At 62.6% G+C, this 111,932-nt stretch carries 110 protein-coding genes, 1 tRNA gene and 1 riboswitch (2 of these 112 running past the window's edge); of the genes, 63 read left to right on the top strand and 48 right to left on the bottom strand.

The genetic code is table 11. The features are described 5' to 3' along the window. Window positions 1–5 carry the final stretch of a Gfo/Idh/MocA family protein gene (locus tag ACU5AZ_RS10025; RefSeq protein WP_446825846.1) on the top strand. It extends 1,138 nt beyond the left edge of the window, so only the last 5 of its 1,143 coding nucleotides appear in the window; the start codon falls outside the window, past its left edge; it ends in the stop codon at window positions 3–5. Between the two features lie 85 nt (window positions 6–90). On the opposite strand, the gene ACU5AZ_RS10020 is transcribed toward ACU5AZ_RS10025, so the two are convergent. The 3 genes from ACU5AZ_RS10020 to ACU5AZ_RS10010 all read right to left on the bottom strand — a co-directional run bounded on the left by ACU5AZ_RS10020 (window position 91) and on the right by ACU5AZ_RS10010 (window position 3,708). After that, window positions 91–1,035: a substrate-binding domain-containing protein gene (locus tag ACU5AZ_RS10020; protein ID WP_446825845.1), complete on the bottom strand. Its 945-nt coding sequence runs from the start codon at window positions 1,033–1,035 to the stop codon at window positions 91–93. Between the two features lie 71 nt (window positions 1,036–1,106). Then, a complete protein-coding gene (locus tag ACU5AZ_RS10015) occupies window positions 1,107–2,117 on the bottom strand; it encodes an ABC transporter permease (RefSeq protein ID WP_446825973.1) in 1,011 nt (336 codons plus the stop codon). A gap of 67 nt (window positions 2,118–2,184) precedes the next feature. Further along, a complete protein-coding gene (locus ACU5AZ_RS10010) occupies window positions 2,185–3,708 on the bottom strand; it encodes a sugar ABC transporter ATP-binding protein (RefSeq protein WP_446825844.1) in 1,524 nt (507 codons plus the stop codon). Between the two features lie 165 nt (window positions 3,709–3,873). Here ACU5AZ_RS10010 and ACU5AZ_RS10005 point away from each other — a divergent pair, with 165 nt between their 5' ends. From ACU5AZ_RS10005 to ACU5AZ_RS09930, 16 genes are all read left to right on the top strand, one after another. Continuing rightward, a complete protein-coding gene (locus ACU5AZ_RS10005) occupies window positions 3,874–4,929 on the top strand; it encodes a LacI family DNA-binding transcriptional regulator (protein WP_446825843.1) in 1,056 nt (351 codons plus the stop codon). Between the two features lie 92 nt (window positions 4,930–5,021). Continuing rightward, window positions 5,022–6,503 carry a protein adenylyltransferase SelO gene (locus ACU5AZ_RS10000; RefSeq protein WP_446825842.1) on the top strand — a complete coding sequence of 494 codons (1,482 nt, stop codon included), beginning with the start codon at window positions 5,022–5,024 and terminating at the stop codon, window positions 6,501–6,503. Window positions 6,504–6,595: 92 nt separating this feature from the next. Then, window positions 6,596–7,624: an agmatinase gene (speB, locus tag ACU5AZ_RS09995; protein WP_446825841.1), complete on the top strand. Its 1,029-nt coding sequence runs from the start codon at window positions 6,596–6,598 to the stop codon at window positions 7,622–7,624. 523 nt (window positions 7,625–8,147) lie between these two features. Continuing rightward, the gene (locus ACU5AZ_RS09990; RefSeq protein ID WP_446825840.1) at window positions 8,148–8,816 is read left to right on the top strand and encodes a response regulator transcription factor; all 669 of its coding nucleotides are present in this window, start codon (window positions 8,148–8,150) and stop codon (window positions 8,814–8,816) included. Between the two features lie 262 nt (window positions 8,817–9,078). Continuing rightward, the gene (locus tag ACU5AZ_RS09985; RefSeq protein WP_446825839.1) at window positions 9,079–10,398 is read left to right on the top strand and encodes a nucleotide sugar dehydrogenase; all 1,320 of its coding nucleotides are present in this window, start codon (window positions 9,079–9,081) and stop codon (window positions 10,396–10,398) included. Window positions 10,399–10,409: 11 nt separating this feature from the next. After that, on the top strand, window positions 10,410–11,891 hold the full coding sequence (locus ACU5AZ_RS09980; RefSeq protein WP_446825838.1) for a glycosyltransferase: 1,482 nt from the start codon (window positions 10,410–10,412) through the stop codon (window positions 11,889–11,891). 19 nt (window positions 11,892–11,910) lie between these two features. Then, window positions 11,911–13,032, top strand: coding sequence for a pilus assembly protein PilZ (locus ACU5AZ_RS09975; protein ID WP_446825837.1), 1,122 nt, complete (start codon window positions 11,911–11,913; stop codon window positions 13,030–13,032). A 63-nt stretch (window positions 13,033–13,095) separates the two neighbouring features. Then, a complete protein-coding gene (locus ACU5AZ_RS09970) occupies window positions 13,096–14,511 on the top strand; it encodes a mannose-1-phosphate guanylyltransferase/mannose-6-phosphate isomerase (protein WP_446825836.1) in 1,416 nt (471 codons plus the stop codon). Window positions 14,512–14,522: 11 nt separating this feature from the next. Continuing rightward, window positions 14,523–16,082, top strand: a complete 1,560-nt coding sequence (locus tag ACU5AZ_RS09965; protein ID WP_446825835.1) for a right-handed parallel beta-helix repeat-containing protein — start codon at window positions 14,523–14,525, stop codon at window positions 16,080–16,082. Continuing rightward, window positions 16,082–17,509, top strand: a complete 1,428-nt coding sequence (locus tag ACU5AZ_RS09960; protein ID WP_446825834.1) for an MBOAT family O-acyltransferase — start codon at window positions 16,082–16,084, stop codon at window positions 17,507–17,509. The genes ACU5AZ_RS09965 and ACU5AZ_RS09960 overlap by 1 nt, the downstream gene beginning before the upstream one ends. 12 nt (window positions 17,510–17,521) lie before the next feature. Then, entirely contained in the window at window positions 17,522–18,664 is a 1,143-nt protein-coding gene (locus ACU5AZ_RS09955; protein WP_446825833.1) for an alginate O-acetyltransferase, read from the top strand. Beyond that, the gene (locus tag ACU5AZ_RS09950; protein ID WP_446825832.1) at window positions 18,657–19,514 is read left to right on the top strand and encodes a hypothetical protein; all 858 of its coding nucleotides are present in this window, start codon (window positions 18,657–18,659) and stop codon (window positions 19,512–19,514) included. The genes ACU5AZ_RS09955 and ACU5AZ_RS09950 overlap by 8 nt, the downstream gene beginning before the upstream one ends. 2 nt (window positions 19,515–19,516) lie before the next feature. Continuing rightward, window positions 19,517–20,887 carry an alginate O-acetyltransferase AlgX-related protein gene (locus ACU5AZ_RS09945; protein WP_446825831.1) on the top strand — a complete coding sequence of 457 codons (1,371 nt, stop codon included), beginning with the start codon at window positions 19,517–19,519 and terminating at the stop codon, window positions 20,885–20,887. Next, a complete protein-coding gene (locus ACU5AZ_RS09940) occupies window positions 20,884–21,513 on the top strand; it encodes an alginate O-acetyltransferase AlgF (protein WP_446825830.1) in 630 nt (209 codons plus the stop codon). Before ACU5AZ_RS09945 ends, ACU5AZ_RS09940 begins: the two co-directional genes overlap by 4 nt. A 26-nt stretch (window positions 21,514–21,539) precedes the next feature. Beyond that, a complete protein-coding gene (locus ACU5AZ_RS09935) occupies window positions 21,540–24,293 on the top strand; it encodes a tetratricopeptide repeat protein (RefSeq protein WP_446825829.1) in 2,754 nt (917 codons plus the stop codon). Window positions 24,294–24,297: 4 nt separating this feature from the next. Continuing rightward, window positions 24,298–25,371, top strand: a complete 1,074-nt coding sequence (locus tag ACU5AZ_RS09930; RefSeq protein WP_446825828.1) for an alginate lyase family protein — start codon at window positions 24,298–24,300, stop codon at window positions 25,369–25,371. Between the two features lie 19 nt (window positions 25,372–25,390). Here ACU5AZ_RS09930 and ACU5AZ_RS09925 read toward each other — a convergent pair whose 3' ends face one another. The 7 genes from ACU5AZ_RS09925 to mmsB all read right to left on the bottom strand — a co-directional run bounded on the left by ACU5AZ_RS09925 (window position 25,391) and on the right by mmsB (window position 31,708). Next, window positions 25,391–25,633 carry a hypothetical protein gene (locus ACU5AZ_RS09925; protein WP_446825827.1) on the bottom strand — a complete coding sequence of 81 codons (243 nt, stop codon included), beginning with the start codon at window positions 25,631–25,633 and terminating at the stop codon, window positions 25,391–25,393. A gap of 265 nt (window positions 25,634–25,898) precedes the next feature. Then, a complete protein-coding gene (locus ACU5AZ_RS09920; RefSeq protein ID WP_446825826.1) occupies window positions 25,899–26,891 on the bottom strand; it encodes a branched-chain amino acid ABC transporter permease in 993 nt (330 codons plus the stop codon). Window positions 26,892–26,914: 23 nt separating this feature from the next. Next, complete coding sequence (locus ACU5AZ_RS09915; RefSeq protein WP_446825825.1) at window positions 26,915–27,811, bottom strand: branched-chain amino acid ABC transporter permease; 897 nt, start codon at window positions 27,809–27,811, stop codon at window positions 26,915–26,917. 13 nt (window positions 27,812–27,824) lie between these two features. Further along, window positions 27,825–28,547: an ABC transporter ATP-binding protein gene (locus ACU5AZ_RS09910; RefSeq protein WP_446825824.1), complete on the bottom strand. Its 723-nt coding sequence runs from the start codon at window positions 28,545–28,547 to the stop codon at window positions 27,825–27,827. Further along, the gene (locus tag ACU5AZ_RS09905) at window positions 28,544–29,308 is read right to left on the bottom strand and encodes an ABC transporter ATP-binding protein (protein WP_446825823.1); all 765 of its coding nucleotides are present in this window, start codon (window positions 29,306–29,308) and stop codon (window positions 28,544–28,546) included. The genes ACU5AZ_RS09910 and ACU5AZ_RS09905 overlap by 4 nt, the downstream gene beginning before the upstream one ends. Before the next feature lie 97 nt (window positions 29,309–29,405). Beyond that, window positions 29,406–30,617 (bottom strand): ABC transporter substrate-binding protein, encoded by a 1,212-nt coding sequence (locus tag ACU5AZ_RS09900; protein ID WP_446825822.1) that lies wholly within the window; start codon window positions 30,615–30,617, stop codon window positions 29,406–29,408. Between the two features lie 197 nt (window positions 30,618–30,814). Then, the gene (gene mmsB / locus ACU5AZ_RS09895; protein ID WP_446825821.1) at window positions 30,815–31,708 is read right to left on the bottom strand and encodes a 3-hydroxyisobutyrate dehydrogenase; all 894 of its coding nucleotides are present in this window, start codon (window positions 31,706–31,708) and stop codon (window positions 30,815–30,817) included. 183 nt (window positions 31,709–31,891) lie between these two features. Between mmsB and ACU5AZ_RS09890 the strand changes: the two genes are divergently transcribed. The 8 genes from ACU5AZ_RS09890 (at window position 31,892) to thiD (ending at window position 39,245) form a co-directional block, all read left to right on the top strand. Further along, window positions 31,892–32,827 carry a LysR family transcriptional regulator gene (locus ACU5AZ_RS09890; RefSeq protein WP_446825820.1) on the top strand — a complete coding sequence of 312 codons (936 nt, stop codon included), beginning with the start codon at window positions 31,892–31,894 and terminating at the stop codon, window positions 32,825–32,827. 71 nt (window positions 32,828–32,898) lie between these two features. After that, window positions 32,899–33,681: a LamB/YcsF family protein gene (locus ACU5AZ_RS09885; protein WP_446825819.1), complete on the top strand. Its 783-nt coding sequence runs from the start codon at window positions 32,899–32,901 to the stop codon at window positions 33,679–33,681. A gap of 60 nt (window positions 33,682–33,741) precedes the next feature. After that, window positions 33,742–33,864, top strand: a riboswitch (TPP riboswitch). A 92-nt stretch (window positions 33,865–33,956) separates the two neighbouring features. Beyond that, on the top strand, window positions 33,957–35,774 hold the full coding sequence (gene thiC / locus ACU5AZ_RS09880; RefSeq protein WP_446825818.1) for a phosphomethylpyrimidine synthase ThiC: 1,818 nt from the start codon (window positions 33,957–33,959) through the stop codon (window positions 35,772–35,774). 163 nt (window positions 35,775–35,937) lie between these two features. Further along, window positions 35,938–36,918: a glycine oxidase ThiO gene (gene thiO, locus ACU5AZ_RS09875; RefSeq protein WP_446825817.1), complete on the top strand. Its 981-nt coding sequence runs from the start codon at window positions 35,938–35,940 to the stop codon at window positions 36,916–36,918. Next, window positions 36,915–37,112, top strand: coding sequence for a sulfur carrier protein ThiS (gene thiS, locus ACU5AZ_RS09870; protein ID WP_446825816.1), 198 nt, complete (start codon window positions 36,915–36,917; stop codon window positions 37,110–37,112). The genes thiO and thiS overlap by 4 nt, the downstream gene beginning before the upstream one ends. A 2-nt stretch (window positions 37,113–37,114) precedes the next feature. Next, complete coding sequence (locus tag ACU5AZ_RS09865; protein WP_446825815.1) at window positions 37,115–37,888, top strand: thiazole synthase; 774 nt, start codon at window positions 37,115–37,117, stop codon at window positions 37,886–37,888. Then, window positions 37,885–38,490, top strand: coding sequence for a thiamine phosphate synthase (locus ACU5AZ_RS09860; protein ID WP_446825814.1), 606 nt, complete (start codon window positions 37,885–37,887; stop codon window positions 38,488–38,490). The genes ACU5AZ_RS09865 and ACU5AZ_RS09860 overlap by 4 nt, the downstream gene beginning before the upstream one ends. Beyond that, on the top strand, window positions 38,481–39,245 hold the full coding sequence (thiD, locus tag ACU5AZ_RS09855; RefSeq protein WP_446825813.1) for a bifunctional hydroxymethylpyrimidine kinase/phosphomethylpyrimidine kinase: 765 nt from the start codon (window positions 38,481–38,483) through the stop codon (window positions 39,243–39,245). Before ACU5AZ_RS09860 ends, thiD begins: the two co-directional genes overlap by 10 nt. Before the next feature lie 22 nt (window positions 39,246–39,267). Here the strand turns inward: thiD and ACU5AZ_RS09850 are convergent, their stop codons facing one another. Genes ACU5AZ_RS09850 through ACU5AZ_RS09840 form a run of 3 tightly spaced genes read right to left on the bottom strand, consistent with a single transcriptional unit; the run spans window position 39,268 to window position 42,236 of the window. Next, entirely contained in the window at window positions 39,268–40,107 is an 840-nt protein-coding gene (locus ACU5AZ_RS09850) for a GNAT family N-acetyltransferase (RefSeq protein ID WP_446825812.1), read from the bottom strand. A 6-nt stretch (window positions 40,108–40,113) separates the two neighbouring features. Continuing rightward, window positions 40,114–41,298, bottom strand: coding sequence for an amidase (locus ACU5AZ_RS09845; RefSeq protein ID WP_446825811.1), 1,185 nt, complete (start codon window positions 41,296–41,298; stop codon window positions 40,114–40,116). Window positions 41,299–41,318: 20 nt separating this feature from the next. Further along, window positions 41,319–42,236, bottom strand: coding sequence for a hypothetical protein (locus ACU5AZ_RS09840; protein WP_446825810.1), 918 nt, complete (start codon window positions 42,234–42,236; stop codon window positions 41,319–41,321). 331 nt (window positions 42,237–42,567) lie between these two features. Between ACU5AZ_RS09840 and ACU5AZ_RS09835 the strand changes: the two genes are divergently transcribed. Continuing rightward, on the top strand, window positions 42,568–43,674 hold the full coding sequence (locus tag ACU5AZ_RS09835) for a hypothetical protein (protein ID WP_446825809.1): 1,107 nt from the start codon (window positions 42,568–42,570) through the stop codon (window positions 43,672–43,674). A gap of 118 nt (window positions 43,675–43,792) precedes the next feature. Here the strand turns inward: ACU5AZ_RS09835 and ACU5AZ_RS09830 are convergent, their stop codons facing one another. Next, window positions 43,793–44,020, bottom strand: a complete 228-nt coding sequence (locus ACU5AZ_RS09830; RefSeq protein ID WP_446825808.1) for a heavy-metal-associated domain-containing protein — start codon at window positions 44,018–44,020, stop codon at window positions 43,793–43,795. A gap of 198 nt (window positions 44,021–44,218) precedes the next feature. On the opposite strand from ACU5AZ_RS09830, the gene ACU5AZ_RS09825 reads away from it, so the two are divergent. Continuing rightward, window positions 44,219–46,696 (top strand): heavy metal translocating P-type ATPase, encoded by a 2,478-nt coding sequence (locus ACU5AZ_RS09825; RefSeq protein WP_446825807.1) that lies wholly within the window; start codon window positions 44,219–44,221, stop codon window positions 46,694–46,696. A 156-nt stretch (window positions 46,697–46,852) separates the two neighbouring features. After that, window positions 46,853–48,022 carry a nucleotide sugar dehydrogenase gene (locus ACU5AZ_RS09820; RefSeq protein WP_446825806.1) on the top strand — a complete coding sequence of 390 codons (1,170 nt, stop codon included), beginning with the start codon at window positions 46,853–46,855 and terminating at the stop codon, window positions 48,020–48,022. Between the two features lie 63 nt (window positions 48,023–48,085). Here ACU5AZ_RS09820 and ACU5AZ_RS09815 read toward each other — a convergent pair whose 3' ends face one another. From ACU5AZ_RS09815 to ACU5AZ_RS09805, 3 genes are read right to left on the bottom strand one after another with little or no spacing between them, the layout of a single operon-like run. Continuing rightward, window positions 48,086–48,517 (bottom strand): RbsD/FucU family protein, encoded by a 432-nt coding sequence (locus ACU5AZ_RS09815; RefSeq protein WP_446825805.1) that lies wholly within the window; start codon window positions 48,515–48,517, stop codon window positions 48,086–48,088. Further along, a complete protein-coding gene (locus ACU5AZ_RS09810) occupies window positions 48,507–49,559 on the bottom strand; it encodes an aldo/keto reductase (RefSeq protein WP_446825804.1) in 1,053 nt (350 codons plus the stop codon). The genes ACU5AZ_RS09815 and ACU5AZ_RS09810 overlap by 11 nt, the downstream gene beginning before the upstream one ends. A gap of 39 nt (window positions 49,560–49,598) precedes the next feature. After that, entirely contained in the window at window positions 49,599–50,306 is a 708-nt protein-coding gene (locus tag ACU5AZ_RS09805; RefSeq protein ID WP_446825803.1) for a GntR family transcriptional regulator, read from the bottom strand. Window positions 50,307–50,421: 115 nt separating this feature from the next. Between ACU5AZ_RS09805 and ACU5AZ_RS09800 the strand changes: the two genes are divergently transcribed. From ACU5AZ_RS09800 to ACU5AZ_RS09740, 13 genes are all read left to right on the top strand, one after another. Next, complete coding sequence (locus tag ACU5AZ_RS09800) at window positions 50,422–51,939, top strand: UxaA family hydrolase (protein ID WP_446825802.1); 1,518 nt, start codon at window positions 50,422–50,424, stop codon at window positions 51,937–51,939. 24 nt (window positions 51,940–51,963) lie between these two features. Continuing rightward, a complete protein-coding gene (locus ACU5AZ_RS09795) occupies window positions 51,964–52,713 on the top strand; it encodes an SDR family oxidoreductase (RefSeq protein WP_446825801.1) in 750 nt (249 codons plus the stop codon). A 32-nt stretch (window positions 52,714–52,745) separates the two neighbouring features. Further along, window positions 52,746–54,290: a sugar ABC transporter ATP-binding protein gene (locus tag ACU5AZ_RS09790; RefSeq protein WP_446825800.1), complete on the top strand. Its 1,545-nt coding sequence runs from the start codon at window positions 52,746–52,748 to the stop codon at window positions 54,288–54,290. Further along, window positions 54,287–55,306 carry an ABC transporter permease gene (locus ACU5AZ_RS09785; RefSeq protein ID WP_446825799.1) on the top strand — a complete coding sequence of 340 codons (1,020 nt, stop codon included), beginning with the start codon at window positions 54,287–54,289 and terminating at the stop codon, window positions 55,304–55,306. Before ACU5AZ_RS09790 ends, ACU5AZ_RS09785 begins: the two co-directional genes overlap by 4 nt. 113 nt (window positions 55,307–55,419) lie before the next feature. Next, window positions 55,420–56,370: a substrate-binding domain-containing protein gene (locus tag ACU5AZ_RS09780; RefSeq protein WP_446825798.1), complete on the top strand. Its 951-nt coding sequence runs from the start codon at window positions 55,420–55,422 to the stop codon at window positions 56,368–56,370. 129 nt (window positions 56,371–56,499) lie between these two features. After that, the gene (locus tag ACU5AZ_RS09775; protein ID WP_446825797.1) at window positions 56,500–57,291 is read left to right on the top strand and encodes a DeoR/GlpR family DNA-binding transcription regulator; all 792 of its coding nucleotides are present in this window, start codon (window positions 56,500–56,502) and stop codon (window positions 57,289–57,291) included. A 101-nt stretch (window positions 57,292–57,392) separates the two neighbouring features. Beyond that, window positions 57,393–58,904, top strand: a complete 1,512-nt coding sequence (glpD, locus tag ACU5AZ_RS09770) for a glycerol-3-phosphate dehydrogenase (protein WP_446825796.1) — start codon at window positions 57,393–57,395, stop codon at window positions 58,902–58,904. A 59-nt stretch (window positions 58,905–58,963) separates the two neighbouring features. After that, window positions 58,964–60,034, top strand: coding sequence for an ABC transporter ATP-binding protein (locus ACU5AZ_RS09765; protein WP_446825795.1), 1,071 nt, complete (start codon window positions 58,964–58,966; stop codon window positions 60,032–60,034). A gap of 18 nt (window positions 60,035–60,052) precedes the next feature. Then, complete coding sequence (locus ACU5AZ_RS09760) at window positions 60,053–61,123, top strand: ABC transporter ATP-binding protein (protein WP_446825794.1); 1,071 nt, start codon at window positions 60,053–60,055, stop codon at window positions 61,121–61,123. 3 nt (window positions 61,124–61,126) lie between these two features. Beyond that, the gene (locus ACU5AZ_RS09755) at window positions 61,127–61,993 is read left to right on the top strand and encodes a carbohydrate ABC transporter permease (protein ID WP_446825793.1); all 867 of its coding nucleotides are present in this window, start codon (window positions 61,127–61,129) and stop codon (window positions 61,991–61,993) included. Between the two features lie 14 nt (window positions 61,994–62,007). Next, on the top strand, window positions 62,008–62,832 hold the full coding sequence (locus ACU5AZ_RS09750; protein ID WP_446825792.1) for a carbohydrate ABC transporter permease: 825 nt from the start codon (window positions 62,008–62,010) through the stop codon (window positions 62,830–62,832). A 10-nt stretch (window positions 62,833–62,842) separates the two neighbouring features. After that, a complete protein-coding gene (locus ACU5AZ_RS09745) occupies window positions 62,843–63,124 on the top strand; it encodes a DUF2160 domain-containing protein (protein ID WP_446825791.1) in 282 nt (93 codons plus the stop codon). A gap of 83 nt (window positions 63,125–63,207) precedes the next feature. Beyond that, on the top strand, window positions 63,208–64,929 hold the full coding sequence (locus ACU5AZ_RS09740) for an ABC transporter substrate-binding protein (protein ID WP_446825790.1): 1,722 nt from the start codon (window positions 63,208–63,210) through the stop codon (window positions 64,927–64,929). Between the two features lie 65 nt (window positions 64,930–64,994). Here the strand turns inward: ACU5AZ_RS09740 and ACU5AZ_RS09735 are convergent, their stop codons facing one another. From ACU5AZ_RS09735 to ACU5AZ_RS09725, 3 genes are read right to left on the bottom strand one after another with little or no spacing between them, the layout of a single operon-like run. After that, the gene (locus ACU5AZ_RS09735; protein WP_446825789.1) at window positions 64,995–65,618 is read right to left on the bottom strand and encodes a DedA family protein; all 624 of its coding nucleotides are present in this window, start codon (window positions 65,616–65,618) and stop codon (window positions 64,995–64,997) included. Beyond that, entirely contained in the window at window positions 65,615–65,965 is a 351-nt protein-coding gene (locus tag ACU5AZ_RS09730; RefSeq protein ID WP_446825788.1) for a hypothetical protein, read from the bottom strand. Before ACU5AZ_RS09730 ends, ACU5AZ_RS09735 begins: the two co-directional genes overlap by 4 nt. Before the next feature lie 21 nt (window positions 65,966–65,986). Then, window positions 65,987–66,556 (bottom strand): nucleoside 2-deoxyribosyltransferase, encoded by a 570-nt coding sequence (locus ACU5AZ_RS09725; protein ID WP_446825787.1) that lies wholly within the window; start codon window positions 66,554–66,556, stop codon window positions 65,987–65,989. A 181-nt stretch (window positions 66,557–66,737) separates the two neighbouring features. Between ACU5AZ_RS09725 and ACU5AZ_RS09720 the strand changes: the two genes are divergently transcribed. Together ACU5AZ_RS09720 and ACU5AZ_RS09715 are read left to right on the top strand one after the other, a co-directional pair. Further along, window positions 66,738–67,361, top strand: a complete 624-nt coding sequence (locus ACU5AZ_RS09720) for a ribonuclease D (RefSeq protein WP_446825786.1) — start codon at window positions 66,738–66,740, stop codon at window positions 67,359–67,361. A 150-nt stretch (window positions 67,362–67,511) separates the two neighbouring features. After that, on the top strand, window positions 67,512–67,886 hold the full coding sequence (locus ACU5AZ_RS09715; protein ID WP_446825785.1) for a hypothetical protein: 375 nt from the start codon (window positions 67,512–67,514) through the stop codon (window positions 67,884–67,886). A gap of 12 nt (window positions 67,887–67,898) precedes the next feature. Here the strand turns inward: ACU5AZ_RS09715 and ACU5AZ_RS09710 are convergent, their stop codons facing one another. Further along, the gene (locus ACU5AZ_RS09710) at window positions 67,899–69,287 is read right to left on the bottom strand and encodes a nicotinate phosphoribosyltransferase (RefSeq protein WP_446825784.1); all 1,389 of its coding nucleotides are present in this window, start codon (window positions 69,285–69,287) and stop codon (window positions 67,899–67,901) included. 281 nt (window positions 69,288–69,568) lie between these two features. On the opposite strand from ACU5AZ_RS09710, the gene ACU5AZ_RS09705 reads away from it, so the two are divergent. Further along, window positions 69,569–71,170, top strand: a complete 1,602-nt coding sequence (locus ACU5AZ_RS09705) for a hypothetical protein (protein ID WP_446825783.1) — start codon at window positions 69,569–69,571, stop codon at window positions 71,168–71,170. 78 nt (window positions 71,171–71,248) lie between these two features. Here the strand turns inward: ACU5AZ_RS09705 and rpsA are convergent, their stop codons facing one another. Both rpsA and cmk read right to left on the bottom strand, forming a co-directional pair. Then, window positions 71,249–72,952: a 30S ribosomal protein S1 gene (gene rpsA, locus ACU5AZ_RS09700; RefSeq protein WP_446825782.1), complete on the bottom strand. Its 1,704-nt coding sequence runs from the start codon at window positions 72,950–72,952 to the stop codon at window positions 71,249–71,251. A gap of 143 nt (window positions 72,953–73,095) precedes the next feature. Next, window positions 73,096–73,725: a (d)CMP kinase gene (cmk, locus tag ACU5AZ_RS09695; protein ID WP_446825781.1), complete on the bottom strand. Its 630-nt coding sequence runs from the start codon at window positions 73,723–73,725 to the stop codon at window positions 73,096–73,098. 270 nt (window positions 73,726–73,995) lie between these two features. Between cmk and ACU5AZ_RS09690 the strand changes: the two genes are divergently transcribed. Together ACU5AZ_RS09690 and ACU5AZ_RS09685 are read left to right on the top strand one after the other, a co-directional pair. Then, window positions 73,996–74,388 carry a TIGR02300 family protein gene (locus ACU5AZ_RS09690; protein ID WP_446825780.1) on the top strand — a complete coding sequence of 131 codons (393 nt, stop codon included), beginning with the start codon at window positions 73,996–73,998 and terminating at the stop codon, window positions 74,386–74,388. A gap of 151 nt (window positions 74,389–74,539) precedes the next feature. Further along, window positions 74,540–74,615 (top strand) — tRNA-Ala (locus ACU5AZ_RS09685). Window positions 74,616–74,630: 15 nt separating this feature from the next. Here ACU5AZ_RS09685 and ACU5AZ_RS09680 read toward each other — a convergent pair. Beyond that, window positions 74,631–75,647, bottom strand: a complete 1,017-nt coding sequence (locus tag ACU5AZ_RS09680; protein WP_446825779.1) for an NAD(P)-dependent oxidoreductase — start codon at window positions 75,645–75,647, stop codon at window positions 74,631–74,633. An 85-nt stretch (window positions 75,648–75,732) separates the two neighbouring features. On the opposite strand from ACU5AZ_RS09680, the gene ACU5AZ_RS09675 reads away from it, so the two are divergent. The 3 genes from ACU5AZ_RS09675 to ACU5AZ_RS09665 all read left to right on the top strand — a co-directional run bounded on the left by ACU5AZ_RS09675 (window position 75,733) and on the right by ACU5AZ_RS09665 (window position 77,359). Continuing rightward, window positions 75,733–75,891, top strand: a complete 159-nt coding sequence (locus tag ACU5AZ_RS09675; RefSeq protein ID WP_446825778.1) for a hypothetical protein — start codon at window positions 75,733–75,735, stop codon at window positions 75,889–75,891. Then, window positions 75,888–76,520, top strand: a complete 633-nt coding sequence (locus tag ACU5AZ_RS09670) for a nucleoside/nucleotide kinase family protein (RefSeq protein WP_446825777.1) — start codon at window positions 75,888–75,890, stop codon at window positions 76,518–76,520. The genes ACU5AZ_RS09675 and ACU5AZ_RS09670 overlap by 4 nt, the downstream gene beginning before the upstream one ends. Before the next feature lie 125 nt (window positions 76,521–76,645). Further along, window positions 76,646–77,359, top strand: coding sequence for an outer membrane protein (locus tag ACU5AZ_RS09665; RefSeq protein ID WP_446825776.1), 714 nt, complete (start codon window positions 76,646–76,648; stop codon window positions 77,357–77,359). Window positions 77,360–77,431: 72 nt separating this feature from the next. On the opposite strand, the gene ACU5AZ_RS09660 is transcribed toward ACU5AZ_RS09665, so the two are convergent. Beyond that, window positions 77,432–77,908 (bottom strand): hypothetical protein, encoded by a 477-nt coding sequence (locus tag ACU5AZ_RS09660; protein ID WP_446825775.1) that lies wholly within the window; start codon window positions 77,906–77,908, stop codon window positions 77,432–77,434. Window positions 77,909–78,128: 220 nt separating this feature from the next. Between ACU5AZ_RS09660 and ACU5AZ_RS09655 the strand changes: the two genes are divergently transcribed. Further along, window positions 78,129–78,764: a trimeric intracellular cation channel family protein gene (locus tag ACU5AZ_RS09655; protein ID WP_446825774.1), complete on the top strand. Its 636-nt coding sequence runs from the start codon at window positions 78,129–78,131 to the stop codon at window positions 78,762–78,764. Between the two features lie 38 nt (window positions 78,765–78,802). On the opposite strand, the gene irrA is transcribed toward ACU5AZ_RS09655, so the two are convergent. Beyond that, window positions 78,803–79,222 (bottom strand): iron response transcriptional regulator IrrA, encoded by a 420-nt coding sequence (gene irrA, locus ACU5AZ_RS09650; protein WP_446825773.1) that lies wholly within the window; start codon window positions 79,220–79,222, stop codon window positions 78,803–78,805. 305 nt (window positions 79,223–79,527) lie between these two features. Between irrA and fabA the strand changes: the two genes are divergently transcribed. From fabA to fabI, 3 genes are all read left to right on the top strand, one after another. Further along, a complete protein-coding gene (gene fabA / locus ACU5AZ_RS09645; protein WP_446825772.1) occupies window positions 79,528–80,043 on the top strand; it encodes a 3-hydroxyacyl-[acyl-carrier-protein] dehydratase FabA in 516 nt (171 codons plus the stop codon). An 88-nt stretch (window positions 80,044–80,131) separates the two neighbouring features. Continuing rightward, window positions 80,132–81,355, top strand: a complete 1,224-nt coding sequence (fabB, locus tag ACU5AZ_RS09640) for a beta-ketoacyl-ACP synthase I (protein ID WP_446825972.1) — start codon at window positions 80,132–80,134, stop codon at window positions 81,353–81,355. Window positions 81,356–81,360: 5 nt separating this feature from the next. Beyond that, window positions 81,361–82,167 carry an enoyl-ACP reductase FabI gene (fabI, locus tag ACU5AZ_RS09635; protein ID WP_446825771.1) on the top strand — a complete coding sequence of 269 codons (807 nt, stop codon included), beginning with the start codon at window positions 81,361–81,363 and terminating at the stop codon, window positions 82,165–82,167. A gap of 49 nt (window positions 82,168–82,216) precedes the next feature. Here the strand turns inward: fabI and ACU5AZ_RS09630 are convergent, their stop codons facing one another. The 5 genes from ACU5AZ_RS09630 to rpsO all read right to left on the bottom strand — a co-directional run bounded on the left by ACU5AZ_RS09630 (window position 82,217) and on the right by rpsO (window position 87,738). After that, on the bottom strand, window positions 82,217–82,627 hold the full coding sequence (locus tag ACU5AZ_RS09630) for a helix-turn-helix domain-containing protein (RefSeq protein ID WP_446825770.1): 411 nt from the start codon (window positions 82,625–82,627) through the stop codon (window positions 82,217–82,219). A 44-nt stretch (window positions 82,628–82,671) separates the two neighbouring features. Next, entirely contained in the window at window positions 82,672–83,694 is a 1,023-nt protein-coding gene (locus ACU5AZ_RS09625; protein WP_446825769.1) for an AraC family transcriptional regulator ligand-binding domain-containing protein, read from the bottom strand. A gap of 127 nt (window positions 83,695–83,821) precedes the next feature. After that, a complete protein-coding gene (locus ACU5AZ_RS09620; protein WP_446825768.1) occupies window positions 83,822–84,841 on the bottom strand; it encodes a class I SAM-dependent methyltransferase in 1,020 nt (339 codons plus the stop codon). A gap of 123 nt (window positions 84,842–84,964) precedes the next feature. After that, window positions 84,965–87,100 (bottom strand): polyribonucleotide nucleotidyltransferase, encoded by a 2,136-nt coding sequence (pnp, locus tag ACU5AZ_RS09615; RefSeq protein WP_446825767.1) that lies wholly within the window; start codon window positions 87,098–87,100, stop codon window positions 84,965–84,967. Window positions 87,101–87,468: 368 nt separating this feature from the next. Beyond that, complete coding sequence (gene rpsO, locus ACU5AZ_RS09610; protein WP_261931662.1) at window positions 87,469–87,738, bottom strand: 30S ribosomal protein S15; 270 nt, start codon at window positions 87,736–87,738, stop codon at window positions 87,469–87,471. Window positions 87,739–88,132: 394 nt separating this feature from the next. Between rpsO and ACU5AZ_RS09605 the strand changes: the two genes are divergently transcribed. The 4 genes from ACU5AZ_RS09605 (at window position 88,133) to ACU5AZ_RS09590 (ending at window position 91,618) form a co-directional block, all read left to right on the top strand. Beyond that, window positions 88,133–88,438 carry a hypothetical protein gene (locus ACU5AZ_RS09605; protein ID WP_446825766.1) on the top strand — a complete coding sequence of 102 codons (306 nt, stop codon included), beginning with the start codon at window positions 88,133–88,135 and terminating at the stop codon, window positions 88,436–88,438. A 167-nt stretch (window positions 88,439–88,605) separates the two neighbouring features. Then, window positions 88,606–89,475 carry a DUF6625 family protein gene (locus tag ACU5AZ_RS09600; RefSeq protein ID WP_446825765.1) on the top strand — a complete coding sequence of 290 codons (870 nt, stop codon included), beginning with the start codon at window positions 88,606–88,608 and terminating at the stop codon, window positions 89,473–89,475. Window positions 89,476–90,171: 696 nt separating this feature from the next. Next, entirely contained in the window at window positions 90,172–90,315 is a 144-nt protein-coding gene (locus tag ACU5AZ_RS09595; RefSeq protein WP_446825764.1) for a hypothetical protein, read from the top strand. Then, entirely contained in the window at window positions 90,305–91,618 is a 1,314-nt protein-coding gene (locus ACU5AZ_RS09590; RefSeq protein ID WP_446825763.1) for a DUF5623 domain-containing protein, read from the top strand. The genes ACU5AZ_RS09595 and ACU5AZ_RS09590 overlap by 11 nt, the downstream gene beginning before the upstream one ends. Window positions 91,619–92,016: 398 nt before the next feature. On the opposite strand, the gene ACU5AZ_RS09585 is transcribed toward ACU5AZ_RS09590, so the two are convergent. Beyond that, window positions 92,017–92,808: a DUF4394 domain-containing protein gene (locus ACU5AZ_RS09585; protein ID WP_446825762.1), complete on the bottom strand. Its 792-nt coding sequence runs from the start codon at window positions 92,806–92,808 to the stop codon at window positions 92,017–92,019. A 214-nt stretch (window positions 92,809–93,022) separates the two neighbouring features. Between ACU5AZ_RS09585 and ACU5AZ_RS09580 the strand changes: the two genes are divergently transcribed. Continuing rightward, on the top strand, window positions 93,023–93,568 hold the full coding sequence (locus ACU5AZ_RS09580; protein WP_446825971.1) for a sigma-70 family RNA polymerase sigma factor: 546 nt from the start codon (window positions 93,023–93,025) through the stop codon (window positions 93,566–93,568). Further along, the gene (locus ACU5AZ_RS09575) at window positions 93,565–94,269 is read left to right on the top strand and encodes an anti-sigma factor (RefSeq protein WP_446825761.1); all 705 of its coding nucleotides are present in this window, start codon (window positions 93,565–93,567) and stop codon (window positions 94,267–94,269) included. The genes ACU5AZ_RS09580 and ACU5AZ_RS09575 overlap by 4 nt, the downstream gene beginning before the upstream one ends. Window positions 94,270–94,389: 120 nt before the next feature. Here the strand turns inward: ACU5AZ_RS09575 and ACU5AZ_RS09570 are convergent, their stop codons facing one another. The 5 genes from ACU5AZ_RS09570 to rbfA all read right to left on the bottom strand — a co-directional run bounded on the left by ACU5AZ_RS09570 (window position 94,390) and on the right by rbfA (window position 97,485). Beyond that, entirely contained in the window at window positions 94,390–94,665 is a 276-nt protein-coding gene (locus ACU5AZ_RS09570; RefSeq protein ID WP_446825760.1) for a hypothetical protein, read from the bottom strand. Between the two features lie 163 nt (window positions 94,666–94,828). After that, the gene (locus ACU5AZ_RS09565) at window positions 94,829–95,209 is read right to left on the bottom strand and encodes a DUF6481 family protein (RefSeq protein WP_446825759.1); all 381 of its coding nucleotides are present in this window, start codon (window positions 95,207–95,209) and stop codon (window positions 94,829–94,831) included. Between the two features lie 339 nt (window positions 95,210–95,548). After that, on the bottom strand, window positions 95,549–95,758 hold the full coding sequence (locus ACU5AZ_RS09560; protein WP_446825758.1) for a cold-shock protein: 210 nt from the start codon (window positions 95,756–95,758) through the stop codon (window positions 95,549–95,551). 377 nt (window positions 95,759–96,135) lie between these two features. Continuing rightward, a complete protein-coding gene (truB, locus tag ACU5AZ_RS09555; protein ID WP_446825757.1) occupies window positions 96,136–97,065 on the bottom strand; it encodes a tRNA pseudouridine(55) synthase TruB in 930 nt (309 codons plus the stop codon). 9 nt (window positions 97,066–97,074) lie between these two features. Next, window positions 97,075–97,485 carry a 30S ribosome-binding factor RbfA gene (rbfA, locus tag ACU5AZ_RS09550; RefSeq protein WP_446825756.1) on the bottom strand — a complete coding sequence of 137 codons (411 nt, stop codon included), beginning with the start codon at window positions 97,483–97,485 and terminating at the stop codon, window positions 97,075–97,077. Window positions 97,486–97,752: 267 nt separating this feature from the next. Here rbfA and ACU5AZ_RS09545 point away from each other — a divergent pair, with 267 nt between their 5' ends. Continuing rightward, on the top strand, window positions 97,753–98,010 hold the full coding sequence (locus ACU5AZ_RS09545) for a type II toxin-antitoxin system VapB family antitoxin (RefSeq protein WP_446825755.1): 258 nt from the start codon (window positions 97,753–97,755) through the stop codon (window positions 98,008–98,010). Window positions 98,011–98,415: 405 nt separating this feature from the next. On the opposite strand, the gene infB is transcribed toward ACU5AZ_RS09545, so the two are convergent. The 4 genes from infB to rimP form a co-directional block, all read right to left on the bottom strand. Then, window positions 98,416–101,085 (bottom strand): translation initiation factor IF-2, encoded by a 2,670-nt coding sequence (gene infB / locus ACU5AZ_RS09540; RefSeq protein ID WP_446825754.1) that lies wholly within the window; start codon window positions 101,083–101,085, stop codon window positions 98,416–98,418. 102 nt (window positions 101,086–101,187) lie between these two features. Further along, window positions 101,188–101,880, bottom strand: a complete 693-nt coding sequence (locus tag ACU5AZ_RS09535) for an RNA-binding protein (protein ID WP_446825753.1) — start codon at window positions 101,878–101,880, stop codon at window positions 101,188–101,190. Next, on the bottom strand, window positions 101,880–103,496 hold the full coding sequence (gene nusA / locus ACU5AZ_RS09530; protein ID WP_446825752.1) for a transcription termination factor NusA: 1,617 nt from the start codon (window positions 103,494–103,496) through the stop codon (window positions 101,880–101,882). The genes ACU5AZ_RS09535 and nusA overlap by 1 nt, the downstream gene beginning before the upstream one ends. Window positions 103,497–103,559: 63 nt before the next feature. After that, window positions 103,560–104,156 carry a ribosome maturation factor RimP gene (gene rimP, locus ACU5AZ_RS09525; RefSeq protein WP_446825751.1) on the bottom strand — a complete coding sequence of 199 codons (597 nt, stop codon included), beginning with the start codon at window positions 104,154–104,156 and terminating at the stop codon, window positions 103,560–103,562. A 319-nt stretch (window positions 104,157–104,475) separates the two neighbouring features. Between rimP and ACU5AZ_RS09520 the strand changes: the two genes are divergently transcribed. Continuing rightward, window positions 104,476–106,098, top strand: a complete 1,623-nt coding sequence (locus tag ACU5AZ_RS09520) for an MFS transporter (RefSeq protein WP_446825750.1) — start codon at window positions 104,476–104,478, stop codon at window positions 106,096–106,098. A 57-nt stretch (window positions 106,099–106,155) separates the two neighbouring features. Here ACU5AZ_RS09520 and ACU5AZ_RS09515 read toward each other — a convergent pair whose 3' ends face one another. The 4 genes from ACU5AZ_RS09515 to recR all read right to left on the bottom strand — a co-directional run bounded on the left by ACU5AZ_RS09515 (window position 106,156) and on the right by recR (window position 108,985). Continuing rightward, window positions 106,156–106,575 carry a type II toxin-antitoxin system VapC family toxin gene (locus ACU5AZ_RS09515; protein ID WP_446825749.1) on the bottom strand — a complete coding sequence of 140 codons (420 nt, stop codon included), beginning with the start codon at window positions 106,573–106,575 and terminating at the stop codon, window positions 106,156–106,158. A 17-nt stretch (window positions 106,576–106,592) separates the two neighbouring features. Beyond that, entirely contained in the window at window positions 106,593–106,784 is a 192-nt protein-coding gene (locus tag ACU5AZ_RS09510) for a hypothetical protein (RefSeq protein WP_446825748.1), read from the bottom strand. A gap of 108 nt (window positions 106,785–106,892) precedes the next feature. Further along, the gene (locus tag ACU5AZ_RS09505; protein ID WP_446825747.1) at window positions 106,893–108,170 is read right to left on the bottom strand and encodes a lytic murein transglycosylase; all 1,278 of its coding nucleotides are present in this window, start codon (window positions 108,168–108,170) and stop codon (window positions 106,893–106,895) included. A 209-nt stretch (window positions 108,171–108,379) separates the two neighbouring features. After that, complete coding sequence (gene recR / locus ACU5AZ_RS09500) at window positions 108,380–108,985, bottom strand: recombination mediator RecR (RefSeq protein WP_446825746.1); 606 nt, start codon at window positions 108,983–108,985, stop codon at window positions 108,380–108,382. Window positions 108,986–109,051: 66 nt separating this feature from the next. Here recR and ACU5AZ_RS09495 point away from each other — a divergent pair, with 66 nt between their 5' ends. Both ACU5AZ_RS09495 and ACU5AZ_RS09490 read left to right on the top strand, forming a co-directional pair. Further along, window positions 109,052–109,666, top strand: a complete 615-nt coding sequence (locus ACU5AZ_RS09495) for an MOSC domain-containing protein (RefSeq protein ID WP_446825745.1) — start codon at window positions 109,052–109,054, stop codon at window positions 109,664–109,666. A 173-nt stretch (window positions 109,667–109,839) separates the two neighbouring features. Then, window positions 109,840–110,361 (top strand): DUF992 domain-containing protein, encoded by a 522-nt coding sequence (locus tag ACU5AZ_RS09490; RefSeq protein WP_446825744.1) that lies wholly within the window; start codon window positions 109,840–109,842, stop codon window positions 110,359–110,361. A 64-nt stretch (window positions 110,362–110,425) separates the two neighbouring features. Here ACU5AZ_RS09490 and ACU5AZ_RS09485 read toward each other — a convergent pair whose 3' ends face one another. The 3 genes in view from ACU5AZ_RS09485 to ACU5AZ_RS09475 are tightly spaced (at most 33 nt apart) and all read right to left on the bottom strand, a layout consistent with a single transcriptional unit that may run on beyond the window. Then, window positions 110,426–111,037 carry a LysE family translocator gene (locus ACU5AZ_RS09485; RefSeq protein WP_446825743.1) on the bottom strand — a complete coding sequence of 204 codons (612 nt, stop codon included), beginning with the start codon at window positions 111,035–111,037 and terminating at the stop codon, window positions 110,426–110,428. 31 nt (window positions 111,038–111,068) lie between these two features. Further along, complete coding sequence (locus tag ACU5AZ_RS09480) at window positions 111,069–111,392, bottom strand: YbaB/EbfC family nucleoid-associated protein (protein WP_446825742.1); 324 nt, start codon at window positions 111,390–111,392, stop codon at window positions 111,069–111,071. Between the two features lie 33 nt (window positions 111,393–111,425). Then, on the bottom strand, window positions 111,426–111,932 hold the 3' portion of the coding sequence (locus ACU5AZ_RS09475; RefSeq protein ID WP_446825741.1) for a DNA polymerase III subunit gamma/tau. Its footprint extends 1,380 nt past the window's final position; only the last 507 of its 1,887 coding nucleotides appear in the window; its start codon lies off the right edge, out of view — the gene reads right to left on this strand; it ends in the stop codon at window positions 111,426–111,428.

The following is a 111,932-nucleotide window of genomic DNA, read 5'->3' as shown; positions in this document are numbered from 1 at the left end:
GCTGAACGCCCTGACGCTTTAAATGGCAACGCCCGCCCGGATGTTTCTGAGGCATCCGGGCGGGCGTCTTCACTGAGAGCGGAGGCGCTGTCAGAAGGGCGAATCCGGGAAGTAGTAGTTCGCGGCATTGTCCTTGGTCACCAGCGTCGCATCGAGCGTGTAGGTGCCGTGGACCGGGATCTTGTCATAGAGCGCGGCGACGGTCAGTTCGATCGCCGTGCCGACCATTGCCGGCGGGTACAGGATATCGACCGGGATCATCTTGTCGCCGTCCATGACCCTCTTGATCATGTCCTTCGAGCCGGCCCCGGCGACGACATACTTGATGTCCGTCCGCTTGGCCTGCTCGATGGCCTGCAGCACGCCGACGGCCATGTCGTCGTCCTGGCACCAGACCACGTCGATCTGCGGGTACTTGGTCAGGTAGTCCTGCATAACCTTGAAGGCGTCGTCGCGGTTCCAGTTGCCGAACTGGCGATCGAGAACCTCGACGTTGGAGCCCTTGATGCCTTCATCGAAGCCGTCCTGGCGCTGCTGGTCGATCGGGATCGGGAGGCCGCGGATCACTACGACCTTGGCGTCGGGCGTGTTTTCCTTGATGTATTCACCAGCCACACGGCCGAGCGCCGGGTTGTTGCCGGCGACATAAAGGTCGCGAACCGTACTATCGTTCACGCTCGGCGCGCGGTCGACGATGGTGACGAACGTGCCCTTTTCCTTCACCTGCTTGATGGCGTTGACCAGCGGGTCCGGATCGGTCGGCAGGATCACCAGCGCGTCGAGGCCCTGCACGGCGAGGTCCTGGATGGCGTTTGCCTGGCTTGCCGGATCCGGTGAGGTCTTCACGATCACCTTGGCGTCCGGATATTCCTTCTGCACGAGTGCGGCCACGCGCTCGGCATGATAGACGACGCCGGCGGTCCAGCCGTGGTCGGCGGCGGGGATCGATACCCCGATCGTCTTCGCTTCCTGGGCATAGGCGGTGCCCGTCAATGCGGCGGCGACAAATGCGACGCCCATAAGCTTCTTCAACATGTCTCACTCCCTAATGCGTATCGGGGTCTTCTCCTCCTCAAGACCGGGTGCCCCGAGCCCGGTCATTTCGGTCATACCTTGCGCGTCAGCGAGCGCTGCACGAGCATGGCGATGATGATGATCGACCCCTGGATGGTGGCGATCAGATATTCGCTGATGAAGTTCGACAGCAGCATGATGTTGCCGACGAGCTCCAGAATGAAGGCGCCGCAGATCGTGCCCCAGACGCGGCCCGCGCCACCCTTCAGTGCCGTTCCGCCGACCACCACGGCGGTGATTGCCTGGAGTTCCCAGAGAATGCCGGTGGTTGCCGATGTCGAACCGAGGCGGGGCACGTAGAGCAGCACCGCGACGGCGACGCAGAGCCCCTGGATCATGAAGGCGATGGTGCGCACGCGGTTGACGGCGATGCCGGAATAGCGCGCCACGTCGCTGTTCGAGCCGACGGCGACGACATGGCGGCCATAGCGCGTGCGGTAGAGCACGAATGCGGCAACCAGCGTGACGGCGAGGATGACGACGATCGGCACCGGAATGCCGAGGATCGAGCCGAAATAGGCTGGCCCGTAGATCTGCTGGATTTCCGGCGACTTGAGCGTGATGGCACCGCCCTGCGACAGCCAGATCGTCAGGCCGCGATAGATGCCCATGGTGCCGAGGGTGGCGATGAACGGTTCGATCCTCCCGACCGTGGTGATCAGTCCGTTCGCCAGCCCGCAGAGCGCACCGACGACCATTGCCATCACCACGGCCGCCGTCAGCATCAGCGCCGGATCGGCGATTGCGCCGGAATTCATGAACAGGATCATCAGGCTGGCGACAAAGGCCAGCATCGAGCCGACGGAAAGGTCGAGGTCGCCCGCCGAGATGACGAAGGTCGCGCCGACGGCGATGATGGCGATGAAGGCGCTGCGCGTCGCGACATTGGCGAGATTGTTGAGCCCGATGAAGTTCGGATTGGCGAGCGCGCCGAGAATGAGCAGCAGTATGAGAGCCACGAAAGGTGCGACCGCCCTCAGGTCTATATCCGACCAGAACGGCGCCTTGCGATCCTTTTCCGGTTCGTTGCCTTCAGCACTCATGTCCAAGTTCAGCCTCCCACTGTTTCGGCCCTGTTGTCCCCGGCCGTTTGTCTTTGTCCTGCTTGCTTCAGCCGGCCATTTTCTTCAGGCCGGCGGAGTAGCGCATGATTTCCTGCTCGTTGATCCCGCCGCCTTCCAGCCAGCCGACGATCCGGCCCTCGCGCATGACCGCGACGCGGCTGCACAGGCCGATGATCTCCTGCATCTCGGAAGACACGACGATGATCGACTTGCCGTCGCGCGCCAGTGCCGAGATGAAGTGGTAGATCTGCTGCTTCGTGCCGACGTCGATACCGCGGGTCGGCTCGTCGATGATGATGATGTCCGGCTCGGTTTCCATCACCTTTGCGAGCAGCAGCTTCTGCTGGTTGCCGCCCGACATGCGTCCGGCGACGACATTGCTGTCGCGCACGCGGATGTCGAACCGGCGCCGTGCCCTAGCCAGGGCCTCGGCTTCGCTTTTCGGACGCAGGTAGCCGTAGCGGCTGTGCTGTTCGAGCGATTGCAGGGTCAGGTTGACCCCCATGCCGGAGCCGAGCAGCAGGCCTTTCGACTTCCTATCCTTGGTCATGTAGGCGAGGCCGGCGCGGATCGCACCGCGCGAATCGCCGGAAGCGATGGTTTCGCCCTGGATGACGACTTCGCCCTCGAGCCGTGGGCGCAGGCCGGCCACGGCCTCCATCAGTTCCGTGCGGCCGGAGCCGATCAGTCCCGAAAAGCCGATGATCTCGCCCTTGCGCACCTCGAAGCTCGCATCGCGCACGAAGCCGGTCGTCAGGTTCTTCACGCTCACCGCCATCGTCTCGTCGACATCCGGTTCGCGCTTCGTCGGGTAAAGGCTGGACAGCTCGCGGCCGACCATCAGCTGGGCGATGGATTCACCGTCGAGAAGTTCGGTCGGCGCCGTCTTCACCCATTGGCCGTCACGCAGGACCGTGACCCGGTCCGTCAGCTCCAGTACCTCGTCCAGCTTGTGCGACACGAAGACGAAGCTGGTGCCCTTTGCCCGCAGCTTGCGCACCTGTTCGAAGAGAACCTTGGTCTCTTCCTGGGAAAGCACCGCCGTCGGCTCGTCCATGAACACGACGCGGGCGTCCTTGCTGATCGCCTTGGCGATTTCCACCATCTGCTTGTCGGCGACCGGCAGCGAACTGATCAACGCGTTCTCGTCGACATGCGAGCCGAGCATGTCCAGCACGCGCCGGGCTTCCGCCCGCATGCGCTTGCGGTCGAGGACGCCGAAGCGTATCAGTTCGCGGCCGAGAAACAGGCTTTCGGTGACCGTCAGATGTTCGGCGAGATTGAATTCCTGGTGAATGATGACGATGCCGAGCGCTTCGGCGGCGCCGTTCGCGGGCAAGGTCACAGGCTTTCCGTCGAGCAGGATCTCTCCCGCCGTCGGCTGTTCGAAGCCGGACATGATCTTCACGAAGGTCGACTTGCCGGCGCCGTTTTCCCCGACCAGCGCATGGATCTCGCCTGCCTTCAGCTCGAAATTGACGCTGAAAAGCACCTGTACGCCACTGAATGATTTGGAGATTCGTCGCGCGGCGAGAACGATCTCGCCCGCCTCGGCAGTCTCGAAACGCATTGATTCCTCCCGCGGCTCCCATCCGCAATGGCATATGTAAACCTTTACATAGGTCGTGTAAAGGTTTACATTGAGGTCAAATGTCGAAAATGTGAGGCGCGGGATTTGACCTTTGCGCCGCCCGATGTAGTGTCGCGTCGAAAATCAGACCCGAGGCAGGCCGGCGTGTCGAATTCCCCCTCCGCAACCATCGAAGACGTCGCCCGAATCGCGGAGGTTTCCATCGCCACGGTGTCGCGCGCGATCCACACGCCCGAGAAGGTTGCCAATTCGACGCTGCACAAGGTCAACCACGCGATTGCCGTCACCGGCTACACGGCCAACGCCATGGCCCGCAGCCTGCGGCTCGGACGCTCCAACATCATTCTCGTCGTCGCGCCGGATATCGGCGACCCGAACTTTTCCAACATTCTCGTCGGTCTCGAAAACGAGGCGCGGTCGCATGGCTACGGCATCCTGATCGGCCATACGCAGAACGATCCGCAGCGCGGCGTCGAATATCTGAAATTCCTCAACTCGAACCAGGCGACCGGCCTCATCCTGTTTACCGGTGTCCTTCCGTTTGGCCATCAGGCGATGACGGCACGGCTGCCGCCAACGGTCGGCGTGTTCGAGCCGGTCTATAATGGCGGCATTCCCTATGTCGGCGTCGACGACGTCGTCGGCGCCCGCAAGGTAGCCGACCTGCTGCTTGCCGAAGGACATCGCAGGATCGCCTTCATCGGTGATTCCCGCACGCGGCTCTCCTACAGCCGGCGCCGGCAGGGTTATGACGAAGGCATGGAGGCCGCCGGCATTCCGGTCGATCAGCGCATGGTGATCGAGGGCGACGGCACGATCGAGAGTGGCCGGCTCGCGCTCGAGCAGCTGTTCATGCGCAACACGCTGCCGACCGCCTTCATGTGCGTCAACGACCAGACGGCGGTCGGCGTCATGCTCGGCCTCACCGCCCGCGGCTACGACATGCCGCGGGACTTCTCCGTCACGGGCTTTGACGACGTGCCGCAGGCCGGCTTCATGTCGCCGCCGCTCACCACCATCCGCCAGCCGCGCACTGCGATCGGCAAACAGGCGATGGCGCTGCTCCTGAACATGCTGTCGGGCGCCAAGCCGCCGGAAGAGGAAATCCTGCTGATGCCGGATCTGGTGATCCGCAATTCGGTGGCGCCGCCGCGCAAGACCCAGCCATTGCCGACGCGGGTACCGGCCGGCGGCGACTGACCCTGCTTTATGCCGGCTCAATCCGGAAAGACAGGCTTGGAATTGAGCCTTTCCTGCCCCATCTTTGGGGCTTGAAGAGAAGGGCAAGACCAATGGACGCGTCCCCGCCGATCCGATTTGACAATTCCTATACGCTGCTGCCGGCGCGCTTTTATGCCGACGCCCGTCCGGCTCATGCCAGCGAGCCGCGGCTGTTTGCCTTCAACCATGCGCTTGCCGGCGAATTGGGTCTCGATGTCGCCCTTCTGGAACGGGACGGCGCGGAGATCTTCTCCGGCAACGAACCGCTGCCCGGTGCCGCGATGGTGGCGCAGGTCTATGCCGGCCACCAGTTCGGCCACTTCGTGCCCCGGCTTGGCGACGGACGCGCGCTGCTTCTGGGCGAGGTCGTCGATCGTGAAGGCCATCGCCGTGATATCCAGTTGAAGGGTGCCGGCCCGACGGCCTGGTCACGCAATGGTGACGGCCGCGCCGCGCTTGGTCCGGTGATGCGAGAATATATCGTATCGGAGGCCATGCACGCGCTCGGCATTCCGACGACCCGGGCGCTGGCCGCTGTCACCACCGGCGATACAGTTTACCGCGAGACAAAGCTTCCCGGCGCCGTCTTCACCCGCGTCGCCGCCAGCCATATCCGCGTCGGCACCTTCCAGTATTTCGCCGCCCGCCAGGACGAAGAGGCCCTGCGCCTGCTGGCGGACCATGTGATCGCCCGCCACTATCCGGAGCTGGAGGGTGAGGAAGACCGCTACGCTCTGCTGATCGAAGCAGTCTGCCGACGCCAGGCGTCGCTGATCGCCGAATGGATGCGCGTCGGCTTCATTCACGGCGTCATGAACACCGACAACATGGCGGTCTCCGGCGAGACCATCGATTTCGGTCCCTGCGCCTTCCTGGACGCCTTCAGCTTCAACAAGGTGTTCTCGTCGATCGACGCCCATGGCCGCTACGCCTATGCCAACCAGCCAACCATCGGCCAATGGAACCTCGTACGCTTTGCCGAAGCCGTCCTGCCGCTACTCGACACGGACATGGACAAGGCCGTCGAGCGCGCCAATACGGCGATCAAGGTCTTCGGCGAGAGCTTCAACGACCGCTGGCTGGAGGTGTTGCGCGCCAAGATCGGCATTGCGACGCCGGGCGAAGGCGATTTCGACCTGGCGCAGAAGCTCCTGAAGCTGATGGAAGATAGCCGCGCCGACTTCACCCGCACATTCCGGGCGCTCGCCGCCAGCGCCCTGTCTTCAACCGCGGATGCCGACTTTGCTGCCGAGTTCATCGATCCCGAGGCTGCGCTGGCATGGCTTGCCGAGTGGCGGGCCCATGTCGATGGCGACGGGATTGCACCGGAAGACCGCGCCGCAGCGATGCGACGGGTCAATCCCGCCTTTATTCCCCGCAATCACCGCATTGAGCAGGCGATTGTCGCGGCACGGGAGGAGGGGGATTTCTCCTTGTTCGAGGCCCTGATGCGCGTGCTTGCCAATCCCTACGAGGATCAGCCGGCGTTTGCCCGCTACGCCGAACCGCCGATGCCGGACGAAGAGGTCGCGCGCACGTTCTGCGGCACCTGAGCCGCAAACGGGCATGATCCTCCGGCAAACCGGTTGCCTTTTCCCCCGCCGCTCGCGATAAATTCGTCGACTGTGCCGCAAAGGGGAAGACCATGTCCGACGATCATCTCGAATACCTGAAAGCCCGCTATACCGGCGACAACGAGAAGGCCGTCCACGACGAGCATTTCAGCAAGATCGTCGGCAAGGTGATCGACAAGACCGGAAAGCGCGCCGCTCCCTATACCGGCCTGCCCACCTTCCTCGATGCGCCCTATCGGCCGATCGACTGGGCCAATCCGGATTTCTCCGGTCTCGATGTGGCGATCATCGGCATGCCGATGGATCTGGCGATTTCCAACCGTAACGGCTGCCGCTTCGGGCCGCGGGCGCTGCGCGCGATCGAGCGCATCGGACCCTACAATCATGTCCTGAAGGTTGCTCCGACCTTCGAACTCAAGGTCGCCGACGTCGGCGACGTCAGTTTCCGCAGCCGCTACGATCTGGTTGGTTGCCACGAAGATATCGAAAAGGCGATCGACGCGATCATTGCCGGGGGTGCAAGGCCGCTTTCGGTCGGTGGTGATCATTCGATCTCGCTGCCGATCCTGCGTGCGGTTGCCAAGAAGCATGGGCCGGTCGCCATGATCCATATCGACGCCCATTGCGATACCGGCGGACCCTACGAAGAGTGCCGCTTCCACCATGGTGGCCCCTTCCGCCATGCGGTGCTCGAAGGCGCGCTCGATCCGCGCCATACGATCCAGATCGGCATTCGCGGCTCTTCCGAGATGCTGTGGGAGTTCTCCTACGATTCCGGCATGACCGTCATCCACGCGGAAGAGTTGAACACGATCGGTCTCGATTCGGTTATCGTCCGGGCGCGGGATCTGGTCGGCGACAGGCCGGTCTACGTGTCCTTCGACGTCGACAGCCTCGATCCGGCCTTCGCACCCGGCACCGGAACGCCGGAAATCGGCGGCCTCTCGACGCGCGAAGCACAGGCGCTGCTGCGGGGGTTGGCGGGGCTGAACATTGTCGGCGGTGACGTCGTCGAGGTCGCGCCGCAATATGACGCCACCACCAACACCGCCCATGCCGGCGCGCAGATGCTGTTCGAGATTCTGTCGCTGATGTGCTGATCGGCGGCACGACGCGGAAGGAAACCGACACATCCGAATTGTGATCGGCGCGCCAAATTTGCCGGTCTGCCTAACCTATTCGTGCTCGCCGGCACGAAAATTCGCGCATGCGTCGCATTCTGGCGGTCTAAAGCTGACTCGTACGACAAATTTTTGGCCCGCGAGTCGTGCACGCCTGCAATTGCACTAAGCACATTCATTCATTTGTATAATGCCGAATTCGTGTCCGGTTGCAGCATCGTTCTTATGCGCGGCCTGATGGGTGTGAGGTATGCCAAGTCCTCGCTCCGCCCGGGCGGCAGTTCAAACTGCCTTACACTTGACATATTGCACCGCAATATTCTGCGAGCCAGTTTCATGGCGCCGGGTCTAGGCGACCTGGTCTGTATAATCAAGCATACTTGGAAAGGCATACCAACAGACATTTTGAACTGAGCATTGAACCCTTTGGGGAAGGTCTCTTGTGGTTGAAGCGCGCGCCTAACGCGCCAAACCCCGAATTACCTGCGTGAGAGGGAAAGATATGGATAATTCCGAATTCATTCGCGTGTTGATTTTGGACGAAAACCCGGTCTTGGCGGACGGGTTGGCCGCACTCCTCAATTCAACCAAGAATTTAAGGGCCGTAAGGCCATTTGACGCTATCGACGACGTGTCGATTCAGGTGAGCAGGTTGCGTCCCGACGTGCTTGTGACAGACCCTGAGTTTCTCGAAAGGTCTGTTCCGGCCGGGCTTGTCGCCGTCAGTGAAGCCAGCAGGCAGACACGGGCGCTTGCCTATTGCGCGGTGACGGACCCGCATTCATCGCGTCACTATATGAACCTCGGCTATGCGGGGGTCGTCCCCAAGACAGCATCGGTCCAGAAAATCCTCAAGGCCATAAATGTTCTCGGCCATGGCGGACTTCTCGAGCCGCCCGAAGAAATGGTGGAGCCGATCACCTATCGTGCCGAAAGCACCGGCCTGACAGGGGCTGTGTCGGCGAGTGCGCCACGCGGCCCGCTGACCGACCGGGAAGAAGCGGTCCTGCGTTACGTGGCCATGGGCCTCGCCACCAAGGAAATCGCCGCCGACATCAGCCTCAGCCAGAAGACGGTCGAAACCTACAAGTCGAGGGCGGTCAAGAAGCTCTCGTTGTCGAGCCGCTCCGAAATTGTGCAATACGCCATCAGGAACGGCTGGCTGAGTTAATCAAGAGCATTCCAGTACATAGTGACACCGCTGCCGGTCATTGACCGCCAGCGGCTTTTTGCGTTGCACAATAATTAGGCTAAATGATTGATTTTTATGCCTAATTTTCGTCAAAAAATTTCGGGTTTTCCTTACAGCTGTCAAGCTATTCCTGACTTCCATCGATTGGATTTGAAGCGCTTATCTAAGGGCAGACTAAAGTTCTGTTAACCAAGATGCGCGGTGCCTCGATAGCGTCCGCAGCAGCTGAGAGGTGAAGGCGATGGCCAGAATTAGCGTGTTCGGAATCGGTTATGTTGGTGCGGTGTCGGCGGCATGCCTGGCCAATGACGGCCATCAGGTCGTGGCCTGCGATGTGGATCCCGAGAAGGTCAAGGCCATCAATTCCGGCAGGACTCCCATCGTTGAGCGCGGGCTTGGCGAAATGATCGAGAAGGCTGTCGCAGAAGGCCGGCTGACGGCAACCACCGACACGGCCGAAGCGGTGGCGGACACCGACATTTCCTTCGTATGCGTTGGAACGCCGAGCGCTGCGGACGGATCTGTCGGTTTGACCTATGTGGTGTCGGCCTGCGAGATGATCGGCGCGGCCATCGCTGCAAAGGGAGCGTTCCATTCGGTCGTCATCCGTTCGACCATCGTTCCCGGCACGATGGACAACGTCTGCGTTCCCGCTCTCGAAGCGGCCTCGGGCCTTAAGGCCGGAAGCGACTTCGGTGTCGGCTACTATCCGGAGTTCCTGCGGGAAAGCACGGCGATTGCCGACAACTATGACCCCGGCCTGATCGTTTTCGGCACACTCGACAAGCCGACTGATGAAATCCTTCACGAGATCAACGCCAAGCTGCCCTGCGAGTGCCATTCCGTCAGTCTCGCGACGGCGGAAATGATCAAGTACACAAGCAATTCCTGGCGCGCGGTCAAGGTCACCTTTGCCAACGAGATCGGCAATATCGCCAAGGCATCCGGCGTCGATGGCCAGCTGGTCATGAAGATCCTCTGCTCGGACCTGAAGGTGAACATTTCGCCTTACTTCATGCGTCCCGGCTTCGCCTTCGGCGGCTCCTGCCTGCCGAAGGACGTCCGCGCCCTTCGCCATCTCGCCTCGGAAAAGCATGTCAGCTCGCATCTCCTCGATGCCGTGCTGGAGGCCAACCAGGCGCAGATCGCGCGCGCCGAAACCATGGTCTCAGAACTTGGCGGCCAGTCGATCGGCATGGTCGGCATCAGCTTCAAGACCGGCACGGACGATCTGCGCGAAAGCCCGCTCGCCAAGCTCGCCGGACGGCTGATCGACAAGGGTTACGACCTGAAGATCTATGATCCCTTCGTGCAGACGGCCTTCAGCGAGGGCATGAGCGGCGCCGGTCGTGGCAACGACGCGGTCAACGATCTCTCGAGCCGCCTGGTCGCCGATGTCAGCGATCTCATCAAGGGCGCCGACATCATCCTCGTCGGCAATCATTACGATGAGGCGATGCCGCTCCTGATGGAGCACTCGCTGAACGTTCCGATGGTGGACCTTCTGCGCATTCGTCCGGAGATGCGCTCGCACGGCACCTATCAGGGCATCTGCTGGTAAGGGGCGCGACAATGACACTGCCCGGCCACATCCTCTATCTTCTGGCGATCACCGCGCTTGCGCTTTGCGTGCCGAACTCACCGTTCGACAACTACACGGGTGCGCTGATCACGGTCGGCACGATCGGCCTCTGGCGATATGGCTGGGCAGCGACGAACATCGTGCGCGCGATGTACTATCAGAAGGTGGCCTATCCCCGTCGCCGGGCGGCTGCCGAGGCCGAATATCAGCGGCGCGGCAAGCGCAATCACGCCTTCTTCCTGGTGACCACCTACAAGATCCCCTCCGAGATCTCGGCCCGCGTGTACCGCAGCGTCTTCGAAGCCGCGTGCCACGCAAAGGGCGGAGCCTCGGTGATCGCTTCCATCGTCGATGAATCCGACCGCCGACTGATCCGCCAGGTGATGGCCTCGGTGATGGAAGAACAGGGCGTCGGCAAGCCGGCAATCCACCTGCAGATCGACAAGATCCCCGGCACCGGCAAGCGGGATGCGCTCGCCACGTCGTTGCGCTCCATTGCCGCCCTCAATCCCGGCCGCGACGACGTGATCCTTCTCGTTGACGGCGACAGTTGCGTTCCCCTCGATGTCGTCGACCGGTCCATCCCGTTCTTCGCCGACCCGGCCGTCGGTGCCGTCACAACGGACGAAAGAAGCGAAACCCAGGGCAGCAGGTTCTTCCGCGACTGGTTCGAGCTCCGCTTCGCCCAGCGTCACGTGATGATGTCGTCGATGGCGCTCAGCGAACGCGTGCTGACGCTGACCGGCCGCATGTCCGTCTTCCGTGCCAGCCTCGCCACCGAGACCGGCTTCATCGAGATGGTCCGCAACGATCACATCGATCACTGGCGCCTCGGCCGCGTGCAGTTCCTGACCGGCGACGACAAGTCGACATGGTTCTGGCTCCTCAAGCGCGGCTACAAGATGCTGTACCTGCCGGACCTGCTGACGACGGCGATCGAAACCCAGCCGAAGCCCGGCTTCTTCGAATCCGCCGGCGTGCTGATGATCCGCTGGTTCGGCAACATGCTGCGCACCAACGGGCGGGCGCTGAGCCTGGGCCCGTCACGCATCGGCTACTTCACATGGTGGTCGATCCTCGACCAGGCGGTGTCGATCTGGACGACGCTTGCCGGTCCCGCCAGCGTCCTGCTCGCCGCCGTTTTCGTCAGCGCCTGGATCCTGCCGGTCTACCTCTCCTGGGTGATGCTGACGCGATACGTTGCCTGCACGATCATCCTCGGCGCGCGGGGCCGCAGCTTTCCCATCAGCTACCCGTTCCTTCTCTACTTCAGCCAGATCGGTGGCGCCCTCATCAAGAGCTTCGTTCTCTTCCGCCTCGACCGGCAGAAGTGGACCCGCCAGACGACCGAGGGACGCGCCACCACGAAGGGCATCGCACAGCGCTGGCGGGCAGCGGGTTCCACTCACATGCATGCGCTGGCCGTTGGCTGGCTGGTCCTCGGCATCGCCTATATCGGCGGCCTCATCTGATACGAAAGGATAGTCGACAATGGATATTGAAAATACTGCTCCCAAGAGTATGTCCGTGCAGTCCGACGTAGAACCGGGCCTGGGCCCGATGCCGCTCGACAATGGCAGCGAACACCCGTCCGTGCGCATTCCCTTCCGCGCCATCATCGACGGGCGGCAATATACCGGCTCCAGCATTTCGCTGGTGAACGCGCATGTCGCCGGCCTGTCCGGACCTGAGCTGGATGGCCAGAAACGCCTCGCAGTCCTGCGTTTCGATTTCAGCGGTTACGCCATCACATTGCCGGTCGAGGCCCGCATCGCCAGGGCCCAGAGCGAAACCGGCGAAATGCGTCTCGATTTCACCCAGCCGACGGGCGATCATCTTCCAGCCCTGCGTTACCTGCTGAACTCCTACATCGCCGGCGACATCATGTCGGTCGACCGGATCATCGGCCTGCGCGACAAGGCATCCGGTCCGGAAGCCAAAAAGGGGGCGGCGGCCTCGGGCATTGGTGGCGGCGCGCGCCGGTTCGCCCGCTTCCTCGCCACATCCGTGCTGACCCTGGCGCTGGCCGGGATTGTCGCCAATCTCGCCTACAGCCGCATCTTCTCGCACGAAGTGCCGCAGCTCGGAATGGTCACGGGCAATGGCGAAGTGCTGCGCGCCGTGGCAAGCGGCCAGATCTCCTACCTCAACACGGCGGCCGCCAAGGGCGATGTCGTCTATTCGCTGCGGTCCAATTCCGGCGACACGCTGAATGTCACCATGCCCTGCGACTGCAAGGTCCTGCCCGGCAAGATCGCCGAGGGCGCGACCGTCCTCGCCGGCGATCCGGTGGTCGAAGCGGTCAGCGGCAATGTCGAACCGGTGGTCGAGGCCACTATGTCACCCGATCTCGCCAAGATGCTGCTCAACGGTTCGCTGGCCGAACTGCACTTTTCGGACGGCCGTGTCGTCTACGCCAAGCCGGCCGACGCCCCGGACGCCTTCCGCCCCACGGGCCGCGAGCATGAAGTCGACGTTCGCCTCGTGCCGGATGGTCCGATTGCCGGCGAAGCGGTCGGCACGCCGGTTTCGATCCGTGTCGTCAATGCCACAGCCATGAAACTGAAGGACAGGGTCACCCGGCTCATCAACCAGATCCCCGGCCAGGTCTGATTTCCCGGGCGGTGGATCTCCATCGCCGGATCGGAGCCGAAGCCAAATGAACAGGAGAAGACGATGCAGACCATTCACCCACTGATCCTTTGCGGCGGTGTAGGCACGCGACTATGGCCCTTGTCTCGGACAGAGCATCCCAAGCAGTTCCAGCGGATCGAAGGCACCACCGGCCGCACCTTTTTCCATGCCACGATCGAGCGCCAGCGGCAGGACGGCTTCAGCGATCCGATCGTCGCCGTCAGCAGTGCGCATGTCGGAACCGTGCTTCAGCAGCTGCATGAGCTGAATTGCCCGGCCCGGATCATTGCCGAGCCTCTGTCCCGCAACACCGGCCCGGCGGTTCTCGCCACGGCCCTGACATTGGCCGAAACCCAGCCCGACGCGCTGATCTGCGTCCTGCCGTCCGACCATATCGTCCGCGGCGACCTCGCCGCCTGCGTGCTGGCCATGCGCCCCGCGGCCCAGAGCGGTCGCATCGTTCTCTTCGGCGTGCAGCCGGAATATCCCGAAACCGGATACGGCTACATCGTCGACGGCGGCCTGCTCGATGACGTGCCGGGCGCCCGCAGCGTGGCAAGCTTCGTCGAGAAGCCGCCATTCGAAGTGGCGAGCCGCCTGATTGCGTCCGGAAACGCCTACTGGTCTTCGGGCATCAGCCTGTTCCGTGCCGATGTGCTGATTTCCGAGTTCCAGCGCCTCGATCCCGCGACGCTCGCCGCCGTCCGCGCCTCCCTGGCGCTGGCCGAAGAGACGGATCACGCCATCTTCCTCGACGCTGAATCCTTCTCCGCGGCTTCCAACCAGCCGACGGAGTCGATCATCTTCGAACAGTCGCCGCTGACCGTGGTCGCGCCGCTTGCCGTCCGCTGGAACGATGTCGGTGCCTGGAGCGCTCTCCACCAGATCGCCGACAAGAACGAGGACGGCAATGTCATCAGCGGCGATGTGGTCTGCATCGACTCCCGCAATTCCTATATCCGCGCCTCCGGCAAGCTGATCGCCGTCGTCGGCATGGACAATGTGGTCGTCGTCGATACGGACGACGCGCTGCTGGTCACGTCCCATGACAAGGCCCAGCAGGTCAAACAGGTCGTCAAGCAGCTGGAGTCGATCAAGCGGCGCGAGCTCATGCAGCATGCCCGCAACCAGATGACCTGGGGCGAGGTGCGCCGCATCCAGGAAGGCCCCGGCTACGAATTGCGTGTGATGACGCTGCGTCCCGGCACCGCCATCACCTTCTCGGAAGATCCGCAATCCCACCGCATGCTGACGATCGCCGAAGGCCGCGGCGTCTTCAAGGGCGATGCCGGCACCAAGCCGCTTTCGACCGGCGAGACGCTGGAAATTCCGATGGGCGCCAGCGGCGTCATCTATTGCAGCCCGGAAGAGCCGATGCAGATTGTCGAAGTCTGCTGCAGCGTCGTCGTCGAAACGGTCGCGGCGCAAGCGGCTTCGCTGCAGATGGCCGGCGAGTAGGGGGAACTGGTATGATCGCCCGCCCCACGGTTCTCGCGCTGATCGGCGCCCTGCTCGCCACGGCCTCCCATGCCGCCGGTCCCAACGACCGCCGTCACACGGAGGATCTGTCGCGGCAGGTCGCCAACATCGCGGCGGTCGCGCAGCTCGGTGAGCTGCCGGCGGCCGAGGTGGGCAACATGGCTAAGGGACCCTACGCCATGACGCCGGCCATGCTCGGCGTCCTGCAGGGCAAGAAGACGGCGCCGATCCTCAAGCTCGGCGCAGCCACGGGCGCCGGAGAGGTCGACAGCGTGAAGGTCGATTTTGTTCTCGCCCAGCTTCGCATGCAGATGGGTGCGAACTATCACCTGCAGCTGCGCCAGGCGCTCCCCTCCCGCGAAGCGCCGACACTTTTCGTCCGTGGCGGCCGCATGACCTTGAAGGAACTCACGGCGGCGGCGGCAAAGGTCGATCCGCAAGCCATCGTGGCCGAAGATGGAGGTTTCGTCGCTCACTGGCCGATCATCGTCTGGTCCGACGCGGAACTCGTCCTCGAACCCGGCGACGATCTGCGGCTGGACGATGCCAATGGCGTCTTCCTGTTCAATGCCGGCCTGCTGCGCGCCGACGGCGCGACCGTGACCGGTCTCGGCAATGGCAATGCGCGGCAGGAAAAGTACCGCCCCTTCATCACCACGGCGCTTACCGGCGGCATGCAGGTCAGCGGCACGCATTTCTCGAACCTCGGCTTTGACGGCTATTCGGCCATGGAGGGCGTATCGCTGATCGGCGGGGCGATCTTTCCGTCGAAGATTCGCTCCTATGTGGTCGGAAGCGTCTTCGACAATGCCGGCACGCTGACGTTCCGCAACGCCAAGAACCTCGTTCTGCGCGGCAACACCTTCCGGGCAATGAGCGGACCGGCGATCGAACTCAACCGCGTCGACCACGCCCGCATCGCGGACAATCTGATTTCCGGAACCCTCAAGTCGCATGGCATCAGCCTCAAGGGCGGCACGTCGGATGCCGTGATCACCAGCAATGTCGTGATCGACAACGGTGGCAGCGGCGTATTCGCAGCCAATGGTACGCGAAAGCTTACTATTTCGGACAATCTGCTGGCCGGAAACCGCCAGGGCGGCGTGGGCCTCGTTCGGTCCGTCTGCGCAGATCTTGCGGGCAACACCGTGTTCCGCAACGGCCAGTCCGGCATCAAGCTGAGGCAGACCTCCTCCGTGACCATCTCCGGCAACGATCTCGTCGGCAACGACGGCATGGCGGTCTCGGTCGTCCAGCAACCGATGTCCGGCGACCTGTCGATCAGCGACAACGTCTTCGACGGCAACAAGTCCGGCCTGTTCGGCGCCGCCGTGCGCTCCGTCGCGCTCACCGGCAACGACTTCAGCGCCCAGATGCCGATTCTGTTCGATGGCGAACTGGCACGCTTCGTTCCTGCCCTCCTGAAGGCTGACACCGGCCTGCAAGGCGCGGACATGACGCTGACCGGCAACCCGCTACCGAGCCAGATGGATGTGTCGGGCATTTCACCCTACGGCCTGGAAACCTGCGATCTGGGAGACAGAAGCTAATGGTCTTTTCCTCCGAAACATTCCTGTTCCTGTTCCTGCCGCTGTTCCTGGTCGTCTATTACCTGACGCCGGACCGCTTCAAGTCCTGGACGATCCTCATCGGCTCCTATGCCTTCTACGCCTGGTGGCGGGCGGACTTTCTCGTCCTGTTCGTCGCCGTCACGGCATGGGCCTATGCTTGCGGCTTGATGATCGAGAAATGGGAAGGGCAGGCGCGCCAGAAGATCCCGCTGATCCTCGGCGTGGTCGGCTGCCTGTCGGTTCTCGGCATCTTCAAGTACCTGAACTTCTTCATCGACAGCTTTGCCGAACTGCTCGGCACCACCCCGGACGGCCTTGGCGTTCACTGGCGGCTGATCCTGCCGATCGGCATCTCCTTCTACATCTTCCAGGCCGTCGGCTATGTTATCGACGTCTACCGCAAGGACACGCCCGCGACCCGCAATTTCGTCGACTTCGCGGCCTTCATCGCGCTGTTCCCGCAATTGATCGCCGGCCCCATCCTGCGCTTCCGCGACCTTGCCGACCAGTTCGAGTCCCGCACGCACAGCCTGGCGATGTTCTGCTCCGGCATGTACATCTTCACGATCGGCCTGTCGAAGAAGGTGCTTCTCGCCGATGCGATCGCGCCGATCGCCGATCATGCCTTCGGCGTGCCCGGCGTCACCATGACCGAAGCCTGGCTGGGTGCAGCCGCCTACACGCTGCAGCTCTATTTCGACTTCTCCGGCTATTCGGACATGGCGATCGGCCTTGGCCTGATGATGGGCTTCAAGTTCATGAAGAACTTCGACACGCCCTATGTCAGCACCTCGATCACCGAGTTCTGGCAGCGCTGGCACATCAGCCTCTCCACCTGGCTGCGCGACTACCTCTACATCCCGCTCGGCGGCAACCGCAAAGGCAAGCTGCGCACCTATGTCAACCTGATCGTGGTCATGCTGCTCGGCGGCCTCTGGCACGGCGCCAACTGGACCTTCGTGCTCTGGGGCGGATGGCACGGGTCATGGCTCGCGGCCGAGCGCGCCACCGGCTGGAGCAAGGTTGCCCGCAACTACGCCTTCGCCCTGCCGCTGACCCTGCTGATCGTGATGATCGGATGGGTGATGTTCCGGGCGACCGGCGTCGGTGACGCGATCACCATGTATCAGGGCATGCTCGGCCTCAACGGCTTCATGCCGCGGCTCGACTTCCTTGCCAACATCAGTGCCGAGCACATCGTGTTCCTGGGGCTGGCCTTCATGGTGGCGGCGACTGAGCGCCACTTCAAGGAACCGGCCTTCGAGAAGCTCACCGTCAGCGGTGACGGAACCGCCGTGCTCGACACCTCGCTCGCCTATTCGCTGACGATGACGGCGCTGATGGTGCTGTCGATCGCCAAGCTCTCCGAGCAGAGCTTCTCCCCCTTCCTTTACTTCCAGTTCTGACGCGAGGCGACCATGGTCAAGATTTCCAAAACCTATGTGAACGCCCTGCTTCCGGCAGTCTTCTTCGGCTACGCGATCTATGCCAACGCCGATCTCCTGATGACGCCGCCGAAGGAGGAAAACTCCAAGCCGCTGTCGGTTTCCTACTTCGTCGACGGCGATGCCACCAAGGACATGGACCATCTCTACAAGACCTCGCTTCCGCATCGCGAGGTGGCGATCGGCGTCGTCGGCGCAGCGCGCTACGCACTTCTCGGTGCCGGTCGCGACGGTGTCGTCGTCGGCAAGGACGGCTGGCTCTTCACCGAGGAGGAGTTCCGGCCGATCTCCGACGCCGACATAAAGGATGCGGTCGCCCGTATCGCCGAGGTGCGTGACGAGCTTCGCGCCGCGGGAAGCCAGCTGGTCGTTGTGCCGATCCCAGCCAAGGCCGACGTCTATGCCGAACATCTCGGCTCGATCATGTCCGGCGATGCCATTCGCCAGGCCTACGCTGATTTCAGTACATCCCTGAAGACCGCCGGCATGACAACCGTCGACAGCCGCGAGGCGCTGATCGCGGACAAGGAAAGAGGCGGCGTCTTCCTGCAGAGCGACACCCACTGGACGCCCGAGGGCGCGCAGGTCGTGGCGGGCGCGATCGGTCAGGCCGTCAATGGCGCCGGCCTCGACTTCGTGAAGGAAGAGGTCAAGGGCAAGAGCGAGAAACCGGTCGAGTTCTGGGGCGATCTCACCAAGTTCATCACCTCGCCGGACTATGCCGCGACGGCCGGCCTGAAGCAGGAAAAGGTGCCGCTCTTCCGCGCCGAGCTGCAGAAGGAAGACGCTGCGACAGATATTTTCGGCAGCGACGATGAAGGCGTGCCGGTCGTTCTGGTCGGCACCAGCTACAGCGCCAACGAAAACTGGAGCTTCCAGGATTTCCTCGAACTGTCGATGTCGACCGACGTCCTCAACCTGGCGAAGGAAGGCATGGGGCCGGGCGTGCCGATGCTCGATTTCCTGAAGAGCGACACGTTCAAGTCGACGCCGCCGCAGCTGGTCATCTGGGAGTTCCCCGTCCGCTATCTCAGCCAGGACATTCTCTGGAAGCGTACCGACGAACAGAAGTCCGCAAGTGCCCCCGACCCCACCAAGGGAGGCAAGAATGCCTGACCGCAAGATGATGCGCCGCGCAACTCTCGTGCTGACCGCGCTGTTCGGCACGACGATGCTGATGGATGGCTCGGCCCTTGCACGCTCTTCCGGCGGCCCGAAAAGACCGTGGGCGAAGTATACGCTGCAGGACATGATGGATCCGAACTTCGACAAGGACAGCGTCAACAAGCCGAAGGCCAAAGCCCGTCAGAAGACCCACACGGTAAAGACAGCCCCCGGCAGGCCGGCTCTTTCTCCGCGCCTCGAAGCGGTGCGCAAGAAGGTCATCGCCCGCAAAAAAGTTCCCTATTCCGACCTGCAGGCCCTGGCCGATGCCGGCGACAGCCTCGGCGCCTACAGCCTCGGCAAGGTGATCATGGCGAGGGGAAAGCCGGAACTCCTCAGCCATGCGCTGCACTACTTCGCCTTCGCCGCGATGTACGACCGTGACTATGCGGTTTCCCCAATGGTCCAGATCCTGGCCCAGAAGGATGCAGCCATGGACCCCGCGCATCTCCGTCAGGCCGAAAAGGCGCTGCTGCGCCAGGCGACTGATGGCAACGACAAGGCGCTGGAATCGCTCGTTCGCTTCTACCGACTGGGTCAGCCCTTCGGATCGAAGCCGAAAGAAGCGACCGAGCTTCTCGAGGCTCGGGCTGGCAAGTCCGATGCCGCTGCTGCCTACCAGCTCGCTGTTCTACTGCTGTCGGGCGACGGCAGCCATGATGCGGAGGCCCGGCAGGAGGCGATCAGATATCTGACGATTGCGCAGGAGGGTGGCAATATCGGCATCCGCGCTGCGGCCTTCAATCTGATCCAGACCTTGTCCGACGAAAAGCCCAACGACGATCAAGACAACAAGGTGTAGCCATGACCAGTTTCAAGAGACAGTCCATCCTTGCAGCGGCGGCTTCGGCTTTCGCACTCCTTGCCGCGGGCCACGCGTTCTCCGCAGAACGCGACGACCGCTCGGCTTTTGGCTGCAGCAATCTCGAAGACATTTCCGAGTTGCAGATGATCGAAGGCAAGGACGGCATGTTCTACCGCATCCTTGCCGACATGCGCCTGCAGCACGCCTTCACGACGGAGGTCACCGACCGGATGGCGGAGATGGCCAAGGCGCTGGAGGCGAAGGGTACGACGCTGATCTACGTGCCGGTGCCCACCAAGTCGCAGGTGCTGCCGCAATACGCCCCTGACCGGGCGCAGCTCTACGGTTTCGATCCGTCGATCGCCAAGGCCGTCTACGATGACATCGTCGAGCGGTTGAACAAGAAGGGCGTGACGACGGTCGATATCGCCGAGCCGATGCGCGAGAAGCCGGAAAACCAGTTCGGCGAACTCGCCTTCTTCAAGTCCGACTTCCACTGGACGGCACAGGGCGCCAATGCCGCCGCCGAGGCGGTCGGCGAGAAGATCAAGTCGCTGCCGGAATATGCCGACGTTACGCCGGTGAAGTTCAAGCGCGATGATGGCCCGGTCTCCAGTGAATTCTCCAGCATGCGCAAGCTCCTGCAGCAGCACTGCCTCGAAAGCGTGCCGAAAGTGAAAGCGCATACTTACGTAGTATCCCGCGATGACGACGCGGCAGCCGGTGGAGATGCCGGCAGCGGCCTTGACATCTTCGGCAACGAGGATACGGGCAGCATCGCGCTGATCGGCACCAGTTATTCCGACAAGACGATCAGCAACTTCGCCGGCCTGCTGCAGTACTGGAGCGGCCTGCCGGTCGAAAACTACTCGATCTCGGGCGGCAACCAGTTCGGTTCGATCCTGTCCTACATCACATCGCGCGAGTTTCAGGAGCAGCGGCCGCGGTTCCTGATCTGGGAGAACCCGATCTACAACAATCTCGGCCAGTACGGCGATGGCCCGTGGTTCGAGATCATCGCCGCCTCGCGCGGCGAATGCGACCAGGCGATCCCGCTGACCCCGGGCGAAGCCAACAGCTTCCACGCCGACCTGTCCAAGATTTCCTTCGCGCCGGGCGATGTCCTGCTCGCCGATGCCGGCGACGGAGGAAACCGCAAGGCCAGCTTCGCCTTTACAGGATCGGATGGCGAAGTCCGCACCCGGACAATCAGCCGTGACGATCGCCTGCGTGCGACCGGCCGCTATTTCGCCTCGACGGCCGGCATGCCGAAAGGCGCGCTGAACGGCCTCGACCTCACCTTCGACACCAATGCTGGGTCCGACACGACCCTTCATATCTGCAAGACCAACCTTGGAGAGCAATCATGAAGACCATTCTTGCACTCGGCGCTTCCGCCATTTTCTCGCTGACGGCGATCGTCGGCACCGCATCCGCGCAGGATGCCGGCCTCTATGCCAAGCCGATCGATCCGAACTCCGCCTTCGTGCGGGTCATTTCTCCGGGATCGTCCATCGCATCCGTGAAGGGCAGCTCGTTCTCCGGCTTGACCGACGGCGTGTCGCCCTACGTGGCGGTCGATCCAGGCGATATCAGCGTCTCCTCCAGCCTGACCAACGCCAAGGTCGAGGCCGGAGCCGGCAAGTTCTACACCGCCATCCTGACGCAGGACGGCACCAAGACGGTGGTGGACGACATGTCCAAGAACCCCGCCAAGGCAAGCTTGACGCTCTACAACCTTTCGGATGCGGCGGACGCTGCCGTCTTCGTGCCGCAAGCCAAGTCCGAGGCGATCTCGAAAGTCGAGATGGGCGGGTCGAAGACCGTGGCGCTGCGCGCGCCGCTCAAGCTCGATCTCGTCGTGAAGGCGTCCGGCAAGGACGTTGCCGATCTGCACACGGTCGAATTCAAGCGCGGCTCGGGCATCACCGTGGTTCTGACCGGCTCTGGCGACAAGCTGTCCGCCATTGCGGTTCCGAGCACCATTGCCCGCTGACATCAACAGGATTTCCGGAGGTTACCATGATCAAAACGCACGTTCGAAAGCTTTCGCTGATTGCAGGCGTCATGTCGTTGGCCGCCGGAACTCCGGCGCTGTCGGACCCGATCACCGTCCGCTTCATGCCGCCGGAGGTCAAGGGCCTGCCGGACAACGTCTGCGCCCCGCGCCTGCGCGACGACCAGATCGTCGCGCAGTGGCAGGCCTGGGACCAGAAGGCGCTGCCGAAGAAGGATTCCTATGCGATCCAGCGTGACATGGGCCGACTGCGGGATCTCGATGCGGAGAAGTACCAGAAGATCATCACCCGCATAATCGCTCTCCTGCCAACGGTCGATCCCGGCTACACGGATACCGACCAGAAATTCGACACCGTTCGACTGATGCTGGCGCTCGGCGAGGCCGACAAGGTCCGAAGCCAGCGGCTGATCGCAACCCTTCTCGACAGGTCCGACTTCTCTCCGGGCTCTCTCAATACGCTTGCCGACTTCGTGCTGGCGGGACGGGGTATCGAAGCCGACCGTGCCGCCGGCCTGAAGCTGAAGGTCGAGGCCGCCTATGGCGGGAATGCCGACGCCATGCTCGATCTCGCGACCCTCGCCCGCAACGGCGAGAAGGTCGAGGACTGGGACATCGAACCCGAAATCGCCGTCAACATGGCCTTCGGTTCGCTCGTCGGCGTCCTCAACGCCGGCATCTGCGACCGCGTCGGCCGCATCGCCCGCGAATTCTCCAAGGGGGAACTGGTGACGAAGGACATCGCCGCCAGCGCGGCCTGGTACAGGTTCGCGGCCGATCTCGGCGACAGCTATTCCGCCTGGAAGGTGGCGGAGTTCAATCTCGAAAGCGACGAGATCGACAAGGACAACGATGTCCTCATCAAATACATGAAGCAGGCGGCCGAGGGCGGCAACATGTCGGCCATGCTGGAAATGGGCCGCACCTATGCCGAAGGCTCGCTGATCGAAAAGGACCGAAAGAAGGCGTTCAAGTTCTACGACATGGCCATTGCTGCCGGAAACCAGGCGGCGCTCGTGCGCGAGGCCCAGCTTCTGGAAGAGACGAAGGACCGCTCGCCGGCTGATCGGGAGGCCTATGAAAAGGCGCTTCGCAAGCTGGTCAAGCGCGACCAGCCGCCGCCGTGGGCCTTTACGAGGCTTGCACGGCTGATTGTCGCCAGGACAGGCATTTGGGAGGAACCGCCGGAAGTGCGCGAACTTCTCGAAAAGGCCGTCGAACTCGGCGATGCCGATGCCAAGCTCGACCTTGCCGACCTGATCCTGCGGCAGTCGCCGGACGCCGATGGCGTCTCGAAGGCCTCGACCCTGCTGACCGCCGCGGTCGAGGGTGACGGCAAGATCGACGCGATCGCCGATCTGCACCGGCTCTTTCTCTGCGTCTCGCCGAAGGGGCCGGACGTGAAGACCGCGTCCTACTGGAGCGGCGTCGAGGATGCCGCGGGTAACAAGACACTCGAGATCGATCCGGACCAGGTCGATGAGATCTCGAAGAAGAACGACCCGTTGCTGGTGGCATCCATGCAGACGCAGGCACTCTACCGGCGTCCGAATGCGCTGGCCGTCTACCAGCGCTATCTCCAGGACACCGGCCGTACGCAGGAGGTTCTCGCCTTCTGGAAGAAGTACGGCGCCAATCAGGTTGGCGTGGATGCGGCGGTGGCGCTGCTCGACTTCAAGCAGAAGCTCCTGAAGGGCAATATCCCGGAGGCACGAAAGAGCATCGACGCCGCATCCGGCGCCGGCAATAAGGATGCCGGTCTGAACTTCGCCCGCTTCCTGATTGAAAACTACATCACCGACCGCAACAGTTTGCAGCAGGCGCAGGCGATCCTCCAGCCGCTTGCGCTGGCCGGCATCGGCCGAGCGGTCGAGCTGCTGGAGCAGGTCGAACAGGCGCTTGCCGGCGGCCAGACCGATACGGTTGCCAAGTACCAGCAAGCCATGGCGCGCTATGGAGACATGTATGCCCAGCTCATTCTCGCCAGTTCGGCGGACGATGCGCAGACACGCGACATGTACTACCGGCGCGCGGTTGGCTCCCAGGGCTGCGACTACGACGATACGATGGCGCTCGCCGAATTCGCCGTCCGCAACAACAAGGCCGAAGATGCCGACCGCTGGCTGACGATTGCCCGCTATCTCGCCGGCGACGATTCCTGGAGGAAGGTCAAGATCGGCGATGCATACCAGGCAATGAACACGCCGCAGGCCGTGCAGACCGCTCTCGAAATGTACCAGGAAGCCCGTAAGCAGAAGGAAACCTCGGCCTATTTCCGGCTGGTCAAATACTACGGCAACGACCAGAGCGCAGCCTATGCGCCACAGACTGCCGGCAATCTCTTCGTCGAGCTGCTGAAGATTTCGCCGCTGGAGGAAATTCCGGGCGAACTGGAAACGCTGGACAAGCTGAAGCCGGCCATCCGCAATGCGGTCACGGCGCAGGTCGACATCAAGGATCTCTACACCCGCTCGGCCGAGGCGGGCCAGCCGGTCGCCATGCGCGAACTGGCCAAGCTTATCCAGAACGGCCCGGTGAAGTCTGCCGCGGCCGCGACCGAGGCCGTCGACTGGCTCGATCGCTCGGCTAAGGGGGGAGACGCGGAGGCGATGTATCTGCTGTCGCAGTCTTACGCCTTCGGCACTGGCGTCGAGCCTTCCTTGGAAAAAGCACGTTTCTGGCTCAAGAAGGCCTCGGATGCGGGGTATCAGCAAGCCGGAAAGACCCTTTCCCTCATGACGATTCAACCGGAAGGATGACGTTTTGACCCACTATTTCACCCGAATGCTCTCAGTCGCCGGCTTTTGTGCCGCATCCGCCGTCCTCCTGGCGCAACCGGCAGCTGGCGCGAGCGGGTCGGGGGACTGCTTTGCCGTTCCTCGACCCGTGGTCTCCCTGAATTTCGGCAGTCGCTACGAAGCAAATTCCAAGACCCGCTCCGATATCGACGAATCCTCGAACGCCAAGGTCGACGCGGCGCTGAAGCCGGTGGACAAGTTCATTCAGGATCTGACCCGCTATTCCAACAAGGTCCGCGAGGACCCGCAGAAGAACCATGACCTCGCGGTCTGCGTCATCAAGGCGATCGATACCTGGGCCAAGGCCGATGCCCTGAGCGACATGGAGACGGACAATGCCAAGCTGGCAGTCCCGTCGCGCATCGGTGGCATCGCCATTGCTTATGCCCAGGTTGTTTCCGAAGCGACCCACTATCCCAACGAACGGCGCCGTATCGCCCGCTGGCTGCGTATGCGCGCCTACGAAACCATGGCCTTCTTCGACTATCGCGCGCCACCCAAGGCGAGCCGCAACAATCTGCGGGCCTGGGCAGGTCTTGCGGTCGCGCAGATCGGCGTCATGCAGAATAACACCAAGTTCATTGGCTGGACGCTTGAAACCAACCGCACGATGCTGGCGGATGCCTCGTCCAACGGCACATTGCCCCTGGAGATGGGACGCGGAAAATATGCGCTCCACTACCAGATCCATGCCCTCGGCCCGCTGACGACCTCTATGGCGTTGATGTGCGAAGCCGGCTACGGCAACAGCGGAGCGGACATGGCGAAACTGGCGAAGATCGTCAAGTTCACAATGAAGGCCGTTGACGACCCGTCCTTGGTTCAGCCGATTGCCGGCAAGGCACAGAAGTTTTCCAAGGGTATCAAGGCCAACGACCATTCTCTGGCCTGGGTCGAGCCATACATCGCGATGACGAATGATCGGTCGCTGTCGAAGGCGGTTGACGGCTACAGGCCGTTCTCCAACTCGAAGCTCGGGGGCAACATGACCGAAGTCTATGCGAACCGCTCGATCAGTTGCAGCACCGGGGGTGGCTGATCCGCTCCGGCAACAGGTCTCAGGACTGAAGGTCGGATATTTTCGATGACGCTGTCAGGAGGATCATGGGCTTATCGGCCTGTGCGTCCTTCTGCACTTCGTCGATCTGCCAGTCGAGGACTTCCGTCTTCACGAGATCGCGGATCGCGTCGAGGTTCGGCGCGCGGCCATGGCTGCCGGCAAGTGCCTCTCCCAGGCGATGGACGAGCGACGCCGTACGCTGGGTTGCGGAAAGAGCAGGGTTTTCGCGATCAGGGGCCATGGCAATCTTCCGACGAGAGGCAATTGCGACGATACTAGGGCAGGGGAGCTACCAAACGCTTAAGTCCCTCTGCAGCTTTCGGCTCAATTACCACCGATTGAGCGGCCAATCGAGCGCCATACAGCCACAGATGGTCAAAAAGCGGGTAAATTCGTAAGATTTCGGGATATTTGGACGCGAAATTTTATTCCGAAATCCGCTGCAAATGTCTTCCCGTCGGGCGGTGATCCACCAATAACGCTCCGCCCGACATCATTTCATGCCCTCACACCGACGAGATCTTCAAGAGGCGGGCGATCTCACCGATGATGCCGCGGCGGAACAGAAGCACGGCGGCGATGAAGGTCACGCCGATGACCACCTGCACCCAGGAGCCGATGCCGGCCAGCTCGTGCTGCAGCGTGACGATGGTGACGGCGCCGATCACTGGCCCGAAGATCGTGCCCATGCCGCCGAGCAGCGTCATCAGGATCACTTCGCCCGACATCTGCCAATGGGCGTCGGTCAGCGAAGCGAACTGGAAGACGACGGCCTTGGTGGCGCCAGCAAGACCGGCCAGCGAGGCGGAGATGATGAAGGCGATCAGCTTGAAGCGGTCGACGTCGTAGCCGAGAGAAAGCGCCCGCGGCTCGTTCTCGCGGATCGCCTGCAGCACCTGCCCGAACGGCGAATGGATGGTGCGGTAGATGATCAGGAATCCGGCCATGAAGATCGCGGCGACGAAATAATACATCTGCAGCGGCTGGCCAAGATCGACGATGCCGAACAGCGTGCCGCGCGGAATGCCCTGAAGGCCGTTCTCGCCGCCGGTAAAGGGCAGCTGCAGGGCGAAGAAATAGACGATCTGCGCCAGCGCCAGCGTGATCATGGCGAAATAGATGCCCTGGCGCCGGATCGCCAGCGCGCCGATCACATAGCCAAGCGCGGCCGCGAAGAGGGCGCCCGTGAGGATGCCGACGAGCGGCGGGAAGCCCCAGACCTTGATCACGTGACCGGCGATGTAGGCCGCGCCCCCGAAGAAGGCGGCATGGCCGAAGGACAGGAGCCCGGTGAAGCCGATCAGCAGGTTGAACGCGCAGGCAAACAGTGCAAAGCACAGAAGCTGCATGACGAAGACCGGATACAGGAAGAGCGGTGCGATGAGCACTGCAACGACCAGCAGCGCCCAGAGGATCGCCCGCGCCAGACGCGCCCGCGGCGAAGTTTCCTGGAGCCCCTGCTCGTCGAGCGTGGCGGTTTCGGCGACGGCCTGTTCCATGTTGCCTCCTCGAGCGCTTTCCATCAATTCTGCCGTCCGAACAGGCCGGCGGGCCTGACGAGCAGCACGACGACCATCAGGAAGAAGATCACCGTATTGGCCGCCGGTGCATAGAAGACCTTCGTCACGCCCTCGACGAGGCCGAGCGCGAAGCCGGAGACGACCGCTCCCATGATCGAGCCCATGCCGCCGATCACGACGACGGCAAAGATGACGATGATGAGGTCGGCCCCCATCAGCGGGCTCACCGAGTAGATCGGCGCGGCCAGGACGCCTGCAAGGCCGGCAAGGCCGGTGCCGAAGCCGAAAGTCAGCGTCACCATCAGCGGCACGTTGATCCCGAAGGCCTTCACCAGATCCGGGTTTTCCGTCCCGGCCCTGAGCATCGCGCCGATACGCGTTCGCTCGATCACGAACCAGACGGCGAGGCAGACCAGGATGGAGAAGACGATCGCGAACAGCCGGAATTTCGGGAACATCATGAAGCCGAGATTGACGACGCCGCGTAGCGCTTCCGGCTGGCCGGGGTAGGGGGTGCCGGAGGCCGAGAAGAAGTTGACGAACAGGCCCTGCAGCACCAGCGTCACACCGAAGGTCAGAAGCAGGCTGTAGATCGGATCGAACTTGTAGAGCCATTTCAGCATCGTGCGTTCCAGCAGCATGCCGAAACAGCCCACCAGGATCGGCACCAGCACCAGCGCCATCCAGAAATTCACATGCAGTCCGTCGAGCCCGATCCAGGCGCCGAAATAGGAGTACAGGATCAGCGCCAGGAAGGCGCCGGTCATGTAGAGCGCGCCATGGGCGAAGTTGACGACGTTCAGGAGCCCGAAAATAATGGCGAGCCCCAGACTGAGCATGGCGTAGAAGACGCCGTTGTTGAGGCCCAGCATGCCTTGTGCAAGGATCAGCTTTAGCATGAATTAGGCCTCCTCAAACGCTTAGGTAATGGTTGAGCTTGTCCATGCTCGTTTTGACGTCGGCGTGCTCGATCGCATCGATCACCCGGCCGTGTTCGATCACGTAGTGCCGGTCGGCGACTTCTGCGGCAAAGCGGAAGTTCTGCTCGACAAGCACGATCGTGTAGCCCTGGTTCTTCAGCCGGCGGATCGCCTCGCCGAGCGTCTTGACGATGACCGGGGCAAGACCCTCGGTGATCTCGTCGAGCAGCAAGAGCCGCGCACCGGTGCGCAGGATCCGGGCGATCGCCAGCATCTGCTGTTCGCCGCCGGAAAGCCGGGTGCCCATGCGCCGGCGCACCTCGCGCAGGTTCGGAAACATGCCGTAGATGTCGGAAAGGCTCATGCCGCCGTCGCCGACGACCGGTGGCAGCATCAGGTTCTCCTCCACCGTCAGGCTGGCAAAGATGCCGCGCTCTTCCGGACAGTAGCCAATGCGCCCGAGCGGTGCGATCCGGTGGGCCGGCTTGTCGATGAACTCGTCGCCGTTGATGGTGATGGATCCCGTCCGCCGCGACACCATGCCCATGATGGCGCGCAACGTCGTCGTCCGCCCGGCGCCGTTGCGCCCGAGCAGCGTGATCAGCTGGCCTTCGCCAAGCTCGATGTCGATGCCGTGCAGGACGTGGGATTCGCCATACCAGGCGTGCAGGTCTTTGATTTTCAGCATGGGCTTGGTCAGCGTCGCAGTGGTCATGCGCCGGCCTCCTCGGCCTTGATGCCCATATAGGCTTCCATGACGGCGGGGTTCTTCGAGACGGTCTCGTACGGCCCTTCTGCGAGGATTTCGCCGCGATTGAGCACGGTGATCTTGTCCGCGAGGTCTGCGACGACGCCGAGATTGTGCTCGACCATGATGATCGTGCGGCCGGCGGAAACCTTCTTGATCAGTTCGGCGACCTGGCCGACGTCCTCGGTGCCCATGCCTTGGGTCGGCTCGTCGAGCAGCATCAGTTCCGGCTCGAGGCCCAGCGTCGTGGCGATTTCGAGCGCCCGCTTGCGGCCATAGGGCAGTTCGACGGCATGCACATGCGCGAAACGCTTGAGGCCGACCTGGTCCAGCCGTTCCATGGCCTCGTCGTCGAGCGAGGACAACAGGCTCTTCGACCGCCAGAAATGATAGCTGACGCCCAGTCGCTTCTGCAGCGACAGCCGGACGTTTTCGAGCGTCGTCAGGTGCGGGAAGACTGCGGAAATCTGGAACGAGCGAACGATGCCGTTATTGGCGATATCGACGGGTTTCCAGTGGGTGATGTCCTTGCCGTTGAAGAGAATCTGGCCGGATGTCGGCGTCAGGAACTTCGTCAGGAGATTGAAAACGGTCGTCTTGCCGGCCCCGTTCGGCCCGATCAGCGCGTGGATCGTCCCGCGCTCGATATTGAGATTGACGTTGCGGACGGCATGAAAGCCGCCGAAGCTCTTATTGAGCTGCCTTGCTTCCAGAATGAAATCGCTCATGAAACCGTCCAATCCTGCCGGGTCTTATCCTGATGCCCGGCTTTGCGGAGGAAGCGGCCGGCAAGCCGACCGCTTCTCACATGTTACGCCAGTCTCATCACTTCACAAGCGGGCAGCCGCCGTCGGCAAGCGACGCATAGGCCTCGTCGCCCGGAATGGTGCGGACCACCTTGGCGACGTTCCACGGATCGGATGCGCCTTCCTGTACCTGCAGCAGGTACATGTCATGCACCAGCAGGCCGTCCTGGCGGATCATGCCGCCCTTGGCGAAGAAGTCGTCGATCTTCTCCTTGCCAAGCTGCTCGCGCACCGCGTCGGCATTGTCCGTGCCGGCGGCTTCGATCGCCTTCAGATAGGCCATCGTCAGCGAATAGTCGGCGGCATGAACGAAGGTCGGCGCCGCGTTGTTGGAGTACTTCATGTACTTCTCTTTCCAGGCGCGGGATTCGTCGTCGAGGTCCCAGTACCAGCCGGTCGTGAAGTTCAGGCCCTTGGCGACATTGGTGCCGAGGCTCTTCACGTCGGAGATCAGCACCAGCATGCCAGCAAGCTGCTGGCCGCCTTCGACGATGCCGAACTCATGCGCCTGCTGAATGGCGTTGACCGTGTCCTGGCCGGCATTGGCAAGGCCGATGACCTTGGCGCCGGAAGACTGGGCCTGCAGCAGGTAGGAGGAGAAGTCGGTCGTTGCCAGCGGCACGTCCGACGAACCGACGACGGTGCCGCCGAGCTCCTTGACGACGGCCGACGTGTTGTCCTGCAGGGCATGGCCGAAGGCATAGTCGGCGGTGATGAAGTACCAGCTGTCGCCGCCGTTCTTGACCACGGCAGACGCCGTGCCGACGGGCAGGGCATGGGTGTCGTAGCCGTAGTGGATGCCGTACTTGGTGCAGGCCTTGCCGGTGAGGTCGGCGGACGCAGCGCCGGTGGCTATGGTGATGACGCCCTTTTCGGACGCCAGCTGCTGTACGGCGAGAGCGACGGCCGAGTTGGTCAGGTCGGTGATCATGTCGACCTTGTTCTCGTCGATCCACTGGCGTGCCGTTGCCGAGGCGATGTCGGCCTTGTTCTGGTGGTCGGCGGAAATGACCTCGATCTTCTTGCCGAGCACGGTGCCGCCGAAGTCCTCGACCGCCATCTTGACGGCGGCGACGGCGCCGTCGCCGCTGAAGCCGGTCGAATAGACGCCGGACATGTCGCCGAGCACGCCGATCCTCACGACGTCATCGGAAATGCCTTCGGCCATGGCGCCGTTGGCGGCCATCAGCAGGGCTGCTGCACTTACGCTTCCATAAAAAAACGACTTCATAGTTCCTCCCTTTCGGTTCATGCGGGATTTTGAAGATCATCCGGCGTTCTTCGTGGTTCTGGCTCCGGAAGGGATCGGCAGGCACCCGCGACGCCCGTATCTCTCCCGGAAATTGACCGGATCATGCAAGTCGAAACCCTCGAGCCATTCTCTCCCTCGGCTCGCAGCGTTCCGTAATTCCCCTCCGCGTGTCCTCCTCAGGCCTGATCGCGCCGGATGGACCTCAGATATTCGATCATAGCCGAAAAATCCCGGCCTGACCCATTATTGTCCAGAAACTCCCGGTAGAGCGACAAAGCGTGCGCGCCCATCGGGGTTGCCTGGTGAACGTCTTCGGCAGCCTGCTGGGACAGACCGAGGTCCTTGGTCATCAGGTCCGCGGCAAAGCCCGGCTTGTAGCCGTTGTCGGCCGGCGACTTGGGGCCGACGCCCGGAACCGGGCAATAGGTGTTGACCGACCAGCAGGACCCCGACGACGTCGAGATCACGTCGAAGGCCGCCTGGGCCGACAGGCCGAGCTTTTCCGCAAGCGCGAAGGCTTCACAGGCGCCGATCATGGAAATGCCGAGGAGCATGTTGTTGCAGATCTTGGCCGCCTGTCCGGCGCCGCCGTCGCCGCAATGGACAACCTTGCCGCCCATGACGTTCAGTATGGGCAGGGCCTTGTCGAAAGCCGCCTTCGAACCGCCGACCATGAAGGTGAGCGTTCCGGCCGCAGCACCAGACGTTCCGCCGGAAACCGGCGCATCGAGCGGCATCAGCCCGGCATTTTCAGCCATGCGATGCGCCTCCCGGGCACTGCCGACATCGATCGTCGAGCAATCGATGATCACGGCACCCTTGTCGGCGGCCGGTACGATTTCGCCGAAGACCTTGAGCGCGATCGGCCCATTGGGCAGCATGGTGATGATGAAGTCCGCACCGGCTGCGGCCTCCGCGGCGCTGCCTGCGGGATGCATGCCTTCGGCCGTCGCATTTGAAAGCGCTTCGGGTACCGCATCGTAGACGTAAAGGTCGTGGCCGGCCTTGGCGAGATTGATCGCCATCGGCAAGCCCATGTTGCCGAGCCCGACAAACGCTACTCTGGCCATTTGAAAGCCTCGTGCGTCATGGGTTCCTCCTCCCGTTCGCATTCCGGTTTGTGCTGTTTCACCGCCGCGGTGCTCCCATCCCGCCGTCTGTGCCGCACACTCCATATCGCAATTCATATATGCGATTGCTTCTGCAAGGCTACGGGCTTGATCGCCATACCATTGTGCGATTATGCTCATATCATGCTCTTTGATTGGGACGACTTACGCTATTTTCTCTCCGTTGCACGCACCGGACGGCTCACCGCCGCCGCCGGCCGGATGGGGACGGATCACGCCACCGTAAGCCGTCGCGTACGCGCGCTGGAGGAAAAGCTGGGCGCCGCGCTCTTCACCCGCTCGCCGCGCGGATACACGCTCACCGACATCGGCGAGCGCCTGCTCAAGCACGCCGAGGACATCGAAAGCACGGCGGCCCACATCCAGAACGATATTGCCGGGGAGCGCTTTTCGTTGAGCGGCGCGGTGCGCATCGGCGCGCCCGACGGATTTGGCAGTTTCTTCCTGGCGCCGCGCATCGGCGAGCTTGCCGCGCGCAATCCCGAGCTCGAATTGCAGATCGTGGCGATGCCGCGCGTCTTCAACCTGTCCAAGCGCGAGGCGGACATCGCCATCAGCCTGTCGCGGCCCGAGCGCGGCCGGCTCTTTTCCCGCAAGCTTGTGGATTACACGCTGCATCTCTACGCGTCGAAGGATTATCTGCGCCGCCACGGCCCGATCACCCGCAAGGAGGAATTCGTCCGCCATCTGCTGATCGGCTATATCCCAGAGCTGATCTACACGCCGGAGCTCGAATATCTCTACGCGGTCGGCGAAAATCTCTCGGCCCGGCTGTCGAGCACCAATCTCATCGCCCAGCTGAAGGCGACGGAGGCCGGGACGGGGCTCTGCATCCTGCCGGATTTCATAGCCGGCGACCTGCCGTCGCTGGTGCCCGTGCTGCCGGACGTGGTCGAACTGCGGCGCACCTTCTGGCTGATTGCCCACGAGGATTCGCGCGAATCCGCCCGTGTACAGACGGTCATCCAGTTCATAGCCGAACAGGTGGAGCAGTCGCACCGTGACTTTATCAGGTCCTACAGACCATCCGCTACGACCGGCAACGCCGCAAGACGCTGAAGCGTGTTGATTGCCGGAGCCGGATAGGCTTCAAATGGCTTGGAGGCATGGTTCGGCAAGGAGTTTTCGGCATGGTCGCGACGGTGGATCTCAACTCGGACATGGGCGAAAGCTTCGGCGCCTACCAGATGGGTGACGACAAGGCGATGCTCGACATCGTCACCACGGCAAACGTCGCTTGCGGCTTCCATGCCGGTGATCCGGCCGTGATGCGCGACACGATCCTCGCCGCCAAGGCGCGTGGTGTCGCCATCGGCGCGCATCCCTCCTTCATGGACCTCTACGGCTTCGGCCGGCGGCGGATCGTCGGCGACAGCCCCGCCGATCTCGAAGCACAGCTCATCTACCAGATCGCCGCGATCCAGGGCATGGCCCGCGCGCTCGGCTGGCCGATCACCCATGTGAAGACCCATGGCGCGCTCAACAATATGGCGGCGGAGGATCCGGATCTCGCGGCCATTTGCGTGCGTGCCGTCAAGGCGGTCGACCCGGCGCTCGTCTTCGTCTGCCTGCCCTATTCGGAGATGACGGCAGCGGCGGAAAAGGCCGGCCTGCCGGTGGTCTGCGAGGTCTTCGCCGACCGGACCTATACGCCCGAGGGACGCCTGAGCTCCCGCAAGATGGAAGGCTCGGTGATCCACGACCCCAATCAAAGCGCCGATCACGTGCTCTCCATGGTGCGCGATGGCCAGATCGTGACGACGGCGGGCACGAAGCTGCCGGTCGAGGCAGCGACGGTCTGCGTGCATGGCGACACGCCGGGTGCGGTCGCGATGGCGCGGGCACTCCGCGAGGCACTGACGGCCGAAGGCATTACCATCCGGCCCTTCGCCATGCCGGTCGGGCAAATCTGACATATTGCGCCGCCGGCACCAAGCCTCTTGACGCCGGCGGCATTTCGCTCCTACCCTTGGCGCATTCACCAGGGGGGTCCCGCAAGGGGCTGAGATTCTGCTGGGCTTTCTTGAAAGCAGCGCAGTGACCCGTTGAACCTGATCCAGTTCATACTGGCGTAGGGACGGTGCTAGCGCTGCAGATGCGACGAAACCCGAAATCCGGGACGTCGCTGGCGTCTTACCATCATTCCGGCTTCGAACTGGGTCTCCAACTTGAAACATTGGAGCCTCAAATGAACATTGCCGCCAAGAATATCACCCCCGACATCACCAAGGGACCGCTGCCCGCGTCCACCAAGGTCTACAAGCCGGGCGAAATCCATCCGCATATCCGTGTGCCGATGCGTGAGATCGCCGTCCATCCGACCGCCGGCGAACCGCCGGTCACGGTCTATGATTCCTCAGGTCCCTATACGGACCCGGCGCAAGTGATCGATATCGAAAAGGGCCTGCCGCGCCTGCGCGCCGACTGGGTAACCGCCCGCGGCGACACGGAGGAATACGAAGGCCGTATTGTCAAGCCGGAGGATAACGGCTTTGCCACCGGCGAACGCCTGACGCCGGAGTTTCCCAACCTGCAGACGCCGCGCCGGGCAAAGGACGGCAGGGCCGTCACCCAGATCGCCTATGCCCGCGCCGGCATCGTCACGCCGGAAATGGAGTTCATCGCCATCCGCGAAAACCTTGGCCGCAAGGCGCTGAAGGAACAGCTCGCCCGCGATGGCGAGAGCTTCGGCGCGGCGATCCCGGATTTCGTCACGGCGGAATTCGTCCGCGAGGAAGTCGCCCGTGGCCGCGCCGTCATTCCGTCCAACATCAACCATCCGGAAGCCGAGCCGATGATCATCGGCCGGAACTTCCTGGTGAAGATCAATGCCAATATCGGCAATTCTGCCGTCACCTCGTCCATGGCCGAAGAGGTCGAGAAGATGGTCTGGGCGACCCGCTGGGGCGCCGACACGGTCATGGATCTGTCGACCGGGCGCAACATCCACAACATCCGCGAATGGATCATCCGCAACTCGCCGGTTCCGATCGGAACGGTGCCGCTCTACCAGGCGCTGGAAAAGGTCGGCGGCATTGCCGAGGATCTGACCTGGGAGGTTTTCCGCGACACGCTGATCGAGCAGGCGGAGCAGGGTGTCGACTATTTCACCATCCATGCCGGCGTCCGGCTGTCCTATATCCCGCTCACCGTCAACCGCGTCACCGGCATCGTGTCGCGCGGCGGCTCGATCATGGCCAAGTGGTGTCTGCATCATCACAGGGAAAGCTTCCTCTACGAGCATTTCGAGGAAATCTGCGACATCTGCCGCGCCTATGACGTGTCGTTCTCGCTCGGCGACGGCCTGCGTCCCGGCTCGATTGCGGACGCCAACGATGCCGCGCAGTTTGCCGAACTGGAGACGCTCGGCGAACTGACGCAGATCGCCTGGGCGAAGGATTGCCAGGTCATGATCGAAGGCCCCGGCCATGTGCCGATGCACAAGATCAAGGAGAACATGGACAAGCAGCTCGCCGTCTGCGGCGAGGCGCCGTTCTATACGCTGGGGCCGCTGACGACCGACATCGCGCCCGGCTACGATCACATCACCTCGGGCATCGGCGCGGCTATGATCGGCTGGTTCGGAACGGCGATGCTCTGCTACGTCACGCCGAAGGAGCATCTGGGCCTGCCCGACCGAAACGATGTGAAGACGGGCGTCATCACCTACAAGATCGCCGCCCACGCCGCCGATCTCGCCAAGGGCCATCCGGCCGCCAGGATCCGCGACGATGCGCTGTCGCGCGCCCGCTTCGAATTCCGCTGGGAGGACCAGTTCAACCTCTCGCTGGATCCGGAGACGGCCCGCTCCATGCATGACGAAACGCTGCCGAAGGAGGCCCACAAGGTCGCCCATTTCTGCTCCATGTGCGGGCCGAAATTCTGCTCCATGCGCATCTCCCACGACATCCGTGCCGAAGCGCAGAAGGAGGGCATGGAGGCCATGGCGGCAAAATACCGCGAGGGCGGCGACCTCTACATGCCGGTCGATGAGGTGGTGAAATGATGACCCCGCGAGGATACCCCCTCTGGCCTGCCGGCCATCTCCCCCACAAGGGGGGAGAAAACTTCCGGCAACGCCTGGCCAGTTTGCTATCGCGAGGCGCCGGCGGTAAAGCCCCTCCCCCTCGTGGGGAGGGGTTGGGGAGGGGAAAGACGGAGCTGCGACTATGCGTATCCTGATCAAAGGGGCCGGCGTTGCCGGCCTCACGGCGGCGCATGCGCTCGTGCGGCGCGGCCATGACGTGACGATCGCCGAGAAGCAAGCGGCCATCGGCCTTGGTGCCTCGCATTTCGCCGGCGGCATGCTCGCGCCCTGGTGCGAGGGCGAAAGCGCCGACCGGCAGGTGGTCGAGGCCGGAACCATGTCGCTCGAATGGTGGGGCCAAGCGGTCCCGGACGTGGTGGGCCGCAATGGAACGCTGGTTGTCGCGCAACCCCGCGACAATGCGGAACTCGATCGCTTTGCCAGCCGGACCAGCCATTTCGAACCGGTCGGAGAAGAGGAGATCGCCCGGCTGGAACCGGCGCTGGCCGGACGGTTCCGCCGTGGCCTCTTCTTCCCCGGCGAGGCGCATGTCGACCCCCGCGCTGCTTTGGCCGGGCTCTATCAGCGCCTTCGTGCATCCGGCGCAATCTTCCGTTTCGAAAGCCCCAGTTATCCGGACAGCGGCTTCGACCGGGTGATCGACTGCACCGGGGCCGCCCGGATCGGGGCGACCAGCCGGCTTCGCGGCGTGCGCGGCGAAATGCTGTATCTGAGGACCGAGGAGGTCAGCCTGTCGCGTCCGGTGCGGCTGCTGCATCCGCGCATACCGCTCTATGTCGCACCACAGCCCGGCCATCGCTTCATGGTCGGCGCGACGATGATCGAAAGCGATCGCGAGGGGCCGGTCACGGCCCGCTCGGTGATGGAACTGCTGAATGCGGCCTATGCGCTTCACCCGGCCTTCGGCGAGGCCGATCTCATCGAGACGGGCAGCGGCGTGCGCCCGGCTTACGACGACAACATTCCCCGCATCAGTGGAGCGGGCCGGCATTTTTCCATAAACGGCATGTACCGGCACGGCTTCCTGATGGCGCCGTATCTGGCGGAGACATTGGCAGCGGGGATCGAAAGCAGCCAACCGGCAATGGAGGTTTCGGCATGAAACTGTTGATCAACGGCGAAGAGCAGGACATCGCGGCGGAAACGCTGGCGGCCCTTCTGTCAGCATTGGATTACGAAGGCGACTGGCTGGCGACGGCTGTCAATGGCGAGCTTGTGCCGCGCAGCGAACGCGGAGAGCGCGTGCTTGCCGATGGCGACCGGATCGAGGTCCTGTCCCCCATGCAGGGAGGTTGAGCATGCTGACGCTCTATCAAACGCGGGTCTCCTCGCGCCTGCTTCTCGGCACGGCCCGTTATCCGTCCCCGGCCATCATGGCCGAGGCGGTGAAGGCTTCCCGCACGGAAATCGTCACCGTCTCGCTACGCCGGGAAACGGCGGGCGGCGCGCGCGGCGGACAATTCTTCGACATCATTCGCGACCTCGGCGTGAAGGTGCTGCCGAATACGGCCGGATGCCACACGGTCAAGGAAGCGGTGCTGACGGCGAAGATGGCCCGCGACCTCTTTGCCACCGACTGGATCAAGCTGGAGGTGATCGGCAACCACGACACGCTGCAGCCGGACGTCTTCGGTCTCGTCGAGGCCGCACGCATCCTGTCGGGCGAGGGGTTCCAGGTGTTCCCCTACACGACCGACGACCTCGTCGTTGCAGAGCGGCTGCTCGATGCCGGCTGCCGCGTGCTGATGCCCTGGGCTTCGCCGATCGGTTCCGCGCAGGGGCCCGTCAATCCCGCCGCCCTGAAATCGCTCCGCGCCTGGTTCCCGGATGTGCCGCTGATTGTCGATGCCGGCATTGGCCGGCCGTCGCACGCCGCCGCGGTCATGGAACTCGGCTATGACGCGGTGTTGCTGAACACGGCGGTTGCCGGCGCGGCCGATCCGGTCGCCATGGCGAAGGCCTTTGCCGACGCGATCGACGCCGGCGCCATGGCCCATGCCGCCGGTCTTTTGGAACCACGCGCCATGGCGGTGCCCTCGACGCCGGTGATCGGCAGGGCGGTGTTCTCTTGAGGCTCGATCCCTTCTACCTCATCGTCGACAACGCCGACTGGATCGAACGCCTCGTGCCACTTGGCGTCAAGCTCGTGCAGTTGCGCATCAAGGACAAGGCGGAGGACGAAATCCGCGCCCATATCCGCCGCGCGAAGGCGGTCTGCGATGCCAATGGCTGCCAGCTGATCGTCAACGACTACTGGAAGCTTGCGATCGAGGAAGGCTGCGACTTCGTTCATCTGGGCCAGGAAGACCTGGCGGAAGCGGACCTCGATGCGATCCGCCGCGCGGGATTGAAGCTTGGCGTCAGCACCCATGACGGCGAGGAACTGGACACGGCTCTCTCGGCCAAGCCGGACTATGTTGCTCTGGGCCCCGTCTACCCGACCATCCTGAAGAAGATGAAATGGGCGCCGCAAGGGCTGGAGCGAATCCGCACCTGGAAGGACGCGGTGGCGCCTCTGCCGCTGGTTGCCATCGGCGGCCTCAATCCGGAGCGGCTGGACGGCGTCTTCCGGAACGGCGCCGACAGCGCCGCAGTGGTCACCGACATCACGCTGAATGCCGATCCGGAAGCCCGCACGCGCGAATGGATCGAACGGACGGCGCCATGGCGGTAGACACCGCGCCGCGGCTGCTCGCCATCGCCGGCTCCGATTCCTCCGGTGGCGCGGGCGTCGTTAGCGACGTGGAGACGGCGTCCGTTTTCGGCATACGCTGTTCGGTGGCCATCACAGCCGTCACCGCGCAGACGCATGATGAGGTGCGCGCCGTCGAGCCCATGCCGGCCGCCCTCGTCGAAAGCCAGATTCGCGCTGCCTTTGAGGCTGGCAGTATCGGCGCCGTCAAGATCGGCATGCTGGCGACGGCTGAAATCGTCGATACGGTCGCAAGTTCCTTAGCCGGAGTCGGAAATATCCCGATTGTGCTGGATCCAGTTCTCGTTTCGAGCTCGGGAAAGCCTCTGTTGGAGCCCGATGCGACGCGGCTGCTGGTCGACCGGCTTCTGCCTTTGACCGCGCTGGTGACGCCGAACCTGCCGGAACTGGACGCGCTGGCCGACGTGCTCGGTCCGCGTCTTCAGCAAGATGAGACCGATATGGCGCGAGCGCTGTTGGTCAAGGGCGCGGCGGCGGTCCTGGTCAAGGGCGGGCACTCCGACGGGCCGGATGCCGTCGATACGCTGATACGCCCGGACGGCGCGCCAAAGATCTATGTCTCACCGCGCTATCCTGCGACAATACGCGGGACGGGCTGCATGCTGGCCACCGCCATTGCTGCCGGTCTCGTGCGGGGGCAGACGCTGGAAACGGCCGTTCAGCAGGCGAAAGCGTTCCTGACGGATGCGTTTCGAGCTCAAGCCGACGGCGGGTGAGACCGGCGACGGGCCTCCTCGCTCAACCGAGTTCCAGCGTCGAAATGCCGAAGATGCCGTTCATGTCGATGTTCGGGGCCGGACCACGGTACATCCGCGCGGTGGTGAAGCCTGCGGAAAAGCCGATGTCCATCAGGTGGCGCGAGAATTCGGTCTGTGGCGCCGGAACGTCGATATGGATCGTGTCCCCGCCACAATCGCAGGCGAGATCCTGCAGCAGCGCTTTGGCCGCCGCGTGATTGCAGGCGAAAAGCGGCCCGAGCTTGAAGCCGTCCAGGCATTTTCGCAAAACTCCGTAGCCGGCTAAGTTTTTGTCCCGGAAAATCGCGCGCGTCCAGTGCGGCTCGGTGAGCCAGAGGCTGAGGAAGCTTGTGCGAGGGCCGGGGAAATAGGCCCGGTCGAAAGCAATGATGTTCTCAAGGTCGTCCTGCTCCGAAACGAGCCGCGTCTGCTCGCTCGGAGATGCGGGAGCGATCCTTCCGCTCCAGCGGACGGTTTCGTACACCGGCGCAAAGCCCATCGAGGCATAATTCGCCTGCTGCTCCGGAACGCCATCGAGGCCGACCGTGCGACCGGCAAGTGTTGCCATTCCCGCATCCCAGACGCGCCGGCCATAACCCTTGCCCCTGTGTTCCGGCTTGCAGATGTAGAGGCCGATAAAGCCGAAATCCGGTCCGTAGCGCACGGCCGAGATGCCGGCGGCCATGGCGCCGTCGACGAAGCAGCCGATGAATCCCTCGGGATCCGCTGCGGCGAAGGCTCTCGCGTCGTTGAGGCCGGGGTTCCAGCCTTCTTCGCCCGCCCATGACACCAGTTCGGCGACTTCTTCCGGCGTGAGCGGCCTGACGATCGGCGAGGACATCGGCGCCTAGCCCGCCTTGCGGTCGGCGAAAAGCCGCGCCGCAACGGCCATCAGCGACCGATCGGACCCGCGCGGCCCGATCAGCGAAAGGCCGTAAGGCGCGCCTTCGATCCAGCCGGCCGGAAAGGTGACCTGTGGCAGTCCGGCCATTCCGGCAACGCAGAGGAGCTGCATCGCATCGTGGCGATAGCTGTCGAACACGCTGGCGGGCGCATCCAGCCGGAAGGGAGCGTCATGGACTGCTGGCGCAAGAAGAACGCCGTCGCTGCCGAGCAGCGCGTCGATCGCCGTGCGGAACTCCTCACGAAGCGCGATGGCCTCGTTCTCCTGTTCTTCGGTCACGGCCTGGGCGAACGCGACCCGGTCGTCGAGGCCGCGCGCCAGCGGCATGCCGCTTTCGAGGATGAAATCGAGTTGCGACCGCTTGATGTCGCAGGTCTGGACGACGCGGAAAGCCCGGTAGAGCGCCTCCGCTCCACCTTGGGGGTATACGGTGATCATCGCAGCGGGCAGGGCGGAGAAGAAGGTGTCGTAGAGCGTACGGCTCGCCGCCGGCAAGGGTTCGATCATGTCGATCGGCTGCAGGAAGCGCGGCGTTTCGGGCAGGGCGACCGCATCCGCCTCTAGCAGGACTGTGCCGACCTTCATCAGCGTTTCGCCATCACGGGCGAAGAAGCCGCAGGTATCGAGGCTGGCGGCGAGTTCCATGCAGCCGGCAAGCGGGATGCGGCCATGCGTCGGCCGCAATCCCCAGATGCCGCAAAAGCTTGCCGGCGCGCGGATCGAGCCGCCGGTGTCCGTTCCGAGAGCGACATCGACGAGGCCGCCGGCAACCGCCGAGGCTGAACCGGACGATGACCCGCCCGGAATGCGGTCGGGTGCGGCGGGATTGACCGGCGTGCCGAAATGCGGGTTCATGCCGTAGAGCGACCAGGCAAGTTCGTCGGTATGCGTCTTGCCGACGAAGCGTGCGCCCGCATCAAGCAGAGCCTGCACGGCGGGCGCGTTGTTGTCCTTGATGTCGCTTGCCGCCAGCTTCAGCGGCGAGCCGCAACCGGTTCTGTATCCCTCGACGTCGAAGAGGTCCTTGACGGCAAGGGTGAGGCCGGCGAGCGGTCCGTCGGCGGCGTTGGCGACCGGAACGGCGGGATAGGGCAGGAAGGCGTGGAGTGGGTCGTGATCAATCAGCATGGCATAGTTGTGGCCCAAAATCAGCCGTCTGCCAACTGCCCGATGCTCCAATGAAATGCCTCGTCCAGGGCCGCGAATTTTTCCGCCTGCCAGCCAAGGTAGTCGTCGATGAAGCTTCGGGAGAGCCAAAGCGTCTTTTTCCGGCTTTCGTCGCCCCAGGTCAGGTGACCGGCGTCCTCGGCCCGCTTGAACATGCGCTTCACGTTCGAAACGGACACCATGTATGTGCGCGCAATGTGTGCGATGGAGATCTGCGCGACGCGGACCCTGTCCTGCTCGTGACGGAAATCGGTGATATGTGACATGAGTTCATGCAATACCATGCCGCCGAGGTCTGAATGCAGGAAGGCGCCTATGCTGTCGGCCGGGTGCCGCCAGACCGGGTTGTTGACCAGCCTCTCCGCGGAACGCGGCTGTGAAAGTCGGAATATCCGGGGCTCGTTCGTGCAGGTCGCAAATCGGTCGCCGCCGTCGAGACGGTCCAGGCCCTTCATGTGGCCGTTGAACCAGCTTTCCATCGCGTCGTAGCTGACATCGGTGATTGTCAGGATCTGAAAGCGCCGGTCGCGATCGTTCGGTATCTTTTCCAGAAACTTGTAGGTCAGCATTTCCTTGATGAACGACTCCGCCGTGTTGCGGCTGACGGCTCCGATCGATGTGGCGATATCGATGAAACGGGAAATCGTCAGGCCGGAAAGCGGATCGGCCTCGTTGCGCTCCAGGCAGAGCGTGAACAGGGATTGCGTCATGAGCCATTTGCGATGCGATGCCTTCAGTCTGGCAAGCTTCGGCGTCTCGCGATGAATGGCGATCAGGTGGCGTGCCAGGTCCTGGTCGACTGCCGGGAACGACGGATGGGCGGCAAGCTCGACGGCCGAAAACGGGCTTCCATGACGACTTCCGGCGGGCTGAGCGGCGATGGAGGGTGAACTGATCATTATCCTGCACGAAGATCTGAATGTCTAACGAACGAATCGCGTAAAGCGAGCATGGGTCTCCGGCCTCCTTTTGAGCCCGATATCGAGAAAAAGGCCTTTCCGCGAACGTGGGGCCAATTGCTCGATGCCAGTTTCTGAGAAGCCGGGTTTGCATTCGAAAATTAGAAATTTCCGATATATGACAACCATATACCAAAAATCATAACGTAACGGAAGGTGGGTCATTAGGCCCAAAAATGGTAACTAAAGCGTGTAAATTAAGTGTGGCGTGAATGTGGTGAAATCGTGTATTAAAGATATAACGGGTTAGAAATTGTTCAGGGGCATTGAATTGGTCGATAAAGCGGAGCGGCTTCAGAATTTGTGCTCGGCATTATTGGGCAATGCCATGGCCATTATTCCGCACGTGGCCAGCAATCAATCGGTTCTCGTCTGGCAAGTGATTGAAGATGTTACTCAATCCTTGCAATATGCATCTTTTGCCGCGTTGCAGAACAATTTGCGTGGCCTCTGCGAAGACATCAAGGTCGAGATCAGCCACCTTCCGTTACGTAAGCTGTCTGTCCGCAATGGATGGATGGAGTGCTTGGACGTTGTCGCCGACACGTTTGAGGCAAAGCATTTCGGTTCGCGCGCCGAGCCACATTTCCAGCGTCACTTCTCCGCGACGAACCTGGCGATCCTTGAGGCGATCTCGCTTCGGTTGCAAAGCGAAGGGATTGTCGAAAGCGACGAGAGTGAGATCGATGAGGCCGTGGAAGCTGTACAGGCCGCCGCAGATGCTGTCATGGGTGCGGGCGTTCTCGAAATCGAGGCTATGGCGCGCATCGACCATTACCTGAAACGGATGATGGCAATCCGCGAAGACTATCATTACTTCGGCGAACAGAATTTCTGGACATTCTTCAACGCGATGTTCTCCACATTCGTGCAGGTCCGCGATGCCATCCAGGCGTCGCCGGATCACGAGATCATCCAGAAGAAGGTTCTGCGCGTCTATTCGATCCTGATCGGCCGCGTCGGGGGCAGTGGCGAATGCGTGCCGCAGCATCAGCAGCGCGTGCCTGCGCCTGCGCCCGCGCCGAAACCCGCCGTTGCGCCTTTGCAAACCCGCGCCGCGCCGATGGCACCGGCCGCTCGGCCGCGACCCACACCGCAGCATCAGGAGGCGCCTCTCCGCAGGCCGGTGCAGCAGGGCACGCCCTTGCAGCAGCAGAAATCGGCAGAAGCCGTGTTTGCGGTGGATTCGCCCGCGACGGAAGGCTGGTTCATGAGAGCCAGCAACAGCAATGTGCCGGAAGAGCGCGAGCGCCCGCCGTCACAGAAATCGCGCTGGGAACAGTCGATCGCAGCCTCTGAAAAGAAGCGCCAGAACCTCACTCCGAGGGAACGGCTCACCAAGCATATCCAGCGCGTTCGCAAGCTGCGCGAAGAGTAAGTCCCGCAAGTTTGTGACACGGAGACCGGGACATTCTGCCGGTCCACCGTTCTCTTACCAAAAACCAACATCGTGCAAGCCGACCGCCAGAGGTGTCGGGCTCTGTCGGTCCACGGTGTCAGCCGACCACGCTCGGCGTGTAGCCCGCGTCGCGAATGATGGATTCTGCCCGCGCCTTGTCGCCGCCAACACGGACCTCGGCCTTGCCGAGGTCGATTGCCACCGGCGCCTCGGGCATCTGTTCCGCGAGCGCCGACTTTATCGTTCCAACGCAGTGATTGCAGGTCATGTCCGGGACATGAAAGACTGTCGTGGCTGCGGAAGTCTGCGTGCTGTCGCCATTCATGATGGTATCCTTTCTCGATCCGTTCGGCATCACTGACAATGCCGCTTTGATGAACTTAGGGCTTCCCACCGTGGGAAGGTCAAGTGTGCCTTCAATTTTCCCTTTCCGAAAATCATCCGGCCATCGCTATTGACCTTCCCATTGTGGGAAGGATTATTTTGAGTGCCAATGGGAATTTTCAATGAAAGGAAGGGGACCATGTCTTCTTCGGAAACACTGACGCTGAAGGTTGAGGGCATGTCTTGCGCATCCTGCGTCAAGCGGGTCGAAAAGGCGCTTTCGGCGGTGCCTGGCGTCAAGTCCGCCGCTGTCAACCTCGCCTCGGAAACGGCGCAGGTTCAGTATGACGGCCCTGCCGGCAGTGCGCCGCTCGTCGCGGCGCTGGAGAAGGCGGGCTATCCCGCAGTCGAAGACACCGTGACCCTGGAAATCGAATCCATGACCTGCGCCTCCTGCGTCAAGCGGGTGGAAAAGGCGCTCTCCGCCGTTCCCGGAGTGCTGGATGCGTCTGTGAACCTGGCGTCGGAAACGGCGACGGTTCGCTTCGTCGATGGTGCCGTCTCGATGCGACAGCTGACGGAGGCATCGGCAAAGGCCGGATATCCCGCGAAGATAAAGTCAAGTGCCACCGCGGACGAGGGCAGGGACCGGAAGGCGAGTGAGGCGGCGGAACTGAGGAAGAAGGCGATCATCGCCGGCCTTCTCACCCTGCCGGTCTTCGTCATGGAGATGGGCGGCCATCTCGTCCCCGCCTTTCACAACTGGCTGCACGCGACGATCGGCATGCAGACGAGCTGGATGATCCAGTTTGTCCTGACCACGATCGTTCTTGCCTGGCCCGGTCGCCGCTTCTTCACGATCGGATTTCCGGCCCTGTTCAAGGCCGCGCCCGACATGAACTCGCTGGTTGCGCTCGGCGCCTCGGCCGCCTGGGGCTTTTCCGTCATCGCGACCTTCTTCCCGGGCCTTCTGCCGCCGGGCACTCGCAACGTCTATTACGAGGCAGGCGCGATGATCGTGGTCCTGATCCTCGTCGGCCGTTACCTCGAGGCGCGCGCCAAGGGACAGACCGGCGAAGCCATCCGCAAGCTCATCGGCCTTCAGGCAAAGACGGCGCAGGTCGAGCGTGACGGAGCCTTCGTCGAGGTCTCGATCGATGACATCGTCCCCGGTGACCTCATCCGCGTGCTGCCGGGGCAGAAGATCGCCGTTGATGGCGAAGTCGTCCATGGAAGTTCCTTCGTCGATGAAAGCATGATCAGCGGCGAGCCGGCGCCGGTCGAAAAGCGCGAGGGTGCTGCGGTCACCGGCGGCACGGTCAACGGCACGGGTTCGCTGACCTTCAAGGCCACCAAGGTTGGGGCCGACACCATGCTGTCGCAGATCATCCGAATGGTCGAACAGGCCCAGGGCGCGAAGCTGCCGATCCAGGGCATGGTCGACCGGATCACCTCCTGGTTCGTTCCGGCGGTCATCGCCGTAGCGGTCGCCACCATTGTCGTCTGGCTGATCTTCGGTCCCGATCTCACCTATGCCCTGGTCGCCGGAGTCGCCGTCCTGATCATCGCGTGCCCGTGCGCCATGGGACTGGCCACCCCCACATCGATCATGGTCGGCAGTGGCCGCGCGGCCGAACTCGGTGTGCTCTTCCGCAAGGGTGATGCGCTGCAGTCGCTGCATGAAAGCCAGATCGTCGCCTTCGACAAGACCGGAACGCTGACCGTCGGTCGGCCGGAACTTACTGATATCGTCGTGGCCGATGGGCTGGAGGAAGCGGAAGTCCTCAGCCTCGTCGCATCCCTGGAAAGCCTGTCAGAACATCCGATTGCAGCAGCCATCACCCGCGCAGCGGATGCGAAGGGACTTGCACGCTCGGAAGTGCAAAACTTTGCCTCCGTCACCGGCATGGGGCTGAAGGGCAACATTGATGGCCGCGAGGTCCTGGTCGGCGCGGACAGGCTGTTTGAAGCGGAAGGCATCGATCTTGGCCCGCTCACAGAGACCGGCGCGAAGTTCGGGGCTGCCGGACGCACACCGCTCTACGCCGCAGTCGATGGTCGCGCGGCCGCCGCCATCGGTGTCGCCGACCCGATCAAGCCGTCGGCGCGCGCCACGGTGTCCGCCCTGCACCGGCTCGGGCTGAAGATCGCGATGATCACCGGCGACAACCGGCGCACGGCGGAGGCGATCGCCGCCGAACTGGGGATCGATGACATCGTCGCCGAAGTCCTGCCGGACGGCAAGGTACAGGCCCTGAAGCGGCTGCAGGCGGCGCACGGCAAGCTTGCCTTTGTCGGCGACGGGATCAACGACGCGCCGGCTCTGGCCAGCGCCGATGTCGGCCTCGCCATCGGCACGGGAACGGACGTGGCGATCGAAAGCGCCGATGTGGTTCTGATGTCGGGTGAGCTCGGCGGTGTCGTCAACGCCTTCGACATCAGCCGGCGGACGATGCGCAATATCAAGGAGAACCTGTTCTGGGCCTTCGGATACAACGTGCTTCTCATCCCGGTGGCCGCCGGCGTTCTCTATCCGGCCTACGGCATCCTGCTCTCGCCGGTCATTGCCGCAGGCGCCATGGCTCTGTCGTCCGTTTTCGTGTTGACCAATGCCCTGCGGCTGCGCTTCGTCCGGCCGGTCCTTGCCGAAACACGTCCGGCGGTGGTGAAAGCTTGACCTGATCGGTCGGATATGATTGCTGGCGCGCAACAGGAAACCGCTTTCCGCCGGCAGCTCCCGCGTCACACAAATGTCGCTGGAACTGGATAGACGACAGCGCCGCCGGGTGCGCGCGCTGGACCCGGCCCGAACGCGCGACATTTGGAGCAGGGCATGAAAATTACGGTTGCCGGTCTCGGCTATGTGGGCATTTCCAACGCCATCACGCTGGCGCAGCACAACGAGGTCGTGGGCGTCGATATTTCCGAAAGCCGCGTCGACATGATCAACCGCCGCGTATCACCGCTGGTGGACAAGGAGATCGAGGAATATCTGGCGACGAAGGAGCTCAATCTCCGCGCGACGACAGACATCAACGATGCCTATGCCGGTGCCGATTTCGTCATCATCGGCACGCCGACCAACTACGATCCGGTGACCAACCATTTCGATACCCGCGCCGTCGAGGCCGCGATCCGCGACGCGATCTCGGTCAATCCGGCGGCGACGATTGTCATCAAGTCGACCATCCCCGTCGGCTACACGGATTCGGTCCGCCGATTGTTCAAGTCGGACAACATCATCTTCTCTCCGGAGTTCCTGCGCGAAGGCCGCGCCCTTTACGACAACCTCTACCCGTCCCGCATCGTCGTCGGCGAGCAGTCCGCACGCGCGAAGGTCTTTGCCGACCTTCTGTGCCAGGGCGCCATCAAGCAGGACATCCCGGTTCTCTTCACCGGATCCAGCGAGGCCGAGGCGGTCAAGCTGTTCGCCAACACTTACCTTGCCATGCGTGTCGCCTATTTCAACGAGCTCGACACCTATGCCGCGACGCACGGCCTCAATGCCTCCGAAGTCATCAACGGCGTCAGCCTCGACCCGCGTATCGGCACGCACTACAACAATCCCTCCTTCGGCTATGGCGGATACTGCCTTCCGAAGGACACCAAGCAGCTGCTCGCCAACTACAGCGAAGTGCCGCAGAACCTGATCCGGGCGATCGTCGAGGCTAACTCGACCCGCAAGGATTTCGTCGCCGAGAGCGTCATCCGCATGAACCCGCGCGTCGTCGGCATCTACCGCCTGACGATGAAGGCAGAGTCGGACAATTTCCGCGATTCCTCCATTCAGGGCGTAATGAAGCGCATCAAGGCCAAGGGCATCAATGTCGTGCTCTACGAGCCGGCCATGAAGGAGGAGGAGTTCTTCCATTCCCGCGTCGTGCGCGATCTGGAAGAGTTCAAGTCGATGTCGGACGTCGTCCTGGCCAACCGCTTCCATCCGGAACTCGATGACGTCAAGGACAAGGTCTATACCCGCGACATCTTCGGCGGCGACCTCTGAAGCGCAAAGAAAAGCCGCCGCCCGCCGTTGTGGACGGGAGCGGCGACTTTGCCCGGGCGTCAGTTATGGGCCGATGACGCCCTTTTTCAGGATGATATTGCCGTAAAGCCGCTGTTCGCCGGTCTGGACGATCGCGAAGGCGGTGCTCGCGCGCTCGTAGAAGGCGAAGCGCTCCAGCGAGCCGATCTTCGCGGGATTGTCCGCCGTCGAATCGATCAGCGACTGGAACTCCGCCACGACCTCCGGCACGGCGTCAGGATCGCCGACCACCTGCATGGTCAGTGCCGGATCGGGCACGAATGTGTCGAGCGGCATCACCGTCAGGATCGCCTTCAGCGTATTGGTCGCCGAAATGCCGTCAAGGCGCAAGCAGTCGGGGCCAATGCTGGAGCCCGGAAAATTGGCGTCGGCAATGACGATTTCGTCGCCATGGCCCATGGCCCGCAGCGTGTAGAGCAGCTCCGGCGACAGGATTTGCGGAATGTTACGCAGCATGTGAAGTCTCCGTCGGTAGCGGCGCATCGGCGCGAACCAGGCCTTGCGATTTCAGGTCGGACCAGAACGCGTCCGGAATGCGGGTTTCCATCAGCTTGGCGTTTGCCTTGACCTCGTCGGCGTTGACGGCGCCCGGGATCACGGTCTTGACGCAGGGATGGCCGAAGACGAACTGCAGGGCGGCCGCGATCAGCCTCGTGTCGTGCGCCCTGCAAACCTCCTCAATCCGACGGACCCGCTCCAGGATGGGCTCCGGCGCCGGCGCATAATTATATTTGGCGCCCTCGATCGCACCCGTCGCCAGGATCCCTGAATTGTAGGGGCCGCCGAGAATGATGCCGACATCGCGGCGTTCACAGAGTGGCAGGAAGCTGTCGAGCGCTTCCTGTTCCAGAAGCGTGTAGCGGCCGGCGAGCAGGAAACAGTCGAAATCCCCGAGCCCGAGCAGGCGTTCGCAAACCTGCCATTCGTTGACGCCGGCGCCGATTGCGGCGATTTCGCCTGCGTCGCGCAGTTCGACCAGCGCCTTGTAGCCGCCGCCGTCGAAGAGTTCGCGGACCTTTGCGTCGCTCTTCTCCTGCGACCCTTGAGAGAACACGTCGACGTCATGGACGAGCAGGATGTCGGCATTGCGGATGTCCATCCGCCCGCGGCTCGCCTCGTAGCTGCGCATCACGCCGTCATAGGTGTAGTCGAAGACGATGCGCTTCTGCGGCACGTCGACGAAGGCTTCCGGCGTGACTTCGTCCGGCTCGCAGTCGAGAAGCAGCCGGCCGATCTTCGTAGACAGCTGGATGTTGTCGCGGCCGAAAACCTTCATCGCCTTTCCGAAGCGTTCCTCCGAGCGCCCGAGCCCGTATTGCGGCGCAGTGTCGAAATAGCGCACGCCGACGTCATAGGCAGCCAGAAGGGCGGACTGGGCGTCCTCGTCGCTGACCTTGCGGTAGAGATTGCCAAGCGGCGCGCCGCCAAAGCCCATGCGGGTCAATGGCACGGGCGTCTTGGTTCTCCCGTTGAGGAGACGGATGTCGGATGGTTTCATGATGTCCTCCCGTGGGGCATTCTGGTTGTTGCTGCCGCCCTATTTCGGGCGGAAGAATTCGGGGTGTTGCTTTTCCAGCGGGTCGAAACGGCTGACCAGCTGGCTGAGATGGAAGCGGAGTGAAGCCTGCGCCTTTTCGGCGTCGCCTTCGCGGATCGCCTCCAGCACCTCCCGGTGCTCGGCGATCACTTCGGCCGATCGGCCCGGCGAGGGAAGAAGCAGGATGCGTGGACGCTTCAGCTTCAGCGAGATGGTCGCGACGGCGGCGGCAAGGCCGGGAAAGCCGGTAAACTCCATCATCAGCGCGTGAAACGCCTCGTCCTCCTTGTAGAAGCCCGCCTGATCGTTGTCTTCGGCGAGAAGCTCCATCAGGCGCAGGTTGCGGGTCAGCTGCGCCAGCTGTTCGGGTGTTCTATCGGTCGCGATCTTGGCCACGGCGGCAAGCTCCAGCGCCTCGCGCATGAAGGCGGCCTCGCGGATTTCGTCGATGGAGAAGCGCGACACGCGCGTGCCCGACTGCGGAATGACGTCGACGAGCCCTTCCGAGGAGAGGCGGGCGATCGCTTCCGACACGGGCGAGCGCGAGACGCCGAGTTCCTCGCAGATCACGCTCTTGCGCAGCACCGCGCCCGGCGGAACCGCCAGCGACAGGATCGCATCGCGAAGCGACTGATAGACCCGCTGCGCCAGCGAACCGGGCAGGTCTGAAATGGCCGTCAATGATGCGGCATCCAGCGTTTCCGTCATGTCTCGAATTGTCCTCCTGCTGACTAACATGTTAGTTGACAGCTCTTCCAAGTCAAGCTACCTCTTGTTCAATCCCGAACTTGAATACGGGACGAGCATGGGAGGAAGTTTCCGGATGAACGCTGCCGCGAAGATCATTCGCCTGCAGGCTGACGACAACGTTGTGATCGCGCTTGACGATCTGGCGGCCGGCAGTGTGGTCGAGGGCGTGACGCTCTCCCAGGCCGTTCCGCGCGGACACAAGATCGCGACGACCGCGATTGCGGCCGGCGAAAACGTGCTGCGCTACGGTCAGATCATCGGTCAGGCCAAGCAGGACATCGCCGCTGGCGAACATGTTCATGTGCACAATCTCGGCATGGGTGAACACACCCAGGATTACGCTTTCGCAAGCCGGAATACCCCGCTGCCGGAAATCACCGAAAAGCGCACCTTCATGGGTTACCACCGCGCAGACGGAAAGGTCGGCACCCGCAATTACATCGGCATCCTGACGTCGGTGAACTGTTCCGGCTCGGTCGCCCGGTTCATCGCCGAGGCGGCCGAGAAATCCGGAATGCTCGATGCCTTCCCGAATGTCGACGGCATCGTGCCGATCGTCCACGGCACCGGCTGCGGCATGTCCGGCAAGGACGAGGGCTACGCGACCCTGTTCCGCACGCTGTCCGGCTATGCGCAGAACCCGAATTTCGGCGGCATCCTGCTCGTCGGCCTTGGCTGCGAGGTCATGCAGATCCCCGATCTCGTCGGCGGTCGCCGCATCCGCAAGGACGGCATGCTGCGCTACATGACGATCCAGCACGAAGGCGGCACCCGCAAGACGATCGAGAAGGGGCTGGAAGAACTGCGCGGCGTGGCCGAATTCGCCAATCGCGCCGTCCGCAGCCCGGCGCCGGTTTCCGAAATCGTCATCGGCATGCAGTGCGGCGGCTCTGATGGCTATTCCGGCATCACTGCCAACCCGGCCCTGGGTTACGCCTCAGACCTTTTGGTGCGCCACGGCGGCACCACCATCCTTTCCGAAACCTCCGAGATCTACGGTGCCGAGCACCTGCTGACGAGCCGCGCCGAAACGGTCGAGGTCGGCGAGAAGCTGATCGAGCGCATCCGCTGGTGGGAGGACTACACCGCCCGCAACGGTGGCGAGATGGACAACAATCCGTCGCCCGGCAACAAGCGCGGCGGCCTGACCACCATTCTGGAAAAGTCGCTGGGCGCGGTCGCCAAGGGCGGCACGGCGCCGCTCCGCGGTGTCTACAAGTTCGGCGAGAAGATCGACCAGAAGGGCTTCGTCTTCATGGACAGCCCCGGCTTCGACCCCTGTTCGGTCACCGGCCAGGTCGCGTCCGGCGCCAACCTGATCGTGTTTACGACCGGCCGCGGCTCGGTCTCCGGCTACAAGCCGACGCCCTGCATCAAGCTCGCCACCAATTCGGAAATGTACGAGCGGATGAAGGACGACATGGACTTGAATTGCGGCGACATCGTCACGAATGGCGTCAGCATCGAGGAGAAGGGTCGCGAACTCTTCGAACTGATTATCCGGGTCGCCTCAGGCGAAGAAACGAAAAGCGAGGAACTGGGCTTTGGCGGGGCGGAATTCGTGCCCTGGCAAATCGGCGCGGTCATGTAGGCGCCGGGCTCGGGGAGGAGTGGCATGAGACTGAAAGACAAGACCATCCTGATCACGGCTGCCGGCCAGGGCATCGGCAAGGCGTCCGCGCTGGCCTGCGCGGCCGAAGGCGCGAAGGTGATCGCGACCGACATCAATGCGGAGACGCTGGCCGCACTGGCCAAGGAAAATCCCGCCATCGAAACGCGTCTTCTGGACGTGACCAAGCCGGCCGACATAAAGGCGCTTGCCGCCGAGTTGCCGCCGCTGGACGGTCTCTTCAATTGCGCCGGCTTCGTCCATCACGGCTCCATTCTGGACGTGAGCGACGAGGACTGGGCCTTTTCCATGGACCTGAACGTCACCGCCATGATGCGCATGTGCCGCGCGCTTCTGCCGGGCATGATCGAGCAGGCCCAGGTGACCGGCGCCGTCTCGATCCTCAACATGGCGTCCATGGCGTCTTCGATCAAAGGCTTCCCGCTGCGGGCCGTCTACGGAGCGAGCAAGGCCGCCGTCATCGGCCTGACGAAGGCGATCGCTGCTGATTTCGTCAAGCAGGGCGTGCGCTGCAATGCGCTCTGCCCGGGAACCGTCGACACACCGTCGCTGCGCGGCCGCATCGCGTCCGCCGCCGATCCGGTGCAGGCGGAAAAGGACTTCATCGCCCGCCAGCCAATGGGCCGGCTGGCGACCGTCAACGACATCGCGCCGATGGTCGTCTATCTTCTCTCCGACGAAAGTCGCTTCGTCAGTGGTCAGGCATTGCTGGTTGATGGTGGTGTGACGATCTGACGAAGAACATTCAAGGCATGGGAGGGCCGAGAATGGAAAACATGGTGGAAATGCGGGGGATCGAGAAGCGGTTTCCCGGCGTCCATGCCCTGAAGAGCGTGAACTTCGACCTGAAGCCCGGCGAAGTGCATGCATTGATGGGAGAAAACGGCGCCGGCAAGTCGACGCTGATGAAGATCTTGTCCGGCATCTACCAGCCCGACGAAGGCGAGATTTTCGTTGGCGGCTCTCCCGTCACGCTCGACGGCCCGCGTGCGGCACAGGCGGCCGGCATCGGCATCATCCACCAGGAACTCAGCCTGATGAATGACCTGACGGCCGCTCAGAACATCTTCATCGGCCGCGAACCGCGCCTGTCCTTCGGCCGTCTCGACGAGAAGACGCTGAACCGCCAGGCCGCCGACATCTTTTCCGCCATGCACCTGAAGCTCAGTCCCGAAGTCGTTGTCGGCGGGCTTACCATCGCCAAGCAGCAGATGGTCGAAATCGCCAAGGCGCTTTCCTATCGCTCGCGCATCCTGATCATGGACGAACCGACCGCCGCGCTGAATGATGCCGAAATCGCCGAGCTCTTCGCGATGATCCGCAAGCTGAAGTCCGAAGGCGTCGGCGTCGTCTACATCAGCCACAAGATGGATGAACTCAAGCGCATCGCCGACCGCGTTACCGTCATGCGCGACGGCGAATGGGTCGGAACCGTCGAGGCGGCGGATACGCCGATCAACCGGATCATCGCCATGATGGTCGGCCGCGAGGTCAAGGACGAGGCGCTCACCGTTCCCGATACGTCGGCCAACGAGGTGGCGCTCGAAGTGCGCGGGCTCAATCGCGGCCGCGAAATTCGCGACGTGTCATTTTCGGTCCGCAAGGGCGAGATCCTCGGCTTTGCGGGATTGATGGGCGCTGGCCGCACCGAAGTCGCGCGTGCGATCTTCGGCGCCGATCCTCTCGAATCCGGCGAAGTCCATGTGCACGGCAAGCCCTGCAAGATCAGGACACCGCATGACGCGGTGAAGGCCGGCATCGGCTATCTTTCCGAAGACCGCAAGCATTTCGGCCTCGCCGTCGGCATGGATGTGCGTGCCAACATCACGCTCGCCTCGCTCAAGCAGTATACCAGCGGGCTTGGACGCCTCGACGAAAAGGCAATGCAGGAGACCGCCGTCGGCTACATCCGCCAGCTCGGCATCCGCACCCCGTCCGATCGTCAGGAGGTCCGGCTGTTGTCTGGTGGCAACCAGCAGAAGGTGGTTATTGCCAAATGGCTGCTGCGTGACTGCGACATCCTCATCTTCGACGAGCCGACCCGTGGCATCGACGTTGGCGCCAAGTCGGAAATCTACGATCTCTTGATGGAGCTTGCCGCAAGCGGCAAGGCGATCATCGTCATCAGCTCGGAGCTGCCGGAAGTCCTGCGCCTGTCGCACCGCATTGCCGTGATGTGCGAAGGGCGCTTGACCGGCATCCTGCCGGGCGGCTCGGCAACGAAACAGGAAGACATCATGCACCTGGCGACGCTGCGCGAGTCGATGGCGGCCGGTGATCAGAACGAAGCAAGCGCCAGGAGGGCAGGATGACCAATCAGGAAGCAACGGCACCGCAGACGCCGGCTCAGGCCGCCCCGAAAGCACCTGGCCGCTTTTCCTCCGCACAGCAGAAGATCTGGGCCTTCGCCTCGCTGATCGTGCTTGTCGCCGGGTTCTCGATCGCCTCGCCGAACTTCATGCAGACGTCGAACATTCTGGCGATCCTGCAGGCAACCAGTGTCAACGGCATCCTGGCGGTGGCCGCGACGCTTGTCATCATCACCGGCGGCATCGACCTGTCGGTCGGCACGCTGATGACCTTTACCGCCGTCATCGCCGGTGTCGTGCTGACCTATGCGGGCATGCCGCTGCCGCTCGGCATCATTGCCGCGATCGGCACCGGCGCCTGCGTCGGCCTCGTCTCCGGCACGGTGATCGCCAAGATGAAGGTGCCGCCCTTCATCGCCACGCTCGGCATGATGCTGATATTGAAAGGCTTGTCGCTGGTCATTTCCGGCACCAAGCCGATCTACTTCAACGATACGCCGGGATTCTCGCTGATCTCGACGGGATCGATCGTCGGCGATATCTTCCCCGGCGTTCCGGTCCCCAACGGCGTCATCATCCTGTTCATCGTCGCGGGGCTGGCGTCCTACATTCTCGGACGCACGGTCCTTGGCCGCTACTGCTTCGCGCTCGGCTCGAACGAGGAGGCCGCGCGCCTCTCGGGCGTCAATGTCGATGGCTGGAAGATGGCGATCTACGCGCTTGCCGGCGGCATTTGCGGCATTGCCGGCCTTGTCATCGCCTCGCGCCTCAATTCCGCCCAGCCGGCGCTCGGACAGGGCTACGAACTTGACGCGATCGCCGCCGTGGTGATCGGCGGAACGTCGCTCTCCGGCGGCCGCGGTACTATCCTCGGCACGGTGATCGGCGCGCTGATCATGTCCGTATTGCTGAATGGCCTGCGCATCCTGTCCATGCCGCAGGAATGGCAGACGGTCGTCACCGGCTCGATCATCATTGCGGCCGTCTATGCCGACATGGTCCGTCGCAAGCGCGTCTGACCGGACAAGAGTTTGCTTCCGTCTTCTGAGGAGGTCGGCGGAGGCAAGAAGGGGTGAAGAGCCCCTGGAATGGAATACGAAGACTGAGTGAACGTTAACTTGAGGAGGAACACATGTTCACAAGACGCACTATCCTGGGGCTCGTCAGCGCGACGGCCATGCTTGCAGCCGCCGGCGGCGCAAGCGCCGAAGAGAAGATGTACATCCCGCTGATTTCGAAAGGCTTCCAGCACCAGTTCTGGCAGGCCGTGAAATCCGGTGCCGACAAGGCCGCCGCCGATCTCGGCGTCGAAGTCACCTTCGAAGGTCCCGATACCGAAGCGCAGGTCGACAAGCAGATCGACATGCTGAGCGCCGCACTTGCAAAGCATCCGCGCGCCATCGGCTTTGCCGCCCTTGACAGCCAGGCGGCGATCCCGCTCCTGAAGAAGGCGCAGTCGGAAAACATCCCGGTCATCGCCTTCGACTCCGGCGTCGATAGCGACATTCCGGTCACCACCTGCTCGACTGACAACGTCGCCGCAGCGGCGATGGCCGCCGACAAGATGGCCGAGATGATCGGTGATTCCGGCAAGGTCGCTCTCGTGGTGCATGACCAGACCTCGCGCACCGGCATCGACCGACGCGACGGTTTCGTCAACCAGATGAAGGAAAAGCACCCGAACGTCGAAATCGTCGACATCCAGTACGGTGCCGGCGACCAGCTTCAGTCGACCGAAATCACCAAGTCGATCATTGCCGCCAACCCCGACATCAAGGGCATCTTCGGCGCCAATGAAGGCTCGGCGCTCGGCGTCGTCAACGGCGTCAAGGAAACCGGCAATGTCGGCAAGATCATCGTTATCGGCTACGATTCCGGCAAGGGTCAGAAGCAGGCGATCATGGACGGCGTGATGGCCGGCGCGATCACCCAGAACCCGGTCGGCATCGGCTATGAGACCGTCAAGGCTGCCGTCGCCGCCGTCAAGGGCGAGCCGGTCGAGAAGCACATCGACACCGGCTTCTACTGGTACGACAAGTCCAACATGGAAGATCCCAAGATCGCCGCCGTTCTCTACGATTGATCCATACGGCGGACCAAGGTCCATGAGGGGAGGCCCGGCGGTATTCGCCGGGCCTTTCGCATTTCTGTTGCTCCGCTTTCATTTTTCCCTAGGATGAACGCAAAAAGCGCAAGTTCATGAGGGGGGACCATGCATTTCACCAGCCGCCAGACGGAGATCGTCGAGCTTGCCAAGGGCCAAGGCCGTGTCCTGGTCGACGAGCTCGCCGCCCGCTTTTCCGTGACGCCCCAGACCATCCGCAAGGACCTGAACGATCTCTGCGACGCCGGTGCCCTGACGCGCATCCATGGCGGCGCGCTGTTTCCGACCGGAAACGAAAACGTCAAATACGAAGCGCGCCGGTCGATGGCGGCTGCGGAAAAGCAGGCGATCGGGCAGGCCGCTGCCGCGATCATCCCGGACAATTCCTCCCTGTTCATCAACATCGGGACAACCACCGAAGCGGTCGGCGAAGCGCTCAGCGACCACAAGGAACTGATGGTCATCACCAATAACATCAATGTCGCCAATCGCTTGCGGGTCTTCCCGTCGATCGAGGTGGTCATTTCCGGCGGTGTGGTCCGCGGCTCGGACGGCGGCATCGTCGGCGAGGCGGCGGTCGACTTCATTCGCCAGTTCAAGGTCGACTTCGCCGTCATCGGCGTATCGGCGATCGACGAGGACGGCGCGCTTCTCGATTTCGACTACCGCGAAGTGAAAGTCGCGCAGGCGATCATCGCCAATGCGCGCCACGTCATTCTCGTCTCCGATGCCAGCAAGTTCGAGCGCACGGCGCCGGTGCGCATCGGGCATATTTCCCAGGTCCACACCTTCATCACCGACCATTGTCCGTCGGCGGCAATCCGGGACGTCTGCAGCGAAAGCGATGTCCGGCTGATCGAAACTTCGGTCGCTACAGAACGAAATTCGGGACGGCAATAATTTCATAAATCTTCGTTTGACATTCGTTTTGTTTTCGAATTAGATATTCATGCTTTCGCAAATGCGAAAAATTGTGCATTGCGAAAACAAGGTGGGGAGCAATGGCAGCGGAATCGATATTCGATCTATTCGTCATAGGTGGCGGCATAAATGGCTGCGGCATCGCCCGCGATGCTGTCGGACGTGGATATGCGGTCGCGCTTGCCGAAATGAACGATTTCGCCTCCGGCACCTCGTCCGGCGCCACCAAGCTCATCCATGGCGGCCTGCGCTATCTCGAATACTATGAATTCCGCCTGGTGCGCGAAGCCCTGATGGAGCGCGAAGTTCTCTGGGCAATGGCGCCGCACATCATCTGGCCGATGCGCTTCGTGCTGCCGTTCCACAAGGGCGGCATTCGTCCCGCCTGGCTCATCCGCCTCGGCCTTTTCCTCTACGATCACCTGGGCGGCCGCAAGCTCCTGCCGGCGACGAAGACGCTCAACATGCGCCAGGACCCGGCCGGCAAGCCGCTGAAGCCGCTGTTCGACAAGGCGTTCGAATATTCCGACGGCTGGGTGGACGACGCCCGCATGGTCGTCCTCAACGCCCGCGACGCCATGGAGCGCGGCGCGACCATCCTCAGCCGCACCAAGGTGACCTCGGCTCGCCGCGACGGCGCGGTCTGGAAGGTGACCGTCCGCGATAGCCTGACCGGTGAAATGACCGACTATCGTGCCCGCATGCTGGTGAATGCCGCCGGTCCCTGGGTCGACAATGTCTTGAGCGGCACCTTCGGCAACAACAATGTCCACAATGTCCGCCTGGTGCAGGGCAGCCACATCGTCGTGAAGAAGAAGTTCGACGATCCGCGCGCCTATTTCTTCCAGAACCCGGACAACCGCATCATCTTCGCCATCCCCTACGAACAGGAATTCACCCTGATCGGCACCACGGACCGCGACTACCAGGGCGACCCGAAGGACGTGAAGATCAGCGGCGAGGAGATTTCCTATCTCTGCAGCGCCGCAAGCGAGTATTTCAAGGAACCGGTGACACCGGACGACGTCGTCTGGACCTATTCCGCCGTCCGCCCGCTCTATGACGACGGTGCCAGCAAGGCGCAGGAAGCGACCCGCGACTACGTGCTGCGCCTGGAGGGGGAAGAGGGCGAGGCACCGCTTCTGAACGTCTTCGGCGGCAAGCTGACCACCTATCGCCGTCTTGCAGAGTCGGCACTCGAAAAGATCGGCTCGGCGATTGGCGAGAAGGGCACGTCCTGGACGGCCGGCGCCACGCTTCCGGGTGGGGATTTCCCACCGACCGGGTACGAGGCCGAGGTTTCGCGGCTGAAGGCGGATTATCCGTTCCTGTCCGCCCGCCACGCCCGGCGTCTGGTCCGGCTTTACGGAACGCGCGCCTGGAAGCTGCTCGGCGATGCGAAGGAGGCGGCCGCACTCGGCCATCTCTTCGGTGCCGACCTTTACGAGGCCGAGGTCAGATATCTCGTGAATGAGGAGTGGGCCCGCTCTGCCGAGGATATCCTCTGGCGGCGGACCAAGATGGGGCTGCGACTGTCTGCCGACGAGCGGATGGCGCTGGAGAGATACATGACGGCGACTGAGGCGGCATAGAGGAGAGAACGCAAACTCTCCGCCGAAGTTCGCCAGGGTTGGGAGGCCCGGTAATTTCGATGTTGGAACTGCGAAATACGGCCAAATTGGTGGGAGGCGAGCAACACATTCGCCCGACCAATCTTGTGCTTCAGCGGGGAGAGCTGAACGTCCTTCTGGGACCGACGCTTTCCGGCAAGACCTCGCTGATGCGATTGATGTGTGGCCTGGACAAGCCGACCAGCGGTTCGATCTTCTTTGATGGCGTCGACGTGACGGGCGTGCCCGTACAGCATCGCAACGTCGCCATGGTCTATCAGCAGTTCATCAATTATCCGGCGATGACGGTCTATGAGAACATCGCCTCGCCGCTGCGCCTGCAGGGCAAGGACAAGGCGACCATCGACCGCGAGGTCCGCCACGCCGCCGAGCTTCTCAGGATGACGCCCTATCTCGACCGCACGCCGCTCAACCTGTCCGGCGGCCAGCAGCAGCGCACGGCGCTTGCCCGGGCCATTGTCAAGAATGCCAGCCTCGTCCTGCTCGACGAGCCGCTCGCCAACCTCGACTACAAGCTGCGCGAGGAACTGCGCGAAGAGCTGCCGAAGGTCTTCGCCCAGACCGGCGCGATCTTCGTCTATGCCACCACGGAGCCGTCCGAGGCGCTGCTTCTCGGCGGCAACACCGCGACGCTTTCGGAAGGCCGCATCACCCAGTTCGGCAAGACCATCGATGTCTATCGCAAGCCGGTCGATCTCGTCACCGCCCAGACCTTTGCCGATCCGCCGCTGAACATGCTGTCGGCCGTTAAGTCGGGCACAGACTTCACGGTCGACGGAAGGCCGGTCATGGCGGTCCCCACCCATCTGTCGGGCATTGCCGACGGGCCGGTCATGGTCGCATTCCAGCCGCATCACATTTCCTTCAGGCCGCAATCCGACACGGCGGCGAAGATGACCGTCCGCACCGAGATTTCGGAAATCGCCGGTTCGGAAAGCTTCGTCCATATGAGCTACGCCGGCCAGCGCTGGGTCATGATCGAACCGGGCGTCCATGACATCACGCCGGCCCAGTCGCTGGATGTCCATGTCGACACCCGGCATCTGCTTGCCTTCGGTGCCGATGGCCGGACGCTGGCGGCAGGCGTGTAAGGGGGCGGGGAGAATAAAATGGCACGCATCAAACTCGACCATATCCGCCACGCCTACATGCCGAACCCGCGCTCGGACGCGGATTACGCGCTGAAGGAAGTACATCACGAATGGAATGATGGCGGCGCCTATGCGCTGCTCGGACCGTCCGGCTGCGGCAAGACCACGCTGCTGAACATCATCTCCGGACTGCTGCAGCCCTCCGAAGGCCGCATCCTGTTCGGCGACCGCGACGTCACCAACCTGTCGACTCAGGAGCGCAACATCGCCCAGGTGTTCCAGTTCCCGGTCATCTACGACACCATGACCGTCTACGACAATCTCGCCTTCCCGCTGCGCAACCGCAACGTTCCGGAAAGCGATGTCGACAAGCGGGTGCGCGAGGTCCTCGAGATCATCGACCTCGCCGACTGGTCGAAGCGCAAGGCGCGCGGGCTTACCGCCGACCAGAAGCAGAAGATCTCGCTTGGCCGCGGCCTCGTGCGTTCCGACGTCAACGCCATCCTGTTCGACGAGCCGCTGACCGTCATCGACCCGCACATGAAGTGGGTGCTACGCTCGCAGTTGAAGCAGCTGCATCGCCGCTTCGGCTTCACCATGGTCTACGTCACCCACGACCAGACGGAAGCGCTCACCTTCGCCGACAAGGTTGTCGTCATGTATGGCGGCGAGATCGTGCAGATCGGCACGCCGGAAGAGCTCTTCGAGCGTCCGCGCCACACATTCGTCGGCTACTTCATCGGCTCGCCGGGCATGAACGTGCTGCCGGCCAAGATTGACGGCGCAAGCGCCGTGGTCGGCGGAGAGGCGATCGCGCTTGGCTTTGCGCCGGAGTTCAGGTCCGGCGCGCGCACCGAGATCGGCATACGTCCCGAATTCGCCAGGCTCGGCCGCGAGGGCATGGCCGTCAACATCGCCAAGGTCGAGGATATCGGCCGGCAGAAGATCGTCCGCGCCGAGTTTGCCGGCCAGCCGTTCTCGATCGTCGTGCCGGAGGACGGCGAAATCCCGGCGGATGCCCGGCTGTCCTTCGATCCCGCCGCAATCAATGTCTACGTCGATTCCTGGCGTGTCGGACCGGAGGCCTGAGAGATGGAAAAACCCTGGAACAACAAGGCCTGGTTTCTCGTCCTGCCCGTGCTGGTGCTGGTGGCGTTTTCCGCCGTCATCCCGCTGATGACCGTGGTCAACTATTCGGTTCAGGACACCTTCGGCAACAACCAGTTCTTCTGGGCCGGAACAGACTGGTTCACGGAGATACTCTCCTCCGACCGGTTCTGGAATGCGCTCGCGCGCAACCTGATATTCTCGATGATCATTCTCGCCATCGAAGTGCCGCTCGGCATCCTGATCGCGCTCAACATGCCGAAGAAGGGGCTGGGCGTCCCGGTCTGCCTCGTCCTGATGGCGTTGCCACTGCTCATTCCATGGAACGTGGTTGGCACGATATGGCAGGTGTTCGGCCGCGTTGACATCGGACTTCTCGGCTATGCGCTGAATGCTGTCGGCATCGACTACAACTTCACGCAGGATCCGGTGGATGCCTGGATCACGGTGATCGTCATGGACGTCTGGCACTGGACCAGCCTCGTCGTGCTGCTCTGCTACGCCGGCCTCGCTTCGATCCCTGATGCGTATTATCAGGCCGCGAAGATCGACGGCGCCTCGCGCTGGGCCGTATTCCGCTTCATCCAGCTGCCGAAGATGCAGCGCGTGCTGACGATCGCGATCCTGCTGCGCTTCATGGACAGCTTCATGATCTATACCGAGCCCTTCGTCGTGACCGGCGGCGGTCCGGGCAACTCCACCACCTTCCTGTCGATCGATCTCGTCAAGATGGCGGTCGGGCAATTCGACCTCGGACCCGCAGCTGCGATGTCCATCATCTACTTCCTGATCATCCTGCTGCTGTCATGGGTCTTCTACACCGTCATGACCACCAGCGACGCAAAGAACTGAAGGGAGAGCCGACGATGAGCACCGCAAAACGCAGGGAAGGCTCCCGCTTCTCATGGCTGGTTCCCACCCTTTACATCCTCTTTCTCATCTTGCCGATCTACTGGCTCGTCAATATGAGCTTCAAGACCAACAGCGACATCCTCGGGGATTTCTCGCTGTGGCCGACCAATCCGACGATCGCCAACTACGCCGTGATCTTTACCGATCCATCCTGGTATAACGGCTACATCAACTCGACCATCTACGTCGTATTGAACACCATCATCTCGGTGGCGGCAGCGCTGCCGGCGGCCTATGCCTTCTCCCGCTATCGCTTCCTGGGCGACAAGCACCTTTTCTTCTGGCTGCTGACCAACCGCATGGCGCCGCCCGCCGTCTTCGCGCTGCCCTTCTTTCAGCTGTATTCGGCCTTCGGCCTGATCGACACGCACATCGCGGTCGCCATCGCGCACTGCCTGTTCAACGTGCCGCTCGCCGTCTGGATCCTGGAAGGCTTCATGTCGGGCGTGCCGAAGGAAATCGACGAGACCGCCTATATCGACGGCTATTCCTTCCCGCGCTTCTTCTTCAAGATCTTCATGCCGCTGATCGCGTCGGGCGTCGGCGTGGCCGCCTTCTTCTGCTTCATGTTCTCATGGGTCGAGCTTCTGATCGCCCGCACGCTGACGACGACGGACGCCAAGCCGATTGCCGCGACGATGACGCGCACGGTCTCGGCATCCGGCATGGATTGGGGCGTACTGGCCGCTGCCGGCGTCCTCACCATCATTCCGGGCGCGCTCGTCATCTATTTCGTCCGCAACTACATCGCCAAGGGCTTTGCCCTGGGCCGCGTCTGAGGAGGTTCCGATGGACTTTACATGGATGGCTTGGACGCTGCCGACCGCGGTGTTCTTCCTCGTGATATTCGGCCTGATCCTGTCGATGGCCGTCTGGGAATATCTTTCGCCCGGCGGCAATCCGCGAACCGGCATCCTGCGCTTCGAAACCACCCGCGGCGACCGCCTCTTCGTGTCGCTGCTCGGATCGGCTTTCATCAATCTCGCTTGGCTCGGTCTCGTTGGACCGAACCTGTGGTGGGCTCTCGCCCTGTCCGTGGTCTACGCCATCGGCGTATTCCGCTTCGTCTAGGGCAAGACAAGACGGATGGCGGCGGGAGGCCGCCATTCTGGAGACTGAAATCTGAATGCAATCGCAACCTTTGGGAGGATAATATGCGAAAGCACCTTTTGACGACGACAGCTGCCATGCTTCTGGCCATGACGGGCGTCGCATTCGCCGACATGGACGCCGCGAAGAAGTTCCTGGATACCGAAATCGGTGATCTCTCTGCCTTGGACCGCGCCTCTCAGGAGAAGGAGATGCAGTGGTTCATCGACGCCGCCAAGCCTTTTGACGGCATGGAGATCAAGGTCGTCTCGGAAACCATCACCACGCATGAGTACGAATCGAAGGTACTGGCACCCGCCTTTACCGCCATCACCGGCATCAAGATCACCCACGACCTCATCGGCGAAGGCGACGTCGTCGAGAAGCTGCAGACGCAGATGCAGTCGGGTGAGAACATCTACGATGCCTACATCAACGACTCCGACCTCATCGGCACGCACTGGCGCTACCAGCAGGCCCGTTCGCTGACCGATTTCATGGCGAACGAAGGCAAGGATGTCACCAATCCCGACCTCGACATAGACGACTTCATCGGCAAGTCCTTCACGACCGCGCCGGACGGCAAGCTCTATCAGTTGCCGGACCAGCAGTTCGCCAACCTTTATTTCTTCCGTTACGACTGGTTCAACGACGAGAAGAACAAGGCCGACTTCAAGGCGAAATACGGCTATGACCTCGGTGTCCCGGTCAACTGGTCGGCCTATGAGGATATCGCCGAGTTCTTCACCGGCCGCGAGATCGACGGCAAGAAGGTCTATGGTCACATGGACTACGGCAAGAAGGACCCGTCGCTCGGCTGGCGCTTCACCGACGCCTGGCTGTCGATGGCGGGCAACGGCGACAAGGGCATTCCGAACGGCAAGCCGGTCGACGAATGGGGCATCAAGGTCGACGAAAACTCGCGTCCGGTCGGCTCCTGCGTGGCCCGTGGTGGTGACACCAACGGCCCGGCCTCCGTCTACGCCATCGAGAAGTATCTGGAATGGATGAAGAAGTATGCCCCGGCCGCGGCCAACGGCATGACCTTCTCGGAATCCGGCCCGGTCCCGTCGCAGGGTGAAATCGCCCAGCAGATGTTCACCTACACGGCCTTCACCGCCGACTTCGTCAAGGAAGGCCTGCCGGTCGTCAACGAGGACGGCACGCCGAAGTGGCGCTTTGCTCCGAGCCCGCATGGCGTCTACTGGAAGGACGGCATGAAGCTCGGCTACCAGGATGCCGGCTCGTGGACCCTGATGAAGTCGACCCCTGACGACCGTGCGAAGGCCGCCTGGCTCTATGCACAGTTCGTCACCTCGAAGACGGTCGACGTCAAGAAGAGCCATGTCGGCCTGACCTTCATCCGTCAGTCGACCCTCGATCACCAGTCCTTCACGGACCGCGCTCCGAAGCTCGGTGGTCTGATCGAGTTCTATCGCTCGCCGGCCCGTCTGCAGTGGTCGCCGACCGGCACCAACGTGCCGGACTATCCGAAGCTCGCCCAGCTCTGGTGGCAGGCGATCGGCGATGCGTCTTCGGGCGCCAAGACGGCCCAGGAGGCCATGGACTCGCTCTGCAGCGAGCAGGAAAAGGTCCTGCAGCGTCTTGAGCGCGCCGGCGTACAGGGCGATATCGGTCCGAAGCTAGCTGAGGAGCATGATCTCGAATACTGGAACAAGGATGCGGTGGCAAAGGGCAACCTGGCACCGCAGCTGAAGGTCGAGAACGAGAAGGAAAAGCCGCTGACCGTCAACTACGACGAACTGGTCAAGAGCTGGCAGAAGTAAGCCCGTTCACCGTCGCGAATGGAGAAGGCCGGGGAGCGATCCCCGGCCTTTTTCGTGCGCCTTTGCTAACGCTTCGAGGTCCGCCTGCTGTGTCTCTTCGACGCGCCGGCCAGCTGTTTCCAGATCTGCCAGCCGAGAAAGGCGGTGATCGCACCCGCCGCCAGCATGCCGCTCACGCTGGAGGCGATGTTGGCGATCATCAGGATATTCTCGCTGAAGACCATGCCGAGGCCGATATAGAGCGAAACCCATACGAGTTCGCCGAGCGCCGCCGGCAGAGAGAATTTCCACCAGCGCATATCCGCGGCACCGGTGATCAGGTTGACATAGGGTCCGAGCGGGCTGAAAAGCCACCGTGTCAGGAAGACGCCGACATTGCCGCGCCGTTCCAGCATGTTCTGCGCCTTTTCGAGCAGGTCACGGCGTGCCGGCGTCCGTTTGATATAGGGAATGATGAACCGCCCGCCGATGCGCCCCGCGAAGAAGCCCGCCTGGTCGCCGGCGAGCGCCGCGCCGTAAGCGGCGGCAAAGACCGGCGTGAAGGCGAGATCGCCGGACGTCACCAGAGAACCGCTCATCAGCATGACGAAGGAGCAGGGAACAGGTAGCGCCAGGCAACTCAGGAAGACGATCAGCGCCAGGAAGGGAATGCCGTAATTCGTCGCGAGCGTAATCAGCTGCTCGCTCATTCTGCGGGCCTTTCGGCCTTGAGCTTCGTCAGTGTCGCCTCGACCTTTGCCTTCAACTCCTCAAGCGTCATGCCGTTGTCCCTGGCAATCTGTTCGAGCGTCTGCCGTTCATGCGGCTTTGCCAGATCCAGGCCGGCGTCGATGTCGCGCGGATCGACATGATAGGAATGGGCGACGTAACCCATCGTCATCCAGCCTTCGAGCGGCTGGTTCCAGTGCGCCGGATCGTTCCAGTAGAGCGCAAACAGCACGAAACGGACGGCGAAGAATAGCGTGATGGCCGCCATCAACACGAAGGCCAGCACGAGCATCCTGTTTTTGTGCCAGAGCGTGCGGATGGCGTTCATGGTGCGTTGTCCCCTTCGACTTCAGAGCAAGGCGGCCTTCGCCGCTGCCAGGCAGCGCTTGAAGGCATCCAGATCGGTGTAAAGCCGATCGGCCGGCGCATTGCCGACGATGACCGTGCCGCCCCGGCGTTCGACGCCGCCATGAAGCATCAGATTGTCGATCATGTCGAAATCCTCGATCGACAGTCCGTCCGGGCCGCGCACATGGCCGTCGTCCGTGGGAGCGGCCAGACCATTGTAATAGTCCATCACCCGCTCGTAGTGACCGGCCGCGACATTCGTATAGGCGAAGACCGGCTTGCCCAATGCGCACATGAAGCCGAGCTCGAACGTCGTGCCGACATCGGCGGCGATGCCGCGAAACGGCGTCAGGTTGGCGATGATCGCGTCGGCCTCCAGCATCATCTTCTCGTCGACGGCGCTGATCGCCAGCCCGAACTGCCTCTTGGTCTCGGTCGGCTCGATGTCGAGATCGCCGGGAGAGAGAGGCGTCAAACCGGCTTCGCGGGCAAGCGCCGCCTTGCGGTCGAGAATGTCGCGGGCATTGGCCAGGAACACTTCCGGGCCTGCGAGATATACTTTCTTGGTCATTGTCCTCGAGAATCCATTGAGTACGGCCGTCATTCTTGACGGTCCGGCGCTTCTGCCGCAAGAAAATTCCGGAGGAACAGCACGCGTCAGACGCCGTTGAATGTGGTATCCCCCCGCGCCAAATTGCGCTATAGCGCGCCTTTGCGCTTGGGCGAACAGGAAGACGAGTAAGGAAAGCACAATGGCAGAGATCCGGTACCACGAAGGCGATATTTCCGAAGCGGACGCGGCGCGCTACACCGATGCGATCGCCATCGATACCGAAACGCTCGGCCTGATCCCGCGCCGCGACCGGCTCTGCGTCGTGCAGCTGTCGCCCGGCGACGGCACGGCCGATGTCATCCGCATCGCCGCCGGCCAGAAGGATGCGCCGAACCTCGTCGCCATGCTGGCCGATCCGAAGCGCCAGAAGATCTTCCATTTCGGCCGCTTTGACATCGCCGTCCTGTTCCACACCTTCGGCGTGACCACGACGCCGGTGTTCTGCACCAAGATCGCCTCTCGGCTGACGCGCACCTATACCGACCGTCACGGCCTGAAGGACAATCTGAAGGAACTGCTCGAGGTGGATATTTCCAAGGCGCAGCAGTCTTCGGACTGGGCAGCGGAAAAGCTCAGCCCGGCGCAGCTCGAATATGCCGCCTCCGACGTCCTGCATCTCCACGCGCTTCGCGACAAGCTCGTCGAGCGGCTGAACCGAGACGGGCGGATGGAGCATGCGAAGGCATGCTTCGAATTCCTGCCCACCCGCTCCAAGCTTGATCTTCTCGGCTGGGAAGAGACGGACATCTTCGCGCACAGCTGATCGGCACGTGAGCCTTTTTGAGATGATCTGGCCCGGTCCTTTGCTGGCCGCGTAAAAGGAATCTTAACGGAACCGGCGGACAATCGTTTATGAGGATCCGCGCCATACGGTGTGCGGGTCGGCGTAACAGGACAGTGCCGGTTTCGTGTCATGAAGAAGCGATCGCAAAAGGGCATGATTGCCGCAGCGCTTGCCGCCCCCGCGGGCGTGAAGAAGAAGCTGGCACCGGAAATCGAGCATCGGGTCCAGCCGGCAAGCCTGAGGAAACTCGGCGAAATCCATCCCTATTTCCCGCGTGTGAAGATCGAGCCGCCGCCGCTCGACTATGATCCGGATTACGAAATGCCGGTTTACCGGGATGAGCAGACGGAAGAGCCTGCCCCGCCCGCAAATGCCGCCGCCAGGGCCACCTGGCTCGATGCCGTCAAGCCGGCCGGCGATACCGGTATGCCGCAGACGGAAAAGGGCATTTCCGCCGTCAACTCCGACGACAATGGGATCTACCGCTTCTTCCGCAGTAACTGAGTTCGTGACCGCCTACGCGGTCGCGCGCTGGCGGACATCGTCGAACGTCCAGTCCTGCAGCAATTCGCCGTTTTCCCACACGGGAACCAGTCGGCTTTTCTGGCTGCCGACCTTCTCGATCCGTGCCGCCTGAAGCTCGCCGTTCTCGGCGGCGATGACCGCCTGCCGTCCGGTCTTGTGCGGCGTCTCGTGAATGTGGCCGGGCCTGAGCTGGATGTCGTGCCATTTGCCGTCGGTGTCGAGACGGGCATTGGTGCGCATGGTGAAGCCGTAATTGCCGCGTCCGACGTCATGCAGCAGGCCCGCGCCGATGCCGAAGGAGATGTTCTCGGCGGAAAAGCCGGTCGCTTCCAGGCGCCTCAGCACCATCAGCATGTCCTCCGGCAGGATGCCTCCGCTCTGGATGACGTGGATATTGCCGTTGAGCACCTTGTAGCCCTTGGCGTTTTGGTGCGTGCCGAAGGCGTAGGCGAGCTGCGAGATCGCCTGGATCGGCGTGTCGATCGGGTCGCCGCGGTCCGGCCGGATGATGAGCCGCCCCTGCGGCTGCATGACCTTGTCGTGCAGCGCCTTCCCCCAGATTTCCGAGATCGCGTAGTTGAGATCGAAACTGTCGGAAACCACGGCATACGGGCCGGAAGCCGAGAACGTGTCGATCATGTGGGCGTAGGCCTCTTCCTCCCGCGCCTGTCCCCAGGCCGCCATCGTCGCATGTTCCGAGGCGGGGTAGGAGCGGCCCGCCATTGTCGCGCCGTAGAAGGCGCGGGCATTGAGCACGCCGGCAATGGTGTCTGTGTGGTCGAAGAAGATGAGGTGGGCAGCACTGCCGAGCCCGGCCTGCTCGAGGCTTGCCATGCCGCGCGCACCGAAGTCGTGCAGCCGGGAGGGCAGCACCTTTTCAGGCTCGTCGCAGGTCTGGACGATCAGCGGCTTCAACTGCTCGCGAATGCCGCGCGCCTGGCTGGCGATCGTCGACGGGTACCAGATGGCTCGCGTCAACGCCGTTTCCAGATGCGAGACCGTCCATGGCACCTTCGGGTCGGTGCTCGTCAGCTGGAGAACGGGGACGCCGCGTTTGACGACGCTGCCCTCGGCCAGCGCCTCGATCCTGACGGGCAGATGGCCGCCATGTTCGGCAAGGATGTAGTCCCACCCTTCGCGGTCGAACGGCAGGCCATGCGCATCGATGATCTCGGCGGCCTCCTCGATGTCGCTCGCGGTCACGGCACGCGTCATGTAGGCTTTCAGGAACATCTGCAGCCCGAAGAAGACCACGTCCGGCGCTTCCGATTGTCCGCGCGTCTCGATATGCGCCGAGATCGCCGCCGTGCCGGGTGGAAACTGCAGGAAATGGCTGAGCTTGTAGCTGTCTGTGTTCAGGATCGGATTCAGGTTGTTCATCGCAGCTCCCCGCGGCGGTCGCATTTTCAGAGGGCGTCCTGCCAAATCAGCATGATCCGTAGCTTATGTGGCTTTCGCGATGCTGATGATCTCACATTGTTAACCTTGGTTAGCAGATTGTTAAGATATTGAAGGCATGCTGCAGCTTGAAATTTCGCATTCTGCGATGCCATGAGGCATCACGCGGCGTCAGGCGCCCGCCGGAGAATGCAAGGGGTCGCATGAGCGGTCCTCCTGTCCATCCTGCGACATTCACCCGATCAAACGCCTGGAGAAAGCAGATGCTGCCTCCCGTAAGAGTGGAAGCCAGTTCCGCCGTATCAGCCAAGGCCCAAGGTGCTGCCGTGCCGAAGACGTCCGTCGTGCCGGCTGCCGTCATGCGTCCGGAGATCGCCAGGGCCATCACCCATGTCGCCAATGTCGAGCCCGGTCAGTTGAACATCCTGTCCTTCGGGTCGAGCGATCCGTTCCCCGCTGCCCTGCGCACGATCGCCACGCAGCTCGGCGATGTTCTCGGCATGACGCGCGGCGAGGCGGAAACCGATGCCGCCTTCGCGCAGAGGCTGGCCGCCGCGATCCGCAACCTGCCGGCCGCCTCGCGCGCCGGAGTCGAAAAGATGATCACCCAGTCCCTGCAGACGATCCAGCTTCAGACCCTGCTGGAGGTCCTGGATTCACCCGCCGGCGTGCAGGCGGCTCGTGTCGCTGCTCTCCTCGAAGGCGGACGCGGTCGTGACGGTGAGGCCGTCACCCGCAATGTGCTGGAGTCCTATCATCAGAACGAAGGCGAGGACGCGGACGCCGTCGTCGATCCGGCCCGGCGACCGCTCCAGACCCCTGGTGAGCCTCCCTTTGCCGGCTCCGCCACCAGACCCGCAACCGCCACGCCGGCGCCGACGGCGGCGAGAGCGGAGCAGCAAGGTCCAGTGCAGCCGGCCATGGCCGCCCGGGCCGACGATGAGGCGTCCGCCCTTCCGGCAAACCTCAAGAATACCTCAGCGCAACAGACCGCCGCAGCGCAGCCGCCTTCGGCAGAACGGCCGACGGCCGATGCACAGGCGCTTCGCCAACGCCTTGAACGCGCCTACGGTCCTGAAAGCTCGCCCGCCGCTGATGCGGACCGGGCGGAGCCGCAGCATCAGCCGGTCGCCAACCAGAACGCCGCAAGGAACGCAGCCGGCGAGCGCCACCAGACGCTTCAGATCCTCAAAGGCTGGACGGAAGTCGTCACCGACCGGCTGATCGCCAATGCCATCCGCGATCCCGAACAGGTGGCGAAGGCCGCCGAACTGGTGAAGGCCCTGTCCCAGGCCGAATTGCCCAAGGCATCGGCCTCCGCCGCTGCACGCCCGTCCGGCGCTTTGCCGGCGCAGGCTTCGGCCATGCCTGCGCCCGAGGCCGGGCATGCGCCTCCACTGGCGGAAGATGAAACGGCCTTGATGCGTGAGCTCTCCCGTTCGGCCACGTCAGAAGCCGCGCGCAATGCGGCCGCCGAGCCTCAGGCGCAGTCCCGTGATCTGGCAACAAATGCGTCCACGACACGTCAGGCCCTTCTCCATGAGGGCGCTCAGACACTTGCAGCGCAGGCCATGGTGGCGCAGTCGAAGGACGGCGTTCCATTCGCGCAGGTCGGTTATCTGCCAGCGCAGGACGATTTGCCGGAAGAGAAGAAGCGCCGCCGTTATGCGCAGCCGGAAGGCGAGGCCGAGGGGCAGGCTGGCGACGAACAGGCAGCCGGCGAGCAGCACGGCGAGGCGGATGAAGGCGGGGATGGCGAGCGCCGCACCCCGCGCATGATCTCCGACGAGGACGGCCCGAAGGCTGGCGATGACGTCGAGGATCCGATGTTCGATCTCTACCAGCGCATGGCCGGTCTGGTCTGAACACCCTGAAACCGGGCAAGAAAAAACCCGCCGGAGATGTCTCCGGCGGGCTTGTTGTTTTAAACCGTAAGGGAACGATTACTCGTTGCCGCGGTTCTTGAGCGCTGCGCCCAGGATGTCGCCGAGCGAAGCGCCAGAGTCGGACGAACCGAACTGTGCGACGGCTTCCTTCTCTTCTGCGATCTCGAGAGCCTTGATCGACAGCATGACCTTGCGGTCCTTCTTGGAGAAGTTGGTGACGCGGGCGTCGACAACCTGACCAACGGAGAAACGCTCCGGACGCTGTTCGTCACGGTCACGCGACAGGTCGGCGCGACGGATGAACGCGCTGATGTCTTCGTGGTTGACCAGCTTCACTTCGATGCCACCATCGTTGACCGCGGTAACTTCGCAGGAAACGACAGCGTTCTTGCGCAGGTCGCCGGAAGCGGCTGCTTCGCCGACCGAGTCCTTGCCGAGCTGCTTGATGCCGAGCGAGATACGCTCCTTCTCGACGTCCACATCCAGAACGACAGCCTTGACGACGTCGCCCTTGTTGAACTCCTCGATGACCTGTTCGCCCGGACGGTTCCAGTCGAGGTCGGAGAGGTGAACCATGCCGTCAACGTCGCCGTCGAGGCCGATGAACAGGCCGAATTCGGTCTTGTTCTTGACTTCGCCTTCGACTTCAGTGCCGGCCGGATGCGAGTGAGCGAATGCTTCCCACGGATTTTCCAGCGTCTGCTTGAGGCCAAGCGAGATACGACGCTTGGTCGGGTCGACTTCGAGAACGACGACATCGACTTCCTGGCTCGTGGACAGGATCTTGCCGGGGTGGACGTTCTTCTTGGTCCAGGACATTTCCGAAATGTGGATCAGGCCTTCGATGCCCGGCTCCAGCTCGACGAACGCACCGTAGTCGGTGATGTTCGTGACGGTACCGGAGATCTTCTTGCCGACCGGGTACTTCGCGCCGATGCCATCCCACGGATCTGCTTCCAGCTGCTTCATGCCGAGCGAGATGCGGTGGGTTTCCTGGTTGATGCGGATGATCTGAACCTTGACCGTCTGGCCGATGTTCAGGATTTCCGACGGATGGTTGACGCGGCGCCATGCCATGTCGGTGACGTGCAGCAGGCCGTCGATGCCGCCGAGGTCGACGAACGCACCGTAATCGGTGATGTTCTTGACGACACCCTCGACAACCTGGCCTTCTTCGAGGTTCTGAACGATTTCAGAACGCTGCTCGGCGCGGGACTCTTCGAGAACCGTGCGGCGGGAAACCACGATGTTGCCGCGACGCTTGTCCATCTTGAGGATTTCGAAGGGCTGCGGGTTGTGCATGAGCGGGGTAACGTCGCGGATCGGACGGATGTCGACCTGCGAACGCGGCAGGAAGGCGATCGCGCCGTCGAGATCGACGGTGAAGCCGCCCTTGACCTGGTTGAAGATAACGCCTTCAACGCGCTCGCCGGCTTCGAACTTGGCTTCGAGCTTGACCCAGCTTTCTTCGCGGCGAGCCTTCTCGCGCGACAGAACAGCTTCGCCCAGCGCGTTTTCGATGCGGTCGACGTAGACTTCAACTTCGTCGCCAACCTTGAGCGTGCCGTCCTTGGCACGGGCGCCGAATTCCTTGAGCGGTACGCGGCCTTCGACCTTCAGGCCGACGTCGACGATCGCTACGTCCTTTTCGATTGCGGTCACGATGCCCTTGGCAACGTAGCCTTCAGCGAGATCGTTCGTTGCGAACGATTCTTCGAGGAGGGCTGCGAAATCCTCCCGCATAGAGGTATCTACTGACATGAAATCTCCAAACTGCGATCCGGTGTTCTGGACCGCGCATACGCCGGTGGGTTTGTGTTGAACACGAGGCTGTGGCTTCCTCCGCCCTGTCGTCTTTTCATTTTGCGACAAGGCAAATCCGGCGCGGGGAGTAAAGTTCCAGCCTATTTCACGCTAGCGTCGACAATTGCCTTCGCTGCCTGAAACGCGGCCTCTATACCCATTTCGGACGTATCTATCAAGTGCGCGTCTTCCGCTGGCCGCAAAGGGCTGTCGGCCCGTCCGCTGTCGCGCGCGTCACGCTTGACGATGTCGGCGAGAATGTCGGCGAAATCCGCGTCCTTACCGCCCGCCCGGATCTCGTCGAAACGCCGTCGCGCGCGCACTTCCGCCGAGGCCGTGACATAGAGCTTCACCGCCGCGTCCGGGCAGACGACCGTGCCGATGTCGCGCCCGTCGAGCACGGTGCCGGGCTCCTTGCGCGAAAACGCCCGCTGCGCCTCGACCAGCGCCCGGCGCACCGACGGCATGACGGCGATCTTCGAGGCCGCTTCGCCGATCTCGTGGGCCGACAGCACCGAACGGTCGAGCCCGGCGAGATCGACCTTCGCCGCCATCTCGGCCGCCACGGCCTCGTCGTCGAGCGGCAGGCCGGCGTCGAGAAGCGCCTTGGCCGTTGCGCGATAGGTGAGCCCCGTGTCGAGATGGTGGAAGCCGTACTCCTCGGCAATCCGGCGCGAGAGCGTGCCCTTGCCGGCTGCTGCCGGGCCGTCGATGGCAATGGTGATGGTCATGACCGCTTCGCTCTTCTTTAAAAAGGGTGCCGTGCCGCAAGTGTGCGCCAGACATAATCGATCCCGCCGGAGCGTCAAGTTGCACCCGCGTCGCGCGATGGGCCCGCACGCGGATGCGCGGTCTGTCATCCATCCCTGTCATCCATCAAACTTTGCCTTTGACAGAAGCGGGCGCAGGCAGTATGGGGACCGCCAACGTTTTTAACCGGCATGGCCCGGTCTGGCGGCATGAACCGCTTTTTTCCGGCACATATTCAAGAGGCTTTGACAGTGGCAAAAGCAGAACTTGGAACGAAACGCATCTGCCCCGACACGGGCAAGAAGTTCTACGACCTCAACCGCAACCCGGTTGTTTCTCCCTATTCCGGCAATTCCTGGCCGCTTTCCTTCTTCGAGGAAACGTCCGCCATCGCCGTGATGGAGAAGGAAGAGGAAGAGGACGTCGCGGAAGTCGATACCGAGAACAACGAAGTCGAGCTGGTTTCCCTCGAGGATGCCGACGGCAACGATTCCGGCGACGATATCCCGGATATCGGCGATGACGACGATGTCGACCTCGGCGATGACGACGACGACGACACCTTCCTCGAAAGCGACGATGACGACGACGACGACGACATGACCGGCCTGATCGGCGTTGGCGGCGACGACGACGAGACCTGATTGAGCCAAGGCGAGCCCGGTGCCGACAAAAAAATTCCGGGCTCGCGATTTTGGGGCTTGCCATCTTCCGACACAGGAAGTAGTAAGCCGCCACCCGACGGGCTGAAGCCCACCGGGAACCAGCATCCGGTCAGACCGGAACCCTTGGAATGGGGCTATAGCTCAGCTGGGAGAGCGCTTGCATGGCATGCAAGAGGTCAGCGGTTCGATCCCGCTTAGCTCCACCAAATTTTCTTCCTATATCACGTCTTGTCCACCGGCTTGCTGCGCAGCCGCATGACGGTTTCGCGTTCGGCGCGGCGGCAGCTGATGGGCGGCAGGCCCTTGTCGATCTGGCCGACATCTTCCAGCACGCGGCGGCCGATGTCCTGAAGCGCGCTGGTCAGTGCGCCGGCGCGGTGCGGGGAAAACAGCGTGCCGGGAAGCGCGCGCACCGGATCGCCGGGCGCGACCGGCTCCTCCGGGAAGACGTCGGTCGCAAAGCGGATATGGCCGGAGCGCACGAGCTCGCCGACTGCATCGAAATCCGCGACCGCGGCGCGCGACAAGAGGATCAGCGACGCACCCTTCTGCATCTTCGGCAGGTTGGTCGCATTCAGAAGATGCTGGTTCTCCGTGGTGATCGAGGCGACGACGAAGACGAACCGGCTTTTCGTCAGCACCTCGTCAAGGCTCGCCGGCGTCACGCCGATGCGCTCCAGGTGGCCGGCCGGCAGCCACGGATCGAAGACGCGGATCGTCTTCGGGCGGAAGCCGGGCAGCAGCGCGAAGAGCGCGCGGCCGAGATCGCCGAAGCCGATGAAGCCGAACTCCGAGCCCGTCAGCAGTTCCGCCTCGCCATTCCCTTCCAGCCCGTAGCGCTCTGTGCCTTCGACAAAGCGCTTGTGCTCGCTGTGAATGCCGCGCGCCAGCGAGATCGCCATGCCGAGGCCCATTTCGGCGACCGGTAGGGCGAACACGCCACTCGGCGCCAGCACATGGATGCCGCGGGCGAAACAGGCGTCATAGTCGATGTTCGGCAGGAAATTGGTCTCGACGTTGAAGATGGCCTTCAGCTTCGGTGCGCTGTCGAGCCGGGCATGGTCCATCGGCTGCTGGCTCATCAGGATCTCGCAGTCGGGCAGGTGGCGACTGTAGAACGCCTCCCGGTCGCCGCCCTCGTAGGCCACGACGTCATGCTCGGCCATCAGCCGGCGATAGTCTTCCACGTCGAAAATCTCGGCGGCCGTGCGCGGCGCCGGATCCAGAATGATGCGCATGCTTTTCCTCCCGAATGCGTTTTGCGGCACCTTACAAAAAAAGCATTGTGTTGTATTGCCGTGTCAGAAACACAAGGCGGGCATCATGACACTGGAAAGCTTCGTCCATGTCGCCCTCGAGCTCGCCGGCGGGCTTGCAGTCTGGCGTCCGGTGGCCGACAATCTGGATGACGTCGTCGCCAAGGGTATTCCGTATCTGGCCGAGGCGGCAAAGCGGGCAGGCATCACCATAGAGGCACCATGAGCAGACAATCCGTCTCAGTCGACGAGCTCGTCGAGATCATCAGGAATGCGTCTTCCGGCAATCGCATCATTGCAGCGGTTGCCGGGCCGCCGGGCTCCGGAAAGTCGACGCTTGCCGAGGCGCTCGTCGAACGGCTGAACGCCATGGAGGCCGGAAGTGCCGCCGTCCTGCCGATGGACGGCTATCACTATGACGACATGGTGCTCGTGCCGCGCGGGCTTCGGTCCCGCAAGGGCGCGCCGGAGACCTTCGACGTCGCCGGCTTCCGCCACATGCTGTTGCGGCTGAAGGCCAATGACGAGCCGGAGATCGCCGTTCCCGTCTTCGATCGCTCGATCGAGATCGCCCGCGCCGGTGCGCGCATGGTCGGCCGCGAGGTCCGCTATCTGGTCGCCGAGGGCAATTATCTCCTCCTCGACGAGGATCGCTGGCGCGACCTCCAGGCTTGCTATGACATCACGGTGATGATCGAGGAACCGGAACCGGTTCTGCGCGCCCGGCTCGAGGAGCGCTGGAAGGCGCTCACCGGCCAGGCGCTGATCGACAAGATCGATGGCAACGACCTGCCGAACGGCCGGCGCGTGATGACCGGCAGCGCGGTCCCGGATTACGTCGTTTCCGCAAGCTGAACCGCGTCGCCCGGCGGCATCTCGTAGCAACCAACTGTCCAATTTTGGGAGCATCCTGCCTTCGCCATTGAAGGCGGGCCACCTGTTCGCATAGGTTGCGCCAACTCACCGAGAAGGACAATGAAATGAACAGGTTGTTGCTTGCCACCGCTGCGGCGGTGTTCGCGGCTGCGTGTCCGCACGCCTATGCGCAGGACATTTTGGGACCGGGTAGCGCGTATAATTGGTCGGGCTTTTACGCAGGCACATTTGCCGGCGGTGGCAAGGCGAAGAGCGATATCACCAGCCACACGGAAGGCTATAATACGAACACGTCATTCTCGCTCGGGCTCAGCGATGGCGCGGCCACCTTCGGCAGTTTTGCCGGCTTCAACTTCCAGGCTGGAAATGTGGTACTCGGTGCCGAAACGGATCTCGGGCTTTTCAATGCGTCCGGCGATGGCTCGGTCGGACGTTATGACGGTCTCGACGGTGGCTTCGACATGAACCTGCTGGGCTCGACGCGCGGCCGCGTCGGACTGGCATGGCAGAACCTGCTGATCTACGCGACCGGCGGCCTTGCCTACACGGACGGTAAATACAGCTGGACCACGCATCACAACTACTACTCTTCGGCGTCCGGCGAGCATGATTTCCGCTTCGGCTATGTCGTCGGTGGCGGCGCGGAATACGGCATCACGCCCAATCTGTCCGTTCGCGCCGAAGCGCTCTACTACGATTTCGGCAAGAAGAAGATTGATGGGCTGCTTTCCGGTGGGGAGACCGGCACGGCCTTGGAACAGGTCTCCGGAACGCTCTCCGCCACCGTCGCCCGCATCGGCATCACGTATCGTTTCTGACGCCATTCGCCCGGCGTTCGGAAACGTTTGACGGGAGCGGCTGGCCGCTCCCGTCCCTTTATTCCCGGCAATCTATTTCGAAAACAGCGTCACGAAACGCGTGCCGCGCACGCGGATGGTCGTGATGCAGCGCGCTTCGTCGGGCTGCCGGTCGCAATAGCTCGGCGGCATTTCCATCTCGAAGACCATGTTGCCGAACCGCTTGACCATCTCGTAGCTGTAGAGCCGGGCGGTGGCGATCAGGATATAGCCGCCTTCCTTGCCCTGGACGTAGAAATTATACGGGCAACCCTCGTCGTCGCAGTAGAACTGCTCGTGGCCGTCGCAGTTGATCTCTCCTTCATTGACGATCATGTCTGGTATGCCGTCATTGTTGAAGTCGGTCTTTTTGACGAAGTCCGGTCCGAATTCGACCTGGCCGCAGAGCTTGCGGAAATGTTTCATCTCGAAGAGTTCCGGATCGGCAACCGGCGTCTGCTGCGCCAGCGCGGCCCCCGGCGCCACAAGCATGAGGACGATCTGCAGCATCGCAAGGACAGGCACGCGCATGGCCTTCATCTCCGTTCGGTCGTTTCTTGCCCGGCGCTCCAGGACCGGGACCGAACCGGTCCGACGATCATGCTCCGCTCCCTCGGGCAGACTGCTGCGGCAGGCGCCGCTCTCGGCATCAGGCGCCGACGGGCGTGCCCGATCGAAGCCTGGCGCTTGTGCCGCGGGGAAAGGCATATTATCCGGGGCTTGTGCCGGGCTCACGTCTGAGGAGGGGGAAATGCCGTTGCTGCAGATTTTCGATTATGCCGGGGTGGCCGTGTTTGCCGCTACGGGTGCCCTTGCCGCATCGCGCAAGCAGCTCGACATCGTCGGCTTCCTGTTTCTGGCCTGCGTCACCGGCATCGGCGGCGGCACGCTTCGCGACATCATCCTCGGCTCTCGTCCGATCTTCTGGGTCGAGAACCCGTCCTACATCCTCGTCTGCGTGGCTGTCGCGCTGCTCATCTATTTCACCGCCCACCTGGTCGAATCCCGCTATCGCTGGCTTGTCTGGCTGGATGCGATCGGGCTTGCCGCCTACTGCGTCATGGGGGCGGCGAAGGGGCTTGCGGCCACCGGATCGCCGGTCATCGCCATTGTCACAGGCATTATGACGGCCGCCGTCGGCGGCATCATCCGCGACGTTCTGGCCGGCGAGCCGAGCATTCTTCTGAGGCCGGAAATCTACATCACCGCGGCCATGGCCGGCGCCATGGCCTTCACGTTGGCCGACATCGCCGGTCTCGGCATTGCCGTCGCCGCCCTGGTGGGCTTTATCGCGGCCTTTGCCGTGCGCGGCGGCGCGCTGGCCTTCGGCTGGACCATACCGCCTTACAAGGCGCGTGCCGGCCGCCATCCCGATGATGTCATGTGATCCTGGTGGTCGCCGGCCCCGTTTGAGCCGGCCGGGCGTCAACAGCCCTTGCGGCGCAGGCGGATTACCACGTCGACATGGGCGATTTCCATGCCTTCCGGCGGCTCCGGCAGATTGTCGATGCTAATATTGCCGACCGGGATGTCGAGCACCTCGTTGCGGCCCTCGACGAAGAAGTGATGATGGTCGGAGATGTTGGTGTCGAAATAGGTCTTCGCGCCCTCCACGGCGAGAACGCGGATCAGGCCGGCCTCGGTGAACTGGTGCAGGGTGTTGTAGACCGTGGCAAGCGAGACCGGAACGCCAGCGTCGGTGGCTTCCTCGTGGAGTTCCTCCACCGTCAAGTGACGGTCGCCCTTGGCGAACAGAAGCTCGGCCAGCGCCACCCGCTGACGCGTCGGACGAAGCCCGCACTTGCGCAATCTTGTTTCTGAACCCATATCGGTTTCAGCGGTCATCCACAAAACTCCGGAGCCCGAACGCTCGAGCAGTTAAACTTGTCTCTGGGATATAACTTTAACAAGCGGCGCTTTCAATAGGTTCAAGGGGGCCAAAGGCCCGGTAAAATGGCGGAAATCCAAAAATTGAAGCGATTGCCTCTGGCCGTTGGCCTCGCCTTACTGTATGCGGGCCCGATCAAGGATCGTCGGTGCAGGCGCCCGGAAAAAAGGTGCCGTGCCGATGGAAACGCTTCAAATCGCTTGCGGCGCGCTTTAAACATGGTGTCGTTGCCGACAAGAAAATGAGGGGGAAAGCAGACAACATGGGTACCCGACAGTCCAGCTATACATATGAGGAAATCCTGACCTGCAGCCACGGCCAGATGTTTGGCCAGGGCAATGCGCAGCTTCCCCTGCCGCCCATGCTCATGCTGCACCGGATCACCGAGATTTCCGAAACCGGCGGACCGAACGACAAGGGCTTTGCCCGCGCCGAGTTCGACATCACGCCGGACCTTTGGTTCTTCCCCTGCCATTTCGAAGGCGATCCGGTCATGCCGGGCTGCCTCGGTCTCGATGCGCTCTGGCAGCTGACCGGCTTCTACCTCGGCTGGCTCGGTGAGCCCGGCAAGGGCCGCGCCCTGTCCACCGGCGAGGTCAAGTTCACCGGCCAGATCACGCCGGAGACGAAGCTTGTCGAATTCGGTATCGATTTCAAGCGCGTCATGCGCGGCCGTCTGGTCCTCGGCATTGCCGACGGCTGGGTCAAGGCTGACGGCGAGCTGGTGTTCAAGGCCTCCGACCTGCGGGTCGGCCTGTTCCAGGAAAAGGCGGCCTGACGCCAACCCTTCGCCGCTGACGCGAACGATCCGGTCCGGCCGACATTTCCGGCCGTCCGGGCACAGTAAAAAGAAAAGGTCCTCCATGATGAGACGGGTAGTTGTAACGGGTCTTGGGATTGTGTCTTCGATCGGCGCCGACGCCGCGGAAGTCACGTCCTCCTTGCGCGATGCGAAGTCTGGTATTTCCTTCTCGCCCGATTTTGCCGAGCACGGTTTCCGCTGCCAGGTATGGGGCAAGCCCTCGCTCGATCCGACCGACCTGGTCGATCGCCGCGCGATGCGCTTCCTCTCGCAGGGCGGCGCCTGGAACCACGTGGCGATGAAGCAGGCGATCGCCGACTCCGGTCTTGAGGAAAAGGACTACGCCGAAAACGAGCGCGCCGGCATCATCATGGGCTCCGGCGGACCGTCGACCAAGCAGATCGTCGAGGCAGCCGACGTGACCCGCAAGAACGGCAGCCCGAAGCGGGTCGGTCCGTTCGCGGTGCCGAAGGCGATGTCTTCGACGGCATCCGCGACGCTTGCCACCTGGTTCAAGATCCACGGCGTCAACTATTCCATCTCGTCCGCCTGCTCGACCTCGGCGCATTGCATCGGCAACGCGGCGGAAATGATCCAGTGGGGCAAGCAGGACGTGATGTTCGCCGGCGGCCACGAGGATCTCGACTGGACCATGTCCAACCTGTTCGACGCCATGGGCGCCATGTCGTCCAAGTACAACGATACGCCGGCAACCGCCTCGCGCGCCTACGACGTGTCGCGTGACGGCTTCGTCATCGCCGGCGGCGCCGGTGTGCTGATCCTCGAGGAACTGGAACACGCCAAGGCCCGCGGCGCCAAGATCTACGCGGAAATCACCGGCTACGGCGCCACCTCCGACGGCTACGACATGGTCGCGCCTTCGGGCGAGGGTGCAAAGCGTTGCATGCGTCAGGCGCTCGCCACCGTGAAGGGCGATGTCGATTACATCAACACGCACGGCACCTCGACCCCGGTTGGCGACTCGAAGGAAATCGGCGCGATCCGCGAAGTCTTCGGCGACAAGATGCCCCACATCCAGTCGACCAAGTCGCTGACTGGCCATTCGCTGGGCGCGGCAGGCGCACAGGAAGCCATCTACGGCCTGCTGATGATGCAGGAACGCTTCATCGGCGAAAGCGCGCATATCACCGAGCTTGATCCGGAATTTGCCGGCGTGCCGGTCGTCCGCGAGCGCATCGACAACGCCAAGATCGATACCGTGCTGTCCAATTCGTTCGGCTTCGGCGGTACCAACGCCACGCTCGTCTTCCAGCGTTACGAGGGATAATGCCGATGAGCGGTATCATGAACGGCAAGCGCGGGCTCATCATGGGCGTCGCCAACAACCACTCCATCGCCTGGGGCATCTCCAAGGCGCTGGCCGCCCAGGGGGCGGAACTGGCCTTCACCTATCAGGGCGAGGCGCTCGGCAAGCGGGTGAAGCCACTGGCGGCCGAACTCGGTTCGGATTTCCTTCTGCCGTGCGACGTCGAGGATCTCGCATCCGTCGACGGTGTCATCGAGGCGATCAAGGAACGCTGGGGCAAGCTGGACTTCGTCGTCCACGCCATCGGCTTCTCCGACAAGAACGAGCTGAAGGGGCTTTACGCCGACACCACCCGGGACAATTTCTCCCGCACCATGGTCATCTCCTGCTTCTCCTTCACCGAGATCGCCAAGCGGGCGGCCGAGCTGATGGAGCCCGGCGGCGCCATGCTGACGCTGACCTATGGCGGCTCCGTCCGCGTCATGCCGAATTACAATGTCATGGGTGTCGCCAAGGCGGCGCTGGAGGCATCGGTGCGCTATCTGGCGTCCGACTACGGTCCGCGTGGGGTGCGCGTCAACGCCATCTCCGCCGGCCCGATCCGCACGCTGGCCGGTGCCGGCATTGCCGATGCCCGCGCCATGCTGTCCTGGCAGCAGAAGAATTCGCCTCTGCGCCGCACCGTCACCATCGAGGACGTCGGCAATTCAGCGCTCTATCTGCTGTCTGACCTGTCCGGCGGCGTGACCGGCGAAATCCACTATGTGGATGCGGGTTACAACGTCACGTCGATGCCGACGCTTGAGGCCTTGCGCGCCAGCGACAAGGACTAGTTTTTCAAAGAGGGATGGGAGGGCCGGTAACGGCCCTCGGTGCCTGCGTTCAGCGGATGACGCCGCGCAGCAACGCCAGGCTGACGGCATGCAGGCGATTGTTGGCGCCGAGCTTCTTCTGGGCATCGGTCAGGGCGGTATTGACGTCCGGTTCCGTCATATTCATCGAAATCGAGATTTCCGCGTTCTTCTTGCCCTCTGCGACAAGCTTCAGGCAGGTGCGTTCAATCTCGGACAAATCACGATACGGCGCCGCAGACGACGCGTGTTCCTTGCTGGCCATTCGGGCGTTCTTTCCTAATTCCGGCAAGCTCACCGGCTCTGGCCGACCGGCATTCGTCCGCGTCATGGCACCAGGATAATCACGGCGAATTGCCGTGTTGCTTTTTGAAGTCCCCATATATGAATAGACCTCCGTTGCGTCTTTCACAGATCGTGCCAGAGTTTTACCTTTTGACAAGTCGCGAAATCCTATGAGGCGCGACCGGTTTTCGCTGTGCAGCGTCAGCGTGCGCTCTCGCGCAACTGACTGGGGGAGGCGGAAAACCATCTGAGAAAAGAGCGTGTCAAAGCGCTTTGAGCCGAGTATCCGAGGCGATAGGCGACTTCGCTGAAGGGAAGATCGGTGCTGGTGACGAGCCTGAAACCGAGTTGTCGCCGTTCCTCGTCCTTCAGGTTCTGGAGGCTGTAGCCGCTCTCGGCAAGGCGCCGCTGCAGCGTTCTCTGCGAAATGTTGAAATGTCTGGCGATGTCGCCGATACCGTCGGTTCCCCGCTCCGTATTGGCCTGAACATACTGCCGGACCCGGGTGATGAAATCGGTCGCCTGCCGGCTCTCGGGGATCATCTGCCGGCAGAGCAGCGACATCATTTCGAACAGCCGCTGGTCCGCCCGCGGGTTTTTCAGGTCAAGCAGGGCCGCCGGGAAAAACAGGATGTTTCTCGGGTGCGCATATGAGATCTGCTTGCTCAGCAGCTGCCTGAAAACACTTGCGGATTCCGGTGGCGGACGCTCCAGGCAGATGCGCACGCGATCGGATTTCTCGCCGACGATCGAACGAACGTGGCGGAAGATCAGGGCCACCGACATGTCGACAAACTGATCCCGCTTGAGGATCAGCGGCGAGAACGTCCAGGCCGCTTCTATGCCGCGGCTGTCAGCCGTCATCGTGATGGTATCGACCTCGCTTGCAAACTGGATATTGTCGCAGAGGAAGGTTACCATCGCCCGGAAATCGGGTGCGGTCATCAGGCCGTAGCCGAACGGTCCGGTCGAGCCGAGGGTGAAGATGGAGGCGCATTTCAGGCCGAATGCCTCATCGCCGCTGATTACGGCGCATGCCTCCATGAGCCGGCAGATCCTGTCGATGCTGATCCGGCTGGAGATATCCGAGAACTGAGTGGGATCGATGCCGAGGCTGGTGCACAGAGGCGCAATATTGATACCGTAGCCTTCCGCATGCTTGGCTATTGCCGAGGCAAGGCCCGCGGCAGCGGTCGGTTCAGGGTGGTCAATATTGTTAGACATCTACTGAATGGCGCCAAAAGACTTCAGATTGACGTCAAAAGTAAACCTAAAATCCCGCCGAGTCTAACAAATGTGCGGAGATTGACCTTGCACCCAGAAAAGACCGTTTAATACCGCAGGCACAACGTTACCGAGCGCCCCAGAGTACCTTGTAGCGGGCGTTCCGGCATGTCTCGCCGAACTGCCGGAAGCTTGCCGCCATCACATCCTCGTAAGGAAGGCCGCGATTGGCGACCAGCATCAAGCGCCCGCCGCTGCGAAGCGCGCCGGCTGCCGCCTTGATCAGCGTCTGGCCGAGCAGCGGGTCGGCCGCATGGCCTTCGTGGAAGGGCGGGTTCATGATCACCAGATCGTATTTCTCCTTGACCGCCTCGCCGGCGAGATCCTGCCAGAAGAAGCGGGTGGCGAGACGCGGGCAATTGGCGGCAAGGTTTGCCTTGGCCGCTTCCAGCGATGCGTGGTCGGCCTCGAACAGGTCGATCCGCTTCGTCGCCGGCGACTTGTCGGCCAGTGCCACGGAAAGGTAGCCCCAGCCGGCGGCGAAATCGGCGGCGAGGCCGTCGAAGTCGGTCGGCAGCCGCGAGGCCAGCAGTTCGGAACCGCCATCGACGCGGTCATGCGAGAACATGCCGGGCGCGGCCCTGAAGCGTCCCTCGACGGAAACCGGAGAAGACGAAAAGATCTTCAGCGCGCCGGAAATGTCCTCGGGCCGGGCAAACCAGACGGCGACGCCATGATACTTCGGCATGTGCTCCGGTGCGTAGCCGAGGGCGGCGAGGCGCTTTCTGAGCGGCTGCACGCCGTCCTCCTTGCCGCCGGCAAGAACGATCATGCCGCCGGGGACGACGCGCTCCAGCGCGGTGGCAAGCCAGGCTTCGTTGGCGCCGCGATGCTTGCCGCAGAGGATCAGCGCACCGTCATAGTCTTCGCCTTCGATCTCCGGCGTCACGGTGACGCCCGCCTGGCGCTGCAGCGCGTTGTAGAGCGGCCGGAAGCCCTGTACGCAGGCAATCGACGCGTCGAAGCCCTGCGGACGCTGGAAGCCGGCCTCGGCGCCCAGAAACAGGATGCGGGCGTCTGCGCCCGGCGCGGCGATGACGTCGGTTGCAAAGGGATGGAAAAGGGTTTTCAGCGCGTCGCGGCTCATGGGCGTGTCTCGGGTTGCATCAGGCAACAATGGCAAGCGGTCCCGTTTCGACGGAAGCGCTCCGGATAAAGAAAAGGCGCGGAGATATGCCCCGCGCCTCGAATGATGTGAGGTGAGGGCCGATTACTCGGCCGCTTCTTCCTTCTTCTTCTGCGGGATTTCCTGGCCGGTCGTCTGGTCGACGACCTTCATGGAGAGGCGAACCTTGCCGCGCTCGTCGAAGCCCATCAGCTTGACCCAGACCTTGTCGCCTTCCTTGACGACGTCCTGGGTCTTGGCAACCCGTTCCGAAGCCAGCTGCGAGATGTGCACGAGGCCGTCACGCGAGCCGAAGAAGTTGACGAAGGCGCCGAAGTCGGCGGTCTTCACAACGGTGCCTTCGTAGATTACGCCGACTTCCGGTTCTGCGACGATCGAATGGATCCACTTGCGGGCCGCTTCGATTTCCTTGCCGGAAGACGAGGCGATCTTGACGGTGCCGTCGTCCTCGATGTTGATCTTCGCGCCGGTCTTCTCGACGATTTCGCGGATGACCTTGCCGCCCGAACCGATGACTTCACGGATCTTGTCGACCGGGATGTTCATCACTTCGATGCGCGGAGCGAACTCGCCGAGCTGGGCGCGGCCTTCGCTGATCGCCTTCGACATTTCGCCGAGGATGTGCTTGCGCCCACCCTGTGCCTGGCCGAGCGCGACCTTCATGATCTCTTCGGTGATGCCGGCGATCTTGATGTCCATCTGCAGCGAGGTGATGCCTTCGGCGGTACCTGCGACCTTGAAGTCCATGTCGCCGAGGTGGTCTTCGTCACCCAGGATGTCGGAGAGAACCGCGAAGCGGTCGCCTTCGAGGATCAGGCCCATGGCGATACCGGCAACCGGCTTTGCCAGCGGAACGCCGGCGTCCATCAGGGCAAGCGAGGTGCCGCAGACGGTCGCCATCGAGGACGAACCGTTCGACTCGGTGATTTCCGAGACAACGCGCAGCGTGTAGGGGAACTGTTCCGCCGTCGGCAGCATCGGACGGATGGCGCGCCATGCGAGCTTGCCATGGCCGATTTCGCGGCGGCCCGGGGAGCCCATGCGGCCCGTTTCACCGACCGAGTAGGGCGGGAAGTTGTAGTGCAGCAGGAAGCGTTCCTTGTACATGCCGGTCAGGCTGTCGACATACTGCTCGTCTTCGCCGGTGCCGAGCGTGGCAACGACGATCGCCTGCGTTTCGCCGCGGGTGAAGAGGGCCGAGCCGTGCGTGCGCGGCAGGATGCCGACTTCCGAGACGATCGGACGAACGGTTTCGAGATCGCGGCCGTCGATGCGGCTCTTGGTGTCGAGAATGTTCCAGCGGACGATCTTGGCCTGCAGGTGCTTGAAGATCGCGCCGATTTCTTCCGCCGTGTACTTGGCTTCGCCTTCTTCCGGCAGGAAGTGCGCCTTGACCTTCGCCTTGACGGCGTCGACGGCGGCGTAGCGGGCAGCCTTTTCGGTGATCTTGTAGGCGTCGCGCAGTTCGGTTTCGGCGAGCTTCAGCATTTCGGCTTCGAGTTCGGAATGATCTTCCGGTTCGAATTCGCGCGGCTCCTTGGCGGCAACTTCGGCGAGCTTGATGATCGCGTCGATGACCGGCTGGAAGCCCTTGTGGCCGAACATGACGGCGCCGAGCATGACGTCTTCGTTCAGTTCCTTGGCTTCGGACTCAACCATCAGGACGGCGTCCTGCGTGCCGGCGACGACGAGGTCGAGGGCGCTTTCGTCCATCTCGTCGAGATGCGGGTTGAGAACATATTCGCCGTTGATGTAGCCAACGCGTGCGCCGCCGACCGGGCCCATGAAGGGAACGCCGGAAAGCGTCAGCGCGGCAGAAGCGGCAACCATCGACAGGACGTCCGGATCGTTTTCAAGGTCGTGCTGGACGACGGTGACGACGACCTGCGTGTCGTTCTTGTAGCCTTCCGGGAACAGCGGGCGGATCGGACGGTCGATCAGGCGGGAAACCAGCGTTTCCTTTTCCGACGGACGGCCTTCGCGCTTGAAGTAGCCGCCGGGGATCTTGCCGGCTGCGTAGGTCTTTTCCTGGTAGTTGACGGTCAGCGGGAAGAAGTCCTGGCCGGGCTTCGGAGCTTTTGCGGAAACGACGGTGGCGAGAACGACGGTTTCGCCGTAGGTCGCCAGAACAGCGCCGTCAGCCTGACGGGCGATCTTGCCGGTTTCCAGGATGAGCGGGCGGCCCGCCCATTCAATTTCCACCTTGTGGGTCTCAAACATATCTTGTCCTTACATATGCGGCCCGACCGTCCGGCAAAGCGCGTGGCGCGCTTCAGGATGGTCAGGCTCCGCTTTTTGGGCGACACATCACGGGCAAGACAACGGGAGGCTTTCGTCACTTCCCCCACCCTTGGCGGGAAGTCCGGCGCAGCTCCCGATGATCGGGGACATGCGCCGCAGCCGGCAATCAGCCCGGCAAAGCATCCGGCAATCCTGCCCCATGACAGGTCGACGTTTGTAGTCTCGGCAGGACCGGCCCATCCGGTCTGCCAGTGTCCGACGCGAACGCGGCGGACGGTCTTTTCATCGAGGCGCTCTGCCCCGAATGAGAACCGGCGGGTCGGCCAGGCCGCCCGCCGGAAATTCGCTTAGCGGCGGATGCCGAGGCTGGCGATCAGCTTCGAGTAACGAGCCTCGTCCTTCTTCTTGAGGTAGTCAAGAAGCGAACGGCGGCTGGAAACGAGCTTGAGAAGACCACGACGCGAGTGGTTGTCCTTCTTGTGGCCCTTGAAGTGTTCGGTCAGGTTGGTGATCCGCTCGGTCAGGATGGCAACCTGGACTTCCGGCGAACCGGTGTCGCCTTCGACAGTTGCGTATTCCTTGATGAGGGCAGCCTTGCGCTCTGCAGTGATCGACATCGTGTTTCCTTTCTTGGATAACGAGGATTGAGAAGCCGCCAGAAGCCGGGATGTCGTCCAGCCTTGGCCGTTAACGCGATGGGAGAACCCAAAGCTGGCGCCGCTATAACCGAAAACCATGGCAAATGGAAGGGGCGGCGTTTGGGGGGCGTCTCCCTGCCGTCTCTTCCCTCATCCTCGCCATTGTGGCGGGGATCCAGTGCGCCCAAGTCCCTGGGCGCGGAAGACAGTTCCTTCGGCTCGCGGACGCGAGCCGGCTGGATCCCCGGGACAAGCCCGAGGATGAGGGAGCATGTATTGAGGCCCCGCCATACGCCAGCGCCTCAAACTTCCTATTGACCGCCCGCAAGGCCGGGACGACACTTGTGAGAACGACAAGGGAGGAGGAACCCGCATGGCAGGTGAGGACCAGTGGCGCCACATGGCGAGCGCGCCGAAGGACGGCAGCCGGATCCTGGTGACGGTCCGCTCGTCCGAGCAGGGGCCGGCGGAAGTCGATCTCGCCTACTGGGCGCATGGCGACCACCACGGCGGCGAGGGCTGGCGCGCCTCCGACAGCGCGCCGGGCTGCATCATCGAATATGCCGAGCCGGAGCTCAAATGCTGGATGCCGATGCCGTCGGCCAATGTCGCCCGCGCCGCCATGCCCGCCCCCTGGGAAGGCGAGGACGCCGACGAACTGGACGGCTCGGGGATCTGAACCGGTCCCGGGCGGCATCTCAAGCCTTGACGGTATTAGGATGCTCATTGAACGTCGTTCCCAGGTCGCCAGTAGACATACTGCAAGCAACGGCTGTGTGGCTGTTGAAATTTGAAATACGTTACGACAGAAGACTTGCATAACGTTCGGATGCATCGATGGTATCCATGAAGAGACTGATCTTGATCTGTCCGTGGTTCGGCACTTGGCCGCCATGGATCAATTTTTTCATCGAATCCTGCCGGCACAACCCGGATATCGATTGGCTCATTTTCACGGATCAGGACGGACCCGAAAATTCGGCGCCAAACGTGATTTTGAGAAAGACGTCTTTTGACGCTTTCAAGGAGCGTGTCGCCTGCGCCCTCAGTGTGGAAATAGGCGGCATAAAGCCCTATAAAATTGTCGATTTCAGGCCGTTCTACGGTCTGATATTTGCCCCGGAGATCGAGGGTTACAAGTCGTTCGGTTACTGCGACATGGATGTGATATGGGGTGACATCCGCAGCATCTACACGGACGAACTGCTGGATAGCTTCGATGCGATATCGGCCCATGACGACAAGATGTCGGGACATTTGAGCGTGTTCAGGAATTCGCAAAAAATGCGCAGCTTCGGAACGATCATAAAGGACTGGCGCGGCCTGGTGCAGGATCCCAACCATCGCAATGTCGACGAGAAGATCTTTTCTCGATATTTCCGTCCCAAGCGTCGGCATCTGATCCGCTATATCACCAGGCCGAAGTCGCTTTTTGTCGAACGTCACACGACGCCCGGACACCCGCACAAGCCTTGGCCGGACATCAGGGAAGCGCCCAGGAATTGGTTGTGGAAGGATGGGCGGCTGACGAATGAACGGTTCTCGTCTGGCATCCTTTATCTCCATTTCATGACGTGGCATTCCAACCGCTGGCGCAAAGGTGACATGGTCGAGGCGCCATGGCCGAACTTGCCATCGATTGTCCAGTGCGACTGGAGAATAGCGGCCAGGGACGGTTTCATGATCTCGCCGGAGGGAATAACAAGCCCAGTCTGAGATCCCCATCATTCTTAGCGCCTTTCGCCCGGCAGGCGTCCGCCTCCGGGGTTTTCGTCCGTCTCGCTGTCCCGACCGCCAGTGATCGGATGGGGCGTTTCGAGCGCCTCAGGGTATTTTTTATAGTGTAGCGTTCGAAACGCCCCGCCTTCGGCTGCTGCCTTGCGAACTTGGATCTCACAGCCCGGTTCTCCGTCTCCTCCAAGAGGATCGGGACAATGTGCAGCGAACCGTATGTCAGCCTCCGCATCCCTGGAATGCACGTCGGAGAGGGCCTGCCTTTCCCTTGTCTCCGCCGGGTCACCGTTTCTCGCAAAGCCCGGCGACCGTCGAACGACGACCGATGGTCCTCCTTTAAGGGGAGCACCCTATCCGGAAGCTGCGTCTGCCCCCGAACCCGGAACCGGCCCCGCTCGCCGCCACGCCTGGCGGTGTATCCGTACGGGACGGGGGTATTATGGCAGGGGCGGAAAGGGGGTGGAAAAGGGGGGATGAATTTTTTTGCGGGAGGGGGGTGGTCTGGGTGTGGGGTGGTTTGCACGGGGTGGCGTGAGGCGAACAATAAGATGTGCACTCTGATATTAAAGAATGCATCGGACATAGCTTCAGTAGTTTGAATGAAAGCGCAACTGTCGCATCTGCTGACTAAGTATTGATAGCGAGCCCGGTTTGGCATATATTGGATTCGCTCTTGGCATGAGCATGGCACTCGCCGTTCCGAAGCTGCTGGCAGCATTGCCGAATAAGTTCTATGATCCTTTCAACATTCATTCGGGCTTGAAAGGGCGGTTGGCGAGTGACGCTTGCGATTCATGCCGGGAGAATGATTATGTTGAATGATGGTCTTCGTCCAACGACGATACTTGGAATTAAAAGTCTTGCCGCGGATCTTCGGAAGAAGCATGGGGTCAAGTATTCCCAAGCACTCGATATAGCCGCCAAGGCAGCAAATTTTACCAACTTCAGAAATGCGCAACGGGTTCTCAACACGCAAGAAGAGTCACCCTCAAGACCGTACGTTATGCTGACTATGTACTGGCAAGATAGGAAGCAGCGGCACAAACACGGTCGTGAGACGCTTAAAATATACCTTTCAGAACCCATTCTTGATATCTGCACAAAATCGGCGTTGAAGAATGTTCGTGGCTTCAGGGACCTTCGAATGGTCGCAGAAGATCATTTTGTGAGTGATATGCTGGCTGGTTCGCAGTCTTATGCACGCGGACTTCTCTGCACTGCGCAACGTTCGCTACGCTTTATGGAGATCACCGGGCTACGGCCTTATAAAGCTTATGGGAAGGCTTATCCGCTCGCTCTGTCACGGAATCAACTGCCGTATAGAGACCATTCCACGGGCTGGGTTGATCCGAATACTGGGCAGTTCATACTTGTGGACGAGCCCTACCGCGGAACGCCGAATGAAGAAGAGCGAGCTGCATGGGCCGCCCAGTATGGTTGGAAGGTTATCAAGACCTCTTGGCCAGGCATGTATAATCCATACAGTTGTGATCTTTACATCGTGACGAATGATCGCTCGGACTACGAGTTGGAATCGCTTGTAAAGGTTATAAATGATATGTCTCCGCCGCTTCTAGAGTCGGATTGGTCCGGAGAGTCATCCCCAACGTGGGAGACATTTGTAAGCCCGAAGGCGAGGTCCGCGCAGGATATCCGTAGAGCAAAGTCTCGGGGTACAATATATCCACTACCAAGCGCGACAACTGTCCCCTACAGTTACAGCCCGGGCCAATCGTTACGAAAACCGGCGGCTAAGATGGGAGTCGAGGCGCATAAGCGTGCCGGACGCATCATCAAGGCAGTGATAGAATCAAAAATGCGACCCTATGCCGTATATAATCGCATGAACTCGCTACGCTCTACTTTGGAAGACTGGATGAACCTTGAGATCGACCGCGGGGTGCTTGAGGGCGGAGAGTTCTTTGACGTTTATTATGATAACGGGCCTGTAGATCCCCACTATCAGGGAATGGCCAGTACGCACACTGGCATCATCGCGATACTTGAAGAGCTAAGGCAAATGCTGAGGTCAGCTTATCCTGACTGCGCTCCGCTTCGCCGGCAGCTTGGTCGCATCGATGTGTCGATTTCGCTTATTAGTAAGGTGAAATCGACCGTAGCCTGAGTACGTTGACGGCAGTGAGTTTTGGCGCACTGCCGTCTCGCCCTTCTCGACTGCCGACGGGCTATGTTGGGTCGCATCAAGATTTGGCTAGACCTTCTATCCAAGTCCGGCATGACGGCATGTTTGGGGTGGCGTCGGTGGAGTGGTCGAGCGTCGGCGTGGATGGGGTCGCCCCTTCTCCCCTTGGGGAGAAGGTGGCCCGCAGGGCCGGATGAGCGGTTCTTGGCTGGCACAAGAGGAGGGAACCCCTCATCGCCTCGCTGTGCTCGGCACTTGACCGGGGCGAGCCGACGGTCTCGCCCGTCCTTCGGACCCCCAAGGGGAGAAGAGGAAGCCGTCAAGACGCGTATGCTCGGCACCTGAGGGGGCGAACGTGGTGGTCCGCCCCCGATCGGATGTTACATTGCGGGAAGGACGGTGATGTCGCGGAGGTCGCCATCGACGCCGCCGACCGCGCCGACTTCGGTCGCGGCACCGGTTTCCAGGTTGACGGTGTAGAGCACCTTGCTGGCGACCAGATAGGCGGTGTTCTTGCCGCCTTCCATGCCCTGGATGTCGAAGGCGTAGGTCGCGGGCATGTCCTTGATGCCGAGCTTGCCGATGGCCTTCAGCGTGCCGTCGTTCGGCTTGGTCTGCTGGATGAGGGCGCCGATCGTCGCGTCGATGTTGTACATCGCGGTCTTTTCCGGCTTGCCGATCGAGTTGATATAGGCGGCCGAGACGATGTTCGGGGTTTCACCCTTGTGCATGTCGCCGTCCTCGAAGGCAAGCGAGCCGTCGACCGTGACGGCGCCGGTATCGGGGTGGACGCGGTGATTGGTCGTGCCCGTCATGAAGCGAAGGCGGTCGGCCATCGGGTTGAAGTCGACGACGACGGGGGCGTCGGTCGTCGGCAGCGTCTTGTCCATGGTGGCGACGTCCGTGGCAGCGCCGGTTTCCGGGTCGATCGTCACGATCTTGTGGTCCGGCGTCACACCGATCACGGTGCCGTTTGCGGGGCGGAAGTCGACGCCGACCAGTCTGTCGACACCGGTGACCTCCATGGTCTTCGAGACGTCCGGCTTCTCCGTGTCGAACATCACGAGGGTCTTGTCGCCGATGAGGCCGAGAACGGGGGCGGCAAAGGCATTGGCTGCGGTGCCGGCCACGAGGACGGAGGCAAGCAGGCTGAGGGTGATCGTCTTTGTCATGTCATTCTCCCATTGGGTTTTCAAACGGAAGCGGTCTGGCGGCGGCCAGGTCCTGCTTCCTGTGGGGTAGACACGCCGGCATGGCCATTTGGATGCAGCACCGAAAAAAATAATTTGCGCTGCATCTAATTGAGCATCTCTCGGTTATAGCTGTTGAAGGAAAAACGATCCGCGGGATCAAGATCGCATTGGACGAGGAGGCTGCCGAATGCTGATGGGCGTCGCGCCGGAGGAACTCGAACGCCGGCTGGTGGCCTGCGCCGCCGGCGATCGCACGGCGCTCCGCGCCATCTTCGAGGTCGAGGCCGGGCGGCTGGTGGCGGTGGCGCAGCGCATCGTTCGGCGCCGCGACCTGGCCGAAGAGGTCGTCCAGGAAGCCTTCATCCGGATCTGGACCCATGCCCACCAGTATGATCCCGCGCGTGGCTCGGCACGCGGCTGGATCTACGCCATCGTGCGCAACAGGGCGCTCAACATGCTGCGCGACGGCAAGCGGGAATATGGAAGCGAGGATATCGTGGCACTTCAGGAGCGCGAGACCTCCGACGAGGTCATCGACGCCTGGAACCGGCTCGATCGCAACTCGCGTCTCTACGGCTGCCTCGGCGCGCTCGACGAGAAGAACAAGCGCGGCATCCTGATGGCCTATGTCGGCGGCTATTCGCATGGCGAAATCGCGGGACGGCTCGGCCTGCCGCTGGGGACGACCAAGTCCTGGATCCGGCGGGGGCTGGCGGCGCTCAGGGAGTGCATGGCATGACCTTCGAACGAGATGACATCTACGCCATCGCCGACGAATACGTGCTCGGGCTGCTTGAAACTGCCGAGGCGGCGGAGGTGGAGGCCGAGATGGAGCACGACGCCGATCTCAGGAACGCCGTGGCTGCCAGCCGTGAACGGTTTCTGCCGCTCGATACCAGCATTGAACCGGCACCGGTCGATGAGGCGCTGTGGCAGCGCATATCGGCGGCACTGCCCGAGCAGTCGCGCGTTGCGGCGCGGCCATCGCCACCGCCCGCCAATGACAATCGCCTCAAGGTCTGGCGCGCCACCGCGATTGCGGCCATCGCGGCGACCGTCCTGCTGGTCGGCGGACTGACGGCGTCGCTGATGCGCACCGTCGAGCCGGTCGTCATCGCCGTGCTGCTCGATGAAACGGGCCAGGTTCAGGCGGTGGTCGAGGATTTCGGCAACGAAAACGCCGCCATCCAGCTGCTGGCCGACATCTCCGTTCCGGCCGACAGGACGATGCAGGTCTGGACCCTGCCGTCGAAGGAGATGGGGCCGGTGTCGCTCGGCCTGATCGAAGGCACGCGCTCGACGCGGCTCGACGGGCCGGCATTGCCGCGCCCGAAGGACAACCAGCTCTACGAGATCACGCTCGAGCAGCGTGGCGGCTCGCCGACAGGCCGGCCGACAGGGCCGATCCTCGCCAAGGGTTTCGCGCAGCTGCCGCGATAGCGGAGCAATGCCGGCGGCTTTGGCGGCGATTGGTGATCGATTACCCGGAACACCCGCCGCGGCCGGAACTTCCCGCTGCCCGGCCGACGTACACGTCAGAAACCAGGCGCTTCGACCCGGTCAGGGCCGGTCGTATGTGAACGATGTCAGCAAGGAGGTCACGAAGTTGCTCGCCTTTTCCTTGACCAGCACTTCCGTCCATTCATCCGTCCCGCGCAGCCGAAGGTCGGAATGGATGCTGTCGACGGCGGCCTCTTCGATGCGCTTGATGTTCGCAAGAAAGGCGACCTCTCCCTCCGCGTGATAAATGTCGCGGATCACCATTCGAAGGATTTCCTGAATGGCGATCTGCCACGCCGTGTTGATCGCCTGCAGCTCGACGGGAGTCTCTGGCATGGTGGGCACCTTTCGATAGGACGGATTGCCTGGCGGCGGTTTGCTCCGCGCCGTCGGTCGAAGACCGACGCCGGGGGATGGAAATCGCCGAGCGCGTCCGGTTGGTCGTTGCCGCAGGATCGCGCGGCCTGGCATAGCCGGCCGCATGACCCGGATCTGGACGTCAGGCCTGCCTCGCCTTCCGGTTGGCGTAGCGCCGGTCGCGCTCCGCCTTGCGGGCGGCCTCGTCTTCAAGCACCCGCGCGATGCGGTTTTTGTCCGCAGACTCGCGGGCGTCGATTTCGGCGCGTTCTGCAGCATCCGCAGCCATCTGCCGTTCCAGGGCCTCCCTGGCGCTTCTCTCGGCGTCGGCACGCTTCTGCCGCTGCCGCTCGAGGCGTCGCTCTTCCTTGGCCGCGGCGGCAACCGCGCGTTCCGCCTGTCTTGCTTCCCTGGCGGGATCGGCTGCACTCTTGGCCGCCTGGTAGGCGGTGAGAAGAGCGGCCTTGGCATCCATGGAGGCGCCGCGGCGATCGGAAATGTCGTTGTTTCTGGAGTTCTTCAAATGCTTGTCCTGCAAATCGTGTGTATCAGGCCCGGCTTGTCCTGGCCCGTTCAGCAAGGGGAGATACGGGCGTTGCCCCGCGAGCCCTCAATTCCCTGGCAAGACGGGCTGAACGAAGCCGCCGTGGCGGGCGAAGAATTGAGACCGGGTATCGGTGAAAGGCCATCTCCGCCATCCGGCGAGATCCGCCATGCCCTTGGTAATTGGTCGTTTCCCGGTCAGGGCGGCCTGATGCCGCGCCAACAAAAAAGGCCAGGCAATTTGCCTGACCTTGCGGGTATCTTGCTCTCGACAGTGCCAGTACATCCGTGGTCAAGGGAGAGCGGATACCGGGATGTTTCAGACGGCCTGGAGGTTGCAGGCCGACATCTTGCCGGACTTGTTGTCGCGTTCCAGCTCGTAGCCGACCTTCTGGCCTTCTGTGAGTTCGCGCATTCCGGCGCGCTCGACGGCAGAGATGTGGACGAACGCATCGGCGCCGCCATTGTCAGGCTGGATGAAGCCGAAGCCCTTGGTGGAATTGAACCATTTTACTGTGCCATTGGTCATGATGAACCCTTTCAAAGCATAGATTAAAGGACCGTGCAGCGGATGCTACGCGGGTAAAACCGACTATTTTTGAAAGAAAAGTTCGCTAAGAGCGCGGTGCCAATCGCGCGGTAGACAAAGCTCGGCAAGCAAAAGATCGATGAACTATATTTAGAGTGCCTTGGGATGAATGTCAACCGGCGGATTTTTATTATTGCTATATCGACTTTTTATTTGCCGTCGCGCCGGGGCAAGGCCGTCGTTTCGCCAAAGCGCACCGGGCCGCGAAGACGGGGCCTTTGGACCCATTCGCGCGACACCCGCGGGGCTGATTTGCAAGCCGGAGCGGCCGCCCGGCCGGGGCTGGGCGACACTGCCGTTTGCAGGCGACAGAACGCCTAGCCGAATACGCGCCGTGGCCGGAACTCGCCGCCGGCGATCTCGCCGATGGCGATCAGCTTGCCCTTGACCGTCGCATAGGCGTCGTCGGCGCCGAGCGGCGCGTCGCGGCCGCGTAAGAGGATCGGGTTGCCCATGCGGAGGCGGTGGGCCTGGTCTTCGGTGACGGGCACGTGCGGCAGCGAGGAGAGCGCTTCCGCCGTGTCGATCAGGAAGGCGTCCAGCGCCGCGAGGCGAGCGTCCTGGTCCTCGATTTCTTCCAGGGCGGTCAGCTTTTCGAGCGGCACCATCTGCGCCTCGCCGAACGGGGCGACATAGGTGCGGCGCAGCGCCGAGACATGGCCGTAGCAGCCAAGGTCGCGGCCGAAATCGCGGGCGAGCGAGCGGACATAGGTGCCCTTGCCGCACTCGACCTCGAAGAAGGCGTGGTCGGCCTCGGTCTTCAGGAGCGTCAGGCGGAAGATTTCCACCTCCCGGGCGGGGATTTCGACCGTCTCGCCGTCGCGGGCCATGTCATAGGCGCGCTCGCCGGCGATCTTGATCGCCGAAAACTGCGGCGGGATCTGCTCGATGACGCCGGTATAGTTCGGCAGGATGGCGCGGATCGCCTCTTCCGTCGGCCGCGCGTCGGAGGACTGGACGACATCGCCCTCGAGATCGTCGGTCGCGCGTTCCTCGCCCCAGGTCACGGCGAATTCGTAGATCTTGCGGCCGTCCATGACGTAGGGCACGGTCTTGGTGGCGTCGCCGAGCGCGATCGGCAGCATGCCGGAGGCGAGCGGATCGAGCGTGCCGGCATGGCCGGCCTTCTGCGCCTTATAGAGCCACTTGATCTTGGAAACGGCCTCGGTGGAGCCGAAATCGAACGGCTTGTCGAGGATCAGCCAGCCGGAAACCGGCCGGCCCTTGGGCTTGCGGGGTCTGGACATATGTTCTTCTTAGTTTTGGGTGTCGTCATCATCGTGGTCGAGGTCGCGCTGGACCTCGGGCGAGCGCAAAAGCTCGTCGATCTTCTGGTAGTTGTCGAACGAGGTGTCGTCGCGGAAGCGCACTTCCGGCATGTATTTCATCTGCCGGAGCTGGCCGCCGATACGGCCGCGGATGTATTTGGCGTTCTTGTTCAGCGCCTTGACGACCGCGTCATGGTCGGTGAGGCCGAGCGGCGTCACATAGGCCGTGGCGATCTTCAGGTCCGGCGACATGCGCACTTCGGAAATCGAAACGACGGTCTTTTCCAGAAGATCGTCACGCACTTCGCCGCGCTGCAGCACCTGGGTGATGGCGGCGCGGACCTGTTCTCCAACGCGCAGCATGCGCTGCGAGGGCGCCGATGATGTAGCTTTTGCCATTGTCTCTAACTCTTGCGCCGCAATACGGCGCGGCAGCCGGGGGATCGAACCCGAGATTTCAAAGTGGGCGGTGAATGAACCTTTTCGGGCGAAAGGTCAAGGTGTGGGGGCTCACCGACTGCCCCTCATCCGCCCTGCCGGGCACCTTCTCCCCGCCGGCGGGGAGAAGGACAGCGGATGGTAACTGTTCTGCGCCAATCCATGAGGAGCCTGTTCACTTGTTGAATGAATAGGTGGAATATACCCAAACAGGTAGAGAGGCGTGAAATGGCACTCAGCATCAACGATCCCGAGACCGAGCGGTTGGCCCGCATGCTTGCGAGCCGGACGGGGGAAAGTATCATCGAGGCGACGAGGAAGGCGATCGAAGACCGTCTGAAGCGACTTGGGCCTACGGACGGGAGGAACGATCTTCTGAGGGGAAAGCTCGCCGAGAGCCGGCGCAGATGGGCTGCGATGCCCATTATAGATCCCCGAACAGCGGATGAAATTCTCGGCTATGACGATAACGGGCTGCCAGGCTGATAGCGATCGATACGTCACCAATCAAGAAAGCACTGCCTCGCGGACATGCCTTACCTGAGTTTATTACTCCAAACATCACGGACGGCTTTAAGCTCACTAATCCAAAATTCATCTTCGTCTCGAACATTCCGGCCTAGTTTTTGTGCCATTTCAAAGAAGCCCTTACCCGGCTTCTGATCGCCATTTTTGTGCACGACGAAGACGGTAAGCATCCCACGGCAAGCCTCATCTTCCTCCTCCGCGATTTCGCCGAGAAGATGTGAAAGACGGACGTCGTGCGCTTCAGTAGTATTTAGGTGCAAAGGAGCCTTTGGATTAATACGCCGAATGGTACATGGGGGCATTAATACAAACGGCCGCCCCGTTGCCGAGGCGGCCGTTTATGATTTCTGAGTTCGCAGCTTGTTACAGCGTACGCGTCACGTGTTCCACGCGGAAGCACTCGATCTGGTCGCCGGCGCGGATGTCTTCGTAGTTTTCGAACGCCATGCCGCACTCCTGGCCGACATTGACTTCCGAGACTTCGTCCTTGAAGCGCTTGAGCGTCTTGAGCTTGCCTTCGTGGATGACGACGTTGTCGCGCAGCAGGCGGACGCCGACGCCACGTTCGACCTTGCCTTCGGTGACGCGGCAACCCGCGACCTTGCCGACCTTCGTGATGTTGAACACCTCGAGGATCTCGGCGTAGCCGAGGAAGGTTTCGCGGCGTTCGGGCGAGAGCAGACCGGACATCGCCGCCTTCACGTCATCCACCAGGTCATAGATGATGTTGTAGTAGCGGATCTCGATGCCGTCACGCTCGGACGCGGTGCGCGCCTGGGCATTGGCACGCACGTTGAAGCCGATGATCGCGGCATTCGAAGCCTCGGCGAGTGAGATATCCGATTCCGTGATGGCGCCGGCGCCCGAGTGGACGATCCGGGCCCGCACTTCGTCGGTCCCGAGCTTGTCGAGGGCTGCCACGATCGCTTCGACGGAACCCTGCACGTCGGCCTTGATGACCAGCGGGAATTCCTTGAAGCCGGTATCCTGCAGCTTGCTCATCATCTGCTCGAGCGAACCGCGCTGACCCGACTGGCGGGCAGCCGCCTTGTCACGTGCCAGACGCTGACGATACTCGGAGATTTCGCGAGCACGCGCCTCGTTCTCGACCACGGCGAACTTGTCGCCGGCCGCAGGCGTCCCGGAAAGACCGAGGACTTCGACCGGCATGGCCGGACCGGCTTCCTTGACATGGGTGCCCTGGTCGTTGACCAGCGCACGCACGCGGCCCCACTGATCGCCGGCCACGATGATCTGGCCGGGCTTCAGCGTGCCCTTCTGGACGAGCACGGTCGCAACCGCACCGCGGCCACGGTCGAGCTGCGCTTCGATGACGGTACCCTCGGCCGTGCGGGTCGGATCGGCCTTGAGGTCGAGGATTTCGGCCTGCAGAAGCACGGCTTCGAGGAGCTTGTCGAGGTTCAGCTTGTTCTTCGCCGAGACTTCGACGTCGAGCACTTCACCACCCATGGATTCGACGAACACTTCGTGCTGCAGAAGCTGCTGGCGAACCTTGTCCGGGTTTGCCTCATGCTTGTCGATCTTGTTGATCGCCACGATGATCGGCACGTTGGCCGCCTTGGCGTGGTTGATCGATTCGATCGTCTGCGGCATCACGCTGTCGTCGGCCGCCACCACGAGAATCGCGATGTCGGTCGCCTGGGCGCCACGGGCACGCATCGCGGTAAACGCGGCGTGGCCGGGGGTGTCGATGAAGGTGATCTTCTGGCCGTTCTGTTCGACCTGATAGGCGCCGATATGCTGCGTGATGCCACCGGCTTCACCAGCCACGACATTGGCTTTGCGAATGGCGTCGAGCAGCGAGGTCTTGCCGTGGTCGACGTGACCCATGATGGTCACGACCGGCGGACGGGAAACCAGCTCACCTTCATCGTCCTTGACGTTGAAGATGCCTTCTTCGACGTCGGATTCCGAGACGCGCTTGACGGTATGCCCGAATTCGGTCGCGATGATTTCAGCGAGGTCGGCGTCGATGACGTCGCCCGGCTTCATCATCTGGCCTTCCTTCATCAGGTACTTGATGACGTCGACGGCGCGTTCGGACATGCGCTGCGACAGTTCCTGGATAGTGATCGTCTCCGGCAGGATCACTTCGCGCATGACCTTTTCGCGGGTTTCCTGCATCTGGCTGCGGCGGAACTTCTCCTGCCGGCGGCGCATAGCAGACAGCGAACGGCCGCGAGCGCTGCCGTCCTCGTCGAGTGCGGCATTCAGCGTCAGCTTGCCGCGGCGGCGTTCGTCCTCGCCCTTCGGACGGGCAGGGGCCTTGGCCGGTTCCGGACGGGTAACCTTGCCGCGGGCTGGACCGCCGCGCGATGCTTCGCGGTCGTCATCGTCGTCATTGCGGCCACGGCCACGCACGACCGGGGTGACCGGTGCGCCGGGCTTGTCGGCTTCGGGCGCCCTGCGGGCCTGCACCGGTTCTGCTGCTGCTGCGGCGGCGGGAGCGGCCTGTGCCGGCTCTTCGGCTGCCTGCTGCGGCTCGGCGGCTGCGGCGGCCGCGCGTTCTGCGGCCTCGCGCTCTGCTGCGGCACGCTCGGCTGCGCGGCGGACGTCCTCCTCGCGGCGGCGCTTCTCATCTTCGGCGCGCTGCTTGGCTTCCTCGACGTCACGCGCCTGCGCTTCGACAAGCGCGCGGCGGCGGGCTTCCATCTCGCCGGCGGAAAGCGACTTTCCAGCGGGCGCGTTGCCCGGGCGCGGTGCCGTCGGACGGGTCTGCTGCGGGCCGCCCTGCGGACGGTTGTAGCGCTGGGTAACGGAGGGCTGCGGCGGGCGCGGCTGCGGCGCCTCGGGGGGGCGCGGTGCGGGGGCGGCAGCGGCCGCCGGTGCTGCCACCGGCTTCTCGTCTTCCGGCCGGGAGATACGCCGTTTGCGGGTTTCAACCACAACGGCCTTGGTGCGACCGCGACCCATATCCTGGCGCACGGTGCCCTGGCTCACGCCCGAAGGTTTCAGGGTGAGTGTCTTCTTGCCCGCTACGCTGATTGTCTTGTCGTCTTTGCTATCGGTCATTCCGTTCCGTTCCTTGGGACGGGAGCGGATGACCTTAGCATCAGACCCCGTCGTTCAAATCAATGCACGCTGCGCCACAGCCGGCTCCCGCCGGCAGGCGCTTCATTCTTCGATACGGCTTTTGCCGCCTTTCGTCATGTTCGGGCCACCATCGCGATACCGTGTGAGCATGTTTGCGCGCTTCACTACACCTTCTCCGGCCTGCCCTGCAAGCGCGCAAGCATGGATAAACGCGTTCTGGCCCATCAGCCGGTCCATTTCCTCCGTCGAGAGGAGCAGGAAGGCCGGAATTTCGCTCTCGGTCTCCATTCCGAGATGCCAGGCCTTGCGGGCCTGGTCGAGTTTTCTGATCCCGTCCGCGGCGGCATCCGCCGAGTGGAACACGGCGATCGCCTGGCCGCTGCGGATGGCGCCGTCGACCTTCGAGGCGCCGGTCACGAACTGGCCCGCCTTGCGCGCCAGGTTCATCATGCCGGCGAGCTGCTCGACCAGCAGGCGATCGATCTCGGCGCCGAGCGCCGGATCCGCATTCACCTTCGTCTTCAGCGCCCGCGAGAACAGACCCTTGGCGACGGCCTTGTCGATCAGCGGCCGTTCGGCCTTCACCCAGCAGCCGCGGCCGGGAAGCTTGCGCTTCAGGTCCGGCACGACGGTTCCGTCCGGTGCCGCCACGAAGCGGATCAGCTCGTCGGCCGATCCGCTTTCGCGCGTCACGATGCACATGCGTCCGTTGACGGCGCCGTCAAGTTCGTCGCCGCCCTCATCGGGCTGCGTCTCGGGCGCCGTGTTCGGCATCACGCTTCCTCGCCGCTCTCTTCGCCTTCGGCGCCGTCCTCGGCTTCGACTTCCTCGGTGGCGAGATCCTCTTCGGTGATCCAGCCGGCGGCCAGACGGGCCTGAACGACCATGTTCTCGGCTTCGACACGCGAGATGTCGAGATCGGAGAACAGGCCGGCGAACTTCTTGGTCTCGCCGTCCTTGCGCTCGCTCCAGCCGACGAGGTCGTCAGCTGCGCAGCCGGCAAAGTCCTCGATCGTCTTGATGCCGTCTTCGCCGAGCTTGACCATCATGGCAGTGGTCATGCCGTCGATCTGGCGCAGTTCGTCGGAAACACCGAGTTCCTGGCGCTTGGCGTCGAGTTCGGCTTCCTGGCGCTCCAGGAATTCGCGGGCGCGGGTCTGGATTTCCTGTGCCGTGTCCTCGTCGAAACCGTCGATGGAGGCGATTTCGTCGAGTTCGACATAGGCCAGTTCCTCGATGGCGGCGAAGCCTTCCGAGGCCAGAACCTGGCCGACCATTTCGTCGACGTCGAGCGCGTCCATGAAGAGGGCGGTGCGCTCGTTGAATTCCTTCTGGCGACGCTCCGACTCTTCCTGCTCGGTCATGATGTCGATGTCCCAGCCGGTCAGCTGAGAGGCGAGGCGGACATTCTGGCCGCGACGGCCGATGGCCAGCGACAGCTGTTCGTCCGGAACGACCACTTCGATGCGCTCGGCATCCTCGTCGAGCACGACCTTGGCGACTTCCGCCGGCTGCAGTGCGTTGACGATGAAGGAGGCGGGTTCCGGCGACCACGGAATGATGTCGATCTTTTCGCCCTGCAGTTCGCCGACGACGGCCTGAACGCGGGAGCCGCGCATACCGACGCAGGCACCGACCGGATCGATAGACGAATCGTTGGAGATGACGGCGATCTTGGCGCGCGAGCCCGGGTCACGGGCAACCGACTTGATCTGGATGATGCCGTCGTAGATTTCCGGCACTTCCATGGTGAAGAGCTTGACCATGAACTGCGGATGCGTGCGCGACAGGAAGATCTGCGGGCCGCGCTGTTCGCGACGCACGTCGTAGACGTATGCGCGGATGCGGTCGCCGTAGCGGACGTTTTCGCGCGGGATCATCTCGTCGCGACGAATGATGCCTTCGCCACGGCCGAGGTCGACGATGACGTTGCCGTATTCGACGCGCTTGACCGTGCCGTTGACGATCTCGCCAACGCGATCCTTGAATTCCTCGAACTGGCGGTCACGCTCGGCTTCGCGCACCTTCTGCACGATGACCTGCTTGGCCGACTGGGCGGCGATGCGGCCGAAATCCATCGGCGGCAGCGGGTCCGCGATGAAGTCGCCGATAACGGCGTCCGGGTTGCGGTCGCGGGCAAGCTCCAGCGCGATCTGCGTGGAGTAGTCCTCGACCTGATCGACAACCTCGAGAAGACGCTGCAGATGGATCTCGCCGGTCTTCGGGTTGATGTCGGCCCTGATGTTGGACTCCGAGCCGTAGCGGGAGCGGGCGGCCTTCTGGATCGCGTCGGCCATCGCTGCAAGCACGATCTCGCGGTCGATTACCTTTTCGCGGGCTACGGCATCCGCGATCTGCAGAAGCTCCAGCCGGTTCGCACTGACTGCCATTTTCTCTTCTCCGTCTTGCTGCCGGCGCTTCCCCAAGCTTGACCGGCGTTGAATTCCAAAATGTTATTCGTCGTCTTCGACAGGTTCGTCGTTCTGATTGGCGGCCTGCTGCTTGGCCAGCTTGTCGGCGCGCAGCGCGTCGCGGATCAACTCGTCCGTCAGAATGAGCTTGGCCTCGGAAAGCGCCGCAAACGGGATCGTCACCCGCGGCTCCTCGCCATAGGCGATCTGGTCGCGCTCGAGCACGAAGCCCTCGTCGCCGCACTCGGCGATCTTGCCGCGGAAACGCTTGCGGCCGTCGACGACGATCGACGTCTCGCACTTGACCAGATGGCCCTGCCAGCGGGAAAAGTCCGACTTGCGGACCATCGGCCGGTCGATGCCGGGCGACGACACTTCCAGATGATACTGCTTGTCGATCGGATCTTCCACATCGAGAACCGGCGAAACGGCCATGGAGACCTCTTCGCAGTCCTCTACCGTCATCGTGCCATTGAGCCGCTCGGCCATGATCTGCAGCGTCAGGCCGTTCTGGCTGTTGAGCCGCACGCGGACAAGCTGGAAGCCGATGTCGGCCAGAACGGGTTCGATGATGTCGGCAATGCGCGCATCGAGTCCCGTTTCGACGATCAGACGCGGTTCTGCAGCATTTTCGGTCATCGGTGTTTCCGTCAAGCAATGCCCTCCCGGGAGCATGTCGTTGCAAGTCAGCCTGATCGAGGTAACAAAAAAGAGCGGGTCCTTGGCGGCCCCACTCTTCATCAAACGATCAAGAATTTGCGCCGTATATACGCCGCCTCACCCGCGAATGCAAGGGCGGGGCGCAGGGCCGGTCCATCCGCGCGTTCACGCGCCGGTTTCATGGTCTGTCCGAAAGTGAACACTTTCTCAAGTAAACTGCAGATCGATCATAGCCCATCGCGCCTGACTTGTCTTATATCAGGAATCACGCCCCAAAATCGCATCACCGGATCGCATCGTGCAGGATAGGAAATCGTCATTGGCGCCGTTGAGGAACCCCGTCTTCCTCACCATCTGGCTTGCCAGCATCACGTCCAATTTCGGCGCGTTGATCCAGGACGTCGGCGCCGCCTGGATGATGACCTCGATTTCATCGTCGAAGGACATGGTGGCGCTGGTGCAGGCCTCCAATACGTTGCCGATCATGCTGTTTTCGCTGATCGCCGGCGCCATCGCCGACGGCTTCAACCGTCGCCGGGTGCTGCTGTTTGCGCAATCCTTCCTGCTCGTCGTCTCCGCGCTTCTGGCGCTGTTTACCTATGGCGGCTTCATGACGCCGTGGCTGCTCCTGACCTTCACCTTCCTGATCGGCTGCGGCACGGCCCTGAACAGCCCGTCCTGGCAGGCCTCCGTCGGCGACATCGTCAGCCGCGACGACCTGCCGTCCGCCGTTTCGCTCAACAGCGTGGCGTTCAACATCACCCGCAGCGTCGGCCCGGCGATCGGCGGCATCATCGTGGCCATCGCCGGCGCGGCGATGGCCTTCGCGGTCAATGCCGTCTCCTATCTGGCGATGATCTACGCGCTCATACGCTGGAAGCCGGTCTATCCGGAAAGCCGGCTGCCGCGCGAATCGCTCGGCCACGCGATTGCCGCCGGCCTGCGCTACGTCTCCATGTCGCCGAAGCTGATGACGGTGATGTTCCGAGGCTTCTTTTTCGGCTTCGCCGCCATGTCGATCCTGGCGCTGCTGCCGATCGTCGTGCGCGAGCATATTCAGGGCGGCCCGTTCGTCTATGGCGGTCTGCTTGGCGCCTTCGGGTTGGGCGCCATCGCCGGCGCCATTTCCAACAACGCCATCCGCGCGGTTCTGTCGAGCGAAGTGATCGTGCGCTGTTCGTTCGCCGGCTTTTCGCTGGCCGCCGCCATCGTCGCGGTTTCCAGCCATGTCTGGCAGGCCTTTCCGGCGCTGATGATCGCCGGCGCCGGCTGGGTGCTGTCTCTGTCGCTGTTTAATACGGTCGTGCAGCTTTCGACGCCGCGCTGGGTGGTCGGGCGCGCGCTGTCGCTCTACCAGACGGCCACCTTCGGCGGCATGGCGCTCGGCTCGTGGATCTGGGGCGTGCTGGCCGAAAGCCACGGCGTCAGCATTGCCCTGGTCGTCTCCGCGATCATGCTGGCGCTCGGCATCGCCATCGGCTTCCGCCTGCCGATGCCCGCCTTCGAAACGCTCGACCTCGATCCGCTGAACCGCTTCGCCGAGCCGCACCTGCAGCTCGACATCAAGCCGCGTAGCGGCCCGATCGTCATCCAGATCGATTACGAGATCGACGAGAACGACATCGAGGATTTCCTGGCGCTGATGGTCGAACGCCGGCGCATCCGCATCCGCGATGGCGCGCAGAACTGGGCGCTGATGCGCGATCTGGAAAACCCGGATCTATGGACGGAGACCTACCACACGCCGACCTGGGTCGAGTATGTCCGCCACAACACGCGGCGCACCAAGGCCGATGCCGAATCCAGCGACCGCCTCAACGCCCTCCACAAGGGCGCAACCCGCCCGCGCGTCCACCGCATGATCGAACGCCAGGCGATCCCGCCGGCGGATGATGTCTTTCATCAGCATCATCATCATTGAGGGGGGAGCCGTTTGCAGAGGCGATGGTCCCGTGCAGTTTCGATCGAGCTGCAAGGGTCAGCAAACGATCATCTTGAGATAGCCCTGTGCTGCCAAAGCCTGGAAAATGCTGTCTCTTGATATGATCGGGAGCTTTTTGACCCGCGCCGTGGCGATCAGATAACAGTCGCCCGGGTCCTTATGTCCAGTTTCGGAGACGACGGTGGCTGCTTCGATCGCGATGCGCTGCTTGATGGGGATGATCTTCGCACCGGTCTCCGCCAGTGATCGAGAGAACCACTTCGATGGCGAGTTTGCACCGAAGTTCGGAGGATCCTTATGGGCCGGCTTTCGGGATGCGATTGTCAGTTCCCAAGCAGTAATCGGGGACACATAAAGAGAACCGCTGGCCTGACTGCCCGCAATTTCGATCAGCGCTTCCTCTGTCAATGATTTGGCGGCCGTAACCAGCCAGTAGAGCGCGTGAGTATCGAGCAATACCCCCGCCAAGGGTGTCAACCTTGAGAAGGAAGTTTTCGTTGTTTGGGAACGGACCTGCCTCGAACCTGCTTTGCAATCGGCTTGGTGAGATCAATGCCCTTCTTCAATGGCAGCGGAGATGACTTCATTGCGTCCGCGCCACGCACTTCAAGGAAACGGCCGGTCCGTGAATCACGTACCACCAACTTGCCGGTCGGTTCCTTCATGAGCTCAGCCTTGGTCATCACTCATATATAGCGCGTATTTGCCGCATTTGCGAGCATCTCATGAACCCAGATTTTTGTCTTGTTTCGCTCCAAATTTGCCCATCTCCCCTACCGCACCATCCCCTTCAACCTCTCCTCCGGAAAGCACGTCGCCGCCATGCCGTTCTTTTCCTGCCATGCTCCGAGCGAGCGGCGGGTCTTGTAGCCGGGGAGGCCGTCGGCGCCGCCGACGTCGTAGCCTTGCTTTTCCAGCGCACGCTGCATGGCTGCGACGTCGGAGCGGAGCATGTGGCCGATATCGCCCCAGGGCGCCCGGAACGGGCCGGAATTATAGGCGATCCGGTCGGCGAGATTGCCGATGAACAGGGCGTAGAGGTCGGAGTTGTTGTATTCCTTGATGACATAGAAGTTCGGCGTGACGATGAAGGCCGGGCCGTCGCGGCCGGCCGGCACCAGCATCATGCCCGGCTTCGACTTTTCCTCCGCCGGAAAGTCCTTGCTGGTAATGCGGGTGATGCCGCTTGCCGCCCACGCATTGATCGGCTTCGCCAGATCCGGCCCTTCCTGCGCGCAGGAGACTTTGGCCGGAATGGTGACCTCGTAGCCCCAGTCGCGGCCGCGCTGCCAGCCTTTCTTCGATAGATAGTTGGCGATGGAAGCCAGCGTGTCCGGCACCGAGGTCCAGATGTTGCGCTTGCCGTCGCCGTCGAAATCCACGGCATATTGCAAATAGCTCGTCGGCATGAACTGCGGCTGGCCGAGCGCGCCGGCCCAGGAGCCCTTCAGCCCGTCGACCGTGCTGTCGCCGCCGCCGATGATGTGCAGCGCCGAGATGAGTTCACCTTCGAACATGTCCTTTCGGGTCGACATGAAGGCCTTGGTGGCGAGCACGTCGATCGCCCGGTTCGGGATGCTGGCACGCCCGTATCCGGTTTCACGGCCCCAGACCGCCAGCACGATCCGCCCCGGCACGCCGTAGACGTGTTCGATCTTCTTCAGCGTCGCGGCGTAGCTGCGCATCATCGCCTGGCCACCGGCCGCCAGCGCCTGCAGGCGCTTTTCGGAAAAATAGGGGCCGGGGGAGGAGAACTCCGCCTGGCTCTGTTCGCGCTTCTTCGGCGGCTTGGTGCCGGGCGGCACGAGGTCCGGCAGGTTCCACATCAGCTCGACATCGGAGAAGGCGCTGTCGAAGGTCTTGCGCGTGACGCCGGCCTTCTCCGCCTTCGGCCAGAGATCGGTCTTCAGCCAGCTGCGGAACTGGGCGGTCACGGCGTTCTTGTCGAGCGCGGCGGCGGGGGTGGCGAGGAGGAGGGTGAGGAATGCGGCGGCGAGGAGGTGGCCCAGTCGTTTACCCCCCTCTGTCCCTTCGGGACATCTCCCCCACAAGGGGGGAGATCGGCGGGCCCCCGGAGCGCCGCCCTTCACAAATGACCGGAGCACAAGAGTATTTGTCAGAGGAAAGCGTTCGCGGTTTTCAATCTCCCCCCCTGTGGGGGAGATGCCCGGCAGGGCAGAGGGGGGTAATCTGCGCTTGGAAAGAGCAAAAAGGCTCCTCAAAGATTGCACGATGCCGATCCTCCTTTGGCGATGTGTCTTTATATGGCGGTTCTGGCCCTCAGCGCGGCCGTCAGCGTGCCCTCGTCGAGATAGTCGAGCTCGCCGCCGACCGGCACGCCGTGGGCAAGCCGGGTGATCTTGACGTCGAGGTCGGCGAGCTGGTCGGTGATGTAGTGCGCGGTCGTCTGGCCCTCGACGGTGGCGTTGACGGCGATGATTAGTTCCTTCACGCCGCCCTCGGCGACGCGGTTGATCAGGCCGCGAATGTTGAGATCGTCCGGCCCGACGCCGTCGAGCGGCGACAGCGTGCCGCCGAGCACGTGATAGGCGGCATTCATCGCGCCGGCGCGCTCCAGCGCCCAGAGGTCGGAGACATCCTCGACGACGATGATCACCGCCTGGTCGCGGTTGATGTCGGTGCAGACGGTGCAGGGGTCGATCGTATCGACATTGCCGCAGCGCGAGCAGATCTTCACATTGCGGTGCGCGTCCGACATCGCATCGGCGAGCGGTCCGAGCAGCTGGTCCTTCTTCTTGACGAGATGCAGCGCCGCGCGGCGCGCCGAACGGGGACCGAGCCCCGGCACCTTCGCCAGGAGCTGGATCAGTTTTTCGATTTCGGGACCGGTGACTCGCTTTGCCATGTCAGCGCTTTTAGCGCATGTTGCCGGCATTAGAAACGCTTGCGGCAGGGGAGCCGGAAAATAGAGATGAAAATCCTGGCAGTCTGCATCGGCGAAGCGCGAACGCTCCCCGGCAAGAGCTACAAGACCGGCATCTTCAAGCGTCCGGTGGACGTTCCGGTCTTCGTCGACAGCGAGGGCATCGTCGGTGACGCGATCTGCAACCGCAAGCACCATGGCGGCGTCGACCAGGCGATCTATGTCGAGGGATCGGTCACACTCGACTGGTGGGCGCGCGAACTCGGCCGGCCGGTCGAGCCGGGTACCTTTGGCGAGAACCTGGTGGTCGAGGGGCTGGACAACACCACGGTGTCGGTCGGCGACCGCTTCCACGTCGCCGACGCGGTGCTGGAAGTCACCTCGGCGCGCATTCCCTGCGCCACCTTTGCCGCCCGCATGGACGATCCGATGTTCGTCAAGCGCTACACGCAGGCCGGGCGGCCGGGCATCTATTGCCGCGTCATTTCCGGCGGTGTCATCAGCCCCGGCGAGAGGGTCGCCTACCAGCCCTTCGACGGCGAGAAGGTCTTGATGCCGGAAATGATGGCGACCTACGGCAAGCCGCTCGGCGCTGCCGACCGGGCGCGGTTTCTGGCCGCGCCGATCCACCACAAGCTCAAGGCGAAGCTCGAAGCGGCCTGAGCCGTCATAGGCCCTGCGTCAGAACGTCGCCACGCTGGAAAAGCCATAATTATCTGCCGAAATCATTCAGTGGAAACGGAACAATGCCGGCGGGCCGGGTGTTTCCTATCCGAGAACCGGCGGCCGGCCATCGGCTGCGGCTCAAAGCAATTTCAGCATGAAGGAGTTTTCCCATGTCCTCATTCACCAAGTCTTCCTTTGCCAAGGTTTCCGCCGTCGCACTCGCAGCCGCGACGCTCGTTCCGCTGGCCGCGACGCAGGCGAGCGCCGCCATGGTCAAGACGGGCCTGCTGACCTGTGACATCAGCCCCGGCATCAGCGCCGTCATCGGCTCGCGCCGCAGCCTCGACTGCATCTTCGAGCCGACCCATAACGGTCCGGTCGAGCACTACCAGGGCCAGATCACCAAGGTCGGCGTCGATCTCGGCTATATCAAGAGCGGCAAGTTCGCCTGGGCCGTGTTTGCCCCGTCCAAGATCGATGAAGGTGCGCTTCAGGGCAATTACGGCGGTCTCGGCGGCAATGTGACTGTCGGCTTCGGCGGCGGCGTTGAAGGCCTGGTCGGCGGTTTCGATGGTTCGGTCGCCCTGCAGCCGCTCTCGATCGAAAGCACGCTCGGCGTCAATCTCGCCGCCAACCTGACGGCTCTGAACCTGACCTACACGCCGGCAGCGGCTCCGGTCTACAAGCCGTAATCAGCCATAGTCCCGCTACGGGAAGAACAGGGCCGGTCGCCAGCGCGACCGGCCCTTTTTCGTGTCAGCGCATGGCGATCGCGACGGCAGCGCCCGCCATCGTTCCGGCGCTGGCGCGGTTGGCGATGCGGATTGCCCGCGCGCTCCGCAACAGCCGCCGAGCCTTGGCGGCGAGCATTGCCCATGTCAGGTCGATGACGATGAGGACAGCGAACATGGTGGCGACCAGTTCGGCCCAGCCGGTCACGCCGACGGCATGCATGTCGATGATCGCCGGCAGCAGCGCCATGTAGAAGAGCATGATCTTCGGATTGCCGAGCGTCACGGTCATGCCGGCAAAGAACAGCTTGGCCAGCGAATGCGTCTCGGGCAGCGTCTCGCCCTCGGTGTCCGCCGGCGCGTGCCACATCTTCCAGGCGAGATAGAGGAGATAGCAGACGCCGATCCATTTGATGGCGGCGAAGACGTAGTGGAATGTTTCGGCGATCGCGGCGAGGCCCGCGACGGCAAGCGTCAGCCAGATCGCCTCGCTGATCCACATCGCGACGAGAAAGGGCAGCACATCGCGCGTGCCTTTGGAGAGGACCCGCGCAACCAGTGCGGCCACGTTGGGGCCGGGAGAGCCGGCGGCGACGAACAGCGCGCCGGCAAAGAGAAGCAGACTGGAGACTGTCATCCCGAAACCTCCCCCGGATGAAAGGCCTTTGTCAGAAAGGCATCTTGAAGCCGGGCGGGATCGGCAGGCCGGCGGTCATTTCCCTGGTCTTTTCGGCCATGGCCGCATCGGCCTTGCCCTTGGCGTCATTGTGCGCCGCGACGATCAGGTCTTCAAGGATTTCGGCTTCATCTTCCTTCATGAGCGAAGGATCGATCTTGACGCCGACGAGCGTGCCCTTGCCGGTCAGCTTGACGGTGACGAGCCCGCCGCCCGACGTGCCTTCGACTTCCATGGCGGCGATTTCGGCCTGCATGGCCTCCATCTTCGCCTGCATTTCCTTCACCTTGCCCATCATGCCCATGATGTCGCGCATAGACTGTCTCCTTGGAATATCGGTCGTGTCGTCTCAGAAATCGATGTCGTCGCCGGGAAGGATGTCGCCTTCGTCCGACTCGGCTGTCGCCGGCGGCGCCGCATCCTCGTCGTCCTCCGCCTGTTCGGCGCGGATCCTGACGTCGGTGATCTTGGCGCCGGGAAACTGGGCGAGGATGGCCGCGACGTCCGGGTCCTGTCGGGCGTCGGTGAGCCGCGTTTCCTTTTCCTTCGCCTCGACTTCGGCAAGTGTCGGCCCGCCCTGCTGGTCGCGGCTGACGATCACCATCCAGTGGACGCCGGTCCATTCCTTCAGATTGGCGGCGAGATCGTTGACGATGGACTTCGGCGCGTCGTTGCCGAGGCTGATCTCCAGCCGGCCCGGTTCGATGCGCACGGGGCGCACGTAGATCCTAAGGAGCGCGCGCAGCCGGATGTCGCCATGGCGCGAGCAGAGATCGGCAATGTCGGAGAGCGAATTGACCGGTACCTGCGGCGCGGGCTTTTCGGCCGGTGCCGCCTCGACGGCGGCCTGCATCGC

This window comes from Rhizobium sp. PAMB 3182 (assembly GCF_052908355.1).
This window is presented reverse-complemented; position numbering and strand designations above follow the sequence as displayed.

Bases quoted from the DNA above. Each gene is read 5' to 3' on its own strand.
- ACU5AZ_RS10020 (WP_446825845.1), bottom strand. From the start codon at position 1,035: ATGTTGAAGAAGCTTATGGGCGTCGCATTTGTCGCCGCCGCATTGACG.
- ACU5AZ_RS10015 (WP_446825973.1), bottom strand. From the start codon at position 2,117: ATGAGTGCTGAAGGCAACGAACCGGAAAAGGATCGCAAGGCGCCGTTC.
- ACU5AZ_RS10010 (WP_446825844.1), bottom strand. From the start codon at position 3,708: ATGCGTTTCGAGACTGCCGAGGCGGGCGAGATCGTTCTCGCCGCGCGA.
- ACU5AZ_RS10000 (WP_446825842.1), top strand. From the start codon at position 5,022: ATGGACGCGTCCCCGCCGATCCGATTTGACAATTCCTATACGCTGCTG.
- speB (WP_446825841.1), top strand. From the start codon at position 6,596: ATGTCCGACGATCATCTCGAATACCTGAAAGCCCGCTATACCGGCGAC.
- ACU5AZ_RS09990 (WP_446825840.1), top strand. From the start codon at position 8,148: ATGGATAATTCCGAATTCATTCGCGTGTTGATTTTGGACGAAAACCCG.
- ACU5AZ_RS09985 (WP_446825839.1), top strand. From the start codon at position 9,079: ATGGCCAGAATTAGCGTGTTCGGAATCGGTTATGTTGGTGCGGTGTCG.
- ACU5AZ_RS09980 (WP_446825838.1), top strand. From the start codon at position 10,410: ATGACACTGCCCGGCCACATCCTCTATCTTCTGGCGATCACCGCGCTT.
- ACU5AZ_RS09975 (WP_446825837.1), top strand. From the start codon at position 11,911: ATGGATATTGAAAATACTGCTCCCAAGAGTATGTCCGTGCAGTCCGAC.
- ACU5AZ_RS09970 (WP_446825836.1), top strand. From the start codon at position 13,096: ATGCAGACCATTCACCCACTGATCCTTTGCGGCGGTGTAGGCACGCGA.
- ACU5AZ_RS09965 (WP_446825835.1), top strand. From the start codon at position 14,523: ATGATCGCCCGCCCCACGGTTCTCGCGCTGATCGGCGCCCTGCTCGCC.
- ACU5AZ_RS09960 (WP_446825834.1), top strand. From the start codon at position 16,082: ATGGTCTTTTCCTCCGAAACATTCCTGTTCCTGTTCCTGCCGCTGTTC.
- ACU5AZ_RS09955 (WP_446825833.1), top strand. From the start codon at position 17,522: ATGGTCAAGATTTCCAAAACCTATGTGAACGCCCTGCTTCCGGCAGTC.
- ACU5AZ_RS09950 (WP_446825832.1), top strand. From the start codon at position 18,657: ATGCCTGACCGCAAGATGATGCGCCGCGCAACTCTCGTGCTGACCGCG.
- ACU5AZ_RS09945 (WP_446825831.1), top strand. From the start codon at position 19,517: ATGACCAGTTTCAAGAGACAGTCCATCCTTGCAGCGGCGGCTTCGGCT.
- ACU5AZ_RS09940 (WP_446825830.1), top strand. From the start codon at position 20,884: ATGAAGACCATTCTTGCACTCGGCGCTTCCGCCATTTTCTCGCTGACG.
- ACU5AZ_RS09935 (WP_446825829.1), top strand. From the start codon at position 21,540: ATGATCAAAACGCACGTTCGAAAGCTTTCGCTGATTGCAGGCGTCATG.
- ACU5AZ_RS09925 (WP_446825827.1), bottom strand. From the start codon at position 25,633: ATGGCCCCTGATCGCGAAAACCCTGCTCTTTCCGCAACCCAGCGTACG.
- ACU5AZ_RS09920 (WP_446825826.1), bottom strand. From the start codon at position 26,891: ATGGAACAGGCCGTCGCCGAAACCGCCACGCTCGACGAGCAGGGGCTC.
- ACU5AZ_RS09915 (WP_446825825.1), bottom strand. From the start codon at position 27,811: ATGCTAAAGCTGATCCTTGCACAAGGCATGCTGGGCCTCAACAACGGC.
- ACU5AZ_RS09910 (WP_446825824.1), bottom strand. From the start codon at position 28,547: ATGACCACTGCGACGCTGACCAAGCCCATGCTGAAAATCAAAGACCTG.
- ACU5AZ_RS09905 (WP_446825823.1), bottom strand. From the start codon at position 29,308: ATGAGCGATTTCATTCTGGAAGCAAGGCAGCTCAATAAGAGCTTCGGC.
- ACU5AZ_RS09900 (WP_446825822.1), bottom strand. From the start codon at position 30,617: ATGAAGTCGTTTTTTTATGGAAGCGTAAGTGCAGCAGCCCTGCTGATG.
- mmsB (WP_446825821.1), bottom strand. From the start codon at position 31,708: ATGGCCAGAGTAGCGTTTGTCGGGCTCGGCAACATGGGCTTGCCGATG.
- ACU5AZ_RS09890 (WP_446825820.1), top strand. From the start codon at position 31,892: ATGCTCTTTGATTGGGACGACTTACGCTATTTTCTCTCCGTTGCACGC.
- ACU5AZ_RS09885 (WP_446825819.1), top strand. From the start codon at position 32,899: ATGGTCGCGACGGTGGATCTCAACTCGGACATGGGCGAAAGCTTCGGC.
- thiC (WP_446825818.1), top strand. From the start codon at position 33,957: ATGAACATTGCCGCCAAGAATATCACCCCCGACATCACCAAGGGACCG.
- thiO (WP_446825817.1), top strand. From the start codon at position 35,938: ATGCGTATCCTGATCAAAGGGGCCGGCGTTGCCGGCCTCACGGCGGCG.
- thiS (WP_446825816.1), top strand. From the start codon at position 36,915: ATGAAACTGTTGATCAACGGCGAAGAGCAGGACATCGCGGCGGAAACG.
- ACU5AZ_RS09865 (WP_446825815.1), top strand. From the start codon at position 37,115: ATGCTGACGCTCTATCAAACGCGGGTCTCCTCGCGCCTGCTTCTCGGC.
- thiD (WP_446825813.1), top strand. From the start codon at position 38,481: ATGGCGGTAGACACCGCGCCGCGGCTGCTCGCCATCGCCGGCTCCGAT.
- ACU5AZ_RS09850 (WP_446825812.1), bottom strand. From the start codon at position 40,107: ATGTCCTCGCCGATCGTCAGGCCGCTCACGCCGGAAGAAGTCGCCGAA.
- ACU5AZ_RS09845 (WP_446825811.1), bottom strand. From the start codon at position 41,298: ATGCTGATTGATCACGACCCACTCCACGCCTTCCTGCCCTATCCCGCC.
- ACU5AZ_RS09840 (WP_446825810.1), bottom strand. From the start codon at position 42,236: ATGATCAGTTCACCCTCCATCGCCGCTCAGCCCGCCGGAAGTCGTCAT.
- ACU5AZ_RS09830 (WP_446825808.1), bottom strand. From the start codon at position 44,020: ATGAATGGCGACAGCACGCAGACTTCCGCAGCCACGACAGTCTTTCAT.
- ACU5AZ_RS09825 (WP_446825807.1), top strand. From the start codon at position 44,219: ATGTCTTCTTCGGAAACACTGACGCTGAAGGTTGAGGGCATGTCTTGC.
- ACU5AZ_RS09820 (WP_446825806.1), top strand. From the start codon at position 46,853: ATGAAAATTACGGTTGCCGGTCTCGGCTATGTGGGCATTTCCAACGCC.
- ACU5AZ_RS09815 (WP_446825805.1), bottom strand. From the start codon at position 48,517: ATGCTGCGTAACATTCCGCAAATCCTGTCGCCGGAGCTGCTCTACACG.
- ACU5AZ_RS09810 (WP_446825804.1), bottom strand. From the start codon at position 49,559: ATGAAACCATCCGACATCCGTCTCCTCAACGGGAGAACCAAGACGCCC.
- ACU5AZ_RS09805 (WP_446825803.1), bottom strand. From the start codon at position 50,306: ATGACGGAAACGCTGGATGCCGCATCATTGACGGCCATTTCAGACCTG.
- ACU5AZ_RS09800 (WP_446825802.1), top strand. From the start codon at position 50,422: ATGAACGCTGCCGCGAAGATCATTCGCCTGCAGGCTGACGACAACGTT.
- ACU5AZ_RS09795 (WP_446825801.1), top strand. From the start codon at position 51,964: ATGAGACTGAAAGACAAGACCATCCTGATCACGGCTGCCGGCCAGGGC.
- ACU5AZ_RS09790 (WP_446825800.1), top strand. From the start codon at position 52,746: ATGGAAAACATGGTGGAAATGCGGGGGATCGAGAAGCGGTTTCCCGGC.
- ACU5AZ_RS09785 (WP_446825799.1), top strand. From the start codon at position 54,287: ATGACCAATCAGGAAGCAACGGCACCGCAGACGCCGGCTCAGGCCGCC.
- ACU5AZ_RS09780 (WP_446825798.1), top strand. From the start codon at position 55,420: ATGTTCACAAGACGCACTATCCTGGGGCTCGTCAGCGCGACGGCCATG.
- ACU5AZ_RS09775 (WP_446825797.1), top strand. From the start codon at position 56,500: ATGCATTTCACCAGCCGCCAGACGGAGATCGTCGAGCTTGCCAAGGGC.
- glpD (WP_446825796.1), top strand. From the start codon at position 57,393: ATGGCAGCGGAATCGATATTCGATCTATTCGTCATAGGTGGCGGCATA.
- ACU5AZ_RS09765 (WP_446825795.1), top strand. From the start codon at position 58,964: ATGTTGGAACTGCGAAATACGGCCAAATTGGTGGGAGGCGAGCAACAC.
- ACU5AZ_RS09760 (WP_446825794.1), top strand. From the start codon at position 60,053: ATGGCACGCATCAAACTCGACCATATCCGCCACGCCTACATGCCGAAC.
- ACU5AZ_RS09755 (WP_446825793.1), top strand. From the start codon at position 61,127: ATGGAAAAACCCTGGAACAACAAGGCCTGGTTTCTCGTCCTGCCCGTG.
- ACU5AZ_RS09750 (WP_446825792.1), top strand. From the start codon at position 62,008: ATGAGCACCGCAAAACGCAGGGAAGGCTCCCGCTTCTCATGGCTGGTT.
- ACU5AZ_RS09745 (WP_446825791.1), top strand. From the start codon at position 62,843: ATGGACTTTACATGGATGGCTTGGACGCTGCCGACCGCGGTGTTCTTC.
- ACU5AZ_RS09740 (WP_446825790.1), top strand. From the start codon at position 63,208: ATGCGAAAGCACCTTTTGACGACGACAGCTGCCATGCTTCTGGCCATG.
- ACU5AZ_RS09735 (WP_446825789.1), bottom strand. From the start codon at position 65,618: ATGAGCGAGCAGCTGATTACGCTCGCGACGAATTACGGCATTCCCTTC.
- ACU5AZ_RS09730 (WP_446825788.1), bottom strand. From the start codon at position 65,965: ATGAACGCCATCCGCACGCTCTGGCACAAAAACAGGATGCTCGTGCTG.
- ACU5AZ_RS09725 (WP_446825787.1), bottom strand. From the start codon at position 66,556: ATGACCAAGAAAGTATATCTCGCAGGCCCGGAAGTGTTCCTGGCCAAT.
- ACU5AZ_RS09720 (WP_446825786.1), top strand. From the start codon at position 66,738: ATGGCAGAGATCCGGTACCACGAAGGCGATATTTCCGAAGCGGACGCG.
- ACU5AZ_RS09715 (WP_446825785.1), top strand. From the start codon at position 67,512: ATGAAGAAGCGATCGCAAAAGGGCATGATTGCCGCAGCGCTTGCCGCC.
- ACU5AZ_RS09710 (WP_446825784.1), bottom strand. From the start codon at position 69,287: ATGAACAACCTGAATCCGATCCTGAACACAGACAGCTACAAGCTCAGC.
- ACU5AZ_RS09705 (WP_446825783.1), top strand. From the start codon at position 69,569: ATGCTGCCTCCCGTAAGAGTGGAAGCCAGTTCCGCCGTATCAGCCAAG.
- rpsA (WP_446825782.1), bottom strand. From the start codon at position 72,952: ATGTCAGTAGATACCTCTATGCGGGAGGATTTCGCAGCCCTCCTCGAA.
- cmk (WP_446825781.1), bottom strand. From the start codon at position 73,725: ATGACCATCACCATTGCCATCGACGGCCCGGCAGCAGCCGGCAAGGGC.
- ACU5AZ_RS09680 (WP_446825779.1), bottom strand. From the start codon at position 75,647: ATGCGCATCATTCTGGATCCGGCGCCGCGCACGGCCGCCGAGATTTTC.
- ACU5AZ_RS09675 (WP_446825778.1), top strand. From the start codon at position 75,733: ATGACACTGGAAAGCTTCGTCCATGTCGCCCTCGAGCTCGCCGGCGGG.
- ACU5AZ_RS09670 (WP_446825777.1), top strand. From the start codon at position 75,888: ATGAGCAGACAATCCGTCTCAGTCGACGAGCTCGTCGAGATCATCAGG.
- ACU5AZ_RS09665 (WP_446825776.1), top strand. From the start codon at position 76,646: ATGAACAGGTTGTTGCTTGCCACCGCTGCGGCGGTGTTCGCGGCTGCG.
- ACU5AZ_RS09660 (WP_446825775.1), bottom strand. From the start codon at position 77,908: ATGCGCGTGCCTGTCCTTGCGATGCTGCAGATCGTCCTCATGCTTGTG.
- ACU5AZ_RS09655 (WP_446825774.1), top strand. From the start codon at position 78,129: ATGCCGTTGCTGCAGATTTTCGATTATGCCGGGGTGGCCGTGTTTGCC.
- irrA (WP_446825773.1), bottom strand. From the start codon at position 79,222: ATGACCGCTGAAACCGATATGGGTTCAGAAACAAGATTGCGCAAGTGC.
- fabA (WP_446825772.1), top strand. From the start codon at position 79,528: ATGGGTACCCGACAGTCCAGCTATACATATGAGGAAATCCTGACCTGC.
- fabB (WP_446825972.1), top strand. From the start codon at position 80,132: ATGAGACGGGTAGTTGTAACGGGTCTTGGGATTGTGTCTTCGATCGGC.
- fabI (WP_446825771.1), top strand. From the start codon at position 81,361: ATGAGCGGTATCATGAACGGCAAGCGCGGGCTCATCATGGGCGTCGCC.
- ACU5AZ_RS09625 (WP_446825769.1), bottom strand. From the start codon at position 83,694: ATGTCTAACAATATTGACCACCCTGAACCGACCGCTGCCGCGGGCCTT.
- ACU5AZ_RS09620 (WP_446825768.1), bottom strand. From the start codon at position 84,841: ATGAGCCGCGACGCGCTGAAAACCCTTTTCCATCCCTTTGCAACCGAC.
- pnp (WP_446825767.1), bottom strand. From the start codon at position 87,100: ATGTTTGAGACCCACAAGGTGGAAATTGAATGGGCGGGCCGCCCGCTC.
- rpsO (WP_261931662.1), bottom strand. From the start codon at position 87,738: ATGTCGATCACTGCAGAGCGCAAGGCTGCCCTCATCAAGGAATACGCA.
- ACU5AZ_RS09605 (WP_446825766.1), top strand. From the start codon at position 88,133: ATGGCAGGTGAGGACCAGTGGCGCCACATGGCGAGCGCGCCGAAGGAC.
- ACU5AZ_RS09600 (WP_446825765.1), top strand. From the start codon at position 88,606: ATGAAGAGACTGATCTTGATCTGTCCGTGGTTCGGCACTTGGCCGCCA.
- ACU5AZ_RS09595 (WP_446825764.1), top strand. From the start codon at position 90,172: ATGAGCATGGCACTCGCCGTTCCGAAGCTGCTGGCAGCATTGCCGAAT.
- ACU5AZ_RS09590 (WP_446825763.1), top strand. From the start codon at position 90,305: ATGTTGAATGATGGTCTTCGTCCAACGACGATACTTGGAATTAAAAGT.
- ACU5AZ_RS09585 (WP_446825762.1), bottom strand. From the start codon at position 92,808: ATGACAAAGACGATCACCCTCAGCCTGCTTGCCTCCGTCCTCGTGGCC.
- ACU5AZ_RS09580 (WP_446825971.1), top strand. From the start codon at position 93,023: ATGGGCGTCGCGCCGGAGGAACTCGAACGCCGGCTGGTGGCCTGCGCC.
- ACU5AZ_RS09575 (WP_446825761.1), top strand. From the start codon at position 93,565: ATGACCTTCGAACGAGATGACATCTACGCCATCGCCGACGAATACGTG.
- ACU5AZ_RS09570 (WP_446825760.1), bottom strand. From the start codon at position 94,665: ATGCCAGAGACTCCCGTCGAGCTGCAGGCGATCAACACGGCGTGGCAG.
- ACU5AZ_RS09560 (WP_446825758.1), bottom strand. From the start codon at position 95,758: ATGACCAATGGCACAGTAAAATGGTTCAATTCCACCAAGGGCTTCGGC.
- truB (WP_446825757.1), bottom strand. From the start codon at position 97,065: ATGTCCAGACCCCGCAAGCCCAAGGGCCGGCCGGTTTCCGGCTGGCTG.
- rbfA (WP_446825756.1), bottom strand. From the start codon at position 97,485: ATGGCAAAAGCTACATCATCGGCGCCCTCGCAGCGCATGCTGCGCGTT.
- ACU5AZ_RS09545 (WP_446825755.1), top strand. From the start codon at position 97,753: ATGGCACTCAGCATCAACGATCCCGAGACCGAGCGGTTGGCCCGCATG.
- infB (WP_446825754.1), bottom strand. From the start codon at position 101,085: ATGACCGATAGCAAAGACGACAAGACAATCAGCGTAGCGGGCAAGAAG.
- ACU5AZ_RS09535 (WP_446825753.1), bottom strand. From the start codon at position 101,880: ATGCCGAACACGGCGCCCGAGACGCAGCCCGATGAGGGCGGCGACGAA.
- nusA (WP_446825752.1), bottom strand. From the start codon at position 103,496: ATGGCAGTCAGTGCGAACCGGCTGGAGCTTCTGCAGATCGCGGATGCC.
- rimP (WP_446825751.1), bottom strand. From the start codon at position 104,156: ATGACCGAAAATGCTGCAGAACCGCGTCTGATCGTCGAAACGGGACTC.
- ACU5AZ_RS09510 (WP_446825748.1), bottom strand. From the start codon at position 106,784: ATGAAGGAACCGACCGGCAAGTTGGTGGTACGTGATTCACGGACCGGC.
- recR (WP_446825746.1), bottom strand. From the start codon at position 108,985: ATGGCAAAGCGAGTCACCGGTCCCGAAATCGAAAAACTGATCCAGCTC.
- ACU5AZ_RS09495 (WP_446825745.1), top strand. From the start codon at position 109,052: ATGAAAATCCTGGCAGTCTGCATCGGCGAAGCGCGAACGCTCCCCGGC.
- ACU5AZ_RS09490 (WP_446825744.1), top strand. From the start codon at position 109,840: ATGTCCTCATTCACCAAGTCTTCCTTTGCCAAGGTTTCCGCCGTCGCA.
- ACU5AZ_RS09485 (WP_446825743.1), bottom strand. From the start codon at position 111,037: ATGACAGTCTCCAGTCTGCTTCTCTTTGCCGGCGCGCTGTTCGTCGCC.
- ACU5AZ_RS09480 (WP_446825742.1), bottom strand. From the start codon at position 111,392: ATGCGCGACATCATGGGCATGATGGGCAAGGTGAAGGAAATGCAGGCG.